Source organism: Synechococcus sp. CC9902, from assembly GCF_000012505.1.
Taxonomy (GTDB): Bacteria; Cyanobacteriota; Cyanobacteriia; order PCC-6307; family Cyanobiaceae; genus Parasynechococcus.
Map to the genome: position 1 here is coordinate 1327066 of NC_007513.1, position 111672 is coordinate 1438737.

The following is a 111672-nucleotide window of genomic DNA, read 5'->3' on the forward strand; positions in this document are numbered from 1 at the left end:
CTCACTGGCGTGGAGCCAGAATTATTCGTCTTTCATTGCCACCCAAAGTATGGTCTGAATATCATGATCCACTAGTAGAAGCCTTCTGTGAGGACCTATTCATAAGTGAATCATTCGATTTAGTTCAATGTCACTGCTGTCAACTTCTGACCGCCGCCCCATTGGTTGTAGCCCGGCGCCACAAAATCCCCTACGAAATCGTGATGCATGATGCTTGGTGGATGAGTCATCAACAGTTTTTGGTATCAGCGGCTGGACGACTGATCGATCCTGCAGATCCTCTCGGACATTTTGATCAGCAACCAAGCCCAGATGAAGCCCAACAAGCACTTCAACGTCGATCCGATCTCTATCAACTTTTAGAGGGTGCTCAACGAAGAATTGCAGTTTCAGAAGCCTTCAAAAAGATTTGTGAGAGTGCAGGCATTAAAGATGTTGATGTTCAAGTTAATACAGCCACAGACATGGGGATACCAGCTGGAAGCAAAAAGTTGCCCTCTAAAGCTTCCATTAATAACTATAATTTATGCCATATTGGTGGCATGAGCTTACACAAAGGTTACCAGTTACTGAGGCAGGCCGTTCATTACTTGCCGCAATCACTTCCCATACAATTCACCATTATAGATCATAGATTATCATCCTCTAAAAATAATTATGAATCAATCTGGAATGGCTATCATGTTAATTTCATTGCCCCAATTCCAATGGATAAAATGCCAGAGTTCTACAGTGAACAGGATGTATTAATCGCACCATCCATCTGGCCAGAAAGCTTTGGACTCGTAACACGAGAAGCCCTTAGCGCTGGACTCTGGGTGATTGCTAGTGATGCAGGCGCATTGGCAGAGCCTATTTTGAACACACAGGAAAAAAATGGAACCGTCATCCAGCCAAATAATTTAGAAGATCTAGTAAAAGCACTAAGAGATCTACCAAACTGTCTTGACACAACCAAACCGAATGTCAAAAACTGATAAAATGAATTGGAGATTTTGGCGAAAAAATATGCATCCTTCACTCGGATTCTTAATTTGTGGCCTTGAACATAGTGGAACTACAATGGTTTCTGATCTATTTCGAGAACATCCTGCAGCAGACTCAGGCTTTGAATGTGGTGTACTCCTATGCAACACCCCAAGCGAATTTTTAACATTTGAACCTTTTTGTCGGCACATGTATGTGGGATGGGGAATAGACCATAACGACCTTTCCTATGCCTGCTCAGCACATTCCTTTCAAGATTTTTACCGTCGATTATTCGAACGTTCTGCAAGCATTAAAGATAAATCCCCCAGGATTATTTTTGATAAAACACCGCGCTATATCACGCGATTAAGACAAGTTCAAATACGTTTCAACCAACCAGCAATCGCTGTAATTAAAGATCCAAGATCACTTGCTCTTTCCGATTTCAAACGCTCGGAACGTTCTTTAGATGAGATTGATTCGTGGTATGACGAATGGAAAAATCCCAAAATAGACTATATGCGTTCAGCTTATGAAGGCTATCTCTATGCTTGGAAAAATAAAAACTGCCATGTTGTTCGTCTCGAAGACATCTGCTTTGACGCTAAAAATACCGTAAACAAAATGTTTGACTTTGTTGGCCTTAAATTTAAAAATGAATACTTTAATCTTAGCAATAAACGGTTTAATAATACGATTGAATGGTCTCGACAGTTTGGATCATCCATTAATGTAGGATCTTGCATGGCATTTATGGATGCACTTCCTACACGAATCCAAGAACGAGTGTGTTCTGACTTCTCAGAGTTCGACAAATGGTTTTATCCTTTTTAATCTAGATGTTTTACATTAATAAAGTCTTTGCTTGAGAGATAGTCCCCAAATATCCATCAAAGGGTGGCTAGAAATCCACCAAGAACAGCGGCAATAATTCCACAGGCCAAGACCTGAGAAACAATCTCGCGGCTATCTTGCTTTTGCCACTGGTCGATCGTTTTGCAAGCCATTTGATAACTTTCACAATTCACCTGAAGTTTATGAACATATTGATCAACAAATTCTTCCGACAGTTCTAATCGACGTAGGCGCGACTTGATTTGATTGGTTTCGAACTGATTCATTGTTGTTCGAATTCACCTAATTCGTCGAAGAAACCGTAGCGACGTTGACGATCCCCCTGTGGGACATGCATGCCCCATAAGCCCTCCCAATAGAAAAAAACAACGCCATGACCACGTTCTCGAGCCAATCGAACTTTCTCTCGCAGAACGGGGATTGCCGTCGTCCGTGGGCCAAAACCAGCCAAAATCCCGATCTGAGTGGGGATCCGCCACTCACGTGCTTTGCGTAACGCAGGCTGATCCAGATCACGGGCAAAGCCCTTCACTGAATGGGCATAGTTCTGCACCACAAGCTCATCGATGAGCTCACCCATCGCCCAAAGTTCCCAGTCCTGCAGCCAAATGTTGTACGCCTGTCGAAATGGACCGGGGGAAAGACTGATCCGTTGGGGCAATTGTTCTTGTTTCAGGCGGGCACGTAAATCCCGTAAAAGCGAGGTGAGCTGCCGCCGTCTCCAACGCATCCAGTAGCGATTGGTGTGATCGATGGGAGGCAACGTTCCCGTTTGCTCCTCATACAAGTTCGACGTGTAGCTGTCGTAGCCAAACGCCACAGGCCAAGCGAAGTGGTCATCCAATTGCAGGCCATCCATGGAGCATCGCTGAAGTAACTCCACCACCAACCCAATAAATCGTTCCCTCACCTCTGGGTGAGCTGGATTCAACCAAGCCATGCGATGCCGTCCGTGCATCGTCATCGTGTGTTCGCCATTCGCTTTCGCCAAAACCCAGTCAGGGTGATCTTTCACGACCTGAGCATCGGCCGGTTCCATCAGGCCATATTCAAACCAAGGCATCACCTTGATGCCGCGCTTTCGCCCTTCAGCGGCGAGCGTACAAATCGGATCAATCTCAAGCCCAACCTTGGCTAAGGGTGGTTCCACCGGCGCAAACCGACTCCGGTGAAATGTGGTTCCACGACTCCAAACATTAGGGATCACTCGCGTAAATCCAGCCCGCTGCAGCTCTTCCATCGCAACCGCCATGCGACGGCGGTCGTAATACAAAGGGCTTGGGCTATTGGTGAGCCAGACCCCCATCGTGGTCTTGGTTCGCAACAACCGATCCAAGCGCGATTGCGACTGGGCGTTGAGCGTAAACACTCCAACAGAGGTGAGCCCCGCAAGGACGCCGCAGAGCAACCGTTGCAACATCAGGGAGAGGCTTTAACGGAACATCGAGCTCACCGAGCTCTCTTCATGAATCCGCAGAATTGCCTCACCCAACATGTTTGCAGCGGAGAGAACTTTGAGCTGCGGGAAACTTCCATCCAACTCAATGGGGAGGCTATTGGTAACAACCACCTGCTCAAAAAGACCTTCTGCCGAAAGACGTTCGCAAGCTGGTGGTGAAAAAACAGCGTGGGTGGCACAGGCGATCACCCGTTGCGCACCTTGTTGACGAAGCAGCTTCGCTCCAGCACAAATCGTGCCGCCCGTATCGATCATGTCGTCGATCAAAACAGCCGTCTTACCCGCCACATCACCAATCACCGTGAGGCTTTCAGCCTGGTTATGACCGGTCCGTCTTTTATCAATAATCGCAAGAGGCGCATCATTCATTTGCTTGGCAAACGCTCGAGCCCGTGCCACTCCACCGACATCGGGCGACACGACAACAATGTCTCCGAGATTTTGCGTTGATAGGTAATCAACCAGCACCGGCGATCCATAAATGTGGTCACACGGAATGTCGAAGTAACCCTGGATCTGAGCGGAATGAAGATCCATCGCCAACACGCGATCCACTCCCGAAGTCACCAACAGGTTTGCGGTGAGCTTGGCGGTGATCGACTCACGACCCGCTGTTTTGCGATCAGCCCTCGCATAGCCGTAGTAAGGAACCACTGCTGTGATTTGTCGAGCGGATGCGCGTCGACACGCATCCACCATGATCAGCAGCTCCATTAAGTGATCATTCACCGGAGCACAGGTGGGCTGGATCAGAAAGACATCACAGCCGCGGATCGACTCTTGGATTTGAACGTAGAGCTCCCCATCGGCAAACCGCTTCACAATCCGAGGGCCGTCAGGAACTCCCAGGTATGCGGCAATCTCCCGAGCCAAGCCAGGGTTAGAGGTACCGCTAAAAAGTCGAAGCCTTGGACTTTCACCAGAAAGCTTCTCTTGCTCGGCCCGCGGTGCTGTCAGGAAGCTGGTCACGGCGGCCGCGGAACGAATTCTGCTGTAATCCGATGGTAGTGGTGAACGCGCCCCCCATGTCCAAAGGTTTTCCGCTGATCCTGGGTGCAGGCCCCATCCCGGAGTTGGCCATGAGGCAAGCCTGTGAAGCCATCGCCGAATCCTGTGGATGTGGCCTGTTGAGTTATGCGTGCGGAGAATCTCCGCACAACGTGTTGGCATCGACAAAATCCACGCGCGATTTGGTTCGACTTTGCGGTGATGCCGCCCGGTTCCATCGCGATGGAGGCAGCTGGTTGGAAGCGCTTGCCGACTGGCGCCAACCCGTGCTGCTTTTGGTCCCAGGAGATGACGACGGCAGAATCCCTGGGGTCGGCCCGGCCTATGCCGCGCTCTGCCGCGAATTAAAAGTGCCCTTGATTGGCTTGGTGCAGCTTCACGGGGCATGGGATACGACGGAACGCCGCAAAGATGGACTGCCATGGCGCGGCTGGATTCCAGCAGCAGAGCATCACGATCACAACGATGCCGTGGAAACGTTCAGTGTCTGGTTGCGTCGATCGCTCCTCAGTCCTGTGGCCACAGGGGCAACGTCTGATCAGGCTTAACTTGTCGCAAAATCTGATTGTCCATACGCTCGGCCAGGGGCACCTGGGTGATGCGAACCGGTAGCGGACTCGCGATCAAAGCCGCCGCCAAACTCAATTGCTCACGACGGCTGAGATTGGTATCCAACTCATCGTCCAACCGGCTCACCAGCAACGGCAGCGTTGAGATCACACTCGAATCCTTCACCTGATCAACCAAGGCCAAGATCAAATCCTGCTGTCGGTTTCGTCGGTTGGCGTTATCCAGAGGAGTTGGTCGGTAACGGGCGAATTGTTCTGCCTTCTCCCCATTCAGTCGTTGCCGTCCGGCCTGAAGATTGATGCTGTAACCCTGAGACTGGTCGTTGTGCTGATAGGTCTGATCGAGAACTAAATCCACATCACCCAGACCATCCACAAGGCTGCGTAATGCTGAGCGAGGCATCACGACATACCGCTGAGGTACCTGTTGCGTTGACCCAAGAATGTCTTGAATAGCATCGTTCAACAACGCCACCCCACCGCGTTGCCAAAGGCTGGACAAACTGGTCGGTGAGTCGCTTCCTGGCAATTGCACGGCGATCTCGCTGGGAAGCTGCAGCACCTGCAGCGGCTCTTCGGCGCTAACGCGCAGCAGGAGCAGTGCATCGGCATTGGCTCGACCCAATGGTGCGGCTTGATTGGACGATTCACCAAGCTGATTGGCATCAATCCCCACCACAAGCACCATCACAGGCGCGGAGGGGAACGGAGCCAAGTTAGTCATGGCTTCCGACTTGGTTGAAGCCTCTTTGGCGGCGCGATCTGGCTCGGGCCAAAGCACGCTGAGCAGCCAACCCGTCGCACCCACACCTAAGGCGATCGCTCCCAGGCGCAAGACTGTTCTCAATGGACGACGTCCAAACCAGCGCGTCAAGCGCGTCTCTTTGGAAGAGGTCATCGTCCGCCGATTCCTGGGTTACACCAGACTTATCTTCACCCCGCTGTCCAGTCTTTAGCGTTGGGGCCTTGCATGTCGTCCTTTATGCCCTTGCGCCACGACTTTCGAGAACGGCCTGCCGCAGACATTCGCGTCGTGGTGTTCGGCGCCACGGGCTACATCGGTCGGTTTGTCGTGAAGGAACTCGTCAAGCGGGGCTATCAGGTGGTGGCTTTTTGTCGAGAACGCAGTGGCGTTGGCGGACGTCAAAGCCAAGATCAAGCGGTGGCGGACTTCCCTGGAGCAGAGGTGCGCTTTGGAGATGTCACAGACGTGGACTCCCTGAACCAAAACGCTTTTCAGCAACCAGTGGATGTTGTTGTGAGTTGCCTCGCCTCTCGAACGGGAGGGGGACAAGACTCTTGGGCGATTGACCATCAGGCCAGCTTGAATACCTACACCGAAGGTCTGAAGGCTGGGGTTGCCCATTACGTTCTGCTCTCAGCCATCTGCGTGCAGAAGCCACTACTGGAATTCCAAAAAGCAAAGCTGGCCTTCGAGACAGCACTGCAGGCCGATACCGAGATGAGTTACTCCATCGTCCGGCCCACAGCTTTTTTTAAAAGCTTGGGCGGTCAGGTGGAAAGTTGCCGCAAGGGGGGACCCTATGTGATGTTCGGCGGCGGAACACTCGCCAGCTGTAAACCGATCAGCGAGTCGGATTTAGCTGCGTTTATGGCCGACTGCATCACGGATCCGGAGAAACGCAACCAGGTTCTTCCCATTGGCGGCCCTGGACCCGCCATGAGTGCCCTTGAACAGGGGGAAATGTTGTTTCGTGCCCTAGGGCGCCAACAACGAATGTTGTCCGTGCCAATCGCCCTGATGGACGGCCCGATTGCACTGCTCGAGGGCCTATCGAAGCTGTTTCCAGGTCTTCAAGACACCGCTGAATTCGGACGAATTGGCCGTTACTACGCCAGTGAATCGATGCTGGTTTGGGATGCCCAAGAACAGCGATACGACGCCGATGCAACCCCCTCCTATGGAGAGGACACCTTGGAGCAATTTTTCGAGCGGGTGGTCCGCGACGGAATGGCAGGTCAAGACCTTGGGGATGCCAGCGTCTTCTGAAGCAGGCATCCTGCAGCGATAGAGGAAGCACAACCGTTGATGACCGAGGCAGCCACCCAGCGGGCCCGCACAAGCGGTGTGTTGCTCCATCCCACAGCACTGCCCGACAGCCCTGTCTGCGGAACTTTTGGTGAACCCAGCCGTCGCTGGCTCCATCAACTGGCCAACAGCGGCATCGGAGTTTGGCAAATGTTGCCGCTCTCACCGCCAGATCCGACTGGATCCCCTTACAGCTCCCCCTCCTGCTTTGCCCTCAACGCCTGGTTGCTCGACGCATCAGATCTGGCGAATGAACAATTCATCAGCCACGAGGCCCTGAATGGCCTGCCCGGAGCATCCGTGACAGCAGCCGAGGCAACGATGCTTGATTTCCAGCTGGCAAACCAACGCAGTAACGCCCTGGCCGATGCACTCCTTGAGGCGTGGCCGCAACAGACGTCAGAACAACACGAGGCCTTCCGGCACTGGTGCAGCCAACAATCCTGGCTCGACGACCACGTGACGTTCAGCGTTTTGCATGCCCAACACAACAACGCATGGTGGACCTGGCCAAAGCCACTGGCCCAGCATCAACGTCGAGCACTCAAAGCCTGGGCAGCGGACAATCAAGCAGCGCTGATGAAAGAGCGCCTGATGCAGTGGCAGCTTGATCGCCAATGGCAAGAGATCCGACGACTGGCCCACGACCTGGGCGTGGTGTTGTTTGGCGATTTGCCCTTTTACGTGAGCACCGACAGCGCTGATGTGTGGAGCCATCGCAACCTATTCACCGTGAAAGAATCCGGGGAACTCACTCTTCAGAGTGGGGTTCCTCCGGATTACTTTTCCGAAACGGGGCAACTCTGGGGGTCCCCCGTCTATCGCTGGGGACGACACCGCATCACCCGCTTCCGGTGGTGGCGAAACCGCATCAGCCGCCAACGGGAATTAGTTGATCTACTGCGATTGGATCATTTTCGCGCCCTCGCTGCCTTTTGGGCCGTTCCAGGGGGGGATACAACCGCTCAAAATGGTCAATGGCAATCATCCCCAGGCCATGCCTTGCTGGCCAGATTGCAGAAAGACGCGGGCGGGAATTTGCCTTTAATTGCAGAAGACCTTGGCGTGATTACGCCAGATGTGGAAGACCTGCGTGATCAATTTGCCTTGCCTGGCATGAAAGTGCTTCAGTTTGCTTTTGATGGCCAAAGCGACAATCCCTATCTTCCAGAAAACATGGATGGCAGCCGCTGGGTGGTCTACACAGGAACCCATGACAACCCAACAACCCTGGGCTGGTGGCAGCGTCTCGATAGCAATAGCCGAGAGCGAATTACGACACGGATTAATGGCGAAGTCTCTGCTCCCGCTTGGCATTTATTCGATATGGCATTTGCAACACCAGCCACTCTTGTGGTTGCGCCCCTCCAAGATTTAATGCATCTCGACGACCGAGCCCGATTCAATACCCCTGGAACATGCACAGGAAATTGGAATTGGCGCCTCAGTCAGTTTGACAACACACTGGAGGGATCTCTGAAGGGATTTGGAGAACGCGCCAAGGTTTGGGGACGAAACCTTGAGAGCGCTACAGCGCTGCTAAACCATCAATAATTGTGGGAAAGCTGATGACGACTGCTCTTGCCAATGTTCGTTCAAAAGCTTAACTTATAGACGTTTCAATGATAATTGAAAGCTTTTTTGCAGCCACCAAGATCTTCCTAAGAAACCAAATCGACCGCTGCAAAACTAATAAATGATTAATTTTCACCAAAAGCCCAATATCTTCAAAACCACTCCCAACAATTAGCCAGAAAGAGGTGAGTAATTACGCCCATGGCACGGGAGAAGACGCACCCATAAGATTATTTTAAGGGAATGCATCAAAAGCGGCCTCACTCAGAGGTCGCTTTTTTATGGGAAATTCATATTAAATAGTGAGGAAAAGTCAGATCCTCAAAGAGAAGACTTCTCCACCCGGTATACCCCTGAAAACTTGGGAACTTGCTTTAACGGAACACCGTTCCACTTCACCTGTTGGATCTCTTCAGGCGGTGGGGTCATGGTTAGGTCAATCGGTGCCCTCATCTGAAAGGTGAGCTGACCTTGCCCGGCAGCAAGCTGCACACGATCGCCACCCTCACTGTTGATCTTCAGTTGACTCGGTTGGTTGAACAACAGTTGCAACACTCCATCGTTTGGATTGACGGACGTGGCAACGCCTTTCAGCCAATCTTGAGGCAAACGCTGGCGAGCCTGCTCGAGGGGTCGCAAACCCTCAAAGGTGGATAAAGCCCCAGCCGTCGACGTGACAGGCGCTGACGAGACGACCTGAATGTTGGCTTTTACAGGCTGCAAGGCGAGACCGTTTTGACGAGCAAAAGTTTGCTGCTGACGATTCATCGCCACAAGGCTAAAAATCATGACGGCGCCATACACCACGCTCCCTTGCCAGGTCGTAAAGACATCAATACTTCCAGGGGTAAAGCGACCAAAACCGCGAACAGATTTCAGCTTCGAACGGGACACCGAAACTGGAAGAACCGGTTCCAAACAGCCAGGGGGGAGCTCCAGGCACCTCTCAACCTGAGGAAGCATGGAAGCCAAATAGGTTCGCTCAGGCAAACGATCGATCCAGCCACGCTCTAGGGCTTCGAGAACTGGCGTTGTAATCCTGATCTGAGTTGCCAGATCTCTCAGCGTTAACCCCATCAACTCTCGACGTTCGCGAATCATCGACCCAAGAATTTGAGCCTGCTGTCCACGACTCACAGACTCAAGATCAGACCGCTTCAAGGCAAGCCCAGAACGCGTCCACCAACGCCTTGGGAATCTCAATCGCAGATTCATGATGGGTCCATGGACCGAGGTGCGTTCCCAACCAAGATGGTGCTCCACTCTCTCGCGTCAAGACGGCGCCAACAGCCCTCGGCCAAATCATCGAGACGAATGCCATCAATGGCAACCCGCTGCAAATCGATCACAGGATGACCAAGCAACTCAGCCACCCGTCGAATTTGGCGGTTGCGGCCTTCTTTGAGCTCAACTTCCAATAACGATGATGCGCCGCGTGACCGAAGACAATGCACGCGAGCTGGTCGAGTCAGGCGTCCATCTAACAGCAAGCCATCTCGCCAACGACGAAGGGCTTGCGAACTGGGAATCCCTCTGACCAAAACGCGATAGGTCTTGGCGTGGTTGTAGCGGGGATGGGTCAACCGCAGCGTCAGTTCACCTTGATCAGTTAGCAGAAGAGCGCCACGACTATCAGCATCCAGTCGCCCAACAGGGTGCAGACCTGAGCGTTCTTGATGGGGCAGACAATCCAAAACCGTGGCCCGGCCTTGAGGATCACGACAACTACAAATCACCCCGACTGGCTTGTTAAGCAAGAACACGCGTGGTTCTTGAACTGAAATCAAGGGAACGCCATCCACCTCAATCAGCTGAGAATTGGGATCGGCCTGATCCCCGAGGCTCGCAACACGCCCATCAACCGTTACGCGACCAGCTTGAAGCCAATCTTCTCCGCGCCGACGTGAACACAGCCCGGCAGCGGCCATCAATTTTTGAAGCCTTTGACGAGTCACGCTATGAAATCGGGCTGATAATGTGCTTCAAATCAACGTTGAATTTACAAGACAGAAGCCAAAACCTCGACAAATGATCGCCTAAAAATAAAGATCAATACTACTGAGGGAACTCAATTCGTATCCTGGCATTTAGGCAACAGATGTCTTCATCAAAAAAGACTATCGATCCAACTATATCAGCCAATAAGCTGAACATGAACGAGAGATTTTACTTGAAACGACAACAACTAATCATATAAAAAATTGAAGATTTAGCTAGTAATTCCAAAATTATTCAAGGAGTTACTTTCAATGCACTGGATCCAGTGGATCGTTAAAGCGGGAAGAGCAAAAAGAAAGGTCTAAAAGAATTCGTCAAAGTTATCAAAATCAACTGCCTTGAAATTACCGCTCTCCACTTGTTGCATCAAACGCTCCAATTGTGCGAACAAAGCTCCTCCAGTGAGCAGAGAGAGCAACAGCGCAACCAAAAGAGCAGTCCCTGATGCGAACCCAAAAATTTGCAAGCAGCACCCAATAAAGAGGGTTACACCAATCAAGGTGCCTGAAAAACTCAAAAAGATCTCAGCGGTGGCCAGAGGCAAAAGGGGTAAACGGTCTTCCTTCCAGCCATCGAGCTTGTTCTGAACAAGACGACCAAACGTCAGTCCACAGAGGACACCTATCAATAGGCCAACTCCAGCCATCAGGTATGGCGGCTGAGGAAGAACCGCCATCATCAAGTACTGCTCAATCTGCTCGGCGGTGATCTCCTCAAGCATTGAAGCAATTCTCGAAACGGGACGTTGACCTTAGTGGATTCATCAAGCTGCAACGAGGGGATTGAGCCGCTGCAAAAAGCCTCCCGCAATACGGCCAGGCCCAAACGTTCTGCCGATCAAGCCCGCAAGCGCACGCACATCGTCTGTATGAAGGCGATCGTCCCGGATCAAAGTGAGCAGGAGACGCTTCCTCAGATCAGCACCATCCCGACTGAACAAAAGTCGAAGACCAGCTCCTGCAACGGGTAACAATTCCACGCCTGGAGAGGGCGCACCTTGACCAACAACGTCTAAGAGACTTTCCAATCGCTCGAGACGCAGACGACCTGATTCGTCGAAGATCACGTCCAACAACTTCTCTCGCATCTCACTGGTGTCGCCAGCCAGCAACCGTTTTGCCACATATGGATAGGCAACGGAAATAATTTTGAAATCAGGGTCGAGGCGCAGGGCGAGACCTTCTTGACTTACCACCGCACGGATAATCAATGCGAAACGAGCAGGAACACGGAACGGGTAATCGAACATCAACTCTGAGAAGCGGTCGGTGATGGCTTTGAAGTTGAACGAACCAACCGACTCACCAAGGCTTCCACCAAGCACTTCTTCAAGGGCAGGAATGATCGGGGCAAGATCTGCGGTTGGACTTAAGAAACCAAGATTTTGGAAGTCTTCAGCAAGCCCAGCGAAATCACGATTAATGAGATGAACTACGGCACCGGTAAGCGTGAGCCGGTCGCTATCACTAATCGAATCCATCATTCCGAAGTCCACATATCCAACATGACCCATGTCACCGCTACGACCCTGCAGAGCAAAAAGGTTGCCCGGATGTGGATCGGCATGGAAGTACCCAAATTCCAGCAGTTGCTGTAAGCCACAAATCACACCAGTGCGGATTAATGCGGCAGGATCTAAGCGTTGATCAATCAACTCTTGACTATTTCTCATTTTCGAGCCTTCAATCCACGTAGTTGTCAAAACGTGCGTTGAACTAAGCATGCGCTCAACACCGGGCACATAGACCGCTGGATTGTCAGCAAAAAGTTTCGCAAAGCGTTCTGCATTATCTGCTTCCTGCTCATAATCAATCTCTTCGAACAAGCTCCGCCCGAACTCGTCAATGATGCTTCCCAAACCGAAGCCAAGGTTGAGGGGAAGAAACGGTGCTGTAAGAACCCCGAGAGCCCGAATCAAAACAAGATCACGGCGAAGGATAAAGGTGAGGTTGGGCCGTTGAACCTTGACCGCCACCCAGGATTGACCTTCAAGTCGCGCTTTATAAACCTGTCCAAGACTGGCGGCGGCAATCGGTGCTGAGGGGAATTCCTCAAAGAGTTGTTCCGCTGGGGCACCAAGCTCCTGTTCGATGCGTGATAAGGCGATCGAATGAGGGAACGCCGGAAGATCGTCCTGCAAACGAGTGAGCTCCTCAAGCCAATCGCGCCGAACAAGATCGGGACGGGTGGAAAGAGCCTGACCAAGTTTGATAAAACAAGGACCAAGGCCAGTGAGGGTGTTGAGAATGCGTCGAGCCAGACCTCGCTGAACGTCAGCATCGGAACTCGAACCACGCAGCAGAAGAACGATGACCAAACCGCTCAGCGTCCAAAGCACCTGAATCAACCGCGGTATCGCAATCCATGGCCGAAGGAGCAACCACCAAAAGTCACGCCCGGAGTCGTACTGCATATTGCGGCTAAATACAGAGTGAGACTCTAAGGACAATCGCTCTGTGCAATGGCCCTTTTGCCCCTGTTAAAAAAACGGCTCGGCAGGAGCTTGTTTTTGCCGGCTCATGGAAGAGGACAGGCGCTACCGAAGGTCTTCAAACGTCTTTTAAGGCAAAGGGCTGGAGCATGGGACTTACCGGAGTTGGCGGAGATTGGCGGGCCACTCGAACTCCATGGTGCAGTTGGAGAAAGTCAACGGGAATCAGCAGCCGCCATAGGGGCTGATCACTGCTGGTACGGCGTGAATGGGGCCACAGGATTACTTCAGGCAGCCCTGTTGGCAATCGCTCAGCCCGGCGATGCCGTTCTCATGCCTCGCAACGTTCATAGAAGCCTGATTCAAGCCTGTGTACTCGGAGACATCAAACCAATTCTTTATAACGTTCCGTACAGCAATAAATATGGGCATGCGACTCAACCAGACTGTGATTGGATGCAGTGCATTCTTAACGAGTTACCCACAGATAAGAAACGAATCAAAGCTGCAGTTCTCATTCACCCCACCTATCAAGGCTACGCCGAGGATCCAAGCAAAACAATTCAACTTTTGCAATCACAAAATCTTGTTGTACTCGTAGACGAAGCCCATGGAAGCTATTTTGCAGCAAAGGTGGATCCAGATCTACCGGCTTCAGCACTACATTGTGGGGCAGATCTAGTCGTCCATTCACTGCATAAATCAGCGGCAGGAATCGCGCAAACGGCGGTCCTGTGGCAGAAGGGACAGCGTGTAGATCCAGAACAAATCAATCGATGCCTAGGCTGGCTGCAAACAACAAGCCCAAGCTCTCTACTTTTAGCGTCGTGTGAGTCAGCAATACAAGAATGGACGAACCCAAAGGGCATAAACGAGTTAAAAAGACGAATCAACGAGGGGCGCTTACTTGCGGAGAAGCTACGTCAATCTGGGATGCCATTGATCACCAATCAAGATCCACTACGACTCATCCTCCATACTGGTTCCATCGGACTGAATGGCTTAGAAGCTGACGAACAATTCATGCAAAGGGGATTGATTGCTGAACTTCCAGAGCCCAGCACATTAACGTTTTGCCTAGGTATGGCGAAACATGAAGGCCTTTATCGACACCTCAAAAATGCGTGGAAAGACATTGAGTCAACAACATTAGATAAAACACCTCAACCAACATTTTCAAATCCACCCTTACCATTAGTCCGGGAACCTGAGGTGAAACTCAGCACTGCATGGACAGCAGAAAATAGAATAGTTTCAATTGAGAATGCTGAAGGGGAAATTGCCAGCGAGCTGGTTTGTCCTTACCCGCCGGGGATACCACTTCTCATACCAGGAGAGAAAATTGATCATGCAAGGATGAGATGGTTAATAGAACAAAGCATTGATTGGAAGAATGCAGTGCCTAACGAAATAAAGGTAATGTTGAATGCTACAGGCAATTCATAAATGACATTAAAATTGATCCGCACGTTCCCAAAAGAAATAAATCAACCAGCAATTAAGAGTGCCAACACCTACTGAATCATGAAGTGAATATGAAAAACCCAGAAGACACCGAAAATACAGATAAGATAGAAAATATAGATAAATAAATGAATTCATCCACAACATTGGCCCCACAACGTCTATCAACCGGGCTTAAAAGAATGTCTGCCGGACTGAACCTGTGCCATGAGAATTCCCAAGAACTATTTGATCAAAGGCCAAATTTAGATTTTATTCAAATACATCCTGAGCACCTTCTGCAAGAGCAAGGCGGAACCTACAGGGAACACCTAGATATACTAAGACATCATTATCAAGTTATTCTTCATGGATTTGGCCTATCGATAGGTTCATCAGGCCCGCTTGATAAAGAATATCTGTTACTGATTAAAAACCTACTAAAAGAACATCCTGAAGCAGTCTTCTCAGATCACTTTTCTTGGAGCTCGCTATCAAAGCATCACTTCCACGACTTGATACCGCTTATTCAATCAGATGAAACAGTGCAATACATGGTCGAAAGGATCGATGAAGCACAAGAAGCCATAGGGGCTCCAATCCTTTTGGAAAACATAAGCAGCTATATGCGCTACAAAGAATCAGAAATGTCTGAAATACAGTTCATCAATGAAATAACAAAAAGGTCAGGATGCTTTGTACTGCTTGATGTAAATAACATTTGGGCCAATGCGATGAATTTCGGAGAAAATCCATGGGAAACGCTTAGTCAGATCAATGCTGACAGTATTAAAGGGTATCATCTAGCAGGATGTACGGAGGAACAAAAAGGAAATGGGAAAGTCTATATCGATTATCATGGCGAGGCCGTGCACGACGAAGTCTGGGATCTATACAAACAATGCTTAGAAAAATATGGGGCATGGCCCACACTTTTAGAATGGGAAAATAATATTCCACCGCTAACACGCACACTTCAAGAGGTTGAAAAGATTAGCGATTGCTTCAAAACACTCCAGGAAGGTGCAAATTCATGAGATCACCACAAATCGTTCGCCTACAACAACAGTTCTTGGCAAGTTTGCATGATAAACCAAGGCAATGGCTACTCGATCAAATTGAACCCGCACCAGGCTTTAAAGACAGTGAAGAGGTCCTTGAGATTTATCTTCACCGTGCAATGGCACGAACAGTTGAACCACTGAAAGGTATCTACCAGTCCTTACAATGGGTACTTGGAGAGGACACATTCAACCAATTTGTACAGCAGTTTTATACCGACTCCCTAGGAGAACCATTAAATGCACAAGCCCTCTCAACTGAGTTTGCTTCCTATGTTGGAAACATCGGAGAAGAACAGAGAGAACACCTAACAAGCATCAATCGGGACTCGTCAAAAGACGATTACTCGACATCAACCATGGTCGAAGCAGCAGCAATGCTCGACTGGCGGATTCACTGGGTGACGCTAGTCGCCAATAAAAGCAAAGCATCAGCTGAAGAGCTCATAAGAAACTTGAACCATCGAAATTCAATATGGTTAAGGCCTCGCCTTAATCGCGCCTCAAGGCTTTGTTATTCCGGAGTCGACCTAAAGGAACTTCATCGACTAGCAGCAGAAAAAACAAAGGGCAGCTCCCCAACAAAATGTTCCGAAGGTGTGAGCACGTTTTTGATCTATGCAAATCAAAATCACAATGCAATTGTTAGGCCCTTAGACACTCAAGAGGCCAGGTTGCTCAATCATTGCGATGGAACACATACTATCGCATCACTAATTCATGAAGGTAAGTTCTTCGATCAATCAAAGAGTCAAACATTGAAGTTGATCAAACAACTGATCGACGAAGGTGTAATTTGCGACCTTGAAGACAAGCTGATATGAACAATGTGCAAATATAATATTGCATTCGGAACATTAGTAAAGACCACAGAATTCAAACAAGGCCCGAAATATAGTCGCAAAATCTTTAAAGCCTTAGACGCCTATCCCATTAATTACTACTTTAGATAGTTCAACAAATGACCAACATAAATAAGTGGTGGCTATTAGTTCTCGTAGCCCTACCAACTCTCTCGACATGCCTAAGTACAAATGTGGTGATGTCTGCACTCGTGTCGATTGGGCAAACCTTTCCAGATGTTGCAGGCATTGGTGAATGGACTCTATTGATCTATTCGATGACTGCAGCAAGCTTATCGATTTTGGCTGGAGTTCTCGGAGATAGATATGGTTTAAGAAAAATGTATACCATTGGTTTAATCATATTTCTACTTGGAGCATTAGGAGCATCATTCGCCACCACAGGAGAATCTTTATTGGTGTTTAGGAGTCTTTCAGGGATTGGCTCGGCAATCCTGGCTCCAGTTGCCTTAGCTTTCTTAAATAGAATTTTTAGTGGCGTAGAGAAGCCAATTGCGTTCGGGTATTGGGCAGCAACAATAACGATCGGAAATGTAATAGGACCATTTCTTGGTGGGTTGATTCAAAGTATATCGAGCTGGCGATTAACATTTCCAATTGCCGCTTTACCGGCATTAATTGCTTTGGCATTCGCAGGAATTCTTCCTGCCTATAAGCCTGGTAATACCAGGAAAAATATCGACATAAAAGGAATTGCATATCTCTCAGCATTGCCAGCAGTCATACTATTTACCCTTGCAATGGCGGGAAGATTAAATCCATCAAGCATCATAATATTCTTGTCGCTAATCGGAATCGGCTTTTTTACTTTCTGGAAACACCTGAATAAGACAGAGAATCCCGTCATTGATCTACAAATATTAGAAAATTACAAATGGTGGAGACCATCAATAATTCAACTGATTATCCGTTGCCTATTCATGGCAATGCTGATTCTTTTGACAGGTTATTTCCATTCCATTCAAGGACTAAGCGAATTAAACTCTTCGTCGGCACTATTCCCATTTTTGATATCAGTGGGAGTGATGGCATTTACAAGCGGCTACATCTGCAAATCGATCGGGATTCGAAAATTAATGACAACAATGTTCTCTCTGGGGTTAGCAGGGGCTGTCATTCTGCTTTCAGTGCAACCGGATGGCTTTAGATTAATTGATTGGATAGCCATATGCTTTATTGGCCTACTTGCTGGAAGCACATCACAATTAAGTCGATTATCTATGGCAAATTTTGGAGTCAATGATTCCATGAAAGGGGCTTCGATTAACACTTTAATTATCAACGTTGGCATATCGATCGGGGCTGCCTACCCAACCTTAATTCGCTCGATCGTCTCAAAACAAGCCCATCTTTCAAACATCATTTCCAAAGAAAATTTATTACACATTATGCACGAAGAAGTGATGGTACTAATATTACTTTTCTGCATTGGCATATGGCAAGCAGGAAAGCTTCAGGATTTAACCGAACCAAAGACCCTAAGTACTTAATACCAAAACAATGAAACTTTTAATCAGGCGAGCAATTGAAGCAAATTAAAGCATCATTAACTTTAGAGTACTGGCGCCTTGGCTAGCTAGAGTGACTGAAAGGGATTAAATCAATGGCAGTCAATTATATTATCGGCAGTTTATTTCCAAAAAAAACTGATGGCAGTCCCAACATCAAATACTCTTCAAGCTTGGTAGCTAAAGGGACAGGATCAAACATCAGGCTTAGCAATAAAAGAAGACGAAATCAATCCTATAAAAACAAATTAGTTGCCAATATTGATATCACAAGTGATCCAATCAATATCAAAGGATCTTCGAATTTCGCCAAAGAATGGTTGATACCGCAAATCACAAATAAAACAAAGAGTGATGGATCAATCAATTCCTCATCAATTTTTGGAGCAGTACAAAAAAAAGTCGTTAGCAAGTGGACAAAGCAGCCAAAAAATCAGTCGATGAAAAGTCTGATCATGCTCGGTTATATTGGACCTGGCTCGAGTGAAAGTGCTACAAATAATTCAACGTGGAATTCAGTCGGCTCTAAAAAAGATAAATATTATCAAGCAATACAGGACTTGGGCAACTATGATCCAAGAAAAATGTGGGCTAATTATAATAACAATTCTGTAGATGCTGATGTTATCAAGTCTGACTACGACGAAAGAAATCTCCTGCAAAATCTCAATGCAGAAAAATTGCAACTTGAGGAAGGTACTAATCCGAATCTCTGGTATCCAGCAATGCTTTATAGCTACGGCTTGCGTGGAGAAGGAACAAGTTATCCCGGACCAGTTTTAATTACGCAACCTGGCGATCAGATCCGACTCAATTTCAACAACGACATACGAATTGGAGAGTTAAATAATTCACAAATTCAGCAAGCAACTCTTGTCCCAAATAGCACCTATGGAAATGGTGCAAGTGATGGACTTGGAGGAACGACATCTCTTAATTATCACCTCCATGGATCTCACACCAATCCCACTGGATTTGGGGACAACGTAGTTTCGAGATTTACGACAGGGCAGAAATGGACAACCATTATTGATTTACCAGAAGATCATGGACAGGGTTCTTATTGGTATCACCCGCACTACCACCCCTCTGTTAATCAACAAGTCTACGGGGGTGCATCAGGTTTCATGCAAGTAGGGGATCCATTAAGCAAGATACCTGCTTTTAAGGATATTCCACGAAATCTAGCTGTTCTAAAAATGCTAGATATTGGAATCGATACTGATACTGGATCATTACAACTAGCGGCCTACGACAATTACGGAGGTCCGCTTACCAATGCCATGACAATGGTGACGGTGAATGGTGAATTTCAGCCAGAAGCCGATGCAGGGAAAGGGGGATGGCAATCAATTACTTTCAGCAATCAAGCTAATCAAGCTTTCTACAATGCTAGCCTTATTCATCAGGAAACTGGAGAAAGACTCCCTTTATATATCTATGGCGAAGATGGACATCAATTCCCAAAAATACGAGCGGCTAAGGGGACACTAACAACCACAGACGATCCAGAAACATCTCTTCCTACGGAGTATAAGCAGCAGGAGAATGTCATCTCGCTGGCACCTGGCAAACGGGTTGATGTTCTGGCTTATCTTCCAGGGGGAACAACTGAGATCGTCTCTAACTATACATTTTCGGATGATTCGGGCAATATATTTAAAACTGAAAATATGGGTGATTATCCAGACCTAAGCACAACAGCCAAGGATCTTAAGAGCGTCACGAATGGTCAAAGTGCGGGCCCAATGGCAACTTTTGTTGTTAACAAAAAGACAAAACTGCCATCACTTGGAAAACTCAATCGTGATATAAGAATTGCCAACAAAGGGATTGAAGTTCAAAAGATCAAACCATCAACAAAGCCTGAGGATTATGATACAAATGCTGTTCCAAGCATCAATTTATTTGATTCGAAAAAATCAAAATGGAAACCTCTACGAAAAAGAGAATTTAATTGGGCCAAAGGAGTGCTTGTTGGTGACAAGGATGAGTGGGATCTAGCTACGCAAGAACGAGTATCTGATTACAATAGCTCAGCAGACGTTAACAATCAGTTTGAACAATACGATGCTCTTTCAAAAATTACAAGCGGCTCTAACAACTGGTTTGGATACAATAATCCATTTCTAATTAATGATCATGTTTTTCCAAATGGTTCAATAACAATCGCCCAACTTGGGACAATGGAAGAATGGAACCTCCGCAATTGGAGTGTCAATGGAGGGACTAAATATATTGGGCATCCTTTTCATATTCATATCAACGACTATCAGACAAAAAATAGCGACACTGAGCTTGACAAAAAAAGGAGCCTAGAAGATGTTACGATGCTTAACTCTTCAGGGTATAAGTATTACGATACCGATTTAGAAAAGAATGTAGAGCTAAAACCACTTCAAGGAAGGTTTCATGAAATCAGTGCTGCATTAGACAAAAATAAGGTCGATTCAATTGGCACCTGGGGCGCCAATGATCAAACTGTTAGAATGCTATTCCAAGACTATCTTGGGACATATGTTTTTCATTGCCACATACTTCCTCATGAAGATGCTGGAATGATGCAGGTTATTACGATTGTCGAAAATACCGATAGTAGCTGGATTACAAACGCAGAATCTGACAACTATACAAATAAGGATGGGAATATTACCTTACGTCAAGCACAGGACTTTAGTGAGCGCACACTAAAACCTGAGAATTCAAAATTTAAAATTGATAGGATGCAATCTGGTGATTTAAACTACGATTTCACGCAAGATATAGTTTTAAGCCGTAGAGGCTCCAACTCTTCATCGGGTCATTTAGAAATTTATGATGGCGCTGCTGCATTAAAGAATAAAACGACACTCTTGAGTAAAATTAAACCCTACAAATCAAAATATGCTCCCTGGGCGTTTATTGAAGACTTCACGGGTGATGGCAACCGCGATCTAGTTACGGCTGGGTTTTCTAAATCAAAGGCCGGCAACATCAATCTTCAGGACCTTCAAATTAAAGCCTGGACTTCCTCAAAGACTGCAAAACAATGGAAAAATGTTTTTGACTTCAATCCGTTTGCCGATATCAGTACAATTATCAACGTTGATGATCAAGAATTAAAGCCAGTAGACGGATTAGATATTAATCAGGTTGGTGTTGCAATGGCTGACATGAATTTGGATAACTTCCAAGATATAGCGGTCAGCTATGCCGTAGACAGTGGATTGAGAGTTGTTGTTTTGGATGGTGCAGCAATGGCATTAAACTATCAAACAGGAACCATGGAGGGTGGATATTTTCCCAATGATAATGTGCTTGCTGATGCTGTTATTCAAGACAAGAGCCTTCAAGATCTAAGCAAAGTTGTTTTAACTTCTGGCTTTAGTAGTTACGCGCAATCAGCATTGGAAGACCTAATTATCACAACCCATTCTGAATCCAACAAAACAAAGCAGGTCTTCACTACTCAATTGCAAGCTGGTCACTTTATTGCCACTTCAGAGATGGAGTCGTCCATGGATGGAAGCACCCATAGTGGTCATGGAGCCATGGTCATGAAGGACGATCGCATTGAGAATCTTCGTCACAACTCAATGCCTCTCTCCATTACTGAAACTGATCTTTATAGCGAATCAGGGCTTGCTACAACACCAGTCATTGCAGGTGTATTTGGGACCACCGGATTAATAACTGATGATCAATTAGTGATTGCACAAGGAGTCAGTAATGGAAAATACAGCTATGGAAATTCAGCTAGCAGCAAGGATTTATTCAATTCATCTCAACAGCTAGCTTTTAATCTTAATCAAATCAATAAGACAAATAGAACTGATTTAATTGGTGCCATAGACTCAGAGTTGTCAACTACATTCAAAGCAAAAAGCACTCAAAAAAGAATCAATATGGCAAATTTAACGTATCAAGTTTATGCCAATCAAACCATGGCACCTGGCGATCTTGCGACTGCCGCCGGAGCCATTCTTGGCCAAGGGCAAACAGCACAGCAGCTTGCTGAAGACCTCATCAATAATCCAAAATCTTCTAAATTAATTACAGCTAGCTATGGCGGTTCACTGAGCACATTGCCGATCGCTGATGTTATTACCGGAGCGACAAAGAACCTTTATGGGAGAACCGCTACGAAGGGAGAAATACGCAAATGGAGTAATGCTGTGAAGAGCGGACTTGATCAAAGTTTGATTCCTCTATCTATTTTACAGAACACAGGCGATGACGACATTTATCGCACAGCATTGATGTCTTCAATAGCGCAATGGAATCAAGTTCAATGGAGCACAAATGCCAACCAGATGGGATCCTTTGGTCAAGGTCTTCAAAGCGATGAAGCTCGCTTTCAAAGCATCACTTCACCCCTTGATGCAATTGGTAGTCTCAGCAATTGGAGGGCTGTAATGGAAGAGATGACGTCTTATACCCAGACGGCCCTCAACACCTTGATAGGCACAGATATCTCAAAGTCGGGCTTCTTCTAATTCAGAGGGCTGTCCAAACAAAGCTTTGAACACGAGGCTGTGAGTACAAGGCTTTGAGAGCGTTGAAGAGCGGTTGATAAGCTGATGGTCATCACGGGTTTGGGTGATCATCGAGGTCTATCCATCAGTTGATCAACCACGATCGACAGAGTCCTCACGCAAACGACTGTTAAGCGGATTAGCCGTTGGTGGTTTTGGCCTCGTTGTTGTCTGCCTTGGTGGGTGGTGGTTCACCGCAGCCGTCGGGATTCTGGTGCATCTCGGCCTGTTGGAATTTTTCCGCATGGCCCAATTCAAGGGGATGCGTCCTGCTACAAAAACCACCCTGGTGGCCTGCCAACTGCTGTTATTCAGCACCCAATGGGCAGCTGTATCTGGAGGATTGCATGCAGAGCTCTCCTCAGCCGTCTTGCCGATATCTGGAGCAGCCATTTGTGCATGGTTGCTTCTGCAGCCAGTAACTGGCTCTATCGCCGATGTTGCAGCGTCAATCTTTGGTTTGTTTTATCTGGGATTTTTACCGAGTCACTGGCTATCGCTTCGGAATCTCACGCTGGTGGAACTCACGCCAGGCACCTCAGAACTCTGCACAAGTGGACTTGCAATCACCTTGTCGGCATGTCTGATGATTGTGTGCAGCGACATCGGCTCCTGGGCCTTTGGACGTCGCTGGGGGAGACGTCCGTTATCACCAATCTCACCTGGGAAAACAGTGGAAGGTGCCCTAGGCGGATGTCTTTGTGCCATGGCCATGGGGGAGGTTTGCGCCCTTGTGATGGGGTGGCCTTATTTCGGTTTACCCGGACTCCTCCTTGGCGCCCTCGTCGCCCTCATCGCCATGGTGGGGGACCTCACCGAATCCATGATGAAACGCGACGCTGGCGTCAAAGATTCCGGTGATGTTTTGCCCGGCCACGGTGGAATCCTCGATCGAATCGACAGTTATTTGTTCACCCCAGCCGTGGTGTATTACGTCGTGGCGCTGATTCAGCCTCTACTGGTTCGATGAACCTAGGAGCCTCCTTGCGCAAAGGACAAAGATCACGATTAACGATCAAGGTGTATCAATCAAGGTGTGACATCAGCACAACCTTGGAGATGGAGTTGTCCCCCCTGAAGAGACGCATGGGTGATTTTGATACCAGGATCCATCGGCAGCAGCATTGATGAGGCATCCTCAGAATCGTGTGATCGAAACCGCAACGTGTTGTCTGAGGCATCGATCTTGAAGCAACGACGCACGGGTTCTCGATGAGCCACCACTGAAGATTGGAGCTCCATTCGATCGTTCTGGATGTTTAAGGCACCCAGGGTTGTGAGGCCCATGAGCTGTTCAGCAAGCCAATCACCAAGCCAACGCCATGGCTCCGCCAGCAAGGCATCGTTCAATGCACCGCCACTGATCGACACATCTCCCTCCACTTGAAAAGTGTGCTGGAGAGCCAGCCTTTGCCCAGGACTAAGCACATTCACATCCACAGTGATCGGACCACTGCGGAGTTGAACATGCTGAAGTGGCAAGCCCTTAAACCCCACATCACGGGCCTTCAATGTGACCCCTTCAAGGCGACCACGCATCAACGTGAATGCTGATCCATGGAGGGTGAGGTCCAAACTGCCGAGCCGATCACAACGACTACGGACCCAAAGCTTTAGAGCTCCAGCCAGAAGCGTCATTAAAGGGTCAGCCATGGTCAAAAAAAGTGAAACAGCGCTCGGCAACGCGTTGGGGGTGATCGAGGTGTGGCAAATGCCCACAGTCTTCAAACGTTTCCACGGGCTCAGCCAGAATCTCAAGGGCAGCCCGCTTTTGCGGTTCCCGCAGAATTCTGTCCTGCGCACCCCAGATCACATGGAGTGGTTGAGACGGTAAGGGCGAACCACTGCCAGCGAAGCCACCGCCGCGGGCAAAGGCTGCCAAAGCTTGGGCCCAACCGGGACATTGAAGATGGAGTGACGCAATTTGTTCTTCCGCGGCTCCCACCGAGGAGTCGGGATCAGCAAAGGCCTGTCGACACAGCCCACGCCGCACCCCAGGCCGACTCAAGAACCAAGCTCCAAAACGATCAAGGAGAGGTGGCACGGGCATGCGCCGACCCGACAAGCCAGCGGGGGCAAGGAGCAACAGTGACCGCACCCGCTCGGGAACACGACGAGCCAGTTCCACGGCCACCGAGCCTCCCATTGATGCACCAATCACCGATACAGGGCCCGATGATGGCAACTTGTTTAGAAGAGCTTCCAAATGCAGCATGACCGGCTCAGTGCCGTAGGTGGCAGTGAGGGGGCGAGGCGAAAAACCAAAACCAAATAGATCCGGAATGATCAGTTGAAAACGACCGGATAACAATGGCGCCAAGCGCCGATACTCCAAAAAGCTGCTGTCGAAGCCGTGCAGGAGAAGAAGGGGATCACCCTCTCCCAAGACCGCCACAGGAAAGGGATCGTCGACACCCAAGGACGGGAGCGACCACCATTCGACGGCATCGGTAAGGGCACCGGCTTGGGGATCCAACAAGCCTGGACGAAGCTCCTCTAGAAGACGTTTCAAGATGGCACTGGGCTGCGTTCAGACAGTCCAATCAAAGCGTCGACCAGCGCAGCAGGGGTCACCGGAAAAGGCAGATGATGAAGATCGGAACCGTCTTGACAGGCAAACTCACACACGGTTTGAAGATCGCTAGGGCTGGCGTTCGCCAGACCCAAATCATCAAGACACACAGGAAGACCGAGGCTCTCTAAAACGGGCTTGAGCTGACGGTGGGCCTGGGCGGCAAGCCGGTTGTTGCCGAGACGCTCCTCTAAACGCAGCTGCACCAAAATTCCAAATCCCACCTTTTCTCCATGCAGCATGTGATGGCAGGCAGAAAGTTGGGTCAGGCCGTTGTGCACGGCATGAGCTGCGACGGTGCGGCAGCGAGCACCACCAAGTCCTCCCATGACCCCTGCCGTTAAGCCACAGGATTCAATGGTGCGCTCCCAAGCAGCACTGGTGGAATCTGCAATAGCAACTGGGCTGTCGATCAACAATTGGTCGCGCAACACCCGTGCCATTTGCACCGCTTGCTGGACCAACCCATCACGGCTATCCGCACTACTTACAGATGCCTCGTACCACTTCGCGAGAGCATCTGCGATTCCACTAGCCAATGTTCGCGGTGGTGCTTGGCGTACAAACGCGTGGTCAAACACCAATAAGTCAGGACAACGATCCAACACGACATCGCGCTCAAAGGCACCGTCTGGTGTGTAGAGATTGGCCAATGCTGTCCAGCCTGCACAGGTGGCAGCACTCAACGGAACCGTGATGCAGGGCAGCTTTAGACGATGGGCAAGAAGTTTTCCTGCATCGAGAACCTTTCCACCACCAGCAGCCAGGATTGCATCGCAGGATTGAGCTTCATCGGCAAGACGATGAAGATCGACTTCACAGCAATCAAATCGAAGGTTTGATGCTGTGACAGAGAGTCCAAGGAACTCAAGGTCGGAACTGAGTTGGTCTCGCAGTGGTTGTGTGGCCATGGAACGACCCAGTAACAAGGGGCGCTGACACAGCTGAGTGATGTAAGGCAGGGCTTCACCCCAGGCACCTTGCCCCCTCAACAGTGTTGTTGGGGCAATGGCCTGGGAAGAAATGGGCGAAACCATCAAACGGCAGCACCGGCCAACTCAGGTTGAGAGTCAACACGGCCCTTGTGGCGGACAACAACCTTTTTGTTCTCGTCCACGTCAACTTCTGCGTGGTCACCGTCTTTAATGCGACCTGTCAGAACTTCCTCGGCTAGGGAGTCTTCGAGCAGACGCATCACGGCGCGGCGAAGCGGACGTGCGCCATAGGCGGGGTTGTAACCCTCTTCCACCAAACGCTCCTTGAAGGCATCCGACACCGTAAGGGTGATGCCTTTCTCTCCCATGCGGCCAAACACTTCTTTGAGCATGATTTCGGCGATCTCTTTGACTTCCTCTCGATTGAGTTGGCGGAAGACAATGATCTCGTCGAGGCGATTAAGGAACTCAGGGCGGAAATATTGCTTGAGTTCTTCATTCACAAGGGAACGAATCCTTGTGTATTGAGAATCTTCAGCACTTTCACCAGAGAATTCAAAACCAAGACCACCACCACCTTTTTCAATCACCTTCGAACCTATGTTCGAGGTCATGATGACCAAAGTATTTTTGAAGTCGACAGTGCGACCTTTTGAATCGGTCAGGCGGCCATCTTCAAGCAGCTGAAGCAAGAGATTGAACACATCGGGATGGGCTTTCTCAATTTCGTCGAACAACACAACTGTGTAAGGACGACGACGAACAGCCTCGGTGAGTTGCCCACCTTCGTTGAAACCGACGTATCCCGGAGGAGAACCGATCAGCTTGCTGACGGTATGACGCTCCATAAATTCCGACATGTCCAGACGGATCATCGCTTCTTCACTGCCGAAGAAGTAAGTCGCGAGCGCCTTGGTGAGCTCTGTTTTTCCAACGCCAGTTGGACCCGAGAAAATGAAGCTCGCAATGGGACGATTTGGATTTTTCAAACCAACGCGCGCCCGTCGGATGGCCTTCGAAACAGCCTTGACGGCTTCATCTTGTCCAATCAAGCGTTGGTGAAGGGTTTCCTCCATATTGAGCAACTTCACAGACTCACTTTCCGTGAGTTTCTGAACAGGAACGCCAGTCCAAGACGCCACAATGTGAGCAATATCTTCTTCACTCACCATTGGAGTGGTGTCGACAACAGCTGGAGTCGACACGGCTGATTCATCGGAGGACCCTTCCTCAGAGGAAGAACGGCTGGTTTGCATCAGCGCACGGATTTTTTCACGCAGCTCAACTTCTTTTTCGCGTAATTCGCCAGCTTTGGCAAAATCCTGATCGCGAACAGCGTCTTCTTTGTCCTTTTGGACGGTGCGCAATTCCTTATCAACTTCCTTTGCTTCAGGAGGAAGTTTGGAATTCATTAAGCGAACCCGGGAACCCGCTTCATCAATAAGGTCAATCGCTTTATCTGGGAGGAAACGATCGGAGATGTAGCGATCACCAAGCGTTGCTGCAGCCACTAACGCTTCATCAGTGATCTTGAGGCGATGGTGTTGCTCGTAGCGCTCACGCAAGCCTCTCAGAATTTCGATGGTGTCGTCGATGGAGGGTTCGCCAACATTGACGGGCTGAAAACGACGCTCTAAGGCAGCATCACGCTCGATATGTTTTCTGTACTCATCGAGGGTCGTGGCACCGATGCATTGCAATTCGCCTCGAGCGAGTGCCGGCTTAAGGATGTTGGCGGCGTCGATGGCACCCTCAGCGGCACCTGCACCAATCAAGGTGTGAACTTCGTCGATCACCAAAATCACATTTCCGGCGGATTTGATCTCCTCCATGATCTTTTTGAGGCGCTCCTCAAATTCACCTCGGTACTTCGTACCTGCCACCAACAAGCCGATGTCCAGAGTCAACACTCGCTTGTCTTCGAGAATGTCTGGGATATCACCCTGCTGAATCCGTTGGGCCAAGCCCTCCGCGATTGCAGTTTTTCCAACACCAGGTTCACCAATTAAGACCGGATTATTTTTGGTGCGGCGACCAAGAATTTGAATCACACGGTCGATTTCGTTGTAACGACCCACCACAGGGTCCAACTTCGACTCGGTGGCCATTTGGGTGAGGTTGGTACCAAACTCGTCCAACGTCGGAGTCTTGGTGGAGCCCTTTGCACCACCGCCACCGCCACCTGCAGTGACTTCGGCGGTTTCACCCAGCATGCGGATCACTTGAGTGCGAACCTTCGCAAGGTCGACACCAAGATTTTCCAGAACACGCGCAGCAACACCTTCACCCTCGCGAATCAGGCCAAGGAGGAGATGCTCTGTACCGATGTAGTTATGACCAAGCTGACGAGCTTCTTCTAAAGAGAGTTCCAAGACACGCTTGGCACGTGGTGTGAAAGGAATTTCAACCGCTACAAAACCCGATCCACGCCCAATGATTTTCTCAACTTCAATTCGAGCGTCTTTGAGGTTGACGCCCATCGACTTCAAAACTTTGGCGGCGACACCTGTGCCTTCGCCGATCAAACCAAGCAAAATTTGCTCAGTTCCGACGAAGTTGTGACCAAGCCTTCGAGCTTCCTCTTGGGCCAGCATGATCACTTTGATGGCCTTCTCGGTAAACCGTTCGAACATCGCTAGGCCGATGTGAAGATGACACCAAGCTATCAGGACTTGGTGTCACCTGTGAGGAATTGATCCAAACACCAACCAGCTTGTCTACGACTGGGTTTTAACAACACAAAAGTAACAACCAACTCGAAAAAATTGACGGTTTCTTTGACTGTCGAAGACGGGAAACCGAACAACAAAAATAAATGATATGTAGCTATTTCGACGGACTGATCCGACACCACTGAATCAGGGCATCGCTTCCATCGCTGTAGTACTTGGTTCGAGTGCCAGCGGATTGAAATCCGCCACTTGCATAAAGGGCTATCGCAGCAGAATTGTGATTGGCCACTTCGAGAGTGGCGTGGATGGCACCTTGTTGCCGTGCCCGTTGCAACAGAGCCGACAACAATCGTTTGCCATGACCCCGACGCCTCACGGACGGATCGACGGCAACCACCGTGATATGCAATTCATCAGCGACAAGCCAGCCACAGGCCACACCTAACAACGACATGTCCTCAGTCCAGCCAAGGCATAGGCGTCTTGGCTCCTCCAATTCGCGGCGCCATTGGTCTTCGGTCCAAAGACCCTGAAGAGCACAGCGATCAAGGGCCAAGCAATCGGCCAACCACGATGGGTCAAGTGTGATAACGGCCATACCGAAACCGACCGTTTCAGGATCAATTCCTACATTGCCTTCCTCTGCCCAACATCCGTGACCCAGACCATCACCAATGCAAGGCCCTATGAGGCGGATCTGGATCCGGAGAGTCCCAACCGAAATCTCACACCCTTAACAACCTCATTGGATGGCGACGATCGGCTCGTCGTGGGCGACTGTCTCTTAAGTGATCTCGCCCAGCGCTACGGCACTCCGTTGTACGTGCTTGATGAGACAACCCTGCGCAGCACTTGCCGTGCCTATCGGGATGCTTTGAAGCGTCACTATCCCGGGCCATCCCTACCGATTTATGCCTCAAAGGCCAACAGCTCACTTGTGATGAGCAGCTTGGTGGCGTCTGAAGGTCTCGGCCTTGATGCTGTGTCTGCCGGAGAATTACTCACTGCACTCCGGGGCGGAATGCCAGGCAATCGGATGGTGTTGCACGGCAACAACAAATCCGATGAAGAACTACTTCTTGCCTACAACAACAACGTGACCGTGGTGGTGGACAACCAGCACGACCTCGACCGCCTCTCAGCCCTCATTCCCCATGACGGCGCCCCCGTGCGGTTGATGCTGAGATTCACCCCTGGCATCGAATGCCACACGCACGAGTACATCCGCACGGGACACCTCGACAGCAAATTTGGCTTTGATCCCGACCAGGTGGAACCCGTCCTGCGCGGATTGGTTGGTCAGTCCTGGGCGAAATTGACGGGACTTCATGCCCACATCGGCTCACAAATTTTTGAACTCGAGCCCCACCGTGACCTTGCTGCGGTGATGGCCGACGCCCTCAAACTCGCCCGCGACCTCGGGCATCCCGTTGAAGATCTCAATGTGGGGGGCGGACTTGGCATCCGTTATGTCAAATCCGACGATCCACCAAGCATCGACCGCTGGGTGCAAGTGGTCGCAGAAGCCGTCATTGCCGCTTGCCAAGCACGGAGCCTCGACTTACCCCGACTGATGTGTGAACCGGGCCGATCCTTAGTTGCCACGGCGGGGGTGACCTTGTATACCGTTGGCTCAAGAAAAACGATTCCAGGCGTTCGCACCTACGTGGCCATTGATGGCGGCATGAGTGACAACCCACGGCCGATTACTTATCAATCGCTCTACACCTGCTGTGTTGCTGATCGTCCGTTGGCCGAAACGGATGAAACCGTGAATCTCGTCGGCAAACATTGTGAGTCGGGCGATGTCTTGCTCAAAGACCTCCCTCTTCCAAGCACCACAAGCGGAGATGTCATCGCCGTATTTGCCACCGGTGCCTACAACGCTTCGATGAGCTCGAACTACAACCGCATTCCACGACCAGCGGCCGTACTCGTCCATGACGGAGCTGCAGAACTGGTGCAGAAACGAGAGCAGCCGGATGATTTGCTGCGCTACGACGTGCTGCCGCAACGGTTCCACAAGGTACGTTAAGTAAAGAGGGGAGTCTGGAGAGGTTGGACGTTTTCGCGGAGGAGAACCTGCGCATCGTCCTCGACGTTCTGTTTGCCTCTGCCATCGGTTTTTTAATGCTGTCCAGGGTTCGTGAGGCACGAACCCTGTGGTTGTTGCGGGGATATCTGTTTCTTGTCGCGACAGCCTGGTTTGTTCAGCGATTTGCCAACCTCCCCCTCACCACCCAATTGGTGGATGCGTTGGTGTTGGCCTGTTCCTTGTCTTTGGCCATCCTTTGGCAGGGCGAGTTGCGCCGCTTGATGGAACTCCTTGGAACTGGGCGGCTCGCTGTTTTGCTGGGTAATCCCCAAAAAGAATTCAAAGCGGCTGAAGGCACCATTGCCCAGCTCACTGAAGCCGCCGGACGGCTCTCTCAGCAGCGACGTGGCGCCCTAATCGTGGTGGATCTCGGCAGCGACCTGCGACCAGAAGATTTTCTCAATCCAGGTGTCGCCATTGGCGCCCAACTCAGCCGAGAATTGTTGTTGAACGTGTTTGCCGCAGACACACCTCTCCATGACGGAGCCGTGTTGGTCCGAGGCAATCGGATTGAATCAGCTGGAGTGATCCTTCCCTTATCGCGTCACAGCGTGAGTCGTTACGGCACAAGGCACCTCGCAGCCCTTGGAATTACGGAACGCTTCGATCGCTGCATTTGCATCGTTGTGTCCGAGGAAACCGGAACTCTCTCTTTGGCCAATCAGGGAAAACTCGAACGACCAATCACCAGCAGCCGCTTAGAGACGCTGCTAAGGGAACTGTTCAGCAATACCGAGGCACGACAGCCAGCGAGGCGTACCGTGGGTACCTCATCATCCGATTCGCTGACTTGAGCCGAACCCCGGCCACGAGCACCGATCTCACCGCTTCGTCGCTCTGCCCGCCGGAGCTTGATTCAGCTCGGCTACCAGCTCATGTTGCTGTGATCATGGATGGCAATGGTCGTTGGGCCAAGGCCAGGGGATTGCCGAGGGTGGTTGGCCATCAAGCCGGGGTTGAGGCTCTTAAATCCACCCTGCGACAGTGCAGCGATTGGGGAATTGGAGCGCTTACTGCCTATGCCTTTTCAACGGAAAATTGGTCCCGTCCAGGGGATGAGGTGAATTTTCTGATGACCCTGTTCGAGGGGGTCTTGCAGAAAGAATTGCGGTCGTTGGAAGAAGAACAGGTGCGGATTCGCTTCCTTGGTGATCTCGATGGTCTTCCAGAGAAATTGCAGCACCTCATCGACAAAGCCACGGAACGAACAGCAAAGAACAGCGGTATTCATTTCAATGTTTGCACCAATTACGGAGGCCGCCGAGAGCTTGTACGCGCCGCCCAACGCCTCGCCAAACAAGCAGCCTCTGGAACGCTCGATCCAGAGGAAATCGATGAAAACAGCTTTGCGAGAGAGCTTTTCACCGCTGGAGATCAGGATCCAGACCTGCTGATCCGCACCAGCGGTGAGTACAGAATCAGCAACTTTTTGTTGTGGCAGTTGGCCTACGCAGAGATCCACGTCACGGATGTGTTTTGGCCCGATTTCAACGCAGATGTCCTGAAACAAGCTCTACTGGATTACCAAGGGCGCAACCGCCGCTTCGGTGGGCTTGATCCAATCACAACATGACCATTACGACCCGTCACGACTGGACCACCGAAGAGATCCAAACGCTGCTGGAATTGCCTCTGATGGATTTGCTGTGGCAAGCACAAACCGTTCATCGGGACGCCAACCCTGGCTACCGCGTTCAACTGGCCTCCCTATTGAGCGTCAAAACCGGCGGATGCGAAGAGGATTGCTCCTACTGCTCGCAGTCGATCCACAACAGCAGCGATGTGTCTGGCTTCGAAGCTCAAATGCGTGTGGAGCCTGTGTTGGAGCGGGCCCGCGCCGCCAAGGAGGCTGGAGCAGACCGGTTCTGCATGGGATGGGCTTGGCGAGAAATTCGCGACGGCGCTCAGTTTGAAGCGATGTTGGAGATGGTGCGCGGTGTGCGGGGCATGGGCATGGAAGCCTGCGTGACCGCAGGAATGCTCACGGACGATCAGGCCGGACGGCTCGCCGAAGCAGGCCTCACCGCCTACAACCACAACCTCGATACAAGCCCAGAGCACTACGAAAAGATCATTTCTACGCGGACCTATGAAGACCGCTTAGAGACGCTTCAACGGGTGCGTAAGGCGGGCGTGACGCTCTGCAGCGGTGGAATCATCGGTATGGGAGAAACCCTCCGGGATCGAGCCTCGATGCTGCAGGTATTGGCGAGCATGAACCCCCATCCAGAAAGTGTTCCGGTGAATGGGCTAGTTGCCGTGGAAGGAACGCCCCTCGAGGAGCAACAACCTTTTGAACCGCTCGAATTGGTTCGCATGGTGGCCACCGCGCGAATCTTGATGCCGCACGCCCGAGTTCGCTTGAGTGCTGGACGCGAGCAGTTGAGTCGGGAAGCGCAAATTCTCTGCTTGCAAGCGGGGGCCGATTCAATTTTTTACGGCGACCTCTTGCTCACCACAGGAAACCCCGATGTGGAGGCCGATCGTCGATTGTTGGCCGATGCCGGAGTCCAAGCCAACTGGCAAGAAAACGCCAGTTCCTTGGCAATCAAGGCTCCCGCATCAACCTGAACAAAGTGCCCAGACAACGTGCTTTAAGTTGCCCAAGACCCTGTTAACAGCAGCATGAGTCGGCTGCAGGTAGCTGCCTTTTATGCCTTCACGCCGCTGAATGAACAGCAGCGTGCGTCGCTTCTCAGCGACCTGCCAGACATGGCAATGACAAACAGTGTGTTGGGTTCAATTCTGGTGGCCCATGAAGGGGTGAACGGCACGATTAGCGGCCCTGAAGCGGGGGTTGAAGCGTTGTTGCAGAGCCTGCGTACGTCGCTTGCCTTGGGTTGCGAGCATTTTGAAAGGCTGGAGGTGAAACGCAGCTGGGCTGATCAAGCCGTGTTCCGTCGTTTTAAGGCCAGAGCGAAAAAAGAGATCGTCACGATGGGGGTGACGAGCGTGAATCCAAGGCAAAACGTTGGCACCTACGTGGATCCCAAAGATTGGAACGACCTCGTTGATGATCCCGACACCCTGGTGATCGACACCCGCAACAGCTACGAAACCGCCATCGGCAGCTTTGAGGGCTCCCTCGACCCCAGCACCGAGAGCTTTCGAGACTTCCCAGCATGGGCCGAGGCAAGCTTGCGCCCCCTCATGAACGACCAATCACCCAAACGAATCGCCATGTTTTGCACCGGGGGGATCCGCTGCGAAAAAGCAAGCAGCTACTTACAAAGCAACGGATTTGGTGAGGTTCTCCACCTCCGCGGCGGCATCCTCAACTATCTCGGGGAGATCCCAGAACAGGAAAGCCGATGGCAGGGCGAGTGTTTCGTCTTCGACCAGCGCGTTGCCCTCAACCATCAGCTGGAACCCGGTGTGCACAGCCTGTGCCATGCCTGTGGCCTTCCGCTTTCACCCAGCGATCGCGCCGACCCGAGCTACATCAAAGGTGTGCAGTGCATCCATTGCATAGATCGCTTCAGCGAATCAGACCGGGCCCGCTTCTTGATGCGGCAACAGCAATTCGATCAGACGCCGACTTAAGCGATCGCCAACGCTTACTTCCATCAGGAGCAATTCATGCTGCCAATCCTTTACAGCTTCCGCCGTTGCCCTTTTGCGATGCGGGCCCGCTGGGCCGTGCTCGAAGCAGGCCTGGTGGTGCATTGGCGAGAAATCGAACTGAAGCGAAAACCAGTGGAGATGCTGGAGTGCTCTGCCAAGGGAACGGTGCCGGTCATGGTGCTGCCCGATGGCACAGTGATCGACGAAAGCGAAGCGGTGATGCGCTGGGCCCTGGCCCAAGCCGATCCCCGCGGGTTGCTCCTCAGGGATGATGCTCCAGCTTTGATCTCCGAGAACGATGAGGTGTTTAAACACCATCTGGATCGGTTCAAGTACACCGACCGCTACCCCGGTGAAAGCCGAGATGAGCATCGTGATGCCGGGCTCCGCATTCTTGTCGGCTGGAGCCAACGACTTGAGCAACACCCTTGGCTACTCGGACCGGCCATCTCCCTAGCGGATGCTGCCCTGTGGCCGTTTGTGCGTCAGTGGCGTCTTGCCGACCCGGACGGATTTGAGGCCAATGGGGAGCTGGGACCGCTGCGCGTATGGCTGAATCGATTTCTGGAGGATCCAAGCTTCGAACGCTTAATGCAACGCGCCGACCCCTGGTGTGCGGGGGGCCTACAGCCCTTATTTCCAGCCGATGCCACCGCCGTACCCCTCGATGAACCCCTGTTTCACCTCGCCCTAAAGGACGACTGGGAGCAAGCTCAAGACACCAGCAAATATCAATGGTCTACAAGAGGCATGCGCTTGGACCAGGTGGGATTCATCCACTGCTCATGGCAAGAGCAGGTGGCGAAAACATTTGAACGCTTTTACGCCGATGCAGGGGATGTGTTGCTGTTGGAGATCGACCCAAAACGCTTGACCGCACCACTTCGGGCCGATGCCGTCCCGACCGGCGAACTCTTCCCACATCTGTATGGTCCCCTGCCAATCGAAGCCGTGCGTTCGATCACTCCCTACGGCAGCGATGGCTAACCAGCGCCTCAACCGAGTGATCTGCTGCGGTGATGATGGTTTGATCACTCCCGAGCCTGATGCTTGAGCACTTAGAAGCACAGGCCCGTGACCGTGGCTTGCTACTGCGAGTACAAGTCGGACGTCCGCTCGGCCAGTGGAGTTTGCGGATGGTGGTGGCGCGTCCGATCGATGCGTCGCGCGTCCAGCTGTTGGGTGAGATGAAGGGCTGGGCTTACAACGCCGAAAAGGGCCTTCAACTCGACACGATGCGGGTGATTCCCTCCCGATCGGTGGGAGTTGGGGATCTGATCTGGGCCGCCACGATGGCCTGGGCCTTGGAGAACACCCCATGCCGCCAAGCCCGACTCTTGGCCATCCGTGATGACGAACGGCAACATCGACGACTCAAGCGTTATTTCGAACAACGCGGCTTCAACACCGTGCGGGAGGTGGAAGCTGCGCTGTGGGATTTGCCGCTCCGGATGATCTGGGGAGGGGCCGGAGCGTTGATGACTGGGACCGTGGAGACCGTGCTGCAGCGCAGCATTCGCGGCTGGGATCAATCCGCAGCGTGATAGCTACTCCGCACCAAGGGACCGCTGCGCACCTGGGCAAAACCCAGCGATTGAGCAACCTCCCCCAACTCATCGAATTCCTCGGGAGTCCAATAGCGCTGCACGGGCAAGTGAGCCAAAGAAGGCCGTAAATATTGGCCCAGGGTGAGGCGCTGACAATCCACCGCACGGAGATCGTGCATCGCAGCAATCACTTCCTCTCGCGTTTCACCCAAACCCAACATCAAGCCTGATTTAGTGGGGGTGGACGGTGCCAACTCACGGGATGCCGCGAGCAAGGCCAACGAGCGTTGGTAGGTAGCTCCGCGACGCACCTCGCCTTGCAACCGCTCCACCGTTTCGAGGTTGTGGTTGAAGCAGACCGGCTCAGCCGCAAGGACCGTGCTGAGCCGTTCCCGTTGGGCTACCACGGCACGATCGGCATCCGCTACACCGCCCCAAAAATCAGGGGTGAGCACTTCGATCAAAATGAACGGATTACGGGCCCGAATCGCTGCCATCGTGCTGGTGAACAGGTTGGCGCCGTGATCGGAAAGATCATCACGGGCAACGGCCGTGAGCACCACATATCGAAGGCCCATCGACTCAACGGCATCGGCCACCCGTTCGGCCTCAGCTGGATCGACAGCCATGGGCGCACGGCCCTTCTCCACCTGACAGAAGGCGCAGCTGCGCGTGCAGATCGAACCGCCCAAGAGAAACGTTGCCGTTCCGGCCGCATAACACTCACCGCGGTTCGGACAGCGCCCTTCCTCACAGATGGTGTGCAGGCGATTCTCCTTAACCAACCCTTGCACGCGCTCCAATTGCGAGGCGTTACCAATCGGCCGACGCAACCACTCCGGCAGCCGTTCCGACGGCGCAATCGAGGAGTATTGGCTCATCTCAAATCACCACCTGCGGCCAGTCTGGTGAGCGAAACGGAAATTTGAAGCCGATCTGCTGGGGTCCGCATGATCAATCCATCGGGCGGCGGCCTTCGAGGGCCCTGCTGAGGGTGACCTCATCGGCGTATTCGAGTTCGCTCCCCATCGGCAAGCCATAGGCGATCCGGCTAACGGGGCAAAAGGGCTTCATCAACCGTGCCAGATACAAACTTGTGGTGTCTCCTTCAACGCTGGGCGTCAGCGCCAAGATCACTTCACTGATCCCATCCTTAGCGATGCGCTCGATCAAGGGCTTGATATGCAACAACTCCGGGCCGATGCCATCCATCGGAGAAATCAAACCACCGAGCACGTGATATTGCCCCTTGAACTCCCGCGTGCGTTCCAAGGCCAATAAATCCCGCGAATCAGCCACAACACAAATCAAACCGTTGTTACGTTCCGGTTTGCTGCAAATCTCACAGAGGGGATCGGCAGAGAGGTGAAAACAGCTCTGGCACTGGCCAACTTGAGAGCGGGCCGCCAACAAAGCGTCTGCAAATTGCTGAACCTGATCTTCGGGCTGGTTGAGCAAATGCAGGGCAAGGCGTTGCGCCGTGCGCGGGCCAATACCAGGCAAACGCTGAAACTGATCAATCAGCCGCGCCAACGGTCGAGTAAAGCCGCTCAGGAATCTGGCGCTACTGGGGGCAACTCTAGGCAGAATGGTTGAACTTGTTCTGGTTCTGATGCGGCTGCTCCGATCGCTCACCCGCTTGATCGCCTGCGTTGCGCTGGCGTTCACGTTGGGGGCTTGCGCTGCAGGACCAACTGCAGGGCTGCAGTCGTACCAAAGCCCCGATGGCCGTTTCGCCTTCCTCTATCCAACGGGTTGGACCCAGGTGCAGGTGAGCAATGGGCCGCGGGTGGTGTTTCACGACCTGATCCACAGCGATGAAACCGTGAGCCTCATGGTGAACACGGTGGATGAAAACAACGACCTCACTGAACTGGGCAGCGCTGTTGCCGTAGGCGAACGGTTACGTCGCGAAGTGATCGCCACCGCTGGAAGCGGCCGAACCGCTGAATTGGTTGAGGCTGGTGAACGCGAGGTGAACGGCCACACCTTCTACGACCTGGAATATGCGGTGCACTTGGAGGATCGCGACCGGCATGAACTCGCCACGGTGGTGGTGGATCGCGGCAGGCTGTACACACTGGCCACCAGCACCAATGAAGAGCGCTGGCCAAAGGTGCAGGATCTTTGCAACCGCGTAACGCACTCCCTCAACCTCCTGATATGAGCCAGATCAAAAGAAACTGAATAAACATCACCTCTACAGCCTCTTTCAATTCCACAAAATTTGCGACTAAATATCTTTTTCAGGCAAACCAAAAAATAAGATCTTTATACCAATAATTCTGTTTTGATTTTTTAAGTTACTGGATCACTAATCACCATTGATGCACAGGGCAGCTGTTTGATGAGCTTGCTCGTGCGATCGCTACCTGGAATCGGAAGACCGGCTACACGACGGCGCTGCGTACGCAAAATCACCAAATCATGCTCTCGACTTAAGCGATGAATCGCTCCATCAATACCCGGTCCACGCACTAACACCGTGTGAAAGCGCTCTGCCGGGATAGCAGCTGGTCGCCAACGAATCAGTTGCTCTTCCATCCAGGTTCGATCTTGATGATCAGAACGAGGATCATGGACGTGCAGCAGAGTGATCCTCGTTCGATGCAAATTCGGGGAAGAATTAATCACACGTAGGGCTAACTCAAACTGTTCGCGAGCACTCGCGGAAAGATCTTTTATAGGCACCAAAATTCGTCCCAAAGGTTGTTGGGGTTCTCGTCCCACATTCACCACAACAACAGGGCAGTGGGCGGTGCGACACACACCATCCACGATGTCCCCCATCAACCAAGCCCGCAGTTGATCAGTACGTCCCGCTCCAATCAACAACAAATCGGCCCCCTGCTCCAACGCCGACCGACTCATCCCTCCCGGGATGTCCTCATCCAGACGCAGCAGGGTTCGTGTTGGCACGGAGAGCTCGGTGCCAATCGCTTCGGCCGTCACTAGTCGGCCCCGTGCCGCGGCCACCGCACGCGTAAGGCCACCTCGCAACTCTTCCAGGCTGGGATTCACCAGAGCCAACGGCAACAACAGGCCTTCCCCCCCCGCAGAACCACGCACCAAGCGGGCCGCCATCCCAAGTAAACCCTGTTCGGTACCTGGGTTTGCCACAGGCACCACAATTCGCAGCGGCCGTTGCACCACCTCACTCACCCCATCCAGAACGGCGGCTTCCTCCCCAAAACTGGTGGGAACCATGCCAAGCGGAGCATCCATGAGCCGCTTCACCGAGCGTTCCGTCAGGATCGGCCCCAAGGTGGCCGTCACCACCATGACGGCCAAAACGCTATTCAGCACGGTCTGATTCAGCAGACCAGCCTGATAACCAATGAAAGCAGTCGCCAACGTTGCTGCCACCTTCGGCATCGTGAGCGACCACATCATCAAGATTTGGGGCCGCCGATAGCCAAACAACTTGCCGCTGATCCAAGACGCGAGGCCCTTTCCCCCAATCGCACCCACGAGCATTAAAGCGGTGAAGCGAAAATCCCTGAAGCTCTCACCAAGGCTGCCGAGGTCCAACAACAAGCCCAGATCGATGAAAAAGATTGGAATAAACAGCACGCCGCCGAGGAAGATCACCTGTTCTTTCACACGCCCTTCTGGCAAGACGGAGTTCACCGCCAAACCCGCCAAAAACGCACCCACAATTTTTTCAACGCCGGCCAACTCAGCGCCAAGGGAGGCGAGGAACAGCGCCACCATCACCGCGAGCACCATCCTGTTTTCGTCGTTGATTCCCCGCAAAATCAAGCGTCGGCCCAACCACCGAATCGCAACAACCACCAGCAGGGCAAAACCACCAATCCGCAACAGCAACAAGCTGAGATCCATCCCGCTGAGGTTGCCCTGGCCTAAACCCAAGCCCACGGCCAGTAACAACAGGGCGACGATGTCGGTAAAGATCGTGCTCCCCACACTCACCACCACCGCCTCATCTTTTTGGGCGCCATAGCTGCGCACAATCGGATAGCCCAGCGGCGTATGGGTAGCCATCAGTGCGCCGAGCAGAAGGCACGACACCGAGGCAAAGCCTGCCAACAGACCAATCGTGACGCCGGTACCAATCCCAATCAGCAGAATCAACAAGCCATAAATGAACGATCGACGCTTCACCCGGTTGAACTCCTCCAGGTCGATCTCCAACCCCATCGTGAACAACAAATAAACCGCACCGAGATCGGACAACAACCGCACGGTTTCACTGCCGCTATCCACCCAGCCCAAGGCATGGGGTCCCACCAAAATCCCTGCGGCCAGCAGTCCGACCAAATCGGGTAGACCCACCCGCCGAATCAACGGTGGAACGGCTGCACTGATGGCAACCAGGAGGGCAAACACCCCGAGTGGATGGTGGAAGACGTGCTCCACCGATGCCTGCATGGCCATCGAGTTGTTGCCGATCAGAACGCCAGCATGCTCCCCATTGACTTAGGACACAACGCCCTGTTCAGGAAGCGAAAAGCCGTTCACCCGCCTGCACCTGCCAAAGGTTTTGATAGACCCCGCCCATGGCGAGCAACTCGTCGTGGCAACCCTGCTCCACGATCCTTCCGTTCTCCATCACCACGATCCGATCGGCATGGCGCACGGTGCTTAAGCGATGGGCAATCACGACGGTGGTGCGGTTCTTGGTGATGCGTTCCAAAGATCGCTGAATCGCGGCTTCGGTGTCGTTATCGACCGCTGCGGTGGCTTCATCGAGCACCAGCACCGGAGCATCTTTGAGAATGGCGCGGGCTAAAGCAATCCTCTGACGCTGACCACCCGACAAGCGTTGCCCCCGCTCTCCCACCAAGGTGTCGTACCCCTGGGGCAATCCATCAATAAATCCAGCAGCTTCCGCCAACCGTGCCGCCCGCTCAATCTCATCGGGCCGCGGATCAACCATCCCATAGGCGATATTTTCCGCCACCGTGCCGTGAAAGAGGTAAGTGTCTTGACTCACCAAGGCGATTGAGCGACGCAGATCCTCCATCCGCAGCGACTCAATCGGAAAACCATCCAAAAGAATGCGACCGGCGGAATGCTCATAGAGGCGTAGCAACAGTTTCACCACCGTGCTTTTGCCAGACCCCGTGGAGCCAACGATGCCGAGGGTTGTGCCGGCTGGAACCGTGAGATTGAAACCATGGAGCAACACCTCACGCCCGGAGTAAGCGAACTGCACATCTTCAAAACGCAGATCCCCCCGCACATTCGTGGTGGGCAACGGAAGAGAGCCACCATGAATGGTGACGGGAGCATCAATGAGATCCAGCACTCGCTGGGTTGAGGCCATCGAACGTTGGTACTCATCCAGGGTGCGACCTAAGGCCGTGAGCGGCCAAAGCAGGCGTTGAGTGATGAACACCAAAACGCTGTAGGTGCCGACAGCTAACTGACCAGCCACAGCCTGAAAGCCACCGATCAGAAGAATGGCGAGGAAGGCAAACAGAATCGCAAAGCGAATCAACGGAATGAATGCCGCAGACAGGCGAATGGCCTTGGCATTGCTATCGCGATAGGCCTCACTTTCCTTGCGTAACCGTGCAAGCTCCAACGGCTCGGCCGTAAAACTTTTAATCGTGAGCATGCCGCCCAAATTGTTCGCCAAGCGGGCTGAAAGATCCCCGGCCCGGGCGCGCACCTCGCGATAACGGGGGGCAAGCTGATGCTGAAACCGCATCGATCCCCACAGGATCACTGGGATGGGCAAAAAGGCGAACAGCGCCACTTCTGGGGCCACCACCACCATGCCGATTCCAACCACCGTCACGGTGGTGATCAGCTGCAGTATCTGATTCGCCCCACGGTCGAGAAAACGCTCGAGTTGGTTGATGTCGTCGTTGAGAACAGAAAGCAAACGACCACTGCTGTCTTGCTCAAAAAATGCCAGTTCAAGCTTTTGCAGATGGTCGTAGGCCTCGAGGCGAAGGCTGTGTTGAGTGCTCTGGGCCAGGTTGCGCCAAAGAACGTCGTACTGATATTCAAAAATTGATTCGGCAGCCCAAATCACGAAGGTGAGAAAAGCAAGCACCCACAGCTGATGCGACACCGAATGAATGCCATAGCCAGCAAGCAGAGACTGCTTGCCACGCACCACCACATCCACCGCCAAACCAATCAAGGCTGGTGGAGCAAGATCAAACAGCTTGTTGAGAACGGAGCAACTCATCGCCGCAAAAACCAAGCGGCGCTGGGGCTCCAGATGACGAATTAAACGTCTCAACGGAGCGGCTTGAACGGAAGCTTCGCTGAGAGTTGTTTTCGCCACGGTTTTCAACACAAAAGTGGGTGTACAACGGGAGAACAACCGAAGGAGTTGCAATGAACCGTTCCAGGTCGTTCAACCGCTTTCACCGTTACCTGGCGCGACAAAAGCGCCATGGACTTAAAGCAGTTTTGCCTCAATCGAGTTTGCTCGGGTCAATCATCAACAAGGATGTTGATCGACGCCGAGGTCACCTTGATCGCCTTAGCCACCAAGACGTCGTGATGGAGCTGCTGGAAAACCAGGCCTAACGCTCAATCGCGATAACCGCCGCCGCCGCCACGGGGACCACCAGAACGTTCCCGCGGGGTGGCTTTACTCACGCGAATCATCCGGCCCATCCATTCCACGTCTTGAAGGTCATCGATGGCCTTTTGCTCGTCTGCGTCGTTCACCATCTCAACGAATGCGAAACCTCTCTTACGGCCCGTTTCGCGGTCGAGTGGAAGACTGCAATTTTTAACTTCGCCGTACTCGGCAAACAGGTCAGAAAGATGCTCTTGTTCTGCCTGGAACGAGAGATTGCCGATGTAAATGGTCATGGACCGTGGAACCGTGAATGAAATCGAGCGCGTGAGCCGGTTTCGAAAACAAAGTCGAAATGGGCCGGTGGTCAGGCGTTAACCCTCAAACGTTACAGGGCAATCGCACGGAACAACACAAAAAACAAAAGCAATTCCGAAGAGCAAAGCGAATTCGATCGATCGGCTCCATTGTCAGCAGATCCTGACGAAAGGAGAACGATGGCAATGCTTCACCTGCAATCCATGCGCTGGACAACAGACGGCGAGCTCAATGATGCCGACCGAGTGATTCTGCTCAACACCCTGATCCCCCAGTGCATTCCCTCCGTACAGACCGAACTAATCAAAGTGGTCGAACGGATCGCACTAAGCCAAACCACCCTCACCCCACAGATTTGCGAATCCTGACAACGCGTCAGTGCTCAGGATTTGTAAGTTTCGGCAGCGCGCTGCTTACACGTCTCACGAGCTGCGTCGATCCCCGCACCGCCACCCACCTCATCGAGGAAGCAACTGCAGGTTTCTTCACCCATTCCTGGAGGTGGGGTTTCTCCCGCCTGTGCCATGGCCGCTTTGAACGCTGCAAGACAAAAACTTTTGAGCAAATTGTTGTCTTGGCTCGTCGCGGGAGTTGCAGCGATCAATCCCGCCATTAGAAGCGAAATCATCAAGAATCTTGGGTGATTTGCAACTCACGATTCATCACACGAAGGGTGCGCAAACTATTGAAAATGTCCTCTGGCATGCCCTTTGGGAGATCCACAAGGCTGTGATTGTCAAAGATTTGAATTCGACCAATTGAGCGGCCTTGTAAACCGGTTTCACCGGCAATTGCACCCACAAGATTGCCGGGTTTCACCCGATCACGGTGACCAACAGCAACGCGGTAGCGCTGCATGTCTTCTTCAGGAGCCCGTGCCGGTCGGTCGATCCGACGTTCACGGCGTTCCCCACGATCGCCGCGATCACCACGGTCACGGTCCATCCGCTGGGTGTTCTGAATCCAGTCGTCATCACCTTTACGCAACAGGCCATTCGGACCAATGGCCAGGTTGAGAGCCGCCAAAGCAATTTGTTCTGGCGTGAGTTGCAGCTCCGTCGCCACCCGCTGCATCAGTTCTTGGATGAGTGCCCCTTCCTCGGAATTACCTGCAACACCATTGGCCGCCTCACTGAGTCGTTTCCGCAATCGATCCAAACGACCCTGGTTGATTGCCGTATTACCAGGCACTTCCATCATCTCGATCGGTTGACCAGTCGCTCTCTCGAGATTTCGAATAAACCGACGTTCCCGCGGCGTCATGAACAACACCGCTTCACCGGTGCGGCCTGCCCGACCTGTCCGACCGATGCGGTGCACATAAGCCTCGCTATCGAAGGGCATGTCGTAATTGATCACAAGACCAATCCGCTCCACATCCAAACCTCGGGCTGCCACGTCCGTGGCGACCAAAACGTCAACAGAACCGCTGCGCAAGCGTTCCACGGTGCGTTCCCGTTGGTTTTGGGGAACATCGCCGTTTAAAACAGCCACCTGATGCCCTGCAGCCTCCAGGGTTTCAGCCACCGTCAGCGTGATCACTTTGGTGCGAGCAAAAATGATCACACCCTCTCCCCCACAAGCATCCAACACCCGTTGCAAGGCCTCAAGCTTGTGGCTCATCGGCACGGTGATCGCCCGTTGCCGAATCAGCTTTCCGTCTTGATCTTTGGTTTTGATGGTGACTTCAGCTGGATCGTTGAGATAACGCTTTGACAAGCGACGAATCTCGGGAGGCATCGTTGCCGAGAACAAAACCACCTGTCGTTCCTTAGGCAGCTGCTCAAGGATCCACTCCACGTCGTCGATGAAGCCCATACGCAACATCTCATCGGCTTCATCGAGCACCAAGCTCGTGAGCCCAGATGTGTCGAGGGTGCCCTGGCGCATGTGATCCATCACACGGCCTGGCGTTCCCACCACCACATCAACGCCCCGTCGCAACGTGCTGATTTGGGAGCGGAAATCCGTGCCGCCGTAGACAGCCAGAACTTTTAAGTGGGGATGACCAGCGGCATAGGCCTTGAAGGAATCAGCCACCTGCATCGCCAATTCCCTTGTGGGAGCCAGCACCAACACTTGGGGGGTCTTCTGGCCACTCTCCAGACGTTCCAGCAGAGGCAATGCAAAGGCCGCTGTCTTACCGGTACCGGTTTGAGCCTGACCGACAAGGTCGCGGCCCAACATCAGTTCCGGAAACGCTGCCTTTTGGATCGGTGAGGGGTCGCTGTAGCCCTTGTCTGCGAGGGTTTTGAGGAGAGCTTCACTGAAGCCAAAACCGTCAAATCCGGATTGAGGCTCTGATTTGGCCTCATCGGCCGTGACCTCTGCCGTGACCTCGGTTGTGGACGCCTCAGTTGTGGATGGCTCGGCGGTGGATGACTCGATTGTGGTGGTTAAAACTTCTTCTTGGTCGACTTCTTTTTTGTCTTCTGGCAATGCAGATGCGGAAAGATCAACTGCGCACGAGGGATCCTCGTGCTGCTGCTGCTGTTCAGTCATGGAAGGTGGCCCTGGCCTGATTGATCTCTGAAATCAGGCTCACAACCTCCCAACAATCCAACAGATTGCAATCCGGTTGTGTTGCCTACGCTTCAAAGGTTGGCGCTCAAGCTATCACCCTGCCGTAATCATCCTGCAATCGTTCGATGTCCTCCTCGCGAAGATCATCGCCATGTTGAACCTCAATAATCACCAAATCACATTGCCCTCCTCGCGCTCGATGCACCGCACCAACTGGGATCGTCAGCATGACTCCAGGATGTGCTTCAACCCATTCGTTGTTGCACAAGAGCAACCCATCACCTGAAGCGACAGTCCAACTTTCACTGCGATGCTGATGCCGCTGCAACGACAATTGCTGGCCTTTGAACACCAAAAGCCGCTTCACCTTGTAACCCTCGCCCGACAGCAAGTGTTCGTACCAACCCCAAGGTCGATCAACGCGCATCACGGCACGATCATTAAATCCAGGCTGACACGGGCCCGTGTGATGGCCGTATAGAGAAGTCGGCAATCGTGGTCAGACCCATCAGGGGAATCCAGCGGTTGTGGCCACAGCACAAACACCGCGTCGGCCTCACTTCCCTGGGCGCGATGAATGGTGAGCGCCACCGCTGGCTCCAGTCGTCGCAACCGTGCCGGATGCAAACGCTTCACCTCCACACCTCCATCATCCGTCGCCACCCGAAACAGCAAACGGCTCTGGTCGCCAGCTCCAACCGTGATTCCCAGATCACCATTGGCAAGGCCCAGTTCAGGCTGGTTCCCACCACAGATCACTGGAAGGCCACTGGGCCAACGACGGGGATCCGCTGCAATTACCTCCCCCAACAACGACCGATGCACATCTTCAAGACTCCAGGGCCCACGGCGACGGGGACACAGCACCAGATTTTGCTCCAGGGCTGCTAACAGAGGCTCTGCCTGTCCGCTCAACTCTGCCTCTGAACAATCGAGAAGTCCCTCCGATAACTGGAGAAGTCGGCGGTGATGACCTTGCCAGTGCCGTCGAATCATCGGTGGCAAACGGCGGGAGGATTCGCGGTGGATCCGAACATTCGCCTCAGCATCCAGCTCAGCCAGACCCCCCTGAAACGCGTCGATCCCACCCTCCCGTAAGGCACTGGCCAGTTGAGCCACAGCTCCACGGTTGCGATACGTCTGCTTGAGGTGAATCGCACCGGTCCCAAATCGTTCTCTGACATCGGATTGCTGCAAGCGATGCCAAACCGCACCACTCCCAACGGGTGGCAATTGCGCCGGATCACCAACCAACACCAAACGACAGCACGGAGGAAGTGCAGACAGCAGCGCTTGCATCAACGCCAAATCGAGCATCGACATCTCATCGATCACCAAGAGATCCAGCTTCAGCGGTCGCTCGGCATGGCGCGCAAATCCATGGGCACCTGCCTCAAGCCAGCGATGCAATGTGCCGCATGGCAACCCCTTGAGTCGAGGGCGGACCGCATCGCCCAACCGTCGAGCCGCCTTACCCGTGGGTGCGGCCAAACCCATACGCAGGTCGGGATGATGCAACTGCACCCGCGCCAACAATTCCACGACGGTGCTGGTTTTGCCTGTGCCCGGTCCGCCGCTGATCAACACCACTGAAGCCTGATCGAGGGCCAATACAGCATCGCGTTGCTCACGGTTCAAGCTCGACGGTGGATCGATAGCACCTGGATCGGTAGAACGCGGATCAGTCGGGGATGGGTCAGTCGGCAGTGGATCACTCGGTGTCGCGCGTTCCACCAGTGCTTCCACCACGTCGTCCATCGCCTGCATCCAACGACGCCAACCCAGCCGTTGGCCCTGCAACACCAACGGTGAAGCCTCTCCCTCCAGCCAACCGCTCTGCCGCACCAGCTCCTCGCGCTCGGGAGACAACGGCACCGTGAGGTTGCCCTGCTCCAGCGCTTCAATCAAGGCAAGGCTGAGCTGCTCAAGCTCAGGCCCATTGCGATTTGGTGGGATCCTGCGCACCAACGCAGCGTGCAAGCCAGAGGCAAAGGAGGCTGGCCAACCAGAACTGTTCATCGATCAACCTCAGACAAGGCACGATCCAGGGCCAACACCCGCTCCAACGGTGCAGGTTCCACCAGACGTCCTGGTCCCACACTTGCGCTGTCCTCAAGCGAAACAAGCTGATCTCCAGGCATCCCTCTTAAGAAGACATAGACATATCCACCCAGGTGCTGTTCGGGGTTGTAATCCGGCAGACGCCAACTCAGGTGTCGGTGTAAGGCAACTAAGTAGAGATGGGCTTGCAAGGGGTAGTGATGGTGAATCATCTGCTCTTGCATGGCGTCCTGGTGATAGTGACGCGGTCCGCAACGGCCAGGGCTGCCCTCCGATCGACGTTCCCCGATCCAATTGCTCTTCCAATCCAAAACCCACCAGCGCGACTGATGGGGGTCGCAAAACACCAGGTCGATCGAGCCGGTGAGGAAGCCACGGCTATTCACCCCCAACGTGGCGAGGTGATCGATATATCGCCCTCCAAACCGTGCGTTGGGAGAACAATGAAAGGCTTGAACGAGATCCTTGGTGCGTACATGGCCTACCGGCAGATCAAAGCTCAATTCATGGATGCGTTGCTTCAGCCCCAACTGGCTGAGTTGCAACTGCTCTAAGGGGCCACCAAGGGGAGTTTTGAGTACATAACCCAGCCCCTCCATCACCATCGATTGCAGGTTGCAATCCAACCCAGCCCGCCTGAGTTCCGAGTCGATCACAGCTGCCCGAAGACTGTCCAAGAGGGAAGGGTCGTCGGCATCCGCGGCCTGATATGGGATCTGCTCAAGAATCCGATGCAGGCAATCCCCAGCCACGGCACCCCTCGGGAAATCGGCAAGGGGCCCTTGCTCTGGCCAAAGCTCCGGTCCAGTGAGACTGCACTCCTCAGCTCCGGGGTCAGGGTCTCGACCTTGTTCATGCACGACAGGATCCACAGGCGCTGAGATCCAGGCGGAGTAACTCGCCCGTCCCCAGCTGCGATCGATTCGTCCAGGCGTTTCTCCAAGGCCGAGCGGCTGCTCGCTCGGCAGTGATCGCCAACGCTGAGATGGGAGCAGGGGATCGGGCAAAACACGGCGCAACAGCGACACACCCCGCTCGCTCAGGGCCAAGTCGAGGCGGTCATCGTTGAACTGATCCACCGAATCATGGATGGCGTCCGCGCCAAACAGCCAACACGGCAGTGGAGCGCCCTCTTGTCCCGTTGAACGCACCCAAACCACCATCAACTGGGAGCGGGCACGGGTCATCGCGACGTAGGCCAACCGTTCCGCTTCCGCCATGGCGTCGTCAGTCGCTTGTTGCGCAGCACGGTGTCCCTTTCCCCAATGGGAATCGATCGCAATGAACCAGCGACCATCACCCGTTTCCCGCCAGAGCGGTCCACTTTCTTGGCGCGGGGCTTGCCAGAGATAGGGACAGATCACCACTGGATACTCCAGCCCTTTGCTGCGATGGACAGTCACCACAGCCACGGCTTGATCGGCTTGGTCGCTGTGGGGCTGACGGGCTTCTGGCACCGGAGTTGTGGGATGCAAGCGCTCGCGACGCAGCCAATTTGCTGCCGTTGCACTGTCCAATCCCTGCCGATGCATTGCCTCCTGCACCAATCGACCCACCTGCTGCAGGTCCCCCAACATTCGGCCCCGTTCGGACAAATCCGCAGTCCGCTGACCCTCCAGGAGTTGGGCCAAACATCCCATTAAACCGAGCTTGGGCAAGGCGCGTTCCCAAAGCCGCAGCTGCTCAGCAAGCTGATCGAGCCCCCCCTCATTCTCCATCGCCTCTAAGGACCAATTCATGAGCGGGGAGCTCACCAACAGCCGCAAACAACGATCATCACCGGGATCTGCCAGGGCATCCAACAGGCGCTGCACCACTAGAGCGGCTTCGCTTTCCAACACATCGCCCTGGGTGACCAACCGACTGGGAATGCCAGCGGCGCCAAGGGCCCGACGTAGGTCCGTCGCCTGTTGATGACGACTGACCAGCACACACAGATCAGAAGGGTCGGGTTGATCGGGGCCTTCCAAAATTTCAAACACCACCGCAGCGAGGTGTTGCGGCAACTGCTGCTCCAATGCCGTTCGTGATGCAGGCGTATCCAGCTCCAGCTCAAGCAGCTGTAGCGCGGCCGTCGTCGGAGACACCTGATCAACGGCTTGAGCTCGCACCGCAGGAATTTCCAAGTGAGAGCGAGGCATGCCTGGCGCCATCAACGTGTTCAACCCGTCCATCAGCGATGCGGTGGCGCGGAAGTTATCGAGCAAGTGATCAATGCGATCAACCTGTTGGCGAGCCTCTAGATAGGTTCCGAGATCGCCACCACGAAAGCGATAAATCGCTTGCTTTGGATCGCCCACCAACAGCAGAAGATGGTGAATGCGATCACCAAAGGCCCGTCGCAGCAAACGCCACTGCACCGGATCGGTGTCTTGGAACTCATCCACCATCACCGCGCGATAGCGCTCCTGAAGCGGTGCCAGCCAATCCACCTGTCCATCACCCGGATCCATCGCCGCGAGTAATCCAGCGAAAGTGATCGCTCCACGACGACCACGACGCTCCCGTAATTCCTCAAGACCACGCTCCAGCAAATATCGCCATACCCGTTCCAATGGCTCATCCCAAAGGGCACCAATTGCGGACTGCAGTGCCGACGCCACCAAACTGGGCTCGTCCTCTCCGCACTTCCGGGCCATCCGGCACCAACTGCCGGGATGGAAATACTCCTTCAAGGGTTTCTCAACCGAGGCAATCGCGGCCAGGGACGGCACACCGTTTTGGATCGCGATCCATTGGTTGATCACAGCGCAGCGATCCGTGCGTGGCTTCGCGCTGTAGGGCGATGTTGAGCCACAACCCTGGGATTTCCACTGCGCAGCTGCCGCTCGAAAACCCGACTCCAGGGCGGCATGATCACTCTCCCAGTGGGATTGAAACGCATGCCAAAGGCTTTCGATCCAGCACGGGAGCTGATCACGCAGCGGCGATTGTCGATCAACACTTGTCGAATCGCCGGCCAGCCGGGGGTTGGGATCTCCATCCAGTCGGGCCAAAGCCGCACCGAACGTTTGCGGCGACAACCCCCGTTGCCGTAGCCCTTGCAACTGCTCATCGGGAAGGGTCAACAGCTCCTGCTGCCAGAGGTATTGCACCACCTCGGCCTGAAGTGCGGCCGCGTCACTCTCGAGTTGAGGTTCGATCGCAGCCCCGTTATCGAGGGCTAAACGGCGCAGGCTGCGGCGGCAAAACCCATGGATCGTGGCGATGTCAGCCCGGTCGAGTTGCTCGAGTGCCACCAACAGCCGTCGAATTCTGATGCGTCGATCCGCAGACGCCGTGCATTGCTCCCACCATGCGGCCATGACCGGGTCGGGAGCCGACGGAAACATTTCGTTCTCCAGTTGCTCCAACCCAACTAGCGCCTGCTGCAAACGCTGACCAATCCGAGATCGCAATTCCTCAGCGGCGGCTTCGGTGTAAGTCACAACGAGCAGTGCTTCCAGCGGGTAAGCCGCCTCGGTGATCAATCGAAGGGTGAGATGGGCAAGCGCGAAGGTTTTGCCCGTCCCTGCACTGGCTTCCAACAGACGGATTCCAGGCTTAAGGGGATAAGTGTTGGCGTCAAAGCGTTCTGCCATGGTTGCGATCAACTCCGCCGCGCTTGAAACAGGGGTTGATACAGCGCCGAACAGGCTTCATCGAAGCCCGGTGTCTGCAACAGCGCATCCGCCTCCAGCTCCGCTCCGAAACAAAGCTGAAGCGCAGGCGAAAGGCGCTCCTCTTGCCAACACGTTCGAAAACGATCCATGCCTGTCCCTGGTTTGCGCTGCTCATGCCAAACCATCTGCCAACCACTTTTAGGGGGAATGGGCCAGCACTGATGCATCCCCTGATGAGCTAGTCCTTGCAGCGTGACCAGCTGCTGCTCCGCCTGGTCCGCTGGCAACGCCATCCAGTGCAGGTGAATTTCCGCACCGATGGCACGGGTACTGCGGGCAATTACCGCCGTGGGGGTTGGCATCAACCGGCAAAGGTGGAGATGTTGAAGCCAACCACGCATCACACCCCTCGCACTGAGCATTCCCGCCTGAACCACGACTTGGGTTTCCCCAGCGAATACAAGCGGTCGGAGAACACCTTCAATCACGATGTCCTCGCGACGGCAAGGGCCGAGGCTGTCGAGCTGACGTCTGAGGCGTTGCCAACGGTCTGCCAACTCCTGTTGCTCTAGGGCGGCGCCAGCTCCAGCCGGCAGCACCCCCTGACCGGCCAGCAGCGACCGCCAATTCGGCAACTCTCCGGCGGCAAGCAACGGTTCCAGGTTTTGATCCAACAGCTGATAACGCTCGAGGGCATTGAGCTCGAGGGGGTCGAGATCCTCCACTGCATCAATCCCCTCACCCGGTCGCAGCCCCTTCGAACGCAACCAAGCCGCCTGGGGTTGATGCATCCAGCGCAGGAGCTCTTCAAACACCAACGGCTTCTCTGGCTTGGAACTGGTCCCTGGGTCCGCCTGAGGGAACGTCCAGGCCAGGGGCCACGCCAGGGCTTGTTTTGGTTCCGGTCGAGAACGATCCAACCAGCGGCGGGCCTCCAACTGACGGCGATCGCAACTCAAAGGGGTCTCGATTTGAAAGTTGCTACGCGCCAAAGGGTTGGCAGCTGGCGTCAGCACCAAACCGTCGGTGCTGCTGGTGGACAACTCCTGCTGGAGTTGGGCCAACCATTGCTCCACAGGAGCCGCAGGGGGTTGGGCCTCACCGGTGCGTTCATTCCGACCACACCAACTGATCAATAGATGGCGTCGTGCTGACATCAACGCCTCTAATAAGACGTACCGGTCTTGATCACTACCGCGGGGATCACCAAGCCGACGGTGTTGTTCAAGAAGATGGAAGCCTGGGCGTTGATTGGGACGTGGGAACACGGCGCCATCGAGCCCCATCAACACAATCACCTTGTGGGGGATGGCCCGCATCGGTTCCAAGGCGCTGATGGTGAGCGAACCAGTGCGGTGCCCGAAACGACCGCTATCCACCGACAGGGCTTCATTAAGCACCTCCAAGACAACGGCGATATCAAGCTCCAGCGCGCAATCGGTGGCCCGCAATCGCCAGTCTTCTAGGGCTGCGGTCCAGGTTTGTAATTCACCACTCCAAGCGCGGCCATCCCCAAACAATTCCTGCAACACCGACTGCAGCAACGCCACCCATGCAGCACAGGTCTGAGGTCGCCTGAACTGCTCGAGCATCCGAGCCAATCGATCCAGCAGGGTCCACCACCGCACCAAGCGCTCCGGATCCAACTCCCACTGGAACGGTGCCGCACCCGCAGGGGCTAATCCATCACGAACAGGCAACACCAGGCCCAAAAGCCAGCGGTCTAAACACCAGCGCAACCCATGGGTTTCGTCTCCACCCCGTTCCTTTGCATCGAGCCCCCAACGGAAACCGGTGTGCTGCAAAACCCGCGTCATCAAGGTGCAGTCTTCGGACGACAACCCCTGTAATTCCTGAAGAGCAGGGTTGGCCAACCATTGCTCTAAGCCGGTAGCCGTTAAACGACCAGCCGCCAACTCCAGCAGGTTGAGCATGGCCATTGACAGTCCAGGACTGCTTTGCTGAGTGCGGTCAGTGAGACGCCAGGGGAGATCAACACCAATGGCATCGGCATCGTTAAAGACTGAATTCAGCAACGGGGCATAACGATCCACCTGCGGCGTCATCACCAGAACATCACGCGGAGCGAGGTCTGGATCCGCAGCGAGCCACTGGAGGATCCGATCCCGCACCAGCTGCACCTCTCGCCAAGGTCCAGGGGCTGCTTGGAATAAGAGCGATTGATCATTGGCTAACCGGAGCAGTCCTCCCGACTGCTCCGGATCAACAAGCTGCTCTTGCAGCTGTTCCAGGAGAGATGGAGAGCCCGTGGATGCTGCAGCCATCTGCACCGGTGATGCAAAAAGATCTCCCTCGCGCCGCTCACCCAACTGAACATCACCCGACCCCTCCAACAATTGCTGGAACTCAGCCCCCATACGGCCAAAACTGGCTTCCAGCCTCGGTGCCGCCTCAAGCCAATGTCCATCTGGGGGCTCCAACCAAGCCTCCTGGAGCAGCTCTCGACGGCTTCCACAGCGTTGCCATAGATCGGGGCAAGGCGTCAGGAGATACACCTCCACATCAAGAACACCCGAGAGGGCCTGAATCAGGTCCACTTGCACGGGGGCTAGGGCACTGATTCCAAACAAACGCAATCGCTCAGGAAGAGAATCAGCGGATACCGCACCCCGCCGCAATCGATCGATGGCGTCACGGACCTGCAGGCCAAAGGGCGGGCGGTTCAGCTGATCCGCCAAACGACGCCAAAGCAGTGGTTGCCAATCGGTCTCCGCTGATGATGGGGACGCACTCCACTGACCCAATTGATCAGCGCGATAGAGGGCGTAATCGTCGAAGGCATCAGCGATCATCCGGGCCAGCTGCCAGCGATCACGACTGAGGGCTTGGGATTGGCCACCTCCCTCCCGACCATCCAACCAACGCTTCAGTGGCAGGGCGGCTGGCTGCTCGAGCAACTCCGGGAGGAGTTCCAGTACAGACCAGACCAATTGATTGGCGCGCCAAGGATCGGCTTCCTTCGGGGGAAGATCTAAAACCTGACGAACCAACTCTCGAAATCGACTACCCGGAAAAGGGAAGCGAACCAACGAGCTAATTCCATTTGCTACCGCAAGCTGTTCGCCCAACCAGCGGCTGGTGGGCCAGGTGTTCACCATCACCTCCAGCGTTTCCAACGGTCCCGGTTGCTGGTCAATCAGTTGCTGAGCCAGCAATTGAGCGAGGAATTCAGCGCGGTTGCTGCGATAGAGGGTCAGCAAAGTTCTGAAGCACCAGTAAGAACAGAAAGCACCCGCTCGAGCTGGGCTGGCGTATCTCTACAAAATAATCAGCACCGAGTGCACCAGACATCAAAGGATGCAGTACCGCATCACAATTCCACAACAAAGATCACGACCAGGAATTTTTGCAATGAACGGTGCTGGCAAAACAACCAAGAGCTTTGATGTGTAATTTTCCGCTTTCACCAACAATTGGTCGAAACCAAAAAGGCAAGACTCTTTCAAAAAGTAGGCAAGCTAGTACAACTCAATCGATCAACTAAAGAACACGACAACAGAAACAAAACAGATCAGCAGCCCCCTTTGATAGCAGTCATTTTATCAATTTAGAAAAGAAATTAATATGAGAAGAAGACCATCAAAAGTCTCATTCGCCTTTTACTAATCGATCCAACCCCTTCATTTACTTTCCAATGGTGATCAAGGGTTGATTATTTTTAAACCAAATCCAATCCCGAATGGGCGGAGTTTCCGTTAGATCACGGCGCGTCAGACGAAGACCAAGCTTCGCTGATGCGCCCAACAAAATATCCACCATGGCATCGCCATCCGCACATGTTGCCAAGGCTTGATTGGTTTTTTCGGCACCATTCAAGGCGCGAACCAACAACGTGATCCGCTTGGACACGGGTAATGAACTTGGATGCATCAAACGCTGCCAGACAAGGGGTCAGGAATGGTCGAAGAGGGAGCCTCGAAACGTCCCACGGCAACGTATTCCAACCTTAATTTCAAAAATGTGATGAATTTTTCATCTGTGGATACAACCGCTGCGGACGGCTGAGGCACTTGGCTGGCCAGCTCCGCCAGCTCTGATGCTTGAAGAAATGCTGGGCGAATCAGCAACCAAAAGTCGATCTCTCGGTTGGTTTCGGCGTAGTTCCGCCGACGCTCCTTGAGCACTTCCTCAAGGGGTTCATCAACGGTGAGGAACGTCTCGCTGGCGGCAACGAAGTGATAAGTGGTCATCCGAGTGCCTGTCCAAACAAGGGGTCACGCCGAGGATTCTGAATCAACGCCTTCATTTCTCGCACCGCCTGTTGCAGTCCAACGACAACTGCACGAGCGACGATCGTATGGCCAATGTTCAGTTCTTCCATTCCGGGGATCGCGGCCACAGGCTCCACGTTCTGATACGTGAGCCCATGACCTGCATTGACACGCAGGCCCATGGCCCGAGCCGTAGCGGTGCCCTCGGTGAGTCGAGCTAATTCGTGGGGTTGATCATTCCAACTGCCCTCCGCATAACGCCCGGTGTGGAGTTCCACCCAACGCGCCCCGGAATCAGTGCAGCCTCGTAGCTGAGAAGCCACGGGATCCACAAACAAGCTCACCGGAATTCCGCTGGTCTGAAGCTGGCTCACCATTCCAGTGAGTTCCGACAACTGCGCCACCACATCCAGGCCACCCTCCGTGGTTACCTCTTGGCGATGTTCTGGCACCAGCGTCACCATGTCGGGCTTCACCCTCAAAGCAATGGCCACCATCTCGGCCGTTGCAGCCATCTCCAAATTCAGTCGAGACCGAACGGTCTGCCGCAACAGTTCAACATCGCGATCTTGGATGTGACGACGATCTTCTCTGAGATGGACTGTGATCCCATCAGCACCCCCCAATTCAGCGAGCATCGCCATCGGCACGGGATCAGGTTCGACCGTGCGTCGCGCTTCGCGAATGTTGGCAATGTGATCGATATTGACGCCCAAGCTGGCCATGGAGGCTGGTATTGATGGCCAAATCCTATGCAGGACGGCCGGCGGGCCTTACATTCTCGAGGTTTTCCTGACGACTGTTCACCGTTGACAGCGGCACTGGCAACCCGAGAAAGCGCTCTGCAGGTTGGGATCGACCGGTTCTGGGCACCCTTGGCCATGCTGGCCACGCAAGACTTGGCTCTGCCATTGCAGTTCCGGGAACGGCTGGTGTTGCATCGCGAACGACTGCCGCACCACGGACCTGTGCTTTTGGCGCCAACCCATCGGGCCCGTTGGGATGCGCTGCTCTTACCCATGGCAGCAGGCCGACGGGTCACGGGCCGCGACTGTCGCTTCATGGTGACGACGACGGAAATGAAAGGTCTGCAGGGATGGTTCCTGCAACGTTTGGGCTGTTTCCCTGTGAATCAAGGTCGCCCATCGATGACCACACTGCGGTTTGCCATTGATTTATTGGCCAGTGGCCAGCAGCTGGTGATGTTTCCAGAGGGGCGGATTCAACGCACCGATGCCCCGATTCAGGTGCGTGGTGGTCTGATGCGTCTTGCCCAGCTCGCCCAAAGCCAAGGGGTCCATGTTCCTGTTATCCCAGTTGGTCTGGGCTACAGCCAAGCTCCACCACGACCGTTGAGTCGTGCAGCGGTCTGTTTTGGCGAGGCGTTGCACGTCCCGAAAGAAACGGGCCGAGATGCGGCAGAAGAGTTCAACATCCAACTCACCGCTGCGATGCATACGGCTGAACAAGCGGCCCGCAAGGCTGTTGGACGACCCCTAAAAGCCTTCTAAAGTCCGCGCAAATTGCTCTGACTGACCCCATGGGTTGTCGCTCTCTGCTGACGGCTGCCGCCCTGGTGGCCACCCTTGGCGTCACAGCTCCGCCGGTCCTCGCTCAACAGGCCTCCAGCGACAGGGTTTTGGCGCAACCCGACAGTGGCTTTAACCCATCGGCCGTTCGCGGCATGATTTCCCGTGGCGATGCCGCCGCAGCCCGGGGAGACCTAGCCAGCGCTCGTACCGAATACGACAAAGCCCGGAAAGTGTCGAAACAGCTGTTGTCGTTCTATCGAGATTTAAGCGGCGCGTTCCGCGGCCTGGATGCACGGATTCCCCGCGAAATGGACGAAAAAGGACGTGAAGCCCTTGGATTATTAGCGGAATCTGATCTGCGCTTAGCGGCCCTCTTCCGTCGTCAAAACCAACCCGAAGTGGCCGTTCCCGTCCTCGTCGAGGTGGTGAAGCTGATGACACCCTCCAAACCTCAGGGCCAAAAGGCCTATCAGAGCCTTGTCGAACTTGGTTTTGTCGAAACGGAGTTCAAGGGTGCATCAAGGCCAGGCAGCTGAGTTCATCTGCCAACATCATTGAATTGGGAGTTTTGTCATGGTGCAGCCGTCCGCGGTCGAATCTGCAATCCAACGGGCCATTCCTGATGCAACGGTGACCGTTGAAGATCTCACTGGCGGTGGAGACCATCTCCAAGTGAGTGTGGTGTCCACTGCGTTCAGTGGCCTGTCGCGCATCCGACAACACCAAATGGTGTATGGAGCACTGCAACAGGAGCTTGCCAGTGAGGCCATTCATGCTTTGGCTCTCAGCACCTCCGTCCCTTCCTAATTCTCGAGACCTCTTTTCCTCGTCATGGACGCTTCCACCAAATCACGTATCGAAGGCTTGATCGCGACGAGCCCAATCTTTGTTTTCATGAAGGGCTCCAAATTGATGCCCCAATGCGGCTTCTCCAACAACGTTGTGCAGATTCTTCACTCCCTCGGGGTGACTTTTGAAACTTTCGATGTGCTCTCCGACATGGAGATTCGTCAGGGAATCAAAGAATTCTCGAGTTGGCCAACCATTCCTCAGATCTACGTCAAAGGGGAATTTATGGGTGGATCCGACATCCTGATCGAGATGTACAACTCTGGCGAACTCAAAGAAAAACTTGAAATTGCCCTCGCGAGTTAAACGGTTTTAGTAGCCGTGGGGATGCTGCATGTAGAGCGTGCTGACGTCCCCATCTGGACCAATGAAACTCGAGGGATCCAAGATCCAGCGGTCGATTAGCTGCTCTAGGCGATGTTGCTCACGGATGTCGAGGGAGCCGGTTTTACGAAGCGCATGAAGATATCCATCGGCGTAGAGCCGAAGCTCAGAAGGTGTGTGATATCGCGTCGTGAGTTCTTGGCACGCATCACAAATCGACTGAAAATGACGGATGGCCTGTGGGTCATCAAGTGACGTCATTGGTGGGAGACGGCAGCTCTCGCTACCAGCGCTTCATGAAATTGGTACTAGCCTAGTCGCGCCTCGATCGATCCAGTGACCTCAACGCCACAAGACTTACTTACTGAGTCGAACACTCCTACTGACCAGGCCATCTCCATGCCTGGCTCCGGAAGCGGTCTTGAACCCTCACGTGTTCTGGTGGTTGAGCCTCATCCCACCCTGCGCACTGTTCTGGTGCAGCGTCTTCGTCAAGACGGTCACCTCACCGCAGCCGTGGGTCGAGCCGTCGAAGCCCTTGAAATTTGTCAGGATCAATCGCCAGATCTCTTGGTGAGCGCAGAGATCCTTGAGCAGAGTTCTGCCCTCCGCCTCGCTGGACAACTGCGTTGCCCAGTGATCGTGTTAACAGCTCGCAGTGGTGCCGAACCTGTTGTCGGCCTATTAGAAGATGGTGCAGACGATGTTTTGCGCAAGCCCTTTGGGCTGGAAGAGTTAGCAGCGCGTTGCCGCACCCTTTTAAAGAGAGGTCATAGCGGTCTGCAAGAGCGCGTCACCGTCGGTCCCCTAGAGGTGCATCTCTTGCTGAGACAGGTCACGCTCCGCGACAAACCTGTGGAACTCAGTCCTCGGGAATTTGCTCTGCTCTGCGCCTTACTCATGCCCCCAGGGCTGGTACGCAGTCGCCAAGAATTGCTTCGGATGGCATGGCCTCCCTTCAGTGGTGGTCCTCGCTCTGTGGATACTCAAGTTCTAACCCTGCGGCGCAAGCTCGAGCAGGCAGGTCTTGGCGAGGGCGGTGGGATCACCACTGTGCGTCAACGGGGCTATCGCTTCAGCCTGGATAACTTGCCGGCAAGCTGATCCAGCCCTGGCTGATCGCCAAACCAGACACCAGCTCTCCAACCACCATGAGAGCTGCAAGGGAAGCAAGCACTTGGTAGGTCCAAGGAGGGGTCAGTCGACCGATTCCCATGGTTGAAATGGAAGCCCGCTCACTGAGCAGTTTCAGAAACAAATCGAACCGTTCAATGCGCTGCGGAAGCAATTGATGACGACAATCAGCGGCTTTTAGGTAATACACGGTGCCTCCTTGGCTCGTTCCTACAGGAACCAAGGCACGGATATCGGCCCAGTCCATCGACCAGCTCCGTCGCAATAACCAACGAATCCAGCCGGGATAACGCACCCGAAGGCCGGCAGCATCGGTTTCAACCTGCTCGCTCAGCAAACCCACAACCAACACAAGCCCGAGAATCAGGCCAGCAACCATTAACGGCCTCAAGGATTCGGGGGCCAAGACGGGCAAGGGCAGCACCAACGCCACGTACAGGCTCAACAGGGTGAAGCGAATCAGAGGAGAAAGGCCAAAACGTTCCATGGGATTTAGCGATCGTCGGGTGATCCAGGCAACGGCTCAATCAATTCGGAAGGCACATAAACCCCTTCAAACACCTCAGCTTCTCGACCCTTCCAAAATTTGCCCAAGCGCATCAAATCGGCATGGGCTTCTTGGAGTTTGGCGATGTACTCCAGCGGATCCATCGTGTTTTTGGCCGCTTTTAGTTTCTGAAGCCGAAGGATTTGGAGGTTCCACGGTTTGTGAATATCCCCGCGTTGCTCCATGAATCGCGCAAGTTGTTCAGACGATGGCTGCGGATTGGTCGGCATCGCATCTTTTCAGTAGGCAAAGGCTAATCAGCCCATCACGCCGGCAGGGCCCAGGGGTTCAGGCCTAAATCGGCACCAACCCGATGCGCGCAGGCAAAACCGCTGAAGGCAACTGCATTCAGCCCTTGCCCGGGGAAACAAGAATCCCCAACGCAATACAGGTGCTTCACTCCCGTGCGATTGAACGGCATCGGCAACAACCCCGGCAATTGCATCGCTGGAATCGGCCCATAACTGCCTTGAAATCGTCCCAGAAAGCGCCGGTGGCTGCGCGGTGTTCCGATCTCCTTGTGGGTGATCGCCCCAGAGAGACCAGGAAGAATGGCCTCTAAGCGTTGAATCATCCGTGCCGCATCAGCCTCTTTTTTGACTTTGTAATCCGACGGACTCAGCCCTTTCCATGCCTCCATCGATGACGGCGTAAACGTATGGACGATGTGATGCCCCGACGGTGCTAAATCGGGATCGAGCAGCGATGGCATCGACACAAAAATCACGCCCTGCTCGTCTTCCATCCGCTCCCAGTCCTCCAGCAACAAGTGATGGCAATGGGTGCCAGCCGGAATCACATCGGCCCGTACGCCCAGATGTAGCGATAAAAACGAGGGCGACGGTACGTAACGTCGGCGCCAAACCTGCTCCTTGGCCGGTGTTTGGTCGGAACCGACGAGGGCCTGACCTTCCCCCTTTGTCCCTGCCACCTCACCCGAGAAGGTGTCCCAACGGGTGGCATTGGAAATCACCCGTTTGGCATAGATGATTTCGCCATCAGCCAGCTTCACGCCAACGGCCTGGCCCTTCTCGATCAACACTTGGGTGACGCGGGCTTTGTAACGAATCGATCCGCCATGGCGCTCCAACCCTTTCACAAGCTTCTGAGAGATCACACCCACTCCACCTTTGGGGTAATTGATTCCACCGGCATGACGGTCTGAAAAGACCATGCCTGCGTTGATCATTGGTGTGCGATCGGCTGGCATCACCGACCAGCAAAAACATTCGATATCAATGAACTTCAACAGTTGTGGATCTTTGATGTGTTGACGCGCAACGGCCCCGACGTTGAAGGGAAGCCAACGCGCTAACCCCAAGCAGGCGAAGGGCGCTTTGAAAAAAACCTTGGTGAGATAAGCAGGGTCCTCAAGCGACAACAACGGCATCGCATCTAGGCAGTTGAACACCTGCCAGCAGGCGTCATAGAAGCGACGAATACCTTCGGCTTCATGGGGGAAACGGGCTGAAAGATCCGCAATAAAGGTGTCGTAATCACGGTCGACGGCAATGCGTAACCCGCCAGGCATGTGATATTCCAGCTGGGCCTGATCGGGAATGGTGTCGCAGTGTTCCCCGATGTCCGCCAGGGCGCGCGTCAGCAGGTTGGTGTAGCCCTTCTCCCCAAATCCAAAAATCATCGAGGCACCCACATCAAAGGTGTAGCCGTTCCGATGAAACGCGCCTCCACTACCGCCAGGGATGAGGTACCTCTCCAGTACCAGCGTTTTTGCACCCTTCGCCGCAAGCTGGCTCGCTGTGACCAAACCACCCACACCAGAGCCGATCACGACGGCATCCCATTGCTGCTGATCGACCAAAGCTTCGAACACCACTAGTGATGACGCTAAGGGGCAGCCTGCGGAGTTGGATCCAAGTGATGAATTGGGGGGTTCACGGTGAGGATGACCTCAGACCGCACGGGCCGTCCCAGTGCTGAACTGCAGCGTTGATCGATTTGATCGCGCAGCCCATCGATCACAAAGCCGTCCTGCGGTTGTACCGGGTTGATGTAAACCACCACAAAGGCAGTCCGGCCATGCTGTTGCACGGTGGAATCCCACCAATTGCTGCATCAACACGGCGCGCGTGATCTCCACACACTGGTCTGCGCTGCAGCCTGCCGCTTGGGCCATCGAGCATCAACGCAGACGACCCATCAGCACGTGAGCCGACAGCCCAGCCAAGGGCATCACCGCGTTAGCCCAAACCCCGAAGCGCAGTTCGAGACGTCGAGCCGAAGCGGTGGAGAGGGGTCATGCCAGCAATGGTTCTGGGATGAGCGCACGAATCGGCTCTAAATCAGCCAAGGATCGATCGCGATACGCGCCGTAACGGGCCCGTTTGTCGCGAATCCGTTCGGGCAGGTCTGGCAGCAGCCCAAAGTTGGGGGGCATGGGCTGAAACTTCTTTGTGGGGGCTTCGCTCACGAAGTGGGTGAGAGCACCAGCCATCGTGGTGTTGGGCAACGCGATGGGATCCAAACCCCGCACAAGCCGCGCCGCATTGGTTCCCGCGAGCCAACCACCAGCGACCGCCGCCGCGTACCCCTCGGTTCCCGTGATCTGACCTGCGGCCAAGAGATGCCGGCGTGTGCGGAACTGCAGCGTTGGGTCCAGCAGCTGAGGGGATTCAAGGAAGGTGTTGCGGTGCATCACCCCAAACCGAACAAATTCCGCCTGGGCCAAACCGGGAATCATCTGTAAGACCCGCCTCTGTTCACCCCATTTGAGGTTGGTCTGAAAACCCACAAGATTCCATAAGCGACCGTCTTTGTCTTCCTGACGCAGTTGAACAACGGCGTAGGCACGCTTCGCCCTCCGCACGTCACGGTCGTTGACGTCTCCCCAGCGGGGATCCCAAAGACCAATGGGCTTCAGAGGGCCATAGCGCATCGTGTCTTCACCACGACGAGCCAACTCCTCAATCGGTAAGCAACCCTCAAAGAATTTGGCACTCTCCTGATCAAAATCCTTGAGTTCCGCCTGTTCTGCCTCCAGTAGAGCCTCGCGGAACGCGAGAAACTCGGCCTTATTCATCGGGCAGTTGATGTAATCCGCGTCGCCTTTGTCGTAGCGACTTGCTCGGAAAGCCAAATTGAGATCAATGCTGTCGCCATGAACGATGGGGCTCGCTGCATCGAAGAAATGGCAGTCGTCTCGGCCGGTAAATCCCCGCAAATCGTTGGCTAGCGACTCACTGGTGAGTGGGCCTGTCGCGAGCACGGTGACGGCATCAACCTCCGGCAGGTCCATCTGCTCGCGACGTTCAATCGTCACCAAGGGGTGTTGATCAAGGATCTCCGTAAGCGCGGCGCTGTAACGACCGCGATCCACGGCGAGAGCACCACCGGCAGGAACGGCGTGATCATCAGCTGTGCGAATCACGAGGGAGCCCAACCGTCGCAACTCCTCTTGCAACAATCCAGCTGCGCGATCGCTACTCAGGGCACCAAAACTATTGCTGCACACCAATTCAGCAAAATCGCTGCTGTGATGGGCTGGCGAGCGACGCACCGGCCGCATCTCCACCAAGGTGACTGGAATGCCAGCACAGGCCACTTGCCACGCAGCTTCAGTGCCAGCAAGACCTGCCCCCAACACAGTGACGGATCGCTTGACGGATCGATCGTTGGGCAACGGAGTGGCCGAGGCAGCCCTCAGCCTACGAATTTTTAAAGGCTTGAATCAGGCGCGGCTGCGTCTTAACAAAAGCTGCAGTTGTCCAACGGCAGCACGGCCGATGTTGAAGGCCGCCCAGCTCAGCGCCGCAAGGATTGGAGCAATCACGAGGAAGACACGGGCGTCAATGCCGAGCACTTGGCCAGTGGTAATCACACTGAAGGCCGAGTAACCGACGATGGCAAGGATCAGAACCAGGCCAAGAGCAACTCGGACCATGCTTGCAACTTGAAAATGCGCTCGGTGATCTTACGGACAACACGTCAGATATCGCGCTTTTTCCTTCCAGCTGATCCATTTCGATGCAATCACTCCAGGCGCTGCGCATGCAGTTGAGCCAAATCTGAGTAACGACGAGCATGGGCTTGCTGCTCCTGCACACACTCCAAAGAGAGTTCTCGACAAACCTTGGCCGGAATCCCCATCACCATCGTTCGTGGAGGGACGTTCTTCGTCACCACAGAACCTGCCGCGACGAGGGCACCCTCGCCAATGGTGACGCCGTTTAAAACGATGGCGCCAATGCCCACCAAACAGCCATCCTTCAGGGTCGCTCCATGGATCACGGCACGGTGACCAACGGTGACCTCTTGGCCAATCCAGACCGGTTGCCCCGGATCGCCATGCAGCACTGCACCGTCTTGGACATTGCTGTAAGCGCCGATGGTGATGGCGGCCATGTCTCCCCGTGCCACCGCCGTCGGCCAAAGGCTGCTTCCATCCGCCATTGAAACAGCTCCGATCACCACGGCGCTTGGAGCCACCCATGCCGAAGGAGCAATCGAAGGATTCGGCCACGGGATCTGCGCTGGCATGGCTGGAATGTCATTGCCCAACAGTCTGTTTGTTGACGGCATACCAAGTGATACTCTCCATTGGTGCCGGATTCGGCATGCCCAAGCGGGCAAGGGTCGCTAGCTCAGCGGTAGAGCATCCGGCTTTTAACCGGCTGGTCCTGAGTTCGAATCTCAGGCGACCCATTCTTACGGAATGATGCCGTCTCAAGACGCATCGTCCTTCTTCTTTTTTAGGCTGTTAGAAAGCCACTACTTCATAGTTGTGGTCAACGATTTCGAATGGCTTATTTCATCTTTTTCGGAGTCACGATCTTATTAGCTCTTTTGGGAGGTCTTTTCTCAAGGGCCGCCGCTGAGCGCTACTGGATGTAATCGCATCGCGTGAATCACTACGACCTTGTTGTTATTGGAGCCGGGCTGGGTGGATGCAGCCTCGTGGCATCACTCGAGAAGCTTGGATATCAGGGTCGTGTTGCCTTAGTGGAAGCCGGACGAGGTCCTGGAGGACGAACAGCCAGTCGTCGCAGTCGCACAGATCCGCGGTGGTGCATCAACCACGGAGCTCCAGCGATCAAGCTGAGTGAATCCCTTCCATCCGCCGTTGATGGATTGCTGGAACCGCTGCGAAACGCGGGAACGCTGCAACCCGTTGTGAACCATGAGGTGGCGATCGATGCAAACGGCCAAGTGGTGGCCATTGATCCAGCATCCCCATCTACTAGCCAATGGTGGACTGGAAGACCCGTTATGGCGAGTGTCTGTGAGGGCTTGTTAGGGCAAAGCTCAAACAAGCTCGAAAGTCATTTCGGAACACGGGTGCGATGGCTCAAACGCCCCGCAGACCATTGGATGCTGTCGGATCAATCCGAAGGCTGGCAACTCAAGGCCAAGCGCCTCGTTCTGAGTGGCAACTTGCTTGCCCATCCACGGTCACTGGCGATGCTCCAGTGGAACGATGTGCCGTTGCGAACTGCCGTCCCTAAAGGAGTCGACCCTGAATTGGATGCCGTCCTTACAACATTGGAGGCCAGTGCATCCACAGTTCGCTGGAACTTGATGCTCGATTTAGGTGATGTAAACCTGCAGACACCTGCGCTTCCCTGGCAGATCGGGCTAAACCCAGATGCACAAAAGCGCTGGGGAGTAGAGCGGATCGTGCTGCATCGCCAGACCGATGCACGGCTTGGCTTGGTGGTTCATGGATTGCATAACGGTGCAACGATCGATCCCAGCACCCAGCCGGTCTTGCTTGAGTCCGAAGAAAAGCGATTAGAAGCTGTTTTGCCTGAACTCCTCCTGCATTGGCCTGCCCTTCGCAAGGCCTTGAAATCAGCACGATCGATGGGCGTGATGCGCTGGGGAGCAGCACAACCTCTGAACCACCCCGTTCCGAGTCATTTGCAGTGGTGCCACCAAAGCGCCGTTGGTTTTTGCGGCGACTGGATTGAAGGCCCTCACTTCGGAACAGGCGAAGGAGCGATCCGCAGCGGTGTTGCTCTTGCCGAACGGCTGACCGCCGACAGTTAATCTGTTGAGGTGCCGGGGAGTGGCGCAGTTTGGTAGCGCGCTTGCTTTGGGAGCAAGATGCCGCAGGTTCGAATCCTGTCTCCCCGACTCGCAAATGAGTCAGCCCCCAACTGACATCTCCGCCGCTCCGCAAGGGGCGGTTTTTTATTGCTTAAGCGCAGGTGTGTGGTGAGCGTGTGGTGAACCACCTTGCCGTGTACTGCCCACCACACGACTTTCTGAGCATCTGGTGATTTCTATTGACAGGATTTGGTGATCAATTCAGGATTGATTCATCCGAAACGCGGTAGTCGCGATCCGAGGCAAGGCTGGTCCTAGACCAAGTAAGTCCTCGACCTGGCTACCCCCCGCAATTGCGGGTCGTACTGCCGAGAAACTTGTTTTCTGTCTGGCGGGCTGATGAGCGACGGGTTCTGTTCATTCCCTTGTGCAATGGCACGAAAGCAGGACCGCTACGCCGAATCAGCCCAGACTCAGGTCATGGTCAACGGACACGCCATCAGGCTGTCTGGACCAAAGGACCGTGCAGAGATCCAACGCAGTGTCGAAATCATCGACCGCAAATTGGCTGCAGAAGACTGGCATCCTTACTCCTCCAAAGAGGAGTGCCTCAAGCGCTGGTCTGAGTTGAAAGGTGTAAAGGCTGCTGTGCTCAGAGCCAAGGGGCTTATCTAGTCGCCCGCAATGTCCACTACGCCCGAATGGGTGCATGAGCCCGATGCTGCAGAACTTCTGCACATAAAGGCCTGCACCCTCAGAAATATGCGCCGTGAGCGCAGGCTCGATGCTGGAACGCATTGGGTTTATTCAACTGGATCCATTGGTGGTCCCGTCGTCTACAACATCCCTGAAATCAGGGAGATGCAGCGTCAACGCACCATTGAATTGGTACAAAAAGAGGATGCTTCACGCAAGGCAGAACGGAATCGTCGCCAACAAGCAATCGAGATTTACGACGAGGCAACAGCTCCGATCCAAAGTGGGAGGGCCTGAGTCGTGGCACATCTCACTCAAGATTTGGACTCCTGCAAAGAGTCAAGAAAGAGACGATTAACCCCAGCAGAACTTTGTTCTTTATGGCGATCAGCGCCGTACAAGCTGGCATTCAATGAGCTGACTCAAGAAGTCGAACTTGATCAGGCTTCCCTCCCCGTTGTGGAGATTGAGGAGGCTTACATCGGACTCTCTGAGAAGGGTTACAACGCTGATCCGAGGACGACATTCGACAGTGTTCTCAAGGTCGCTCGGGAAAAGCGTTTTCATCCCGTTCAGCAGTACTTCGAGCGGATTGAAAAAGATGATTCGATCACACCGATTGAGCTATCGATGTTCTCTCAGGATTACTTCGGGACCAGCGATGGTCTCTATGACTCCATGTGGGCCGCGGCTCTTCGAGGAGTGGTTTGGAGAGTGTTCAAGCCTGGCTGTCAGTTCGACTTTGTACTGACGCTTAAGGGCGCTCAGGGAATCAGAAAAAGCAGCAGCTTTTTGGCTCTTGTGCCAAATCCCGATTGGATTTCCTCATCAACTCATGACCAAGCCAAGGACATGACCGTTGCACTCCACAGAGCAGTGATCACTGAACTCGCAGAGCTGGAACACATCACAGGAAAGCGATCAACAGGAGCCCTTAAAAACCACATCACAACAAGAGTCGATCTTTGCCGTGTGCCTTATGGAAGAACTTATGAACGGCTTAGGAGGCGATCGATCATGGTGGCCTCCGTCAACGGTGATGAGTTCCTTCGGGATCACACCGGTGATAGGCGTTTCTGGGTTGTTGACCTCGGTCAACGGGTCATCGATACCGGCAAGATCAGCAGGGATCGAGACCGCATTTGGAAGGCTGCAATTGCCCAGTTCAAACAAGGCTTAAATCCTTGTCTGTCGCAGGCAGAGCAGTCCGTCAGTGATAAGAGAAATGAGGGCTTCCGAAGCGAGAACATCTACCTCTCTGCTGTTGAAGAGGAATGTCTTGGCAAGTTGAAAGCCAAAGGGCGAGAGGGTGGCTTTGACACGCGGTTTGCGATCAACGAATCAGGCGTATGCGAGGGGCGCCCTCCAGGGCAGACCGAGATGCGCCTGATGAGCCAATGCCTCAGGGAGTTGGGCTTTGTGCAAGATCGCAATGCCACACGTGATCCGAATCTTGGTCGATCCCGTAAATGGCGATTGAGCGACACATCTGGCACTAGCTGACGGCTGAGTGTGTGCCATTGCAAAGCACGACCAAGACTTTGATTTGAGGTATTTGGCACACAGCACAGCATTTATTGGAATGTTGAAGCTGATTAAGCGGTATGGAGGAGTCTTTGATTTCCTCTGTGCCGCTGTGCCAACGACACTTATAAGGTGCAGCCACGCAAGAAACCAACAAGATCAATCAAGAAAGACTTGGCTCGAAAAGCAAAATAATTTGAATCTTATACAATTAATAAATGGGTAAGAAGAGCGACGCAGCAGAAATTGATCGGCGAGTTCATACCATCGTCAAGCTTTTATCGTCAGCAAAAACATCGAGTTACGTTTGTCGCTATGCGTCCGAAGAATGGGGGGTCGATCCACGCACAGCTCACCGCTATCTCGCAAAGGCCCGAGAGATCATCAGGGATGATTACTCAGTTGATCGTTCCGACTTCTTAGGCAGCCGTTTGGCGCTCTTAGACGAGATCATCGAAGCCAGCATCAGAACCAAACAGCACAGCAATGCAGTTGGCGCTCTGAAGCTTCAGGCGCAGCTCACAAGACTTCTAGATGGGTAAGGACGACAATGGATATGGAAGTTAGGCGTTTACAGAACAGGAAAAGATTGAGTATCTGGTAGGCGCGTCACTATTGGCGTTTGTGAGAGGCCTGCGGGCTAAAGCAAAGCTGAAACTGGTCATTTCACTAGGCAGCATTTGCCCTGTCACGCCACCATTCGATTAGTCCAATTTCCCTTTGATGCTGCGTCGTCTTTCTGCAGGGTTGCTTGCCACTGCTGCTTTTGTTGCACCACTGGCTGCTACTGCGCAAGAGGGCAGTGCTGACGACCTTGGTGTGATGAGCATCAGCCTCGCTGATGTCGTCAAACCCACCATTGGCTTTCAAGGTTCACTCCAGGGTGCAGGAACACCGAACCAAGCAGGCATCGGTGGCTTCCTTCCGCTGTCTGTTGGTGACAACAGCGTGTGGTTCCTGGATGCACTGGTCAACGCCAGCTTTGCTGATCGTGAGGGCTACAGCAGCATCATCAACACCGACGTTGCTGGTGGAACTGTCTCCACCTCAACCCGAATTGGTTACCGCTGGCTGAATAGCGATCGCAGCTGGATGTTTGGGCTGAATGGCGGATATGACAGCCGCTCAGTGAAATCTGGTGGTACTGACACTGGTATCAGCGTCACCAACAAAAAGACTGTCGGGTTCCAGCAGATCGCACTGAACGCAGAAGCAGTCTCCAACAGCTGGACCTTGAACGGCTATGGACTGATCCCTGTGGGTGATGTCGAGCAGAAGCTCAATAGCGTCTATGACGCTGGTGCGTTGAACACCTATGGCTTGGATGCTGGTTATTTCATCACTCCTGTTTTAAAAGCATCAGCTGGTTATTACTACCAACACCGCGATCAAGAAGATGTCGATGGTTCTGGTGTGCGTGGACGCTTGGCTTATGAAATGACAAGTGGAGTTACAGCTGGTGTGAATGTCTCTTACGACGAGGCATTTGACACCAGAGTTTCTGCAGACCTTAAAGTTCGCTTTGGTGGTGCAAGTACAACAGCCCAGCGCAAAGAAGTTCAACAACTACCTGTAATCAATGCATTAACATCAACACCAAGCAACAGGGATGTGAGGGTGCACGATTGTGACGGTGGTTACGACAGCTCAGACAATTTTAAGTGCATACCTAATACCTATTGTATACCTGACTGTTCCTCGGACGACAGGCTCGCAACGCAAAAAGGACGAGATGAATTAACAGGAGAAAAGGGGATAAAATGTTGTTGAATAATTAGTTAAGACCCTGGATGCAACTTATCATTCAAAGCCCCTGCGACCACAGGGGCTTTTTATTTCTTCAACCAACACCATAAACCCTTAAATCAGCCTTTGATACCTGGCACTAAATAAACTTCACCCCGTCGCAAGGCGGGGTTTTTGCTGTGAACAATTGATCACTATTGGCATTGAGGAGATGCCTGCGGGTTAGTCCGTTTGGGGGGTAGATCAGGCGTAATGACTACCCGTTTGGGTGATGTGAGAACTTACGGTTTCGCAGAGAATTGAGGAGTCAAAGCAAAGAAGTAAATCGATGACTACTATTTCTAAATACGCACCTACTTTTGACCACTGGAATCTTTGGGACACGTGCAAGTTTAAGATTGAAAATGCTATTCGTCATGCCTATTGGGGAACTCTCATGCATGAAGAGCAACACTTTCGGATGGTCTACCAACAGTCAATCATCCACAAAATCAATGGATATTTTCAAACTGGATGGCAATTATTTGGAAATGGTCCAGTTCCCTGGTGTGAAATCAAATGGAGTGGATCTTGGGTGAATACTCTTTTTACATGGACTGACCGCAACGATCCTTCAAATAGCTCATACCACTACCGGATTGGATGCACTGACCATGAAGGTGAGTTTGGCGTCTATTGCAGCAGCACTGATGAAGTCTTCCAGCTTGGAGAGAGCAATGGATCTGATGAAGACATCTTCCTCATGATTGCTGCGGCTTCAGTTGGGCTGATCGTGGATAGAGACAACTAGACATCTGATCGAATGATGGTGATTAAAGAGAGGATTGCTGCTGCTGAAGGACTTGTCCAATGGAAGGCTATTGCGGAGGAGGTGAAGTGATGTCAAATAAAAGTTCTTTTAATACTTGTACTCTCATGCAATACACAAAACAACAACTCTCACAGTATTTAATTCGGAAAAACTGATGCAGAATCTCTTTCAGAAGTGCTGCTCCGTATGCAGTAAATCATTCCCTGCCACTCGCGAGTTTTTCGGGCACTACTCACGCAATGGCAAGTTCAAACCGAACTGCCGCGAATGTGAACGCGAAAGAGTCAAAGCTTGGCGAAAAAAGAATCCTCAAAAAGCAAATGCTGGATACAAGCGGCGCCAGAACAAACTTGATGGCTGGGCTCCAACTGCCGAACAGAAGATCAAGCTGTACCTAAAAGCTGATGGTATTTGTCGTTATTGCCAAACCCCCCTTGGTGTGAATGCGCAGGTTGATCACGCCATTCCAGTAGCCCGTGGTGGGACCAACGACATTTCAAACTTGGATCTGATTTGCGCTCGTTGCAATCAGGAGAAAGATGCAAAGACCCCAACGGAATACGACTCGTGGAAAAGGAGAGCTGCCTGATTCCCATAACACGGGGGCTGAACTGGGGACTACCGCTCGAATGCGCCGCAAGCTGGATCGACAGACAAGAAAATGCGGGAGTGGGGTGGAGCGCCAGTAAGCCAATAAAGCCAACACGAAAGCTTGAACAACATCAAATCACAAAACTTTCTGCCAACATTGAAATGCTTTGAAGACTCTAACCATTTCAGTTTAGAAAATTTATCCCTAAAGCATTCACTTCTAAGTATAAAGAGTTGAGAAAAAATATACAATCTGCATAAATCATACAATTCGCGTAGCTGGAAAGAAATTATGATCATATTTCAATGAAGCCAGCTTAACAAGCTAATGTCAAAAACAAAGTCTTGGCTAGAATAATAAATTGCATGCAACTAGATGACTACATCAAGCGCAATGCCTTATGCGTTTTTTCTAGATACTATTAGTTCCTACACAAATACACCAAACGGTTCAGCAATTATAGGTGAAACTAGTTTAGCAGGACAAAAAGAGATAAACGATAGCAAGCGTTTTTTTGGGATGAGTGCCGCTTTCAATGGGGGTGGAGATGCCGCAGAGACTTGGGGCTTAATTAATAAGAAATTAAATACGATTAGCAGGCTGAGCGGAGATGCCAAAGCATCCGCAATTGTAAACGCAGCGTTACTATATCCTATCGAACTTGATCCAAGCTTGAATGATGGACGGCCAGAAGATCCAAAAAATTGGTTTTACGCCCAAAACTTTCAAATGAAGAATCCAGCAGATGCTGCAGAAAATTATGCTTTAGTTACCATAATGCTATGGGTGGCAAATCAGTTATATCCAAACACTAAAATCATTCCTGTCTTTGACTCCTACTATGTTAAAGGATTAAACTTTCCGCCCTCAGGTATTGTTGATGAAGTCAATGCAAAAATTACACCATTAGGCATCCCAGCACTAGAAAAAGTCAACGATAAGCCACCAGAGGGAAAACAATGGAATATGCTTTCCACATTCTATAATAACAAACTGATTGATGGATGGATTGGAGATATTTATGGAGACAAAGGCGACACTACCGATCTTGAGGGAAAACTTCCTACGCCTGAAAGTCCTTTCTATAGCAAAAATCCTGTACCCTACGTATTGCAATCAAGATCAGATTATCTAGATCAGAAATCAAAATTACCCATCGGATCCGATTATTATGATCCCAATGGGATAATGCCATTCAATGCCTCAATTGATTTCAATGGTGATCTTACAGTCCCAGTAGGTTATTCACCATCGAGCAAGCTTACGCCAGTACCTAAGCCGTATTCGGCAACATCACTTGCGCCAATTGGTGTTCAAACCACCGATGGATTTACAAAATTCACTGGTTCTGAAGACTCACTAATAGGGCAATCAGATATCAAGTCTCGAATGATGGGAGGAGATGATTATCTTGAGGTAATAGGTGGCAATAATTATGTTCATGGAAATAGGGGTAAAGATACCATTGTTTTGCGTGGTGGCATTGGTAAATACTTAGGAGGAAAAGGCAGCGATGTATTTATTGTTATTGAGACTGAAGCAGGCACCTTAATAAGAGCTGATCGTGGTGCGGACATCATCACCGGCTCCGCCTCTGGTGTGATTTATAGGTCTGGTAAAGGCAATGATGTGATTTCTGTTAGTCAAGGGAAAGTGTGGGGTAATCGTGGAAAGGATGTATTCCGTGGAGTACCCGGAGAAGGATATGCTGAAATACAGGACTACACCATTGGAGAAGATTATGTTGAGATTGCAATGGATGGTGTCTGGAGCAATATTGAATCAGGCTTGATATTTACAGGTGATTCAGGCGACCAAATAATGCTGCTTGTTGGAATTAGTGATATTAAACAAGTGACCACGGTCTGAGCAATATTCAAAAGTTACCTCTCAAACAGCCCCGCCACGAGCGGGGTTTGTTAGTAGTTGATCACGCCCCAACATGTGTCCGGCTGAACTCCTCCAGCACCGCCAGAAACTCTGACTCCTCTGGCGGGTCATCAAACCGGGTGGCGCATTGCACGCAGAACTTGATCCAGGTGGTGGCTTGAACGTCCCCTGCTGCAATCACCAACGAGTAGGCGTTCTCAAATTCAGCACCGGTCAACAGCATCTCCCCGATGGCGTCATAGAGACGATCCATCCCATCGAGCCGAGGGTCAGCAAAGACAGCGCGGATCTCATCTCGGGTTGCCATCGCTGCTCATCAAAGCCATTTCATCTTGGTTGTTTCCTCTAATTAAGAGGTGAACTAACCCATCAACGATGAGAACCTGATCACATGAAACGACTCACCGCCATCGCTGCTGCTGTGTTGTTGGCAGGCCCTCTCGCATCAAGTGCAGATCCCACCTATTTGCGATGTGACTTCAAAGACCACCAAGGCTCAAGTCCTAGTAATGGGGCCATTGATCTGATCCTTAATGAAGCCCAAGGAACTGTTGAAACCACGGTGTTGGGCTTTGACGGTTATGAAGACAATGCCTATTTCGGCGAAAGCACCATTGAATTCGACGCGGTAGAAACCGGTATTCCTATGGTCCTAAATCGAAGAACACTCTGGGTTGTCGCCAAAGGCCAGAACAACGTCAGAGTCTGTCTCTCTACAGGAGTTCCAGCACCCTGAGGGTTTGGATCAACCTTCGACTTGGCATCGGTGCCGTCCTTGCCATGAACCCAATGGAGCAACGCATCGAACTGGCGCAATAACTTGGCTTTTGGGTTGAGAGCACGCGTGAGAAAAGCAAAAGCCCTTTCAGCACCAAGAAAATCTTCCTCCTAGTTATTGAGACAGGAAACAGATGGAGACAAACGTCTCTGATACAAGCAAAACGCTTATTTGAAGCGATTTTTGGTCCTCTACGGTGGGAGTATTAGCGAAACGACGTTCAGTTATGCAAAAGCTACGCCTTGGCCTTTATGGAGCAATAACAGCCGCCGGAATCGGCTGGCCTTGGTATTGCATTTACAAGTTCGTTAAGGAAACAGAGGTGTTGGGCCTCACCGATCCGATTGAAATCGTCAACCTTTTTTCAGCTGGAGTCTGGGCCAATGCATCAGCCGGTTTCATCGCAGCTGACCTCACATTGGTACTAATTGCTTCTTTCATCTTTTACGCAGCGGAAGGCATGCGCATTGGTATGAAACGTTGGTACCTCTACATTCCTTTCACATTCGCAATTTCTTTTGCCTTCTCATTCGGCCTATTCATGTTTAATCGGGAAAAACTAATAGCTCAGAACGAAGCTTGAAAGGGTCTGAAGTATTGCCATCCTTTACGCATAAGAAAGTTTCTGCGCCTTGACAAACTTATTCCATAACTTCATCTAGCTCCCTCTCGGCGTAGTTATTAGTTGTCAACCCTCCATCAACACCTTGCATTCCATTGTAATTTACTTTTTCAAATCGGACTGTTATTGGGTATCGAGATTTATTCGGTTCTTTCTCGCGAGATACGACGACGCCAACCTCATTAAACCAATAGGATTCTTTCCTTTTGATCCGAACTTTCGAACCTTTAGCAATGGCCATAGAAACAGTAAAAAGACGTCAATAACAAAAGCATGAATCCCCGAACGAAGGGATCCATAGCTTTAAGGAAATCCATCAGGAATATCCTCCCGATGAATACTATTCATCGGGAGGAATCGATGAACTCTTCAAACCTTGATCGCACGTTTACTCCGATCTGCATCACAACTGACAGATCGGTGTATCCAATGGCTACAAGCGACAAGCTGTTTCGTCACACCATTGCAAAGATGTACGTGCCCCGTTCAGCATTGACCCAAAGGATTAATCCTGAATCAATATCTGCCACTTGAAAGAGGCTCTGGCTCTGTTATCTCCTAGACCGTTCAACTGGTCTGAACCTTGAGTTAGCTCTTCCGATACCACTAGCCGTAATGAGTGGATGCATTAGACGTGCTAGGCAAGCAAGAATTCACTTAGTTCATCGACCCCAAGACGATGAATAGGACTCACCGGGATGGGAACTTTCAGTGGGTCTGAGAGAGGCTGTAGCCCCTTCCTACCCAGGGGCTGCACCTTTATGCGTTCTTCAGCAGATGCCTAGAACGCCTCTCTTATTCGCTTCTTTGAAATTAATTTTGTTATCTATTTTAACGACTTATTGATTATATTTTTCGGCCACTTACACGAAGATAGCTAGAGATGCAACACAACGCCCTAGCAGAGCTTGTAACCCCATTCACAATCATCACTATGGACAAGGGTGGTGAATTCAGTTTGCACCAAAGAGAAACCCTAATGTATATGGCCCTATGCCACGTCTAAGAACAAGTTGTGATTACAGAACGCAAGAAGCCAGAGGAATGAGATGGATGGCATAGAGCTGGGATGATGAGTATAAAAAAGAATGCAAATACAACTAATTATCTGGGCTGTTCTAAAAGTCAGAAAAACAGTAAAGAATTAATTGCCAGCTTTATCAACCGAAAATAAAAATGCTAAGATCTTGAATAAAGTGTTTTTCACGTGGCAAAAAATAAGCGAAACAAGAGCAAGCGATCAAGAAATGGAAGAGCAAAAAATAAGCGAGGAAAAAACAGGAAAGGGAGAAATACTCAAGTCAACAATGAAATAGCTAATTCCGAAGGAACAAGTGCCGATGCATCTAATAATAAGCAACTCTGGAATGAAAGCAAGCAAAATATTGTCGACGTAAAATGGAGTAACAAGATCCATGAAAATGCATTGCTCAATACAGGTATTCCACTAGAAGAGAATGGATGGGTCAGACCAGGAATTCCAGCAAAATGGATCAGCGATAGCAGTTTTAAGAAACAAAAAAATACAACTCTGCTCACTTACAGCTTTATGACAACCAAGTCAAAACTTGACTATGGCGATGATAGGCGAGAGACAATTGTACCCTATGCCAACTTTAGCGAGAAACAACAGAATGACATAGCAAAGCTATTTGAGTCACTTAGCGATTACGCAAATATTAGATTTATAAAAGTGCCCGATAATAATACTGTTGGAACTATTCGGATTGGATTCAACACAATTACGGATGAGGCAGGAAAATGGCGACCTGGTATTTACGCTACAGCGGATACACCAAACCCTGAACCCCGCGGCGGAGATATTTGGTTTAACAAAAATTTTACCAAGGATAACTTTAGTACTGGATTGGTCGAAAATGTCGGACCTGCAACGCCATCAGCAGTAATGTTGCATGAAATATTGCATGCACTTGGCTTAGAGCATCCTGACAACCCCAAAAGAGTGACTCCCAAATTTGCTCGCAATCGAGAATATACATTGATGGCAGATGAGTTCTCCCATCGCGCAGAATTCACTCAATATTTCAAAGATAATGGAGAAATCGCATCTTCACTGGCGGAGTTTGGTAGAAGTGAAATTAGAAAAGATTACGGCGTAAGCTCTACTCCTATGACATGGGATATTGCTGGACTACAGTATCTCTATGGGGCCAATACTAAATTCCAACAAGGAAATACTATTTATAAATATTCAAATACGATTCCCTTTTACGAAACAATTTGGGACGCATCCGGAATTGATACAATAAATTTAAGCAACTTCAAAAAAGATCTCGTAGTCAACCTTAATGGCGGACAACTCTCAACACTATCCTTCGATGTTGCCGACCAAAATTGGTCGGACAAACAGCATGGCAATCTAGGTATTGCGTTTAATACGGTGATCGAAAATGGAATAGGTGGATCAGGCAATGATTCGATTATAGGAAATTCAGCTAATAACACACTAAAAGGAAATGCCGGAAATGATACTTTGTCTGGCAAAGACGGAATTGACGTCTTAATTGGTGGCTCAGGCCAAGATATTTTTAAACTTCAGCAAGGTAAAGGCCACGCCATTATCCAGGACTTCAATAGCGGAATCGACAAAATCTTACTCCAACAAAGTTCCGGGGTAAAGCTAATAAGTGTCAACGCAGGGATAGAAATAAATCAGAATAATGACCTGATTGCCATTGTTCAGAATTACGAAGGCCGACTCAATCAATCAGGTGTAAATATTATCTAAACACACAGGGACCTTGTTCTAAGAACGGGGCACCTACGTAAACGAATGCATCGTGCTGCATATAAGTCCAGACTGTTTCCTTCGATGGATCGAGGGATCCTTCCACTGTTTGTAATACCGGAAGTTTATTTGCAACGCGCTACTAAAAAAATTTCAATCAACAGAATTGAAGAGAAGTACTGAGATCACATCCGCAAATCGGGAGAAGTTGGTTTACGGAATATCGGTTCTGTCGAGCTGAGAAGGCGGCGTTAATTATCTTGTGGCTCAAAAGAAGCCACCAATTCATCGGCTCTATTGAGCACTCGAACTGGGACCCCTATCTGATTGCAAATTTTACCTGCCATTTTCAGAGCTTCTTCAAAGTCATCCGCAGCACCATGCAGATGCCATTCCTGAAATGGATTCAGCTCTTGAACACGGAAAGTAGGGTCATGCATCAGCGAAGTGGCGCTAAATATTCACAGCTGCGAAGTTGGCGGCGGTCTTGTCTGGCTTGAACCTCGCGTAGCTCTTCAGATGAACCTCGATGGTGTGACCCATAGCTTCTGAGATTTCAGCCACAGCTAGACGCGCTGCATGGGCTTGCTTGGCATAGCGATGACGAAAGGAATACGGCGTTAATTGCTCGCCGTTGTGTTCTGCCTCGTCTCGCAGTGCCATCCACATCTCACGGCGGCGCAGGTATTGATTCAACGCTTGCCCTCCATCACCTTCACGGTTCAACGGCGGCAGCTTTTCGCACACTGCCAAACGCGCCTGAAGGTTCCAATCGATCGCCGTTCCATCGGCATCACGAAGCAATAACGGATGTAATCGCCGTGGTTCGGTCTTGGCTCCCTTGGTACCGCCCATCGACTTGCGGTAAATCGTCCAAAGTTCAGATCCGCTTGCCCCGCTCTTGATTCGCAGGTGCCTCAGTTCTTCAGGGCGTAACCCATAAACAGCACAAAGCTGAATGGCAAACCGCCATTGGTTGTGGGGGTCGCCTTCAGGGAGGTTGTCGAGCAACTGCAGGATCTGTGCATCGCTGAGGGGATAGCCAACACGCTTGGGCTTCAGCACCTCTGGCAACGTCGCAGGCGGGCTGTAAATGGGCTTCAGGTGTCCACGCTGCACCGCCCAATTCAGGAAGCCATAAAGCTTCTGGCGGCTGGTTTGGCGCATCCGTGAACCCTGCTCCCATTGCTGCAGGCATGCGATGCAAAGAGCTTCACCGTCCACTGGTGGTCGGTCACTGAATGCCTTGGTGCAATTACGCAGGACGGGCAGGTAAAACGTCTTCCAAGTGGTCTCGCCCGCATTAGGGACAAACTGCCGATATTTATCAATCAACTGGCTGAAATTCAGTTGTTGATGGCTGCTGGAGGTATTTGCGGACTGAGCAGCCTGAGCCAGAGTGATCTGCCCATTTGCCCAACGCTTGAAGATCTGCTGAATGCGAGGCAGCCCTTGAGTCGAGCCTTCAAGGGTCCATGGGTACGGGAGGGAAATACTGCCTACTCCTTTGACCTGCAAGCGCATCCGTCCACGGTTATTGAGCACCCACCAATCAGACGCCGTGGAGGCTCGAACCTGATCGCGAAAAGGCTTCACCCAGGGCTCTGCATGGCGAATAACTCCCAAAGCAGAAGAGGCATGTTGCTACCCCTAGTGTGTGGTGAGCGTGTGGTCAGTGTCAAATATCTGTTGACAGCAGGTGACAGGAGACAACACAGAAAGACTGCTATAACTGAGTGACAGACTGGATAAATCAAGACCACCACTCAATTGCCCTGTTGCTTTGGGAGCAAGATGCCGCAGGTTCGAATCCTGTCTCCCCGACTCGCTAATCAGTCAGACCCCAACTGACATCACTGCCGCCCCGCAAGGGGCGGTTTTTTTTGGGAATCAGAGAATGCCGAGAGGGCCTTTCTTCTTTTTGCAATACCCAGCGCTGATATTCACCCAGCCGGATTTGCAAGCTTCTCCATTGGTTGGAGCAACCTCGTAGTAAATCGGGGACACACAAGTTGTGCCGAGGGTGTTCACATAACCCAATGGGCACTGATTATGACCAGGGGCCTTGGGAATTTCCTTTTGAGCCAGGGCTGCTCCAGGAGCAATCAGGAGGGGTAAAAGAGCCAGAAGGATTGGTCGCATGAGAGGAACGAAGACATTTATTTTTTAGCTTCTACAACACTTGATAGGGTACGAAAAAACCACAATCTTCTGGATGCTCTTACATGAGAAAACCTTGATAACAGCGACAAACATTGTCAGAAGCTGTCGGCGGAACTGCCACAGATCCGAATAGCAAGAAAGTTTGGTATCAACTGACACACAACAGCAGCACGTCGCAATTGCAGCATTGTGTAGACCTCGTCCCGAGCATGTGACGAGGTGTTGTTGTGTCCTTGGGGGTGATGTCTCAAGGACTTTTTTAATCCCCCAGCGCATACCCGCCTGCAGCGGCGATAACAGCCCTGACGGGCCTGGCGGGCATGACTCCCATGATTCCAAGGCTGAGTGCGACCAGCAGGGCAGTTTTTGTACTTGCTCGCTCGCGTTCAATGAGGTACGTGGTGATCGCCCAGAACTCTCAAACCATCAAAGGTGTTCATCTACCCCTGAAACATTTTCGGATCGATTTCTGCTTTTGGATTGAGCTTCAGGACCATCCACAAGAGCATTGCTGAACATGCCTTGTCATCAGCGCCGTAGTCGTATTTCCAGTCCTTAACCATGCCGACAAGCTCTTGCTGAGCATCGGTGATGAATTCATCAGTCCATTCGCGCATGCGCAGCTGCCTTCAAAGCAGTTCCATTTTGCTTAAATCGCTCCTATGACACAAAAAAACAGGACACCTAAACCAAATAGATGGAGAATTACGGTTCCTTTAACTCCAGAAACGGTGCAATGATTGGAAGAGAACTCTTCTAATCACAAAGCTAGGGCACTGCTTGATGAGATTTAAATTTAATCATCGCACCACTAGCAGCAGAATCTATTCAACAGAACCCTCTTAGATATTGATAAAAGAATTGAAGAAAATGAAAGATCAAAAGGACAATTATGAACTAAGTATGATTAACGAGTATTTCTGGAGAGCTTTCTGCGCCGATGGATTTAGCATAGCAGCCAAGGCGATCGACAGCGCTGCGACATCAATACCGAAAGAAAGACTGATCGAGACAGTAAACGATAACCAGTGCAAATCAGGAATAAAAACACCCACCACTAGCAGAAATTGCTCCTACAAAAAGAAAGAATCCTAGCAATCAGCTTGAACAAAACTTGATGAATCTAGAAGACAGGTTATTGCGAGATAATATAAATGCTTAAGTAATGAAAATGGCTTTGAATATATGGCAAAACTATTGCAGAATTGAATGCACTGGGAACAAAACCTTGTTAAAAGAAGCTCAACCATTTGCTTTTTACCACGCCTCTGAGCGACGCAGACAGGCAGCAGCTTTCCTAGAGGACGTAGAAAGTGATTACAGGTTGCGCGATAAAATTAGTATCGCAAATAGCGATGACGAGTTAGTGAAGATCGCCGAGAAAGCGGGATATCGTGTGTCTTCAGAAGATATTTGGTTATATCAAGACCGCACGTTCAAAAGAAAGGCTGGCATTCGTGGATGGTATTCCAATTGAAATGAACCAGAAGTCCTACGCTGCAGCCCTGCAGCTCATTCGCTTGATGGAATTCGATGACAGCTTGGCAGCTGCCGCAGAACCATTCAATTGGTATCATAATTTGATACATCAAATGTTTGACTATGAGGAGAATAATTTCAATCGATCGCAGCTTATTAAACAGTTAGTGAATCAACCTGAGCAATGCAGCTGTCTTGTAGATGCACATTTTAAAATCTGCATTTGTGATGGGTCTAGTCTTGATACCGTTGGAACATTCAGGGATTTAAATCTGGCCATAGATTGCTACGTCAAACATATTTTCAGCTTAAATGAAGCAGGTATTCACGTAGAGTTTCTTCAGTCTGACCAAGAGAAAGATGATTTCATTTGCATTACGTCTCATGTGTTTTCTTAAGGGCTGAGCGGACGGAGCTATAACAAACATTAATCTCAACAGGTGCACTAATTTCAGTTCTGCCTCCTTTCAAAGGCGCACGAAGCTCGATCTATCTGCCTTTTGAAAACATGGCTAGATCATACAATTATTATGCGACTACTTCTTCCAAAAATAGACAATATAAATAACCAAACCTACAATAAAGAATGGGAGCAGCTGATTTGACATGGCTATTAATTAATCTTCCACACAAACCACATCAGACTCCCGGCAGCAAGAGCAGTTCCAAGCGTTGCGACGGTTGGAGACTTGTCTTTAGCAAAGGTTGACTCAAAGACAAACCCGTACACCAATAATGCGACTGAAAAGAAGAGCCATGCCTTCATCGGAGTAAAAAGGCTTAAACAAGCAAATTCACAGTAGCCAGCCCTTAAGTCCTTTTCAAGTTGTGTTTAGACAGTACAACGCTAACGAATACCTCAAGGCCTGCACTTGCCGTAAAGACACTTCAGGGGTGATGAATTGTGGCATCATCGATCTCCCGACAGATCTCCTCCAACATCACAAGGAACTGAGATTCCTCCGGCGAATATCAAACCGATGAGCGATAGAAGAACTACTCGAGTCGAATACAGGTTTGCAGCAAGGAGCAGCCCCGCCGAAGCCGTTTAGGAAACTACAACCCTGTTGCGAGCCCTCGCAGCGGAGAACGATGAACTCAATGAACGCTGATGAAGCTTGCGCGCAGCTTCTGATCACAGCCAACACTTCATCGCATCAGAAGAAACCCGAGCCACGATCACTCATTCATCAACCAACTGATCGCAGCCTTCAAAAGCCAATTCGACGGGTGAAGCACAAGCATCTTCACGTTCAGTTGAATCGCCACCACACCCACTTGTGACAATTTACGGTAGACGAAGTAATGAGTGTCACAGACTGCTTTAGGATCGTTTGAGTAGAGGGATGAAGCCATGAAGGCTGGAACGATTTGCCCACTACCACTTGCAAATTTCGACAGTCTTGATGACTGGACTGACACAGCCTTGATGTCATCCGTTAGGCCTATAACAGCCAAGAAGAATGACTTTCTCGACAAGCAGTCGAATAAAAATTTGTCATCGTAACCAAGTAAACCAGCGCAACCTCATGGGAACGGACCTCACCGCAATCCTGATCTCATCGGTTTTTCTGGGAGTTGGTTATGTGATTGCGAAATTCTTCCCTGAAGCATCTTTGATGGCTGCAGTGTTCTTGGTAGGGCTCGCGATCCTCAACATCACCTTGTACTTCGTGGCCTAACGACTCACTTCCTCAGCGAAGGGGGGCAGGCAAGCTGACTCTGTGCAGCTCATCACCAACTGGCTTCCACTGCACAAGATGGATGCGATCGATTTTGTTTGAGTCAAGACAGTCCCATATGTTTTCGCCACTTAATATTGCCTTCGACCAATTATCTCCTTCACTTCTCATTTTCTTTCTGTTGAGATCTTTCCAGTCAGTCCAATTAATACTTTGGTAAAGAGAGACATACTCGCTAAGGATCACAACAGAGAAATCCACGTCTTGTTCGCTATTCAAAATCACTATAGGAAATATGACGTCGAGGAGACGCTCCCATCGATCGGGCTGATGGTCGGAGCAAGCAGTTGAGGTCAGGATTACGGATCACATCTCGGGTTGCCATCGCTGCTGGTGAAAGCCCTGTAATTTTTGTTGATCCCCCGATGGGGGCAGAAGCAAGGAGATCAAAACCACACATTTGGGGGATTTTATTTCCATTAATTCCGGAGATCGTGTGTTTTAAGGGCGAGAGCCTCACACATAACATCAAATCAATGAGCTTTCATCCCTTCTTCCAACACAAGAAACGACTGGCTGAATTATGGGAAAAACAATGGTGTTCGATGAAAGGGCATCAGACATGCACGGCTGAGATCCATCGCAAAGTGATCAGGATGGTGACTCCCATGAGTGATCTCGAAGCCAAGCTGATGCTTCGTCAGATGGGTGTACGAGTTTAATCAAACAATCCAATGTCTTCATGATCGGGAAGCCTGATGCCCTATCGCTCAGGGCTGAAAGCCATACAAGACCCTTCAGGGAAAAGCAAGGGGCGTTGATTGTGTCGCCATCGATCTCCCGATCAAACCTCACATCTATCCCCCCCGTCATAAGGCGGGATTTTGATTGAACAGACTGCTGGAAACGCAAATTTGCCATCAGAGCCAAGTCCTGTAGCAATGTCATAGGGACACCACCTCTCTGGCAACATGACGATCAATGCCGCCTACATCGCATTCCGTGACATTTAAGGAACTCGTCTGCAGCTATAAGACAGGGGAGACGAGCTTTGACGACCTCATCCTGGAAGTGAGGTGCGAATCATGTTTTACGTCAGTGTTTGAGGAAGCACAACAGCAACTGGGAGCCGATAGCCCAACGCTGGACAAGCTTGCAGATGAATTCCCGATCTATCACCAGAGCTTGATTAAACAGCAATAATCAGAGTTCTAAGCCATGAAAACTTAAGCAATCACAAATCTCAGTTGAAAACTAGAAGTGCGATTGCTTTAATCGCTCTAATGATTATCAAAATGATGGCTCCGTCAAGGCGAGAAAAGCTAGGGCAGCTCCTAGAACAGAAATTCAACAAAGTATCCGAAATCTCAGACTCCGATAGGGCAAAACACTTCAGGAAGTCGAATGGCTACGAGCAAGCCTTGGTGGACAGCCCAATTGAAGACGAGTTGCTGTGGATGGACTTTTCAGAATGCCTGTCTGAGCTCGAGCAGATCGAGATTGCAGAGCTATGCCAAGAGAGAACGAAATAGTCAAAGCTTGTAATATGTTTGCGTTTAAGATCAAATCAAACAACGGAATCCGTCACAACCAATAAAGAAAAGGGGGATATTCTTGCCTGCGAACTCCTTTAATAAGTAAATACTTTTAATTGAATTCAAGAAAAAGAATTAGAAACTATATCAATATTACAATTCCCGTCTGGAATCAATATATCCAAACACAGAGCAAATAAATCATCAAAGAGGCTCCAAAAACCACAATCCCGACAGACGTCTTGATACGCATCCATTTCTTATCCCATTTGTATGGAGCCATCACCAAAATGGAGAAGAAAGAAGAGGCGGCATAAAGCACAAGAGTATGTTTTGGATGTTCTCTAGACACAAGGATCTCAATTCCATGCCAAAGAAAAATTAGCATCGAGGAATAGGAGGAGATAGCCCCAAGGTTGTATAGGAGTTCTTTACGTTTTGTTAGCTGATTGCCAAATGAATAACGAGACATCGTCTGGCTTACGGACAAGATCACATCATGCTAGCCACAAAGAATTGAGGCATTAAATATTGATTCACAACAAGCTTGCATGGATAGACCAAAGCGTCGTGATGCTTTAGATGATTAACCTAAATCGTGAGGAACTAAGGACTAAGGAACATGTCTGTAGCGCCATGAACGTCAGATCAGTTGACGACTACGCTATAAAGATCTTGTAGCGAGAGCTACGCACAACGTTCACCTCACATTTGTGAGGCGCAGACAACCCAGGCCAAGGAACGGGGACCTGGACATCTGAGCAACTTCAAATGACACTCACCTATCGCGGTCAAAAGTACGTGCGGATTCAAGGTGCTGACGCATCAAAAAAAGCAGGCTTGACCTACCGCGGCGTCTCGTACGCCAATTGATCCCCTGCTGACCAAGTTGAAAAGCTCCGAATCATTCGGGGCTTTTTTTTTGCCACAAATTTCGTTGAGAAAGGGGGAGGCCGCCCCTCCCGTATGGAAGAGACGGCCTATCTCGCTCGTTTGTTCATCGTTCACCTGGACAACAGTTTGGCTGAGAAATCAGCCCACCGACGACAGAGATGGGGGGATTTCTCGTATTCCTCGCTTCCGACACCACTGCTTCCTCTTCCAAAAAGCAGAGATCAGGTCGTTGGTCAACACATAAAAGTAGAAGAGCGAAGCGACTGGCTTGGTGGCAAACCCTGGGGCCATTGCTACCAGGTGTGAAACCTCGTTTCCTTCAAGGGCACCTCAACGATGCGGAGGAAACTCGACTGGGTTGACGCTCTGCTTTGTCGCGCCAGACGAACGGTTCACGGATGGGTTGAAAGTTGGAGCAGGGGCCAGAAAAGTCAGCGTGCTTCTAGTGCTTGCTCAGGTGGAGTTTCGGCCGTCATGGGCTCCTCCGATTTCGATGCCCATACTTTTGCCCAGTACGGCTCCTTTGCCATCGGTGTTAAGGCGCATTGCCCTCTCAAGCAAAACCTCCGACAGTGGAAACGGCGTGCTTTGAAACCTCAGCAGAGGAAAACCACGGCCAGGGAAAACTTGCCAAGAAATGTCGGACTCTTGAAATGACTTTTCAAGGCCTGGCATCAAAACCACGGTTGACGGCCATCAATCTTGATGGGTCCGTACATCGATAGAGATCTTGAAAAGCTAGAGGAACTTCGAGCGTCCCAAAGAACCCGACAAGCAGGTCGGAGAAATGTCGGTAGAAGACAGCGGGCAGGTGGGTCCCTGAACCCGTTGCGATGTTTGAGGAGATGTAATGGCTGACCTCAAAACACCACCCTGCAACCTCGGAGCGGCCAAGTTCAGCTCCATCAGTGCAGATACCGCGCTGAACCGACCAGTGCCTGAGCTGACGAGAAACCGACTCGGCCTTTGTCTTCGAGAGGATCTCACAGGAAGCGCAAACAGGGTTTTGAGAGGCGACCTCTTCGTCGAGATCAACCATGAAACCCAGGCTGACTCGATAGAGCAGATTTTGAATCAATTTGAACTATTTCCTGATGTAAAGAGCAAGATTTGTATCCCTGCATCGACCATCCCAATCGAGAAAACGCAACAAACATCGAATTCCCTGGCGGATCAAGCATGCAAGTGTCCTGAAATCCTTACGGATGGATTTGGGTTGCTCGAGACGGGTCGAATGCTGCCTAAATTGGATTTGAACGATTTTGAAGGTCCCCTTCTATTAACCAACAGCTGATGTTTGTTAATAGGAACGCCAACCGATGACTGACCGCACCCTCGACCTCGCCAAGGCACTACGCGAAGCACAGCTTCAGCGCCTAGAAGCCTCTTTATCGGCGAGATGTGCGACACCAATCATTAAGACGCCCCAACCAATCAACGAGAAAGACGTCGCTTCACGCGACTGATTTGGAATCTGGTAAAAGGTTTGGTTGGAAATTATTGTGTTTGATTCACTCGATAGAACCAGATTCTCGAGCGTGTCTTATGACGAGTCCACCCGTGCAACCAAAATCGACTAGTAAGGCATTGCGTAACCAACAAGAGTTTTCTTGATCTTCGCAGATGAGATTCATGGATCAATCAACCCAATACAGTTGAAACAAATATGAATTCGATAATCTTATGTTTTCGATCTTAGAAATAAAAGCCTATTTTAAATATTACCTAGTTGTATTCTTGTTGAGCTGAGAGTTGAGATGTTGTTGCTCTACCAGCAAGAGGTCTTTCGACAGAAGAGTGAGGCCAACACCCATCAGGGCGATAGCAAATCCCATATCTTTGTCTGCAGCCTTGGCTACATTCCTGGAAAGTATGTGATGTTTTTCCCAGGAGAAATGCATGAAGCTCTTTAATACGGATCTTGTCTAAGCCATCCAACGAGTGAAATCGCTGTGGTGCATGGGGTTAGGACATGTTCTGTAACGACATGAATGTATTGGCTTGAGCACTAAATCTTCAAAACAGTTGCTGAGACTACAAAAGTGATTTGCTCTTTCAAAGCTTTTCCATTACTTTCGACGCATCAAGTCACCAGCCAATGGACCCAATCTCTTTGACTCTTGGCCAAAAATTTGAGATCGAAAAATTCTCGAGAGAGATAGATAATTCGGACGATCTTCTTCAATTGCGTTCGATCGCCAAAGACTTGCTAGTGGCTTGGAAGCAGCAGCAGGCTGCTTCTGCTTGGGCTTTTCGACAATCCCAGGGGCTCTAATCAAAAATACCTTTGTCCTACGAGTTGTTGAGCGATGGAGCAGGATCAAACAGTTGTTTCAATTGAATTAGGACTTGATGCACTCCGTGTGATGCATCGGGCGATCAACCAAGCCTATGAAAGCTGGCCTGGTGGCTGTGCCGAAGAGCAAGAGTGCCTGTTCACGATGAGAAATCAGCTTTATGCGGCACTTATGGATCAATTGTTAGACATGGAAGCAATTTAACATTTGAATGTGAACTTGGTCGATCGATTGTTCCATCGTCGACTTATTGATCCTGGTTGATTGCTTTGCTTCAACCGAACGTGACTATTATGGATTGACATGCCAAGTGGTCGTCGCGACTGATGTCTTCCCATGAAAAGCAGTTATCAAGTTCAGGTATCACGTCGTTTCAAGAGTTCATCCGACATGCCGACTATTCATTCAGAACAAATTTAAGCGCTGATCCCGCCTCTACGGATGATGGCAATGATCATCGGGCTCGAGAAGTCTGTTCGGGACATTTTGTACCCGTCAATCCAACTCCTCTCACGGATCCGGTCTACATCACGCATAGTTATAACTTTTTTGAGGAGCTTGGTCTTCAAGATGAGCTGATTAAAGATCATGATTTTATAAAAATGTTTTCTGGAGATCTCGCCTCGATCAACTCTCCTCAATGCATCGGTTGGGCGACTGGGTATGCCCTATCAATTTATGGGACTGAATATAATCAACAATGTCCATTTGGAACTGGAAATGGCTACGGAGATGGGCGAGCAATCTCAGTTTTTGAAGGCCTTTTAAATCAAAAGCGCTGGGAAATGCAACTAAAAGGCAGTGGCCCAACGCCCTACTGTCGAGGCGCCGATGGACGTGCCGTACTTCGATCAAGTGTGCGCGAATTTTTGGCTCAAGAATTAATGCATGCCCAAGGAATTCCCACGACACGATCATTGACGCTATTTGCCTCGCAATCACAAACAGTGATGCGTCCCTGGTACTCAGAGCAATCCCAATCTCAGGACCCTGATGTTTTAGTGGATAACCCCATAGCAATTAGCACAAGGGTTTCATCTTCATTTCTACGTGTTGGGCAGTTGGAGTTGTTTGCACGTCGAGCCCGACTCGATGCCCATCCTCAAGCTTTCGATGAATTAAAAATGATTGTTATGCATTTAATCGAACGAGAGTACAAAAATGAAATTGATCAGTCGCTTCATTTTGCTGACCAGATCGTTTTATTGGCTCGTACATTTCGTGAACGTCTTTGTTCCTTAGTCTCTAACTGGCTACGAGTTGGTTACTGCCAAGGTAATTTCAACAGTGATAATTGTGCAGCAGGCGGATTCACCCTTGATTATGGACCGTTTGGCTTCTGCGAACTTTTTGACCCGCAATTCCAACCATGGACTGGTGGTGGCGGACATTTTGCCTTCTTGAATCAACCAGTGGCTGCGGAAGCAAATTTCCATATGTTTTGGAAATCTCTAAGGCTTTTGATTCTTGATAATGATAAAAATCTTGAGGAATTAGATCAAATCCGCAAAGATTTTGAATTACATATGCAAGCAAAGCTGCAGGATATGTGGTCTAAAAAGCTGGGATTGCCTCAATATGACCGGCAGCTCTGCGATGGGTTATTGCAATTACTTGAACTTTCGAAGGTAGACTTCACAATCTTTTTCCGTGAGCTGTCGCATTTACCGACTGATTTCTCAGCTCTAAACAAAAGTTTTTACACGCCTCTTCCTAAGCAGCTAGAGGTGCAATGGCAATCTTGGTTTGATCAATGGCATCTGTTGATTGCCAGCACCAACAATCAACAGGCTATATCTCAAAACATGCTAAAAATCAATCCCAAATACACTTGGCGAGAGTGGCTCATTGTTCCAGCCTATGAACAAGCAAGTCGCGGAGACTATTCGTTAATCCATCAGATCCAGGCCATCTTAAATCAACCCTATGAGGAACAAACTCAAACCATTGAAGATCAATATTACCGCTTACGCCCAAACTCATTCTTCTATGCAGGTGGGGTCTCCCATTACAGCTGTTCTTCATAAACTTTTGCTCGAAATCTAAGAGTTTTCGAATCAATGGAATTCATACTTTCAAATACTTTGATGATTGCGGGATTTACGCTTTCATTATTGTCAGTCATACGAAACGACTCACTACAAACCTTGGGTCCCTATCTACAAGCCAACCAAGGCCTTATACCGAAGTGGTGCCAAATGATTTTTTTATGCACAGTATCCGTTGTGGTGTTAATGCTCGGCTGGAGCTTGAACGGAGGCGATCCTGCATGGGGTCGCCTCAATGTTCCAGGTCATGTTTTTACTCAGCCTGCAATATTCACCTGGGTATACCTCATTCCTCCCCTTGCGATGCTGCTGCTCACCCAATGGGGTGCACCATTAAGCACCTCTTTTCTGGTGTTATCGACATTTGAATTTACAAACAGCTCTTCCCTCATTAAGTTGTCATTATTGGGTTATCTCATTGCATTTTTAATTGCAATTGTTGTCTACGGGCTTGGCCTTTGGATTGTCGAGCGATGGATTTTTATTTCAAATCAATCTGCTCAATCGGTGAGCCCTGTTTGGATAGTTATGCAGTGGGTAACAACCGCATTCCTCTGGGGAATTTGGTTAATACAAGATCTTGCCAATGTATTCATTTTTCTACCCCGACAACTTGAGCTTCTACCAATGTTGATGTGCACAGTCTTGCTTTGTCTTGGGCTGTGCTGGTTAGTTAGCGCTGGAGGGGGACCTATTCAAGGGATTCTGCAAACAAAAACCAACGCATCTGATCTGCGATCCGCCACAGTGATTGACCTGTTATTTAGCAGCTGCTTAGTGGGAAGTGCGTTGCTCACCTCCTTTCCGCTCAGCACCACATGGGTATTTCTTGGTCTGTTAGGCGGGCGTGAAGGTGCGCTGCGTTTTCATTCTCATCGGAGCGGTCAACCATTTGCGCTCCAGGATGGTGGCCACTGGAGTCGGGTGGTAGGCACTGATCTTTCGAAAGCTTCTGTTGCGTTGATTGTGAGCATGGTGATCGCCTCTGGCCTTCAGCCTCTTCTATGAAGGCCCTGCCTTGAGCCAGCGATCTAGGCATAAATCCACATCATGGTGGCCGTCTTTTCTTGATGCAGCTAGGAAGGAGATGGATGAGACTCGGCATGGGACGCTTTGTTCTGCTTCTGATCTTGGTTTCCCCGCTGTGCGCTGGAGTCGCCGCTGCGACACCGGAGCCTTCGCCAGCCCTTGAGGCTCGGCAAACGATTCTGGAAGCGAACCGATATTTAGTGAAAAAGGGATGGCAACCCGCCCCGAAGCAATCCCCCTCTCCAGAAGAAAGGCGATGGTCAGCAGTCCCGCTGAGCAGCCTGTCCACCTGCTCCGGCACGGGAGTTGGTTTCTGTCGGTTTGATTATCAGAAGAACCATCAGCGTTTGTCGGTGGTCACAGTCCCTAGTCATCCAGGACAACCATCGGTGGGCCGCGTCTCACGCTGGTGGTGATTTAAGGGTTGAGTTCTTCAGTTCGCCAGTTTTGATTTCTCTGCCAGCGTGTTCGATGGTGTGGGTGCGGTCCAAGATGCAGACGTTCGACATGATCGATCTCAATTCTCAACACCGAAAAGTGATCTGGCATTGGCTCGTCATCGGATAAGACCTCGGGAAATGCTGCATGGCGGTTCAACACCTCCCCAGGGCTTGGCCATCCCCATACCGATCGTCCCGATGGGCTCAAACCCAGCCATTTCTGTAGGCATACCTCACGGTTGTTGTCGCTGTTGATGACATTGGCAACACCCCCAAATCGATATTGCTCTCGAGCCTTCGTGAATAGCCAGCAAATTTCAACGGCTGGTTGATAGTCGAGATCCTTGATTTTTTGACTGCGCGTGTCAGTGAACAATTCCAATTGATTGGCGTCAGTCCAGGCCCGAAAAACCAAGGTCCGGACGCGCGGATGTCCGTTCTGTCCAACAGTGGCCAATTGCAGCCAACGGGCGGAAGGTGAACGCCCCTCACGTCGTTGCGCAGCTTTGATCAATGGTCGCCATGGAGGAAGAACTGGAGTTGTCATGCCAGGTTGAAAAGTCGGGCCTGTTCTGCCGCTGCACGAAACACGATGGCGTGTCGACGCACCAACGGCTCCAAAGTGTCGTATCCACCGCCGATCACCGTTGCTACCGGGATTTTTCGTCGCAAACACGCATCCAAAACCAATCGATCTCTCATCAAGAGCCCGTCGTCACTCAAGTGAAGACGACCGAGTCGGTCGTCTCGATGGGGATCAACCCCCGCATTGAACAAAACAAGTTGTGGCTTGAGTTCATCCAACACATTGGGGAGTTGATCACCGATGGCGGCGAGATAGTCCCCATCTTCGGTTCCATCGGGCAGAGGAATATCAATATCACTGTTCACTTTCCGAAGGGGAAAGTTGCTCGCGGCATGTACCGAAAAAGTCGTGACACGTTCATCCGTCTGAAAACAGGCGGCGGATCCATCGCCTTGGTGCACATCTAAATCCACAATTAAAATTCTTTCGACTTCACGTCGTCGAAGAAGAACCTTCGCGGCCACAGCACAGTCATTAAAAATGCAAAAGCCGCTCCCAAAGTCAGGATGGGCGTGGTGTGTGCCCCCTGCCAGATGGTTGGCAAGTCCATACCGAAGCGCCAACCGAGCCGTCAGCAACGTCCCCCCCACTGCAAGCCATGTGCGTTGCACCAATGCCGAAGTTGCAGGCAACCCAATTCGTCGTTGTTCAGGCCGAGTGAGTTGATCGCGGCTGAACGTTTCGTGATATCGACGCGGATGGATCTCTTCCAGATCACGCCGAGCGATGCTGAGGGGAACGTGAATCTGCTTGCGCTCAATCAGTCCTTGATCAAGCAGGAGCTGATGCAACAACTTGAACTTCGCCATCGGAAAGCGATGGGTGCTCGGCAATTCAGCGGAGTAGCGCGGGTGGTAAACAACAGGACGAGCCAAGGTCGAAGACGGAGCCTCAAACTCACAGGTTTCAATGCTCGCTCAGCCAGGGACAAATTGGGGTGAACGAGAGAGCTCACTCAAAAAAAAAGACCTCCAACGCTTGCAGGAAGTCTCGGGTCCGTGTGAGGGGTGTCTCAAGCCCCAAACCAATTGTGAGCGATCGCGACTCGCAATCAGATGACTCAACTACGTCTAGATCTTTCAAGCTTTGATTCGTCCACGCAACCAAGCCAGCATTGGCGAGGCATTACTAACTACATCTAACTGTCGTGTTGGGGCTGGGAAGGAATGAGCTGGTCGATGGAGACGCAGCGTGCCCAAGCTGTTTTAGGCAAGGCTGAATCGGATCGATCAGCGATCTTGTACATCAGCTTGAATTCGCAAAACCCTTGGTGGTCTTTGATTGAGGGGATGTGAACGCGAACCTCTGGCAGTTTGAGACGCGTGGCGTCGGAAGCGTTTGGCGCTGAATAAAAGCTGGTGTTGGGTTTAACCGAGAAAATCGATGCCTCGGCCGGAGGTGCGATGGCGATCAGCAAACAAGTTGTCGCAACAAACGCCTTCATACCAATGAGATCAGACCAGGAAGGCTAAGGAGGGGGCAACAAGACGTCAAGATGGAAGGAGTCGTCCAAAGTTGTCTTCACCTGGTCGTGGTGAAGGGAGTCATGATGTTGATCTCATCACTCCTGATCACCACTCATCAAAAGGACATACAAGCTGAACGACAATTTCAATCAAAGACAACGATTATTTCGAGCTTGTTCGGAAAATGAAACCAAGTTCTCAAATCAATATTCGGAGCTGGCGCTATTTGGGGCAAACGGCTTTAGAGGACATGATAATTGGGATGGACGAATGCGCCGTCAGGGACACAAGTAATGTCGTCTCGTCTGATGAATTTTACGAATGCATAGCGATTGTTGTGTGCCAGATGGGAGACAACATATTTGCCCATGCCGCCCAAATTTCTGGACATTACAAAGGTGAAGCTACCGGTGTTTGGAATTGCAGTCGTGGGGAAGGACCACCCCCTGGCCATACCTACGAAATCAAGGCAATCAGCAGAATTCATCGGGTACCGGATGAACTCGCGGGGCCAATCAATGATCACGGCATTGGAGATCATTATCGAGTGGCTGTCTTGCATTATTTACTCGATATGGGGTAACGATCAAGATCTGAAGGGCACGAACAAGTAAAGAACTCAACGGATTGTTGATTTAAATCTAAAACTTTGTTGCTGATCAGCATTTTGTCGATCATCGTTCAACCATGAAACACCAATCCTCCTTAGAAAAATTTCTAGCAAATCTGCTCGGATTGGTCGACGAGTACTGGGCGATGAGACGTCCCTGGCAGTACGGAAGCGAAGATCCGCAATGTGGATTGAAGTGCGAGGGCGATCACTGTCATTCCAGTGATCTATCCCCACGTCACTAGTTGTTTGACCCCATAAAAGCAGCGAACGGGAACCGCTAACCAGAGAGTGATTGTCATGGACCCAGACGTCCGTCAATTGATCATCAGTCAATTAATTGTGATCATTCTTCCCGTCGGGACACTTTTTGCTGTTTGGATTTGGATTCTCAGCTTGAGGGCTGGAAGGCATTGATCGCAAGACGTCTAGCGAAATCCGAACCCACCATCCTGTGAGGCCGATGATTGATATGAATCTGAAAGCTGGCTCAGCATTGTTTGAATAAATGGATCATCAGCACCGGTTTCCTTTTGAAACGTCTGAATAAGATCCCGCAATTTCTTGATTGTATTGGGAATTTGGTTGTCGAGATGCTCTTTGCTCGGTTGATAGCGCACAGAATCAATGCCTCCGTTCAACTGTAACCAGATCAATGGGCCTGATTTTTCCAGTAAAAAATCCCCACAGCATCGCTGCGGGGATTTTGGATCAAATGTTTTCCCTTTCGAGAAAGAGATCGATCACTCTTCGTCGTCTTCGGCTCCAACAGGAACCAAACGAATCGCTTTCTTACCAAGCTTGATCGTGAACTCAGCACCTGGCTCTAGTTCAAGCATGGCGGTGTAAGCCTTGCCGACCAGAAGATTGCCATTTCCCTGAACTTTGGCGGTGTAGCTCAACTTGCGGCCACCTTTGCCAATTCCAGCACCACCACCAGTTGCCAGGCTGACGCCCTTGGCTTCCAATAGAGCTTCATAGAAAGCTGTGAAATTTAAACGATCACCGCCATCCTTTTTCGTGGATACGTAACCGCAGGCTTTGACAAGGTCGGATTTGGACACATCGCCAAGCTCCTTTACTTTGGCGAGGAGGTCGGAACCGGTGAGCATTGATTGTGTAAATCAGATAACTAATTAATAACTCATCAATCCATACGTTGTCAATTCTCCCCGAGCCATTTTTCTGTCTTCCGAAGAAGCCTTGTCGATCGACTTCTCGATAATTTTCGTCAGTCTGCAGATCTTTCTCCATCCCATGTAAGGGTTTGATGGCGTCAAGCCATGCGAGAGGTGTTGTTTGCTTTCCTCGGAATATTGGAGCTGTGTGTTGATTCCAGTTCGAGCCATCATTCAGCCTTTCTTGTCCCCATGGGCTCATACCGGTGATTCATGGCAAGACATCGGATGAACACCTGTTGGTATGCATGAGGTCTTCAATCATCGCAATGGCTTTTTGCTTAGCTGCTGCGCCTTTTCTCGCGCCTGCTTTGCATGCAAACCAGAAAAATCACTTCCATCATCACCGTAATCACGTCGTCTGCGCCAAGGGATATCACTACGAAGGGGGTGGTGTATGCCGTAGAAACGGTGCTTGGAGGAAACAGGAACGACCTGTTGCATGGGGGCCCTCATAAAGGCCTTCCCCCCCGGAGTGATGTTGTGATTGATCGTCCAAACGGTTCAGGGATCAATATCAGTTGGTGAAACCGGAGAAATGAGCCGGTTTGGATGACCGCGTGATTGGAAGTGACGGTAGTGAAGATCCAACCATCGCTTCTGATGCCTTTCTCACGTTGCTAGCAGGTGCTTCGCTTGCAATGCGGAATAGATAGGTGAAAGAGCCTGTTGTTTTCCTAGCGAAGTCGGGCCACAACAGAGGAAGATAATTTTCACGAATGGCAAGGCGACGTTTTCAAGACACCCGTCCTCTGACGAATGAGCAGGGTTTATTGGCTTTGATCTTGATGGGTATGGGATTGACCATTGGAGGCGTCGTTGCCACTTGCTTCCTTGCTTTAAGTGAGGGGGCCAACCAAGGGGCAGAGTTGTGGCTTTCCGGCCAGTTGTCTTTTTAGGATCAAGTCAATTTCGGCGCTGTTCCGTTGTCGTCGCCTCTTCAAGCCTGTTGGTTCTCCATTAAGGACAGCCAACAGGCTTTTTAAGGATCCTTCAACAGTTTTTTCCTAACGACCAGGCTTCATCTCAACAATTACGCCCAGCTCTGAACGACGACTTGATTGATCCTGAGATCGGTGAGCGTGTGATGCCTTGAAACAGATCACGCACACAGCTGACAGAGGATGCTGGGAAAATCGCCAATCATCAAGCTGGTCCACGCTGGAATGCCATCGCATTCCTTGAGAGGCATAATTAGCTCGTGAGGAAAAAATCCTTCAAAGGGTGGAAACAAGGACACACTCCTGAGATTGATTTCGAAACCCCTGCCTTTGGCGGGGGTTTCTTTTTGGCGACCTGATTGCCCTTTTGTTGATCTCTCGGACGAGAAACACGGTGACGGTGAGCGCTCAACAATCCTGCTCAATGGTGCTGATCTGTTGATGCAGGCATCCATCAGCTCCTCCCTACAAATTGCACTAGCGGCCGTTCTTGCTTTGGCGACGGCCCAGGCTCTTCAGCTACCGGATGCGTACTGGGCGCCAATATCCGCCATAGTTTGTTCCCTGGAGGCCTTTGATCGTGCCTTTGAAACCGCTCGACGTCGCTTAATTGGGACCCTTCTCGGCGTTGGGCTAGCGGCTGTTCAAGTGAGTTTTGTTCAACAATCACTTTTGACCTACGGACTATGTATTGGACTGTTGGGATGCCTTTGTTATGCAGCACGGTTGCATCCGAGCTCTTTACGGTTCGGAGCGATCGCCTTCACCGTGGTGGTCACCGAGGCTGATCAAGCAGCGATTTGGCTTACGGCAGCGACCCGCTTTATTGACGTGGCCTTAGGCATCCTTGTGGCCCTGTTGGTCATCCAATACTGGCCAGGACGATCAAAATCATAATTTTGCTTCATTCAAAGGGCTAAGGAATCTCGTTGAAGCGAGCCACTGCAGTACCTCCTGAGTCATCCAATGGTGACCTTTCAAATAATCCTGTGTTCGTCGGGCTGGCTTTCGTTAACTCTGATCATTATTAAAGTCTTGATTAATAGCTCGTATAGCATTCACAGAAACAACGAATCCAAGCACGGCAAAAACAATCATCATTATGGCAAGAACAAACTTTAAAAATCACATAGATGGATCTATTCACTTGACGAGATGTTTACCAAATGACTGATTTGATTGTTGTTTAGATTTTTATCGGACATGGGCTCTGATGATGACGCCTGTGATCTGACGATCGCAGCGAAGGTTGCTTGCGACATCCCCCATCTGGGGGATCTTGGAAAATTTTTGATCCAGCATCGCTCTCAGCTCTACGCGATGGAATTCCTGCCATCACCAGCATGGGACCAGTGACAGACACGACAATCACCACAGAACAGAGATGCCCGCTTGGGCTTCCCTGGTAAACGATCGCTCAATCGCAGGCAGCACCTGATGAGCGACCAATCGATTTTTCTTTAGTCAAAGCATTTAGTTGTATTGAGTAGCTCACCCAAAGCCACAGGTTGTTGCGAATATTTCATGAACTTACGTAAATCGGCGCTTCAATCGCGGTCAAACCGCAATCAACGGACATGTTGCGGCTTCAGATTTCCTTTAGATTTTTTTGGAGTGTTACTCACGGGCTCTGCCCTCATTCCAATGGTACAAACGCCAAAAGAATTAGCTTTGCTTGGTGGCTCCTTCCTCATTGGATTAGGTGCTTTGGAAGTTTGTCTTCGCTTTGGAGGCTTTTGACACAACGACCATGAATGTGATTCAGCGACAGCTGCCATAAGGGGGGGGGGCTCATTTATTACGTTCAATTGATAACGGACAAAAACGGTTGGTGCTGTCATTCTTTGCAAGATCAATTCAACTCGCATGACCTTTTTAATGCACTGGTCTTTTAAGACTGGTTACCACGAAATTGCCGCCAAGAAGTTCTTAGCAACTGGGGCTCCGTTTCCTGAATGCAAGTCATGGAAGAGATTCCATGCGCCGGGTTCCGTCGAAGGTTGGATTTTGGTTGAAGCCGATACTGCGGACGCTTGCTATGAACATGCTGCCGAATGGGCTGAATACCTCGATTGGGAGGTGACACCAGTGCTGACCGACAACCAAGCTGGACCGCTAATGGCCAAGGCCTATAGCTGATCTAACCTCCATCAAAATGAAGCAAGCCTCAACAGATATGACCATTGTGGTTGGCTTTGTTGAGCAAGTGCCTCCTAATTCATATCCCATCAATTGCATCATGATGAATAACTATTCGAGACTCCATCTTTCAATTCATCCCCTCTATTAACAAACCACATCAAAATAAATAACCAACATTCCAAAATTTTTTAATGGTGGCTTTTAATAATCTATAAATTCAATACGTTAGGATCTAAATAACCCACCGATGTTCGCCGTCCAGCATCACCCATCAGACTGGATCCAAAATCTACGTTTAGGTCATAGGTAGTAGCAACTTCGGACTTGATCCCCAACCTTTTTCAATGCAGGATGATTCGGTAGCCGACGTGGTGTTGTGAAACGCTTGATCTCTGCACTGTTTGCTTTACCACTTTCGTGCTCAATTGGAGCGCCAATCTTCGCTGAAACGACCTATCAACCGGGATATTCCACAAGTACACAATGCTTCCGCGATGAGTACCGAGAGGAATACGTCCCTGGCACAAGAGACAAGCCAGGGCATGTTCGCAACTGGACCGAGAAGGTCGAGATCCCGTGCCATTCAACTTCATCTGCTCGCAAGCACCAGCACCCAGCTCCTAAACATTCGTCAAAGGCTCAAAACGTTGATGACAACAGCTGCATCGAAGGGAGCATTCTTGGTGGACTTCTCGGTAGTGCTGCAGGTGCTGCTTTGTCGCGAGGGGATGGACGCTGGATTGGCGTACCCGTTGGTGGAGCAGCGGGAGCAATGCTTGGTTGTCAAGTGGATGGCGGGTGAAACCAGGCTGATTGAAAGTTTGAGTCCATCCCGTTGGTTCACATCTAGCCCCTCTGATTGCCGATGATCCGCATCTTTCTCACAACGATTGCTATCGCTCTCGCCGCTATTGCCACACCAGCTAAGGCCGATACAGCCGATGTTTGGTGCTTCACGCAGCAAACCGGCCAGCAACCCACACAAACCAAAAAATGCAGATTCAGCCAGTCGGGCGGCAACGTGAGCGTGTACCGCGGAAGTATCGAATATCGATTTACCTCTGAACAGCAGGGCAAGTTTTATACGCGCACAAACGGCTACGGCGGCATCGTTTTTCGTTCACCCAATGGCTTACTACATGTGTTTTGGGAACAGCCATGCAACGAATGGACCGGTTGCGCTGGCGACGGCTGAACTTGATAAAACCTGATTTCTTGCCGTGCTCAGTCGAGATATAAATGGATTTCGAGGAGGAACAAAGAAATAGTAGCCATCATCTACAGCACACTTAACACAAAAAATGCGAAAGCAAGCATATAAGTACAATTACTCTCAAGAAGTTTTTTGTAGTTTATGATGCAAACTACCCAAGCTTGGGCTATAAAGTGACACTCATTCAGGGAAACTGTATGAATTTCACGCTTCCTGCCGTCGCATTAGGCGCCTTTATTTCTATCTGCCTCCATTTCTTACTGGCTCCTATCATCGGCTAAAGATCAAATCGTCTCGGCTTTGTCTAGATCTATTTGCAATCGAAGAGCTTTTTCAACGCATCATGTGAATCACGCATTCCTTGGCGCGATCTGATCAAGAAAGCTTGTGATGGGTTTAGTTGCCATGCCCAAGACTCCTGGATCAGCAGACCCTGCTGTAGCCCAGCTTGGTTTCAAAAATTTTGAGAGGCAGCCCAAAGGATTCCATCAGCCTTCGGCATTCATCGGCGACAGTGCCGTAAACCTCAATGCTGAAGCCATCGCCGAGTTCAGCATGCTTTTGGAGGTATTCCTGAACAGGGGGGTTGGAGACATGTGCGCTGAAAGCCTCGTCGTTGGCATAGACCTCTGACCAAACAAATGCTTGAGGATCATCCGGATCCTGGTCAAAGGTGTGGTGGATCATTCCCGACTCAGATGCCTGAACTGCTTCGTCGGTGGCTCGCGCAAGCTCTAAGTAAGCATCGACGCATCCAGGCTTCACATGGATACGGGCCAACAGCATGAAGGGTGTCGTCTGATCAAAAACAGCCATTGAATTCGGAAGCTATGGAAGCAATCTTTCATGAATCACACCCCGAGTCTGTTCATCGGGCCCTTGGTGGGAGACCACATTTTCCAGCGGAGCCTCATCATTCTCGGCCCAGCCGATTTACCCAGACACGACTAGATATCCAGCGATTCCCACACGTCCGCCAACAAAACGCTGATTCCAAAAGTATTGGTCTGGCTTATCCCAAAATGGTGATGCCACTATCTCGATCCTCACCGCTGGAGCTGGACTCGATTGGCTCGGATGAAGGCTGACGATTCCAAGAATCCAGCCAATTGCGGAACGCTTTGATGAAAGCCACGGCTCATAGAAACACTGAGCTAATCAAAACTTGGATTTGTACGTTGTCGAGCCCACCCACTTACTACAACCGGCGCTGACGTTCAGTCGGGCAAACAACCGAGCAACCACCAAAGTGGCTTTCACAGCAGTCCTGCCGAGATGGAAGCTTCCTCGGCCTGCGATAACGAATCAGGATCTAAATCCATATCAGCGATGACGCTTTGAATCAGATCGCGTGTGAGGCGAAACCTCTCTTTCTTTGATGCAGAACGAGGCCAATCATCGATGCCTTCAAGGATCGGGGTATTGCTGCAAATGCCGTCAAGGATCTTTGCCATTACGTCTAAAGATGCGTTAAGGAAAGATCAGACAAACGTACGTCCATTCCAGCCCCAGTCCGAGGCGTTCACATCATCAAAGCCAATATAAATACGATCCTTAGAGATACCTAAAGACGCCTTTATCAACTCACAAAATTGATCTGACATTTCCGGAGGAGCCAATGCTCCAATGGACTTGATCTCGACATAAGCACAGGGCTCATTACTCCCCGCGAAGGTCATTGGAACGCCGGAGTCCAAAAGCGTCATTACATATGACTCAGGCTTCCCCGTAGCACTAGCAAGAGCCGCAGACAGCTTTTTCAAAAGAGCATCTGGTGTCTGGACATCTGAAATATTTGTCCTGACGTTAATGAGAGGCATCTTTAGCAAGACAACAGATACATATTATGGCCATAAAGCCTAGATATGTCAGGCGCACTGATCAATCTTGAACTAGGTTTTCAGAGCAGTAGCGCAACCGGAAATCAAATTTATTTAGGAAACCCTCAAGAAACTCAGTAAATCAAATAATCACATAGTTTCACTCAATTAGTAAGGATTTACGCTACTTTTTACAGCTTTAGGCGACAGTAATTATGCCGCTTTGGAATGACTACGTTTCGCTCTGCGTGGCTTGCCTTGCTTTGGGTGCTCAGATGCCTTGAGGTAAACCTTCTTGCCCTTGGCATCGATTCGATACAAGCCGCCTTTTGGGCCTCTATGAATCTCGGACACTTGGTCGACTCGCACCGTCTGCTGAGTCCGCTCTTTAAGCGTTGACTCCTTCGGCTGATCAAGCTTTTTGAGGAACAGCCATTCCATCAACGAACCAAGAGCATTGAACACAACCAGAAAGCTCAAGTAACAGCTCTAATAAAGCGTTGCTGTCAAGAGTTCAGTGCACTGACCAAGACGCAGAGAGCTGCTGTCCCGATGGTTAGCAGCCACGTAATTGCCTGTGGTTGTGCCCGACGAATGTGCGAGGTTCGCTTGAATAGTGAAGACATCACATCCCCTTTGAACCGAGTGTTTCGACTTTTTCTACCAGCAGAGCCGCTTACCGCCATTTGGCGCACATTTTGGCGCAGAAAAATGATACTTAACCGTTTCGGCATCAAAAAGGCGACCCTTACAAGCCGCCGAAAAAGCTGTCCGTGACTGGTTTATTCTAAAAATGGAGCCAAGCGGATTCGAACCGCTGACCCCCTGCATGCCATACAGGTGCTCTTTAGCTAAAACCTATTGGTACGACTAGGCCAGAGCAGAAGTATTAAATTTTTAGAGTAATTTTTAGAGTAGAGCTGTCCTAGCGGCTTAAACGCGCAAGAACCGTTGACAGCACTACTAGGTCGCCCTTTCTCAAGGTTGTATTACTACCTTGAAAGCATCAAATAAGGACCACCGAAGCAGCCCTTATTCGCTGTGCTACGCCGACTAGCCACCGTAAGACTGGCCAGTTACATATTAACGAAGGAAGCTACAATAAAACTATCTTAAAACAGTCTTTTTGAATGCCTAAACGTCAGCTACCTATCGAGGCTGAGCTGATCATCAACCGTCTTCGCTTGGAGGCAAATGTTGAGCATCAGTATGCATTAATTGATACGGATGACGATGCACCATCTGTGCCGTCATTTGATCCAATGAGCAATCCACAGAGCCGTCGCACAGCAACCCATGTCAGCTGAATACCAATCAATCGACGACCAGATCAAGGCGTCTTATCAGTCCGCTTCACAAGTGGAAACTCAGGCCCGTCAGCTTGAGGCTCGTATCGCCAAAATAGATGGTGCAAAGCGCCACTTACCGGCACGACGTTATGGGCAACCTGTAGACCTCAACAAAATCCGCAGTAACCTCACACTTACAAGCCTTATTGCACAAGATTCCGCAGAGCTATCTCACTTTTGCGGCATTGATCCAAGCCTTCGGCACCGTATCGACGAGGAGCGCGAGGCCCAAGCCATGCGCGTCGAGGCGTTGCGCATGCAAACCGAGGCTCTACGGCAGCAAAACGCTCAGGCGCAGGCCGATCGTGATCGTGCTTTTCACGCCGGGGTTAATCCAGCCACTCATCGTCGCCACGGGTACTGATGCTTTCACGACCACACCCTTGCTTGGGATGGCTGCACGTCACACCCAATGACACCCGCAAGCTCTTGGATCGCTTGCTGAAGGATCGTGATGCTGCTCTAGAGGCAGACCCAATCCATAGCGGTATGCCGCAAGCGTTCATCGACTGGACGTGGCAAACCTGGTTGCCCGGCAACATGCACCGCTATCAGGCTCAGGTTGAGGAACACGTCCGTTACCTCGACCTCAAGATCGATGGTTTGAACAAAGATCTCGAACACATCGCTGGTGGTGTTCTTGATGACCGTGACGCTGCTACGGACCTACGTGATCGCCTCAAACGTGAACTTGCTTCAACAGCACTGCAGTCATGAGCAACATCCTTGATCACATCGCTCCAACACCAGTTCTTGATGTTGTGGACGATTGGCCTCGATCAACGACACGCACGGAATGGTTTCGCCTTACACGCGATCTGATTCAAAGCGTCATCGCTGATATGGATTTAGATCCTGATTCGTTATCGCAAGTCGAGGAAGCTTTTATCTCTGCAGGACTGCTGTGAGAGTTGCGCTTGGTTACGTAACCAACTAAACGTCAAAGGATCAGATGCGGGGATGGGATGGAGAGAGGCTGAGAGGGGGAGATTGGTGAGAGATAATGAAAAGAGATCTAGAACAAGACAGACCGCACAAAGATGAAGCAGGAAACTCAGGACTTTCTGGACTTTATAGATCGAGAGCTTAATCCAGGCACTATCACCATTGAGAAATGGAAGAAGTATCTCAAAAAGCTTCCCCAGATCTACAACGGCGACATAGCATTCCGATTGCTATTCGATTGGCACTGGGACCGAACAAATAGCATAGGACGCGCATTCTTCAAACACGACTCACTTAATACGGAAGATTACATTTACACCAAGCAAGTGGAAATAATCGGAAGCGCAGGCATGCATTTCCATAACCTTGGATATCAATACCAGGAGCTTATCAAATGCCACGCACGATGCGACTTTCTAGGCAAGTCTATTCTTGAAATTGGAGGATCACTTCCCAACGACCTACTCTTCGAACATCTTGGGATTGAGTCATACATCAACATCGAATCTCCTGACTATATTGAAGCCAAGTCAGGCTCGACATATAGCTCCAAGCACGGCGACCACGAGAGGAGACAAACAATCTTCTGCAATGCGGAAGAGATCGACAAGAAAGTCAACAACGAATCAATCGACAGCATCTTTTCGGTCGCATGCTTTGAACATATTTACGACCTACCAGCAGCACTAGAAGCATGCCATGCTTGCAGCAAGAAGGGAGGCACCCTCTATTCATTCTTCGCACCAATTTATTCACAAATCGACGAAGGAGACCATGGCGTCATCCCTCAGCATGAGAGATTCCCAGAGAAGCCCATCGGACTTCACTTACTCTCACGAGAAGATCAGAGAAAGAAACTGATCAGCGCAGGCATTACCGACCCCAAAGAGATCCAAGACTTTTTGGGTCGAGTCAACTTCAACCGAGTCCCCAATCGTCTTCTCTACAAAGACTATGAAAGGATCTGCACCGAATCTCCATATGCCGTTTTAGAGCTTGATCGGCAAGATGAATACAACATATCCAAAAGATTCCCGCGTCAGTTTGCAGAGGTTAGATCATCCAACATACATATCAACAATATGATGACATTGGGTTTCAGGATTCATCTACTAAAAGCATAAACTGCACCCCCTTTGCCTCAACACAAAAACTTAGCAATACAAACGCATCTGATATTACTTGATTCTGCAACTACTTGTTTCCAGGTCTACGGTGCAATCCAAGGCTGTATCTAGCATGAATCGTTCCCCCGTATTGATACAGATAATTTCATCATTGCACCAGCTATTAGGCGATCAAGTGATCAACGGCTAGCATCTCAGTAATATATATTGTTTTCAGTAAAATAAATTGAGCTGATAGCATGATAACCCATGGCTAAAACCACTTACAAGGAGCGTCAGTTACGTCGTCGTAGAGCTGCTGAATTACTCGCTGGAGGTTTATCGCCTGCTGATGCCGTGTCACGCCTGACAGCGGAGTGGGGGTGCAGTCGTCGAACAAGCCTGCGTGACGTAAATCTTGGGCAGGATGCGTTGTTAGAGAGCATCGACTCACAAACGCACGCGCAATTAGCTGCATGGTGTGTGGCGTCATATGCACGACTGATGAACAAGGCTGAGAAGGCACATCAATACGGTGCAGCGATTGGTGCATTGAACGGCTTGGTGCGATTGGTGGTGGAGCCTCAGATGCAGATCGCGAATAAGCGCACGTTTAACGGCAGCAGGCTGCAGCAGATAGCACAATTCAGGTATACCCATGGCATGCCAATTACCTCGCTTTTTAGTTATCGGCAGCGACTAATCCTTCGTTATATCTCTCAACTGCCGCTTCCAGACTGGCTTCATCAACCCAGCTTCCGTAATGCTTCAAGTGAACTGCAACTGTGTGACCCATAAGCGCAGCTGCTTGTCGAACATGCAAACCATTGTTTGACCAAACGTGACAGCGCCAGGCCCATGAATGTCTCAGCGAATAAGGAGTGACGCCTTCATTGGTGCGAACCAGATTTTTCCAAGGCTCATAACGCTTCAGCAACTGCCCAAACGCGTGACCGACTTGCTGGAAGGTGCCCTTGTCTTAAACCTTGCTGATCTCGTTCAAAACAGCCGCTGGCAGCTTCACCAAGCCGGATGAATACAGCTGCAACAACCGCTTGCCCTCACCTTCACGGCCAGCAATATCCAGCGGTAAGCAGCGCCGTGGTGGCTTTGCCTTCTGCGCCAACGTTGCGATGTTCCGCTTAACGGCACCGGCGTAGAGCTTGTCGCCTTTAACGGTCAACAGAGCCAGCTCAGCAGGACGCAAACCAAACAGCGCAATCAGACCAGTTGCAAGGCGAAGGTCATGACGACCGTCAGCTTCCATTTGATCCAGCAACGCGGCTAGGTCTTCTGGCTTGACTGGAGGCGTTAGCCGCTCCTCGGTAGAGGTTGCGGCTAACGCCGATCAGTTCATTGATGAACGCCTTCTCTGGTGGCAACCAACGCTGTGGCGCTCCTGCTTTGTTGACGGCAAAGGTCAAGAACGCACAGGCATCACCAAGGTTGCGCTTTCTGCCTTGGCCACCTGGTGCCATGCCCTTGAAATGCAGTTCCGCAAACCGCTTCAGCAACGCCCGTGAATCACGTGGTTTAGGTCTGCTTTTCATGCACTGCAAAACACGATCAAGACGCGTCCTGAGGTCAGCCAGCGTTGAGGTACGACGGCCTTCTTTGGTGCCCAGATACTCCTCAACAACAGCTGGCCAACCTTGATCCGCAGTGCCGTTGTGCTCTTCAGGAACAGCTAGTGCCTCAGTGTCCAAAGGACGGCCTCAGCAACGCTGACGTTCCTGGTTTCAACCAACTCACGAACGCGTGTGACGGCGTTCAAGATCACCACCGATTTGGTGGCTTTCCACTCAATAGGCAGCACCTTGGCCGACTTGGTGCCGTCTTCGTAGCGGCGCGTCAGCTTGCATTTGCCGCTTTGAGCAATGACATTCCAACCGTTTCCGTGGTTGTCCCTGATCTGGCGTCTCAGCGTTTGTTCCCACTTCTGTGGAGGCATGACTGCTTCCTGGATCTAGAGCAGGATTTAGAGCAGAACAGCCCCAGCAGGCTGTAGCAGGGTGTTGTCAGACAACAAAAAAGCGGTCTTATGACCGCCAAAAACCTTGTCTATGACTGTGGTTTTCCTGATGGAGCCAAGCGGATTCGAACCGCTGACCCCCTGCATGCCATGCAGGTGCTCTACCAGCTGAGCTATGGCCCCAAAAACGATGGAATTGCCCTCGAGCAACCCTTCGTCGTGAGGACTTTACACCGTGAAGACCCCTAAACCTGGCGCCAGACAGCGACGAGCTTCCCTTGGACTTGCACCTGTTCCGCTGGCAACTCAATCGGGGAATAGGCCGGATTAGCTGCCTCCAGCACAACGGTGGGGCCCTGGCGATGGAAATGTTTGAGCGTGGTGCCGCTGCCAGCCACCAATGCACTCACCACCGTGCCATCCCTGAGGCGTTGCGGGTCGACCACGGGCTCCATCAACACCACATCACCATCGGCAATATGCGCGTCCACCATGGAGTCACCGTTCACGGTGAGGGCAAACAAGCCGCGTGTTTCCAAGACGGGAGCAAGGTCTAGATGATCTTGCACATCGTCAAAGGTGTCGACCAAACCACCCGCCGCCACAGCGCCTAAAACGGGAATACCAACTGATGCCGCCACATCACCGAGCAATTGCAGCGTTCGAGCTTGCCCTTCTTGCCAAGTGATCCAACCTTTCTGCTGCAAATGACGAAGCCGGCTCTGTACTGGAGCGGGAGAACGCAAGCCCATGGCTTGCATCATCTGACGTATCGAAGGGCTATGGCGATGGGTGCCGATGTAATCGGACAGCCAGTCGTACAACTCCTGCTGTGCGGAGGTCAGAGCCTCCTGGGGGTTGGCGGCCACCAGCAATCAATCATTGAACAATACATTTGTACCCCCAACCAAGCCTGCTTGCAAGGGGAATGTGCCAGCTCAGGCCATCACAGGCCACCCATCAGTGCCGCAAGCAGTGCTTGCTGTGCATGAAGTCGGTTTTCGGCCTGATCAAAAATCCGACTGGAGGCACCTTCCATCACCTCAGCGGTGATCTCTTCACCGCGGTGAGCAGGCAAGCAATGCAGAACAATCGCATCCTTGGCGGCTTGATCCATTAAGGCCTGGTCCACGCAGAACGCTGCAAAAGCAGCTTCCCGTTCAGCTTGTTCATCTTCCTGGCCCATCGACGCCCAGACATCGGTGTACACCGCTTGGGCCCCCGCCACCGCCTTGACGGGATCGGTGCAAATCTCGATGGAAGCCCCATGTTGTGCCAGGGATCTGGCCTGGTCCAACACCCCAGACAGCGGCTCAAATCCCTCCGGACAACCAATCCGCACGTTCACCCCGAGCAAGGCCCCACAAAGCATGAGGGAGTGAGCAACATTGTTGCCATCACCGATGTAAGCCAACGTTTGTCCAGGAAGATCTCCATGCACTTCCAACATCGTGAGGAAGTCCGCCAGGGCTTGGCAGGGATGTTCAAGGTCGGTGAGGGCATTAATCACCGGAACCGACGCCCAGTGGGCGTAATCAACGAGTTCCTGTTGCGCAAAGGTACGGATCGCTAAGGAATCGCAGTAGCGACTCAACACACGCGCTGTGTCTTGCAACGGTTCGCCGCGGCCCAGCTGCGTCACGGTTGGATTCAGATCCACCGTTTGACCACCGAGTCGGGCCATCGCCACTTGGAAACTAACCCGCGTTCTGGTGGAGGCCTTGGTGAAGATCAATCCCAGAACACGGTTACCGAGATCGATGCGTCGGTCCCCTGATTTCAGCTGTGCCGCCAGGGTGAGAAGCGCTGCCGTTTCACCGGCGGAACCATCTGCGGAGGAGAGGTAATCACGACCATGCAGCCCCACGAGAGGGGCTGCAACCCCTTCAGCAGCGAAAGCCATTGCGACGCTCTAAAGGACAGTTATCGGGGATGGAAGGGCCACACGTCAAGCGCTAACGCCTTCCGGAAGAACACTCGCCTCCAACATCTGTTTCAGATCGTCGCCCTCAATCACTTCTTTCTCGAGAATCTTCTGAGCAATGGTTTCAAGAAGTCCCATGTTTTGACGCAGGATCGACAGGGCATCGTCGTGGGCTTTATCCACTAGACCCCGCACTTCATGGTCGATCGCTTGGGCTGTGGCATCACTCACAGATCGGCGGGGATTGTTATTGCCGCCAAGGAAACGTCCTCCCCCCTGTTTGTCGTAGGCCAACGGTCCAAGGGTGTCGCTCATCCCATAGGTCCCAACCATTTGCTCCGCGAGATCTGTGGCCCGCTGAAGATCATTCGCCGCACCAGTGGTGATTTTTCCGAAAACAATCTCCTCTGCCGAGCGGCCACCCAACAGCGTGGCGATTTGGCCCTGAAGATCTTCCTTGGAATTGAGGAACCGTTCTTCTGTGGGGAGTTGAAGGGTGTAACCCAAGGCACTCATGCCCCGAGGAACGATTGAAATCTTGGCAACCTTGCTGCCACCCGGCATCAGGTGACCAACGATGGCGTGGCCAACTTCGTGATAAGCCACGACTTTTTTCTCATCATCCTGAAGCACACGACTCTTCTTCTCCAAGCCAGCGACAACACGCTCGATGGCTTCACCTAAATCCTGCTGCTCAACTCGAGTGCGTTTTACTCGAGCTGCTAGCAGGGCGGCCTCATTCACAAGGTTGGCTAGATCAGCACCAGCAAATCCACTGGTGGCTTGCGCCACGCTGTCGAGGTCAACTCCTTCAGCCAATTTCACTTTCTTGGCGTAGATCTCCAAAATTGTTTTACGACCGGAAAGATCTGGACGGTCGACTAGGACTTGACGATCGAAGCGACCGGGACGCAACAGAGCCGCATCGAGAACCTCGGGTTGGTTGGTCGCCGCAAGAACGATGACGGGTTTGTCCTGGGCCGCGAAACCATCCATCTCCGTGAGCAATTGGTTGAGCGTTTGTTCGCGCTCGTCGTTTCCACCGACAACTCCCATCGAGCCAGAACGACTCTTACCGATGGCATCAAGTTCGTCGATAAAGATGATGCAAGGGGCTTTTTTCTTGGCCTCTTCGAACAAATCACGAACGCGAGCGGCACCCGCACCAACGAAGAGTTCTACAAATTCTGAGCCGGAAATAATAAAGAAGGGAACTTCTGCTTCACCAGCAACAGCCTTGGAGAGCAATGTTTTGCCAGTACCAGGAGGGCCAACTAACAAAACACCCTTGGGAATACGGGCTCCAATTTCTGCATAGCGCTCAGGAGTTTTGAGGAAATCAACGATTTCAGTAAGTTCGTCTTTTGCTTCATCCACCCCAGCCACATCAGCAAAGGTGACGCGTGACTCTTCATCCGGGACGTAAACCTTTGCTTTGCTCTTGGTGAAACTGAGGGCTCCCTGAGCACCACCGCCCATCGAGCGACGCGCAAAGAATTGCAGAACCAAGATAAAAATCAGTGGTGGGACCACCCAACTCAAAATCGTGGTGAAAATATTTGGTTTTTTCGGGGGCGCTGCAGCGAACTCAACTCCCTTTGCCTCAAGGCGTTGGGGGAGATCCATATCGAAAATCGGCGTTGTGGCCAACACAGGAGGTGTTCCCTCCTCCGGGGCCGACAACTCGTAGCGAATTTGATCTTGCGTGATGAACGCCCGTTTTACGGCGCCATCATTCACTTGGTCGATGAACAACGAATAAGGAACCCTCGGCACCTGCTGCATACCGTTGCTTGGGATGAAACTGCTCACTAGCAGCAACACTCCAAAGCCGATTAACACCAGGTTGATGATTCCGAAACGACGGTTCGGTTGGTTGTCGTCCTGACGGATCGGCATAGCCCACGCCTGCACTCTCCTCACGCTACGAGGGATGGCGCGAAGCGTGACGCCAGCATGGGTGTGAGAACCGAACGGCCCCTAACGTTTTAAAGATGTGTGGTCGCTATTGCCTCGAATCAACAACCGGTGAATTGGCGCGTCAGCTGAAGCCATGGCTGAAGGCAGACGATGCTGCATGGCTGAAGCATTACGCCCCACGGGCGCTGATTCGGCCCGGAGAGCCCGTACTGGCACTCCGACGTGAACATGGCCAAAGTCGAGCAGCACACATGCTGTGGGGACTGCTGCCGGGCTGGGCCAAAGATCCAGTCGCCAGTCATCGGCCGATCAATGCCAGGGCTGAAAGCATTGCGGAGAAACCATCCTTCCGCGGGCCCTGGCGCCATCACCGCTGCCTCTTACCGAGCAGCAGCTTTTTTGAAAAAGGCCATCAAATCGGTCGGAACGACCAGGCCATGTTTTGGCTGGCGGGGCTCTGGGATCGCTGGGTGGGGCCTGATGGCAGCGAAGTCGAAACCTGCTGCGTCATCACCACCCAGGCCAATGCCTTGGTGAAACCGCTGCACAACCGGATGCCCGTGATTATTCCCAACGGTCTTGAGGAGCTGTGGCTGGAACCTGGCGACCAACACCATCGCCATGCCCTTGAACCGATGCTTACTCCCATCGCTGAACAGGGTTGGAGTTGCAGGCATCCATCTGCCAATGCCTCTGCAGCGGAACAGCTCAACCTGCTCTAAACACCTCTGTGCTCGGGCTATTTACGAAACAGACGGTTGACAGCCGCGACGGGGGGATGACCCTGAACCCAGTGCTGGCTGAATGCTTTGAGGTGGGCTTCGCGATTGCAACGCAAAGGAGGCTTGCAACTCAAGTTGCTGCTCCTATTCACCTTGATCGTGATGGTGGGCTTCGCCTTTCCGCGGCTGATCTGGACCACCCACGTGGGCTACACCTTGATCGCGCTCACGCTGACGCAAGTCATGGTGCGCGATGGCTTAGCCCCAATTTGGGCTGATCGGCTGTACCGCTGCCTTGGTTTGCTGGCTGTGTTGTCGATGTGGATCTGGCTGCTCACCCCCCATGAATTGATTTACAGCGGAGTTCCCCTCGCCCTGAGCTGGAGTTTGCTGGTGGGCTGGAGTGTGATCCGCCTTGTCAAACGTTTCGCCCAAGAACCCAACGTGAGCGAATCGTTATTGATGGGTGCGACAGCGGGCTACCTCCACATCGGGCTGACCGCCGGCCTCGTGATGAGCGCCCTGGAAACCATCCAGCCGGGCAGCTTCGAACCACTCGAATTTCCAGTCGGTGCAGGGACGAGTGTGTTTGCCACCTCCCATGTGTTTTCGACAATTAACTACTTCGCCTTTGTTTGCCTCACCACCGTGGGCTTTGGAGATATCAATCCGATGCTGCCGCTCTCAAGAATGGTGAGTGTGGCTACCAGCATTGCCGGACCGCTTTACCTGGCTGCCGTGATGGGTGTCCTAATCGGTCGCTTTGCCAACAACCTGGAGCGAACCATCATTGAGTCGGAGCAGGGACCTAGGGAGTGAGCTTGAACTGAAACAGCCAATCGTCTCCCAAGGGAACAGGGCTGAGAAAAGATCCGGCGACCACCTGATCCATGGCCGTGAAACCCAAATCTCCGAGGGGTGTTCGCGCCGGCACCCCGCCCATGAGCTTGGGAGCCACCACAGCGGCAACGTCTTGGATACAACCCTGACGAATAGCAGCGGCTGCCAACTCAGGACCGCACTCCCAGAGCACACGATTGCAACCACGGTTCGCCAGCTCCTGCATCAAGGGTTCTGGTTCAGAGGCTGAAAGGAGCAGGCGTTGCGGGCCGGAGGGGAACGGCCGATCCTGGGATTCAGGTCCATGGGCCACGAGCGTTGGAGCGAGCGTTGTATCCCAAAGCTGCGCTAGTTCGGGGAGCTCCATGCTTCGACTCAACACCACCCGTAGGGGCTCGGGCATCCGCCGTCCGCGGCTGGTGAGCAATGGATCATCCGTACGCACGGTGCCACCACCAACGATCACCGCGTCTGATTTGGAGCGGAGTTGATGCACCCACTGCCGTGCCATTGGTCCACTGATCCATTGACTCTCTCCATTGGTCAAGGCATTGCGCCCATCCAGACCCATCGCCCATTTGAGCGTCCCCCAGGGGCGACCAGTGCGGACCCGATGCAGGAAAGCCCGATTCTGGAACA

125 protein-coding genes, 3 tRNA genes and 1 pseudogene (2 of these 129 cut by a window edge) are annotated in these 111672 nt (G+C 51.6%); 69 read left to right on the plus strand and 60 right to left on the minus strand.

Going from position 1 to position 111672, the window contains the following annotated elements; all coding sequences use genetic code 11:
* Positions 1-977, plus strand: the end of a protein-coding gene (locus tag SYNCC9902_RS06860) for a glycosyltransferase family 4 protein (RefSeq protein ID WP_011360154.1). The gene continues 3850 nt to the left of window position 1, outside the view; only the last 977 of its 4827 coding nucleotides appear in the window; its start codon lies beyond the left edge, outside the window; its stop codon occupies positions 975-977.
* A gap of 31 nt (positions 978-1008) precedes the next feature.
* Entirely contained in the window at positions 1009-1803 is a 795-nt protein-coding gene (locus tag SYNCC9902_RS06865) for a sulfotransferase (protein WP_198001726.1), read from the plus strand.
* Positions 1804-1859: 56 nt separating this feature from the next.
* Here the strand turns inward: SYNCC9902_RS06865 and SYNCC9902_RS06870 are convergent, their stop codons facing one another.
* From SYNCC9902_RS06870 to SYNCC9902_RS06880, 3 genes are read right to left on the minus strand one after another with little or no spacing between them, the layout of a single operon-like run.
* Positions 1860-2090 (minus strand): hypothetical protein, encoded by a 231-nt coding sequence (locus tag SYNCC9902_RS06870; RefSeq protein WP_011360156.1) that lies wholly within the window; start codon positions 2088-2090, stop codon positions 1860-1862.
* Complete coding sequence (locus SYNCC9902_RS06875) at positions 2087-3244, minus strand: glycoside hydrolase family 10 protein (RefSeq protein ID WP_041425047.1); 1158 nt, start codon at positions 3242-3244, stop codon at positions 2087-2089. The genes SYNCC9902_RS06870 and SYNCC9902_RS06875 overlap by 4 nt, the downstream gene beginning before the upstream one ends.
* 12 nt (positions 3245-3256) lie before the next feature.
* Positions 3257-4252, minus strand: a complete 996-nt coding sequence (locus SYNCC9902_RS06880; RefSeq protein WP_011360158.1) for a ribose-phosphate pyrophosphokinase — start codon at positions 4250-4252, stop codon at positions 3257-3259.
* A 56-nt stretch (positions 4253-4308) separates the two neighbouring features.
* Here SYNCC9902_RS06880 and SYNCC9902_RS06885 point away from each other — a divergent pair, with 56 nt between their 5' ends.
* A complete protein-coding gene (locus tag SYNCC9902_RS06885) occupies positions 4309-4839 on the plus strand; it encodes a hypothetical protein (protein WP_041425049.1) in 531 nt (176 codons plus the stop codon).
* Here the strand turns inward: SYNCC9902_RS06885 and SYNCC9902_RS06890 are convergent.
* Positions 4799-5758 (minus strand): LCP family protein, encoded by a 960-nt coding sequence (locus tag SYNCC9902_RS06890; RefSeq protein WP_011360160.1) that lies wholly within the window; start codon positions 5756-5758, stop codon positions 4799-4801. The genes SYNCC9902_RS06885 and SYNCC9902_RS06890 overlap by 41 nt on opposite strands.
* Positions 5759-5842: 84 nt before the next feature.
* Here SYNCC9902_RS06890 and SYNCC9902_RS06895 point away from each other — a divergent pair, with 84 nt between their 5' ends.
* Both SYNCC9902_RS06895 and malQ read left to right on the plus strand, forming a co-directional pair.
* Complete coding sequence (locus SYNCC9902_RS06895; protein ID WP_041425051.1) at positions 5843-6871, plus strand: NAD(P)-dependent oxidoreductase; 1029 nt, start codon at positions 5843-5845, stop codon at positions 6869-6871.
* Between the two features lie 39 nt (positions 6872-6910).
* Entirely contained in the window at positions 6911-8464 is a 1554-nt protein-coding gene (malQ, locus tag SYNCC9902_RS06900; RefSeq protein WP_041425054.1) for a 4-alpha-glucanotransferase, read from the plus strand.
* A gap of 342 nt (positions 8465-8806) precedes the next feature.
* Here the strand turns inward: malQ and SYNCC9902_RS06905 are convergent, their stop codons facing one another.
* The 4 genes from SYNCC9902_RS06905 to SYNCC9902_RS06920 form a co-directional block, all read right to left on the minus strand.
* Positions 8807-9700 carry a helix-turn-helix domain-containing protein gene (locus tag SYNCC9902_RS06905; RefSeq protein WP_011360163.1) on the minus strand — a complete coding sequence of 298 codons (894 nt, stop codon included), beginning with the start codon at positions 9698-9700 and terminating at the stop codon, positions 8807-8809.
* Positions 9697-10440, minus strand: a complete 744-nt coding sequence (locus SYNCC9902_RS06910; protein WP_011360164.1) for a pseudouridine synthase — start codon at positions 10438-10440, stop codon at positions 9697-9699. The genes SYNCC9902_RS06905 and SYNCC9902_RS06910 overlap by 4 nt, the downstream gene beginning before the upstream one ends.
* 344 nt (positions 10441-10784) lie before the next feature.
* Positions 10785-11204, minus strand: a complete 420-nt coding sequence (locus SYNCC9902_RS06915) for a hypothetical protein (protein WP_011360165.1) — start codon at positions 11202-11204, stop codon at positions 10785-10787.
* Positions 11205-11246: 42 nt separating this feature from the next.
* The gene (locus SYNCC9902_RS06920; protein ID WP_011360166.1) at positions 11247-12896 is read right to left on the minus strand and encodes an ABC1 kinase family protein; all 1650 of its coding nucleotides are present in this window, start codon (positions 12894-12896) and stop codon (positions 11247-11249) included.
* 48 nt (positions 12897-12944) lie between these two features.
* Here SYNCC9902_RS06920 and SYNCC9902_RS06925 point away from each other — a divergent pair, with 48 nt between their 5' ends.
* The 6 genes from SYNCC9902_RS06925 to SYNCC9902_RS06950 all read left to right on the plus strand — a co-directional run bounded on the left by SYNCC9902_RS06925 (position 12945) and on the right by SYNCC9902_RS06950 (position 23273).
* Entirely contained in the window at positions 12945-14360 is a 1416-nt protein-coding gene (locus tag SYNCC9902_RS06925; RefSeq protein WP_011360167.1) for an aminotransferase class I/II-fold pyridoxal phosphate-dependent enzyme, read from the plus strand.
* A 164-nt stretch (positions 14361-14524) separates the two neighbouring features.
* Positions 14525-15394, plus strand: coding sequence for a DUF692 domain-containing protein (locus tag SYNCC9902_RS06930; RefSeq protein WP_232179191.1), 870 nt, complete (start codon positions 14525-14527; stop codon positions 15392-15394).
* On the plus strand, positions 15391-16242 hold the full coding sequence (locus SYNCC9902_RS06935) for an HvfC/BufC N-terminal domain-containing protein (RefSeq protein ID WP_011360169.1): 852 nt from the start codon (positions 15391-15393) through the stop codon (positions 16240-16242). The genes SYNCC9902_RS06930 and SYNCC9902_RS06935 overlap by 4 nt, the downstream gene beginning before the upstream one ends.
* 137 nt (positions 16243-16379) lie before the next feature.
* On the plus strand, positions 16380-17771 hold the full coding sequence (locus tag SYNCC9902_RS06940; RefSeq protein WP_011360170.1) for an MFS transporter: 1392 nt from the start codon (positions 16380-16382) through the stop codon (positions 17769-17771).
* A gap of 113 nt (positions 17772-17884) precedes the next feature.
* Positions 17885-22264, plus strand: a complete 4380-nt coding sequence (locus tag SYNCC9902_RS06945) for a multicopper oxidase family protein (protein ID WP_011360171.1) — start codon at positions 17885-17887, stop codon at positions 22262-22264.
* Between the two features lie 103 nt (positions 22265-22367).
* On the plus strand, positions 22368-23273 hold the full coding sequence (locus SYNCC9902_RS06950; protein WP_011360172.1) for a phosphatidate cytidylyltransferase: 906 nt from the start codon (positions 22368-22370) through the stop codon (positions 23271-23273).
* Between the two features lie 59 nt (positions 23274-23332).
* Here SYNCC9902_RS06950 and SYNCC9902_RS06955 read toward each other — a convergent pair whose 3' ends face one another.
* From SYNCC9902_RS06955 to rimI, 5 genes are all read right to left on the minus strand, one after another.
* The gene (locus SYNCC9902_RS06955; RefSeq protein WP_011360173.1) at positions 23333-23956 is read right to left on the minus strand and encodes an LmeA family phospholipid-binding protein; all 624 of its coding nucleotides are present in this window, start codon (positions 23954-23956) and stop codon (positions 23333-23335) included.
* A complete protein-coding gene (locus SYNCC9902_RS06960; RefSeq protein WP_011360174.1) occupies positions 23949-24815 on the minus strand; it encodes an alpha/beta fold hydrolase in 867 nt (288 codons plus the stop codon). Before SYNCC9902_RS06960 ends, SYNCC9902_RS06955 begins: the two co-directional genes overlap by 8 nt.
* Positions 24812-25912: an iron-containing alcohol dehydrogenase family protein gene (locus tag SYNCC9902_RS06965; protein ID WP_011360175.1), complete on the minus strand. Its 1101-nt coding sequence runs from the start codon at positions 25910-25912 to the stop codon at positions 24812-24814. The genes SYNCC9902_RS06960 and SYNCC9902_RS06965 overlap by 4 nt, the downstream gene beginning before the upstream one ends.
* The gene (locus tag SYNCC9902_RS06970) at positions 25912-28443 is read right to left on the minus strand and encodes an ATP-dependent Clp protease ATP-binding subunit (protein ID WP_011360176.1); all 2532 of its coding nucleotides are present in this window, start codon (positions 28441-28443) and stop codon (positions 25912-25914) included. The genes SYNCC9902_RS06965 and SYNCC9902_RS06970 overlap by 1 nt, the downstream gene beginning before the upstream one ends.
* A 193-nt stretch (positions 28444-28636) precedes the next feature.
* Entirely contained in the window at positions 28637-29080 is a 444-nt protein-coding gene (gene rimI / locus SYNCC9902_RS06975) for a ribosomal protein S18-alanine N-acetyltransferase (protein WP_011360177.1), read from the minus strand.
* A gap of 57 nt (positions 29081-29137) precedes the next feature.
* Between rimI and lysA the strand changes: the two genes are divergently transcribed.
* From lysA to SYNCC9902_RS07010, 7 genes are read left to right on the plus strand one after another with little or no spacing between them, the layout of a single operon-like run.
* Positions 29138-30517, plus strand: coding sequence for a diaminopimelate decarboxylase (gene lysA / locus SYNCC9902_RS06980; RefSeq protein ID WP_011360178.1), 1380 nt, complete (start codon positions 29138-29140; stop codon positions 30515-30517).
* Between the two features lie 23 nt (positions 30518-30540).
* On the plus strand, positions 30541-31371 hold the full coding sequence (gene cdaA / locus SYNCC9902_RS06985) for a diadenylate cyclase CdaA (RefSeq protein ID WP_011360179.1): 831 nt from the start codon (positions 30541-30543) through the stop codon (positions 31369-31371).
* A complete protein-coding gene (locus SYNCC9902_RS06990; protein ID WP_011360180.1) occupies positions 31368-32150 on the plus strand; it encodes an isoprenyl transferase in 783 nt (260 codons plus the stop codon). The genes cdaA and SYNCC9902_RS06990 overlap by 4 nt, the downstream gene beginning before the upstream one ends.
* Positions 32147-33148 carry a biotin synthase BioB gene (bioB, locus tag SYNCC9902_RS06995; RefSeq protein WP_011360181.1) on the plus strand — a complete coding sequence of 334 codons (1002 nt, stop codon included), beginning with the start codon at positions 32147-32149 and terminating at the stop codon, positions 33146-33148. Before SYNCC9902_RS06990 ends, bioB begins: the two co-directional genes overlap by 4 nt.
* Positions 33149-33202: 54 nt before the next feature.
* Positions 33203-34120: a rhodanese-related sulfurtransferase gene (locus SYNCC9902_RS07000; protein WP_011360182.1), complete on the plus strand. Its 918-nt coding sequence runs from the start codon at positions 33203-33205 to the stop codon at positions 34118-34120.
* 36 nt (positions 34121-34156) lie between these two features.
* A complete protein-coding gene (locus SYNCC9902_RS07005) occupies positions 34157-35128 on the plus strand; it encodes a DUF952 domain-containing protein (RefSeq protein ID WP_011360183.1) in 972 nt (323 codons plus the stop codon).
* Positions 35129-35187: 59 nt separating this feature from the next.
* Positions 35188-35685: a hypothetical protein gene (locus tag SYNCC9902_RS07010; protein ID WP_011360184.1), complete on the plus strand. Its 498-nt coding sequence runs from the start codon at positions 35188-35190 to the stop codon at positions 35683-35685.
* Here the strand turns inward: SYNCC9902_RS07010 and lipA are convergent.
* Together lipA and recR are read right to left on the minus strand one after the other, a co-directional pair.
* The gene (gene lipA / locus SYNCC9902_RS07015) at positions 35670-36569 is read right to left on the minus strand and encodes a lipoyl synthase (RefSeq protein WP_011360185.1); all 900 of its coding nucleotides are present in this window, start codon (positions 36567-36569) and stop codon (positions 35670-35672) included. The two genes, SYNCC9902_RS07010 and lipA, sit on opposite strands and share 16 nt — an antisense overlap.
* A 73-nt stretch (positions 36570-36642) precedes the next feature.
* Entirely contained in the window at positions 36643-37221 is a 579-nt protein-coding gene (recR, locus tag SYNCC9902_RS07020) for a recombination mediator RecR (protein ID WP_011360186.1), read from the minus strand.
* A 55-nt stretch (positions 37222-37276) separates the two neighbouring features.
* Between recR and psbP the strand changes: the two genes are divergently transcribed.
* Positions 37277-37855, plus strand: coding sequence for a photosystem II reaction center PsbP (gene psbP, locus SYNCC9902_RS07025; protein WP_011360187.1), 579 nt, complete (start codon positions 37277-37279; stop codon positions 37853-37855).
* A 131-nt stretch (positions 37856-37986) separates the two neighbouring features.
* Here psbP and SYNCC9902_RS07030 read toward each other — a convergent pair whose 3' ends face one another.
* Together SYNCC9902_RS07030 and SYNCC9902_RS07035 are read right to left on the minus strand one after the other, a co-directional pair.
* The gene (locus SYNCC9902_RS07030) at positions 37987-40086 is read right to left on the minus strand and encodes a cation:proton antiporter (RefSeq protein WP_011360188.1); all 2100 of its coding nucleotides are present in this window, start codon (positions 40084-40086) and stop codon (positions 37987-37989) included.
* Between the two features lie 61 nt (positions 40087-40147).
* Positions 40148-41962 carry an ABC transporter ATP-binding protein gene (locus SYNCC9902_RS07035; protein WP_049749487.1) on the minus strand — a complete coding sequence of 605 codons (1815 nt, stop codon included), beginning with the start codon at positions 41960-41962 and terminating at the stop codon, positions 40148-40150.
* Between the two features lie 44 nt (positions 41963-42006).
* Between SYNCC9902_RS07035 and SYNCC9902_RS07040 the strand changes: the two genes are divergently transcribed.
* On the plus strand, positions 42007-42201 hold the full coding sequence (locus SYNCC9902_RS07040; protein ID WP_011360190.1) for a hypothetical protein: 195 nt from the start codon (positions 42007-42009) through the stop codon (positions 42199-42201).
* A gap of 3 nt (positions 42202-42204) precedes the next feature.
* On the opposite strand, the gene SYNCC9902_RS07045 is transcribed toward SYNCC9902_RS07040, so the two are convergent.
* The gene (locus tag SYNCC9902_RS07045) at positions 42205-42492 is read right to left on the minus strand and encodes an RNA recognition motif domain-containing protein (protein WP_009789525.1); all 288 of its coding nucleotides are present in this window, start codon (positions 42490-42492) and stop codon (positions 42205-42207) included.
* 201 nt (positions 42493-42693) lie between these two features.
* On the opposite strand from SYNCC9902_RS07045, the gene SYNCC9902_RS07050 reads away from it, so the two are divergent.
* Positions 42694-42882: a hypothetical protein gene (locus tag SYNCC9902_RS07050; RefSeq protein WP_041425060.1), complete on the plus strand. Its 189-nt coding sequence runs from the start codon at positions 42694-42696 to the stop codon at positions 42880-42882.
* A 14-nt stretch (positions 42883-42896) separates the two neighbouring features.
* Here the strand turns inward: SYNCC9902_RS07050 and SYNCC9902_RS07055 are convergent, their stop codons facing one another.
* From SYNCC9902_RS07055 to SYNCC9902_RS07095, 9 genes are all read right to left on the minus strand, one after another.
* The gene (locus SYNCC9902_RS07055) at positions 42897-43142 is read right to left on the minus strand and encodes a hypothetical protein (RefSeq protein WP_041425062.1); all 246 of its coding nucleotides are present in this window, start codon (positions 43140-43142) and stop codon (positions 42897-42899) included.
* On the minus strand, positions 43142-45016 hold the full coding sequence (locus SYNCC9902_RS07060) for a DEAD/DEAH box helicase (RefSeq protein ID WP_011360193.1): 1875 nt from the start codon (positions 45014-45016) through the stop codon (positions 43142-43144). Before SYNCC9902_RS07060 ends, SYNCC9902_RS07055 begins: the two co-directional genes overlap by 1 nt.
* Before the next feature lie 106 nt (positions 45017-45122).
* Positions 45123-45464, minus strand: coding sequence for a phosphomannose isomerase type II C-terminal cupin domain (locus SYNCC9902_RS07065; protein WP_011360194.1), 342 nt, complete (start codon positions 45462-45464; stop codon positions 45123-45125).
* Positions 45464-47056 carry an ATP-dependent DNA helicase gene (locus tag SYNCC9902_RS07070; RefSeq protein ID WP_011360195.1) on the minus strand — a complete coding sequence of 531 codons (1593 nt, stop codon included), beginning with the start codon at positions 47054-47056 and terminating at the stop codon, positions 45464-45466. The genes SYNCC9902_RS07065 and SYNCC9902_RS07070 overlap by 1 nt, the downstream gene beginning before the upstream one ends.
* Positions 47053-50679, minus strand: coding sequence for a UvrD-helicase domain-containing protein (locus SYNCC9902_RS07075; RefSeq protein WP_011360196.1), 3627 nt, complete (start codon positions 50677-50679; stop codon positions 47053-47055). Before SYNCC9902_RS07075 ends, SYNCC9902_RS07070 begins: the two co-directional genes overlap by 4 nt.
* A gap of 8 nt (positions 50680-50687) precedes the next feature.
* Entirely contained in the window at positions 50688-53921 is a 3234-nt protein-coding gene (locus SYNCC9902_RS07080; protein ID WP_011360197.1) for an exodeoxyribonuclease V subunit gamma, read from the minus strand.
* 424 nt (positions 53922-54345) lie between these two features.
* A complete protein-coding gene (locus SYNCC9902_RS07085) occupies positions 54346-54591 on the minus strand; it encodes a hypothetical protein (protein ID WP_011360198.1) in 246 nt (81 codons plus the stop codon).
* Positions 54591-54911 (minus strand): MgPME-cyclase complex family protein, encoded by a 321-nt coding sequence (locus SYNCC9902_RS07090; protein WP_011360199.1) that lies wholly within the window; start codon positions 54909-54911, stop codon positions 54591-54593. Before SYNCC9902_RS07090 ends, SYNCC9902_RS07085 begins: the two co-directional genes overlap by 1 nt.
* Positions 54908-55657, minus strand: coding sequence for a pyridoxine 5'-phosphate synthase (locus SYNCC9902_RS07095; RefSeq protein WP_011360200.1), 750 nt, complete (start codon positions 55655-55657; stop codon positions 54908-54910). The genes SYNCC9902_RS07090 and SYNCC9902_RS07095 overlap by 4 nt, the downstream gene beginning before the upstream one ends.
* Positions 55658-55741: 84 nt before the next feature.
* Between SYNCC9902_RS07095 and SYNCC9902_RS07100 the strand changes: the two genes are divergently transcribed.
* From SYNCC9902_RS07100 to grxD, 4 genes are read left to right on the plus strand one after another with little or no spacing between them, the layout of a single operon-like run.
* Entirely contained in the window at positions 55742-56443 is a 702-nt protein-coding gene (locus tag SYNCC9902_RS07100; protein ID WP_232179192.1) for a lysophospholipid acyltransferase family protein, read from the plus strand.
* Between the two features lie 29 nt (positions 56444-56472).
* Entirely contained in the window at positions 56473-57000 is a 528-nt protein-coding gene (locus SYNCC9902_RS07105) for a hypothetical protein (RefSeq protein ID WP_011360202.1), read from the plus strand.
* Positions 57001-57037: 37 nt separating this feature from the next.
* Positions 57038-57271 carry a BolA/IbaG family iron-sulfur metabolism protein gene (locus SYNCC9902_RS07110; RefSeq protein WP_011360203.1) on the plus strand — a complete coding sequence of 78 codons (234 nt, stop codon included), beginning with the start codon at positions 57038-57040 and terminating at the stop codon, positions 57269-57271.
* A gap of 24 nt (positions 57272-57295) precedes the next feature.
* The gene (gene grxD, locus SYNCC9902_RS07115) at positions 57296-57619 is read left to right on the plus strand and encodes a Grx4 family monothiol glutaredoxin (protein WP_011360204.1); all 324 of its coding nucleotides are present in this window, start codon (positions 57296-57298) and stop codon (positions 57617-57619) included.
* 6 nt (positions 57620-57625) lie between these two features.
* Here the strand turns inward: grxD and SYNCC9902_RS07120 are convergent, their stop codons facing one another.
* Entirely contained in the window at positions 57626-57898 is a 273-nt protein-coding gene (locus SYNCC9902_RS07120) for a DUF6761 family protein (protein ID WP_011360205.1), read from the minus strand.
* Between the two features lie 75 nt (positions 57899-57973).
* Between SYNCC9902_RS07120 and SYNCC9902_RS07125 the strand changes: the two genes are divergently transcribed.
* Positions 57974-58741: a response regulator transcription factor gene (locus SYNCC9902_RS07125; protein ID WP_041425064.1), complete on the plus strand. Its 768-nt coding sequence runs from the start codon at positions 57974-57976 to the stop codon at positions 58739-58741.
* Here SYNCC9902_RS07125 and SYNCC9902_RS07130 read toward each other — a convergent pair.
* Genes SYNCC9902_RS07130 through SYNCC9902_RS07145 form a run of 4 tightly spaced genes read right to left on the minus strand, consistent with a single transcriptional unit; the run spans position 58713 to position 61370 of the window.
* Positions 58713-59258, minus strand: a complete 546-nt coding sequence (locus SYNCC9902_RS07130; RefSeq protein ID WP_011360207.1) for a hypothetical protein — start codon at positions 59256-59258, stop codon at positions 58713-58715. The two genes, SYNCC9902_RS07125 and SYNCC9902_RS07130, sit on opposite strands and share 29 nt — an antisense overlap.
* Before the next feature lie 5 nt (positions 59259-59263).
* The gene (locus SYNCC9902_RS07135; protein ID WP_011360208.1) at positions 59264-59548 is read right to left on the minus strand and encodes a hypothetical protein; all 285 of its coding nucleotides are present in this window, start codon (positions 59546-59548) and stop codon (positions 59264-59266) included.
* A 35-nt stretch (positions 59549-59583) separates the two neighbouring features.
* Positions 59584-61140, minus strand: coding sequence for a carotenoid isomerase (crtH, locus tag SYNCC9902_RS07140; RefSeq protein WP_011360209.1), 1557 nt, complete (start codon positions 61138-61140; stop codon positions 59584-59586).
* A 26-nt stretch (positions 61141-61166) separates the two neighbouring features.
* The gene (locus SYNCC9902_RS07145; RefSeq protein ID WP_011360210.1) at positions 61167-61370 is read right to left on the minus strand and encodes a hypothetical protein; all 204 of its coding nucleotides are present in this window, start codon (positions 61368-61370) and stop codon (positions 61167-61169) included.
* A 1-nt stretch (position 61371) separates the two neighbouring features.
* Between SYNCC9902_RS07145 and SYNCC9902_RS12500 the strand changes: the two genes are divergently transcribed.
* Positions 61372-61620 carry a hypothetical protein gene (locus SYNCC9902_RS12500; RefSeq protein ID WP_156771096.1) on the plus strand — a complete coding sequence of 83 codons (249 nt, stop codon included), beginning with the start codon at positions 61372-61374 and terminating at the stop codon, positions 61618-61620.
* Here SYNCC9902_RS12500 and trmFO read toward each other — a convergent pair.
* From trmFO to SYNCC9902_RS07160, 3 genes are all read right to left on the minus strand, one after another.
* Positions 61576-62958, minus strand: coding sequence for an FADH(2)-oxidizing methylenetetrahydrofolate--tRNA-(uracil(54)-C(5))-methyltransferase TrmFO (gene trmFO, locus SYNCC9902_RS07150; protein WP_011360211.1), 1383 nt, complete (start codon positions 62956-62958; stop codon positions 61576-61578). The genes SYNCC9902_RS12500 and trmFO overlap by 45 nt on opposite strands.
* Positions 62959-63006: 48 nt before the next feature.
* Positions 63007-63129, minus strand: coding sequence for a photosystem II protein Y (locus SYNCC9902_RS12715; RefSeq protein ID WP_037988830.1), 123 nt, complete (start codon positions 63127-63129; stop codon positions 63007-63009).
* A gap of 179 nt (positions 63130-63308) precedes the next feature.
* The gene (locus tag SYNCC9902_RS07160) at positions 63309-63815 is read right to left on the minus strand and encodes a gamma carbonic anhydrase family protein (RefSeq protein ID WP_041425449.1); all 507 of its coding nucleotides are present in this window, start codon (positions 63813-63815) and stop codon (positions 63309-63311) included.
* Between the two features lie 93 nt (positions 63816-63908).
* Between SYNCC9902_RS07160 and SYNCC9902_RS07165 the strand changes: the two genes are divergently transcribed.
* From SYNCC9902_RS07165 to SYNCC9902_RS07220, 11 genes are all read left to right on the plus strand, one after another.
* A tRNA-Lys gene (locus tag SYNCC9902_RS07165) sits at positions 63909-63980 on the plus strand.
* A gap of 198 nt (positions 63981-64178) precedes the next feature.
* Positions 64179-65324, plus strand: a complete 1146-nt coding sequence (locus SYNCC9902_RS07170; protein ID WP_011360213.1) for an NAD(P)-binding protein — start codon at positions 64179-64181, stop codon at positions 65322-65324.
* A gap of 13 nt (positions 65325-65337) precedes the next feature.
* Positions 65338-65411: transfer RNA gene (locus tag SYNCC9902_RS07175), tRNA-Pro, on the plus strand.
* A gap of 345 nt (positions 65412-65756) precedes the next feature.
* Entirely contained in the window at positions 65757-65999 is a 243-nt protein-coding gene (locus tag SYNCC9902_RS07180) for a hypothetical protein (protein ID WP_049749440.1), read from the plus strand.
* 9 nt (positions 66000-66008) lie between these two features.
* Positions 66009-66317 carry a hypothetical protein gene (locus SYNCC9902_RS07185; RefSeq protein WP_011360215.1) on the plus strand — a complete coding sequence of 103 codons (309 nt, stop codon included), beginning with the start codon at positions 66009-66011 and terminating at the stop codon, positions 66315-66317.
* A gap of 162 nt (positions 66318-66479) precedes the next feature.
* The gene (locus tag SYNCC9902_RS07190) at positions 66480-67523 is read left to right on the plus strand and encodes a VapE domain-containing protein (protein ID WP_156771097.1); all 1044 of its coding nucleotides are present in this window, start codon (positions 66480-66482) and stop codon (positions 67521-67523) included.
* A gap of 239 nt (positions 67524-67762) precedes the next feature.
* The gene (locus tag SYNCC9902_RS07200; RefSeq protein ID WP_011360218.1) at positions 67763-68086 is read left to right on the plus strand and encodes a hypothetical protein; all 324 of its coding nucleotides are present in this window, start codon (positions 67763-67765) and stop codon (positions 68084-68086) included.
* 181 nt (positions 68087-68267) lie between these two features.
* The gene (locus tag SYNCC9902_RS07205; protein ID WP_011360219.1) at positions 68268-69314 is read left to right on the plus strand and encodes a carbamoyl-phosphate synthase; all 1047 of its coding nucleotides are present in this window, start codon (positions 68268-68270) and stop codon (positions 69312-69314) included.
* Between the two features lie 304 nt (positions 69315-69618).
* The gene (locus tag SYNCC9902_RS07210; protein WP_011360220.1) at positions 69619-70080 is read left to right on the plus strand and encodes a hypothetical protein; all 462 of its coding nucleotides are present in this window, start codon (positions 69619-69621) and stop codon (positions 70078-70080) included.
* Between the two features lie 175 nt (positions 70081-70255).
* Positions 70256-70690, plus strand: coding sequence for an HNH endonuclease (locus SYNCC9902_RS07215; RefSeq protein ID WP_041425069.1), 435 nt, complete (start codon positions 70256-70258; stop codon positions 70688-70690).
* Between the two features lie 378 nt (positions 70691-71068).
* On the plus strand, positions 71069-72562 hold the full coding sequence (locus tag SYNCC9902_RS07220) for a hypothetical protein (protein WP_011360222.1): 1494 nt from the start codon (positions 71069-71071) through the stop codon (positions 72560-72562).
* A 61-nt stretch (positions 72563-72623) separates the two neighbouring features.
* On the opposite strand, the gene SYNCC9902_RS07225 is transcribed toward SYNCC9902_RS07220, so the two are convergent.
* Positions 72624-72890, minus strand: a complete 267-nt coding sequence (locus SYNCC9902_RS07225; RefSeq protein ID WP_011360223.1) for a hypothetical protein — start codon at positions 72888-72890, stop codon at positions 72624-72626.
* Between the two features lie 84 nt (positions 72891-72974).
* Between SYNCC9902_RS07225 and SYNCC9902_RS07230 the strand changes: the two genes are divergently transcribed.
* Both SYNCC9902_RS07230 and SYNCC9902_RS07235 read left to right on the plus strand, forming a co-directional pair.
* On the plus strand, positions 72975-73319 hold the full coding sequence (locus tag SYNCC9902_RS07230) for a hypothetical protein (protein ID WP_011360224.1): 345 nt from the start codon (positions 72975-72977) through the stop codon (positions 73317-73319).
* Positions 73320-73587: 268 nt separating this feature from the next.
* Entirely contained in the window at positions 73588-73944 is a 357-nt protein-coding gene (locus SYNCC9902_RS07235; protein WP_011360225.1) for a DUF2834 domain-containing protein, read from the plus strand.
* Between the two features lie 58 nt (positions 73945-74002).
* Here the strand turns inward: SYNCC9902_RS07235 and SYNCC9902_RS07240 are convergent, their stop codons facing one another.
* The gene (locus SYNCC9902_RS07240; RefSeq protein ID WP_011360226.1) at positions 74003-74224 is read right to left on the minus strand and encodes a photosystem I reaction center subunit IV; all 222 of its coding nucleotides are present in this window, start codon (positions 74222-74224) and stop codon (positions 74003-74005) included.
* Between the two features lie 214 nt (positions 74225-74438).
* A pseudogene (locus tag SYNCC9902_RS13005) lies at positions 74439-74519 on the minus strand (hypothetical protein); the annotation flags it as partial.
* 671 nt (positions 74520-75190) lie between these two features.
* Between SYNCC9902_RS13005 and SYNCC9902_RS11795 the strand changes: the two are divergent.
* Positions 75191-76732, plus strand: a complete 1542-nt coding sequence (locus tag SYNCC9902_RS11795) for a M10 family metallopeptidase (RefSeq protein ID WP_011360227.1) — start codon at positions 75191-75193, stop codon at positions 76730-76732.
* Between the two features lie 251 nt (positions 76733-76983).
* Here SYNCC9902_RS11795 and SYNCC9902_RS07250 read toward each other — a convergent pair whose 3' ends face one another.
* From SYNCC9902_RS07250 to SYNCC9902_RS12720, 4 genes are all read right to left on the minus strand, one after another.
* The gene (locus SYNCC9902_RS07250; protein ID WP_041425072.1) at positions 76984-77172 is read right to left on the minus strand and encodes a hypothetical protein; all 189 of its coding nucleotides are present in this window, start codon (positions 77170-77172) and stop codon (positions 76984-76986) included.
* A gap of 13 nt (positions 77173-77185) precedes the next feature.
* Complete coding sequence (locus SYNCC9902_RS07255; RefSeq protein WP_011360228.1) at positions 77186-78328, minus strand: site-specific integrase; 1143 nt, start codon at positions 78326-78328, stop codon at positions 77186-77188.
* Between the two features lie 294 nt (positions 78329-78622).
* On the minus strand, positions 78623-78874 hold the full coding sequence (locus SYNCC9902_RS07260; RefSeq protein WP_011360229.1) for a hypothetical protein: 252 nt from the start codon (positions 78872-78874) through the stop codon (positions 78623-78625).
* Positions 78875-79335: 461 nt separating this feature from the next.
* A complete protein-coding gene (locus tag SYNCC9902_RS12720; RefSeq protein ID WP_011360230.1) occupies positions 79336-79512 on the minus strand; it encodes a hypothetical protein in 177 nt (58 codons plus the stop codon).
* A gap of 548 nt (positions 79513-80060) precedes the next feature.
* Between SYNCC9902_RS12720 and SYNCC9902_RS07270 the strand changes: the two genes are divergently transcribed.
* Together SYNCC9902_RS07270 and SYNCC9902_RS07275 are read left to right on the plus strand one after the other, a co-directional pair.
* The gene (locus SYNCC9902_RS07270) at positions 80061-80372 is read left to right on the plus strand and encodes a Nif11-like leader peptide family RiPP precursor (RefSeq protein ID WP_011360232.1); all 312 of its coding nucleotides are present in this window, start codon (positions 80061-80063) and stop codon (positions 80370-80372) included.
* The gene (locus SYNCC9902_RS07275) at positions 80353-80772 is read left to right on the plus strand and encodes a hypothetical protein (protein WP_011360233.1); all 420 of its coding nucleotides are present in this window, start codon (positions 80353-80355) and stop codon (positions 80770-80772) included. Before SYNCC9902_RS07270 ends, SYNCC9902_RS07275 begins: the two co-directional genes overlap by 20 nt.
* Positions 80773-81553: 781 nt before the next feature.
* On the opposite strand, the gene SYNCC9902_RS12510 is transcribed toward SYNCC9902_RS07275, so the two are convergent.
* Positions 81554-81730, minus strand: coding sequence for a hypothetical protein (locus tag SYNCC9902_RS12510; RefSeq protein WP_156771098.1), 177 nt, complete (start codon positions 81728-81730; stop codon positions 81554-81556).
* A 173-nt stretch (positions 81731-81903) separates the two neighbouring features.
* On the opposite strand from SYNCC9902_RS12510, the gene SYNCC9902_RS12725 reads away from it, so the two are divergent.
* The 4 genes from SYNCC9902_RS12725 to SYNCC9902_RS12525 all read left to right on the plus strand — a co-directional run bounded on the left by SYNCC9902_RS12725 (position 81904) and on the right by SYNCC9902_RS12525 (position 85077).
* Complete coding sequence (locus SYNCC9902_RS12725) at positions 81904-82056, plus strand: hypothetical protein (RefSeq protein ID WP_198001728.1); 153 nt, start codon at positions 81904-81906, stop codon at positions 82054-82056.
* A gap of 536 nt (positions 82057-82592) precedes the next feature.
* Positions 82593-82778, plus strand: a complete 186-nt coding sequence (locus tag SYNCC9902_RS12515) for a hypothetical protein (protein WP_156771099.1) — start codon at positions 82593-82595, stop codon at positions 82776-82778.
* 1779 nt (positions 82779-84557) lie between these two features.
* Positions 84558-84791 (plus strand): hypothetical protein, encoded by a 234-nt coding sequence (locus SYNCC9902_RS07310; RefSeq protein WP_041425082.1) that lies wholly within the window; start codon positions 84558-84560, stop codon positions 84789-84791.
* A gap of 52 nt (positions 84792-84843) precedes the next feature.
* Positions 84844-85077, plus strand: coding sequence for a hypothetical protein (locus SYNCC9902_RS12525; RefSeq protein WP_041424958.1), 234 nt, complete (start codon positions 84844-84846; stop codon positions 85075-85077).
* 69 nt (positions 85078-85146) lie between these two features.
* Here the strand turns inward: SYNCC9902_RS12525 and SYNCC9902_RS12530 are convergent, their stop codons facing one another.
* The gene (locus SYNCC9902_RS12530; protein ID WP_156771100.1) at positions 85147-85524 is read right to left on the minus strand and encodes a hypothetical protein; all 378 of its coding nucleotides are present in this window, start codon (positions 85522-85524) and stop codon (positions 85147-85149) included.
* A gap of 280 nt (positions 85525-85804) precedes the next feature.
* On the opposite strand from SYNCC9902_RS12530, the gene SYNCC9902_RS12730 reads away from it, so the two are divergent.
* The 5 genes from SYNCC9902_RS12730 (at position 85805) to SYNCC9902_RS07345 (ending at position 90275) form a co-directional block, all read left to right on the plus strand.
* Positions 85805-85951 (plus strand): hypothetical protein, encoded by a 147-nt coding sequence (locus tag SYNCC9902_RS12730; protein ID WP_198001729.1) that lies wholly within the window; start codon positions 85805-85807, stop codon positions 85949-85951.
* 843 nt (positions 85952-86794) lie between these two features.
* Positions 86795-86986: a hypothetical protein gene (locus SYNCC9902_RS07330; RefSeq protein ID WP_041425089.1), complete on the plus strand. Its 192-nt coding sequence runs from the start codon at positions 86795-86797 to the stop codon at positions 86984-86986.
* Positions 86987-87108: 122 nt separating this feature from the next.
* Positions 87109-88809 (plus strand): protein adenylyltransferase SelO family protein, encoded by a 1701-nt coding sequence (locus tag SYNCC9902_RS07335; protein WP_011360240.1) that lies wholly within the window; start codon positions 87109-87111, stop codon positions 88807-88809.
* A gap of 33 nt (positions 88810-88842) precedes the next feature.
* The gene (locus tag SYNCC9902_RS07340) at positions 88843-89838 is read left to right on the plus strand and encodes a hypothetical protein (protein WP_011360241.1); all 996 of its coding nucleotides are present in this window, start codon (positions 88843-88845) and stop codon (positions 89836-89838) included.
* Between the two features lie 95 nt (positions 89839-89933).
* On the plus strand, positions 89934-90275 hold the full coding sequence (locus SYNCC9902_RS07345; RefSeq protein WP_041425091.1) for a hypothetical protein: 342 nt from the start codon (positions 89934-89936) through the stop codon (positions 90273-90275).
* Between the two features lies 1 nt (position 90276).
* Here the strand turns inward: SYNCC9902_RS07345 and SYNCC9902_RS07350 are convergent, their stop codons facing one another.
* From SYNCC9902_RS07350 to SYNCC9902_RS07360, 3 genes are all read right to left on the minus strand, one after another.
* Positions 90277-90846: a pyridoxamine 5'-phosphate oxidase family protein gene (locus SYNCC9902_RS07350; protein ID WP_011360243.1), complete on the minus strand. Its 570-nt coding sequence runs from the start codon at positions 90844-90846 to the stop codon at positions 90277-90279.
* Positions 90843-91760: a histone deacetylase family protein gene (locus SYNCC9902_RS07355; RefSeq protein ID WP_011360244.1), complete on the minus strand. Its 918-nt coding sequence runs from the start codon at positions 91758-91760 to the stop codon at positions 90843-90845. The genes SYNCC9902_RS07350 and SYNCC9902_RS07355 overlap by 4 nt, the downstream gene beginning before the upstream one ends.
* A 263-nt stretch (positions 91761-92023) precedes the next feature.
* Positions 92024-92329 (minus strand): hypothetical protein, encoded by a 306-nt coding sequence (locus SYNCC9902_RS07360; RefSeq protein ID WP_011360245.1) that lies wholly within the window; start codon positions 92327-92329, stop codon positions 92024-92026.
* A gap of 206 nt (positions 92330-92535) precedes the next feature.
* Between SYNCC9902_RS07360 and SYNCC9902_RS12125 the strand changes: the two genes are divergently transcribed.
* The gene (locus SYNCC9902_RS12125; protein ID WP_071818413.1) at positions 92536-92934 is read left to right on the plus strand and encodes a hypothetical protein; all 399 of its coding nucleotides are present in this window, start codon (positions 92536-92538) and stop codon (positions 92932-92934) included.
* A 455-nt stretch (positions 92935-93389) separates the two neighbouring features.
* On the opposite strand, the gene SYNCC9902_RS07370 is transcribed toward SYNCC9902_RS12125, so the two are convergent.
* The 3 genes from SYNCC9902_RS07370 to SYNCC9902_RS12535 form a co-directional block, all read right to left on the minus strand.
* Positions 93390-93602 (minus strand): hypothetical protein, encoded by a 213-nt coding sequence (locus SYNCC9902_RS07370; RefSeq protein WP_041425095.1) that lies wholly within the window; start codon positions 93600-93602, stop codon positions 93390-93392.
* Positions 93603-93704: 102 nt separating this feature from the next.
* Entirely contained in the window at positions 93705-94073 is a 369-nt protein-coding gene (locus SYNCC9902_RS07375) for an AbrB family transcriptional regulator (RefSeq protein ID WP_009789471.1), read from the minus strand.
* A 327-nt stretch (positions 94074-94400) separates the two neighbouring features.
* Entirely contained in the window at positions 94401-94583 is a 183-nt protein-coding gene (locus tag SYNCC9902_RS12535; RefSeq protein ID WP_156771101.1) for a hypothetical protein, read from the minus strand.
* Between the two features lie 275 nt (positions 94584-94858).
* Here SYNCC9902_RS12535 and SYNCC9902_RS07380 point away from each other — a divergent pair, with 275 nt between their 5' ends.
* The 6 genes from SYNCC9902_RS07380 (at position 94859) to SYNCC9902_RS07400 (ending at position 98417) form a co-directional block, all read left to right on the plus strand.
* Positions 94859-95038: a hypothetical protein gene (locus tag SYNCC9902_RS07380; RefSeq protein ID WP_009789469.1), complete on the plus strand. Its 180-nt coding sequence runs from the start codon at positions 94859-94861 to the stop codon at positions 95036-95038.
* Positions 95039-95389: 351 nt separating this feature from the next.
* Complete coding sequence (locus SYNCC9902_RS07385) at positions 95390-95977, plus strand: FUSC family protein (protein WP_232179193.1); 588 nt, start codon at positions 95390-95392, stop codon at positions 95975-95977.
* 306 nt (positions 95978-96283) lie between these two features.
* On the plus strand, positions 96284-96436 hold the full coding sequence (locus SYNCC9902_RS12540) for a hypothetical protein (RefSeq protein ID WP_156771102.1): 153 nt from the start codon (positions 96284-96286) through the stop codon (positions 96434-96436).
* A 510-nt stretch (positions 96437-96946) separates the two neighbouring features.
* Complete coding sequence (locus SYNCC9902_RS07390; RefSeq protein WP_011360247.1) at positions 96947-97219, plus strand: DUF3303 domain-containing protein; 273 nt, start codon at positions 96947-96949, stop codon at positions 97217-97219.
* 379 nt (positions 97220-97598) lie between these two features.
* Positions 97599-98024: a glycine zipper 2TM domain-containing protein gene (locus tag SYNCC9902_RS12130; protein WP_011360248.1), complete on the plus strand. Its 426-nt coding sequence runs from the start codon at positions 97599-97601 to the stop codon at positions 98022-98024.
* Between the two features lie 63 nt (positions 98025-98087).
* A complete protein-coding gene (locus SYNCC9902_RS07400; protein ID WP_041425098.1) occupies positions 98088-98417 on the plus strand; it encodes a hypothetical protein in 330 nt (109 codons plus the stop codon).
* 441 nt (positions 98418-98858) lie between these two features.
* Here SYNCC9902_RS07400 and SYNCC9902_RS07405 read toward each other — a convergent pair whose 3' ends face one another.
* The 4 genes from SYNCC9902_RS07405 to SYNCC9902_RS07420 all read right to left on the minus strand — a co-directional run bounded on the left by SYNCC9902_RS07405 (position 98859) and on the right by SYNCC9902_RS07420 (position 100696).
* The gene (locus SYNCC9902_RS07405) at positions 98859-99251 is read right to left on the minus strand and encodes a putative quinol monooxygenase (protein WP_011360250.1); all 393 of its coding nucleotides are present in this window, start codon (positions 99249-99251) and stop codon (positions 98859-98861) included.
* Positions 99252-99691: 440 nt separating this feature from the next.
* On the minus strand, positions 99692-99889 hold the full coding sequence (locus SYNCC9902_RS07410) for a hypothetical protein (protein WP_011360251.1): 198 nt from the start codon (positions 99887-99889) through the stop codon (positions 99692-99694).
* Positions 99890-99916: 27 nt separating this feature from the next.
* Complete coding sequence (locus tag SYNCC9902_RS07415) at positions 99917-100255, minus strand: phenylpyruvate tautomerase MIF-related protein (protein WP_011360252.1); 339 nt, start codon at positions 100253-100255, stop codon at positions 99917-99919.
* 213 nt (positions 100256-100468) lie between these two features.
* Positions 100469-100696, minus strand: a complete 228-nt coding sequence (locus tag SYNCC9902_RS07420) for a hypothetical protein (protein ID WP_049749442.1) — start codon at positions 100694-100696, stop codon at positions 100469-100471.
* 689 nt (positions 100697-101385) lie between these two features.
* Here SYNCC9902_RS07420 and SYNCC9902_RS12545 point away from each other — a divergent pair.
* The 6 genes from SYNCC9902_RS12545 to SYNCC9902_RS12550 all read left to right on the plus strand — a co-directional run bounded on the left by SYNCC9902_RS12545 (position 101386) and on the right by SYNCC9902_RS12550 (position 104453).
* Positions 101386-101562: a hypothetical protein gene (locus SYNCC9902_RS12545; protein ID WP_156771103.1), complete on the plus strand. Its 177-nt coding sequence runs from the start codon at positions 101386-101388 to the stop codon at positions 101560-101562.
* On the plus strand, positions 101552-101968 hold the full coding sequence (locus SYNCC9902_RS07425; RefSeq protein ID WP_011360254.1) for a hypothetical protein: 417 nt from the start codon (positions 101552-101554) through the stop codon (positions 101966-101968). Before SYNCC9902_RS12545 ends, SYNCC9902_RS07425 begins: the two co-directional genes overlap by 11 nt.
* On the plus strand, positions 101968-102321 hold the full coding sequence (locus SYNCC9902_RS07430) for a hypothetical protein (RefSeq protein ID WP_011360255.1): 354 nt from the start codon (positions 101968-101970) through the stop codon (positions 102319-102321). Before SYNCC9902_RS07425 ends, SYNCC9902_RS07430 begins: the two co-directional genes overlap by 1 nt.
* Positions 102318-102512, plus strand: coding sequence for a hypothetical protein (locus SYNCC9902_RS07435; protein WP_011360256.1), 195 nt, complete (start codon positions 102318-102320; stop codon positions 102510-102512). Before SYNCC9902_RS07430 ends, SYNCC9902_RS07435 begins: the two co-directional genes overlap by 4 nt.
* 132 nt (positions 102513-102644) lie before the next feature.
* A complete protein-coding gene (locus SYNCC9902_RS07440) occupies positions 102645-103673 on the plus strand; it encodes a methyltransferase domain-containing protein (RefSeq protein WP_011360257.1) in 1029 nt (342 codons plus the stop codon).
* A 252-nt stretch (positions 103674-103925) separates the two neighbouring features.
* Positions 103926-104453, plus strand: a complete 528-nt coding sequence (locus SYNCC9902_RS12550; protein ID WP_011360258.1) for a hypothetical protein — start codon at positions 103926-103928, stop codon at positions 104451-104453.
* Positions 104454-104634: 181 nt separating this feature from the next.
* Here SYNCC9902_RS12550 and SYNCC9902_RS12900 read toward each other — a convergent pair whose 3' ends face one another.
* Entirely contained in the window at positions 104635-104922 is a 288-nt protein-coding gene (locus tag SYNCC9902_RS12900) for a hypothetical protein (RefSeq protein ID WP_232179194.1), read from the minus strand.
* A 31-nt stretch (positions 104923-104953) separates the two neighbouring features.
* Here SYNCC9902_RS12900 and SYNCC9902_RS12905 point away from each other — a divergent pair, with 31 nt between their 5' ends.
* Entirely contained in the window at positions 104954-105178 is a 225-nt protein-coding gene (locus tag SYNCC9902_RS12905; RefSeq protein ID WP_232179195.1) for a hypothetical protein, read from the plus strand.
* 71 nt (positions 105179-105249) lie between these two features.
* Positions 105250-105663 (plus strand): hypothetical protein, encoded by a 414-nt coding sequence (locus SYNCC9902_RS12910; protein ID WP_232179196.1) that lies wholly within the window; start codon positions 105250-105252, stop codon positions 105661-105663.
* 74 nt (positions 105664-105737) lie between these two features.
* Here SYNCC9902_RS12910 and SYNCC9902_RS07450 read toward each other — a convergent pair.
* The 4 genes from SYNCC9902_RS07450 to ftsH all read right to left on the minus strand — a co-directional run bounded on the left by SYNCC9902_RS07450 (position 105738) and on the right by ftsH (position 109450).
* Positions 105738-105810, minus strand: a tRNA-Ala gene (locus tag SYNCC9902_RS07450).
* Between the two features lie 62 nt (positions 105811-105872).
* Positions 105873-106496, minus strand: coding sequence for a transcriptional repressor LexA (gene lexA / locus SYNCC9902_RS07455; RefSeq protein ID WP_011360259.1), 624 nt, complete (start codon positions 106494-106496; stop codon positions 105873-105875).
* 77 nt (positions 106497-106573) lie between these two features.
* Positions 106574-107530, minus strand: coding sequence for an ornithine carbamoyltransferase (gene argF, locus SYNCC9902_RS07460; RefSeq protein ID WP_011360260.1), 957 nt, complete (start codon positions 107528-107530; stop codon positions 106574-106576).
* 45 nt (positions 107531-107575) lie between these two features.
* The gene (gene ftsH / locus SYNCC9902_RS07465) at positions 107576-109450 is read right to left on the minus strand and encodes an ATP-dependent zinc metalloprotease FtsH (RefSeq protein WP_041425102.1); all 1875 of its coding nucleotides are present in this window, start codon (positions 109448-109450) and stop codon (positions 107576-107578) included.
* Positions 109451-109545: 95 nt separating this feature from the next.
* Between ftsH and SYNCC9902_RS07470 the strand changes: the two genes are divergently transcribed.
* Both SYNCC9902_RS07470 and SYNCC9902_RS07475 read left to right on the plus strand, forming a co-directional pair.
* Positions 109546-110193, plus strand: a complete 648-nt coding sequence (locus SYNCC9902_RS07470) for an SOS response-associated peptidase (protein WP_011360262.1) — start codon at positions 109546-109548, stop codon at positions 110191-110193.
* Positions 110194-110298: 105 nt separating this feature from the next.
* Positions 110299-111012, plus strand: a complete 714-nt coding sequence (locus SYNCC9902_RS07475) for a potassium channel family protein (protein WP_011360263.1) — start codon at positions 110299-110301, stop codon at positions 111010-111012.
* Here the strand turns inward: SYNCC9902_RS07475 and ribD are convergent.
* A protein-coding gene (gene ribD / locus SYNCC9902_RS07480; protein ID WP_041425104.1) for a bifunctional diaminohydroxyphosphoribosylaminopyrimidine deaminase/5-amino-6-(5-phosphoribosylamino)uracil reductase RibD crosses the window boundary here: on the minus strand, positions 111002-111672 show its 3' portion. It continues 394 nt past the right edge of the window; only the last 671 of its 1065 coding nucleotides appear in the window; its start codon lies beyond the right edge, outside the window; it ends in the stop codon at positions 111002-111004. The two genes, SYNCC9902_RS07475 and ribD, sit on opposite strands and share 11 nt — an antisense overlap.

What these genes read in the sequence shown, in the direction of transcription:
- SYNCC9902_RS06885 (WP_041425049.1), top strand. Translation starts at nt 4,309, where the DNA reads ATGTCCAAAGGTTTTCCGCTGATCCTGGGTGCAGGCCCCATCCCGGAG.
- SYNCC9902_RS12515 (WP_156771099.1), top strand. Translation starts at nt 82,593, where the DNA reads ATGAGCTTTCATCCCTTCTTCCAACACAAGAAACGACTGGCTGAATTA.
- SYNCC9902_RS07380 (WP_009789469.1), top strand. Translation starts at nt 94,859, where the DNA reads ATGGCAAGGCGACGTTTTCAAGACACCCGTCCTCTGACGAATGAGCAG.
- SYNCC9902_RS07085 (WP_011360198.1), bottom strand. Translation starts at nt 54,591, where the DNA reads ATGCATCCAAGTTCATTACCCGTGTCCAAGCGGATCACGTTGTTGGTT.
- SYNCC9902_RS06870 (WP_011360156.1), bottom strand. Translation starts at nt 2,090, where the DNA reads ATGAATCAGTTCGAAACCAATCAAATCAAGTCGCGCCTACGTCGATTA.
- SYNCC9902_RS12720 (WP_011360230.1), bottom strand. Translation starts at nt 79,512, where the DNA reads ATGCGCGAATGGACTGATGAATTCATCACCGATGCTCAGCAAGAGCTT.
- argF (WP_011360260.1), bottom strand. Translation starts at nt 107,530, where the DNA reads ATGGCTTTCGCTGCTGAAGGGGTTGCAGCCCCTCTCGTGGGGCTGCAT.
- SYNCC9902_RS07420 (WP_049749442.1), bottom strand. Translation starts at nt 100,696, where the DNA reads ATGGAATGGCTGTTCCTCAAAAAGCTTGATCAGCCGAAGGAGTCAACG.
- SYNCC9902_RS07210 (WP_011360220.1), top strand. Translation starts at nt 69,619, where the DNA reads ATGACTACTATTTCTAAATACGCACCTACTTTTGACCACTGGAATCTT.
- SYNCC9902_RS12510 (WP_156771098.1), bottom strand. Translation starts at nt 81,730, where the DNA reads ATGGCTTCATCCCTCTACTCAAACGATCCTAAAGCAGTCTGTGACACT.
- SYNCC9902_RS07010 (WP_011360184.1), top strand. Translation starts at nt 35,188, where the DNA reads ATGCTTGAGCACTTAGAAGCACAGGCCCGTGACCGTGGCTTGCTACTG.
- SYNCC9902_RS07405 (WP_011360250.1), bottom strand. Translation starts at nt 99,251, where the DNA reads ATGGCTGTTTTTGATCAGACGACACCCTTCATGCTGTTGGCCCGTATC.
- SYNCC9902_RS07335 (WP_011360240.1), top strand. Translation starts at nt 87,109, where the DNA reads ATGTCTTCCCATGAAAAGCAGTTATCAAGTTCAGGTATCACGTCGTTT.
- SYNCC9902_RS07340 (WP_011360241.1), top strand. Translation starts at nt 88,843, where the DNA reads ATGGAATTCATACTTTCAAATACTTTGATGATTGCGGGATTTACGCTT.
- SYNCC9902_RS07225 (WP_011360223.1), bottom strand. Translation starts at nt 72,890, where the DNA reads ATGGCAACCCGAGATGAGATCCGCGCTGTCTTTGCTGACCCTCGGCTC.
- SYNCC9902_RS07065 (WP_011360194.1), bottom strand. Translation starts at nt 45,464, where the DNA reads ATGCGCGTTGATCGACCTTGGGGTTGGTACGAACACTTGCTGTCGGGC.
- SYNCC9902_RS07000 (WP_011360182.1), top strand. Translation starts at nt 33,203, where the DNA reads ATGAGTCGGCTGCAGGTAGCTGCCTTTTATGCCTTCACGCCGCTGAAT.
- SYNCC9902_RS07220 (WP_011360222.1), top strand. Translation starts at nt 71,069, where the DNA reads ATGACTACATCAAGCGCAATGCCTTATGCGTTTTTTCTAGATACTATT.
- SYNCC9902_RS07060 (WP_011360193.1), bottom strand. Translation starts at nt 45,016, where the DNA reads ATGACTGAACAGCAGCAGCAGCACGAGGATCCCTCGTGCGCAGTTGAT.
- SYNCC9902_RS12540 (WP_156771102.1), top strand. Translation starts at nt 96,284, where the DNA reads ATGGGCTCTGATGATGACGCCTGTGATCTGACGATCGCAGCGAAGGTT.
- SYNCC9902_RS06865 (WP_198001726.1), top strand. Translation starts at nt 1,009, where the DNA reads ATGCATCCTTCACTCGGATTCTTAATTTGTGGCCTTGAACATAGTGGA.
- SYNCC9902_RS07075 (WP_011360196.1), bottom strand. Translation starts at nt 50,679, where the DNA reads ATGGCAGAACGCTTTGACGCCAACACTTATCCCCTTAAGCCTGGAATC.
- SYNCC9902_RS07350 (WP_011360243.1), bottom strand. Translation starts at nt 90,846, where the DNA reads ATGACAACTCCAGTTCTTCCTCCATGGCGACCATTGATCAAAGCTGCG.
- SYNCC9902_RS07135 (WP_011360208.1), bottom strand. Translation starts at nt 59,548, where the DNA reads ATGCCGACCAATCCGCAGCCATCGTCTGAACAACTTGCGCGATTCATG.
- ftsH (WP_041425102.1), bottom strand. Translation starts at nt 109,450, where the DNA reads ATGCCGATCCGTCAGGACGACAACCAACCGAACCGTCGTTTCGGAATC.
- SYNCC9902_RS07375 (WP_009789471.1), bottom strand. Translation starts at nt 94,073, where the DNA reads ATGCTCACCGGTTCCGACCTCCTCGCCAAAGTAAAGGAGCTTGGCGAT.
- SYNCC9902_RS07030 (WP_011360188.1), bottom strand. Translation starts at nt 40,086, where the DNA reads ATGGCCATGCAGGCATCGGTGGAGCACGTCTTCCACCATCCACTCGGG.
- SYNCC9902_RS07345 (WP_041425091.1), top strand. Translation starts at nt 89,934, where the DNA reads ATGGGACGCTTTGTTCTGCTTCTGATCTTGGTTTCCCCGCTGTGCGCT.
- SYNCC9902_RS07040 (WP_011360190.1), top strand. Translation starts at nt 42,007, where the DNA reads ATGAACCGTTCCAGGTCGTTCAACCGCTTTCACCGTTACCTGGCGCGA.
- SYNCC9902_RS07390 (WP_011360247.1), top strand. Translation starts at nt 96,947, where the DNA reads ATGACCTTTTTAATGCACTGGTCTTTTAAGACTGGTTACCACGAAATT.
- SYNCC9902_RS12730 (WP_198001729.1), top strand. Translation starts at nt 85,805, where the DNA reads ATGACTGACCGCACCCTCGACCTCGCCAAGGCACTACGCGAAGCACAG.
- SYNCC9902_RS07250 (WP_041425072.1), bottom strand. Translation starts at nt 77,172, where the DNA reads ATGCATGACCCTACTTTCCGTGTTCAAGAGCTGAATCCATTTCAGGAA.
- SYNCC9902_RS06940 (WP_011360170.1), top strand. Translation starts at nt 16,380, where the DNA reads ATGACCAACATAAATAAGTGGTGGCTATTAGTTCTCGTAGCCCTACCA.
- SYNCC9902_RS07120 (WP_011360205.1), bottom strand. Translation starts at nt 57,898, where the DNA reads ATGACGTCACTTGATGACCCACAGGCCATCCGTCATTTTCAGTCGATT.
- SYNCC9902_RS07235 (WP_011360225.1), top strand. Translation starts at nt 73,588, where the DNA reads ATGCAAAAGCTACGCCTTGGCCTTTATGGAGCAATAACAGCCGCCGGA.
- SYNCC9902_RS07330 (WP_041425089.1), top strand. Translation starts at nt 86,795, where the DNA reads ATGGAGCAGGATCAAACAGTTGTTTCAATTGAATTAGGACTTGATGCA.
- SYNCC9902_RS07260 (WP_011360229.1), bottom strand. Translation starts at nt 78,874, where the DNA reads ATGCGACCAATCCTTCTGGCTCTTTTACCCCTCCTGATTGCTCCTGGA.
- SYNCC9902_RS12725 (WP_198001728.1), top strand. Translation starts at nt 81,904, where the DNA reads ATGGGAACGGACCTCACCGCAATCCTGATCTCATCGGTTTTTCTGGGA.
- SYNCC9902_RS06925 (WP_011360167.1), top strand. Translation starts at nt 12,945, where the DNA reads ATGGCCCTTTTGCCCCTGTTAAAAAAACGGCTCGGCAGGAGCTTGTTT.
- SYNCC9902_RS06955 (WP_011360173.1), bottom strand. Translation starts at nt 23,956, where the DNA reads ATGGCTGACCCTTTAATGACGCTTCTGGCTGGAGCTCTAAAGCTTTGG.
- SYNCC9902_RS07470 (WP_011360262.1), top strand. Translation starts at nt 109,546, where the DNA reads ATGTGTGGTCGCTATTGCCTCGAATCAACAACCGGTGAATTGGCGCGT.
- SYNCC9902_RS07415 (WP_011360252.1), bottom strand. Translation starts at nt 100,255, where the DNA reads ATGCCTCTCATTAACGTCAGGACAAATATTTCAGATGTCCAGACACCA.
- SYNCC9902_RS07005 (WP_011360183.1), top strand. Translation starts at nt 34,157, where the DNA reads ATGCTGCCAATCCTTTACAGCTTCCGCCGTTGCCCTTTTGCGATGCGG.
- SYNCC9902_RS07205 (WP_011360219.1), top strand. Translation starts at nt 68,268, where the DNA reads ATGCTGCGTCGTCTTTCTGCAGGGTTGCTTGCCACTGCTGCTTTTGTT.
- SYNCC9902_RS06875 (WP_041425047.1), bottom strand. Translation starts at nt 3,244, where the DNA reads ATGTTGCAACGGTTGCTCTGCGGCGTCCTTGCGGGGCTCACCTCTGTT.
- malQ (WP_041425054.1), top strand. Translation starts at nt 6,911, where the DNA reads ATGACCGAGGCAGCCACCCAGCGGGCCCGCACAAGCGGTGTGTTGCTC.
- SYNCC9902_RS07240 (WP_011360226.1), bottom strand. Translation starts at nt 74,224, where the DNA reads ATGGCCATTGCTAAAGGTTCGAAAGTTCGGATCAAAAGGAAAGAATCC.
- SYNCC9902_RS06970 (WP_011360176.1), bottom strand. Translation starts at nt 28,443, where the DNA reads ATGTTCGAACGGTTTACCGAGAAGGCCATCAAAGTGATCATGCTGGCC.
- SYNCC9902_RS07270 (WP_011360232.1), top strand. Translation starts at nt 80,061, where the DNA reads ATGAAAATGGCTTTGAATATATGGCAAAACTATTGCAGAATTGAATGC.
- SYNCC9902_RS07070 (WP_011360195.1), bottom strand. Translation starts at nt 47,056, where the DNA reads ATGAACAGTTCTGGTTGGCCAGCCTCCTTTGCCTCTGGCTTGCACGCT.
- SYNCC9902_RS07095 (WP_011360200.1), bottom strand. Translation starts at nt 55,657, where the DNA reads ATGGCCAGCTTGGGCGTCAATATCGATCACATTGCCAACATTCGCGAA.
- lipA (WP_011360185.1), bottom strand. Translation starts at nt 36,569, where the DNA reads ATGAGCCAATACTCCTCGATTGCGCCGTCGGAACGGCTGCCGGAGTGG.
- SYNCC9902_RS07160 (WP_041425449.1), bottom strand. Translation starts at nt 63,815, where the DNA reads ATGCCAGCGCAGATCCCGTGGCCGAATCCTTCGATTGCTCCTTCGGCA.
- SYNCC9902_RS12545 (WP_156771103.1), top strand. Translation starts at nt 101,386, where the DNA reads ATGCCTAAACGTCAGCTACCTATCGAGGCTGAGCTGATCATCAACCGT.
- SYNCC9902_RS06965 (WP_011360175.1), bottom strand. Translation starts at nt 25,912, where the DNA reads ATGGTTTCGCCCATTTCTTCCCAGGCCATTGCCCCAACAACACTGTTG.
- SYNCC9902_RS06935 (WP_011360169.1), top strand. Translation starts at nt 15,391, where the DNA reads ATGAGATCACCACAAATCGTTCGCCTACAACAACAGTTCTTGGCAAGT.
- SYNCC9902_RS07090 (WP_011360199.1), bottom strand. Translation starts at nt 54,911, where the DNA reads ATGACCACTTATCACTTCGTTGCCGCCAGCGAGACGTTCCTCACCGTT.
- bioB (WP_011360181.1), top strand. Translation starts at nt 32,147, where the DNA reads ATGACCATTACGACCCGTCACGACTGGACCACCGAAGAGATCCAAACG.
- SYNCC9902_RS07410 (WP_011360251.1), bottom strand. Translation starts at nt 99,889, where the DNA reads ATGGCAAAGATCCTTGACGGCATTTGCAGCAATACCCCGATCCTTGAA.
- SYNCC9902_RS07110 (WP_011360203.1), top strand. Translation starts at nt 57,038, where the DNA reads ATGGTGCAGCCGTCCGCGGTCGAATCTGCAATCCAACGGGCCATTCCT.
- SYNCC9902_RS07440 (WP_011360257.1), top strand. Translation starts at nt 102,645, where the DNA reads ATGAAGCAGGAAACTCAGGACTTTCTGGACTTTATAGATCGAGAGCTT.
- SYNCC9902_RS07045 (WP_009789525.1), bottom strand. Translation starts at nt 42,492, where the DNA reads ATGACCATTTACATCGGCAATCTCTCGTTCCAGGCAGAACAAGAGCAT.
- SYNCC9902_RS07055 (WP_041425062.1), bottom strand. Translation starts at nt 43,142, where the DNA reads ATGATTTCGCTTCTAATGGCGGGATTGATCGCTGCAACTCCCGCGACG.
- SYNCC9902_RS06945 (WP_011360171.1), top strand. Translation starts at nt 17,885, where the DNA reads ATGGCAGTCAATTATATTATCGGCAGTTTATTTCCAAAAAAAACTGAT.
- SYNCC9902_RS07230 (WP_011360224.1), top strand. Translation starts at nt 72,975, where the DNA reads ATGAAACGACTCACCGCCATCGCTGCTGCTGTGTTGTTGGCAGGCCCT.
- SYNCC9902_RS12535 (WP_156771101.1), bottom strand. Translation starts at nt 94,583, where the DNA reads ATGCAACAGGTCGTTCCTGTTTCCTCCAAGCACCGTTTCTACGGCATA.
- SYNCC9902_RS06905 (WP_011360163.1), bottom strand. Translation starts at nt 9,700, where the DNA reads ATGAATCTGCGATTGAGATTCCCAAGGCGTTGGTGGACGCGTTCTGGG.
- SYNCC9902_RS07130 (WP_011360207.1), bottom strand. Translation starts at nt 59,258, where the DNA reads ATGGAACGTTTTGGCCTTTCTCCTCTGATTCGCTTCACCCTGTTGAGC.
- SYNCC9902_RS06890 (WP_011360160.1), bottom strand. Translation starts at nt 5,758, where the DNA reads ATGACCTCTTCCAAAGAGACGCGCTTGACGCGCTGGTTTGGACGTCGT.
- SYNCC9902_RS07200 (WP_011360218.1), top strand. Translation starts at nt 67,763, where the DNA reads ATGGGTAAGAAGAGCGACGCAGCAGAAATTGATCGGCGAGTTCATACC.
- SYNCC9902_RS07430 (WP_011360255.1), top strand. Translation starts at nt 101,968, where the DNA reads ATGCTTTCACGACCACACCCTTGCTTGGGATGGCTGCACGTCACACCC.
- SYNCC9902_RS07360 (WP_011360245.1), bottom strand. Translation starts at nt 92,329, where the DNA reads ATGAAGGCGTTTGTTGCGACAACTTGTTTGCTGATCGCCATCGCACCT.
- SYNCC9902_RS07050 (WP_041425060.1), top strand. Translation starts at nt 42,694, where the DNA reads ATGGCAATGCTTCACCTGCAATCCATGCGCTGGACAACAGACGGCGAG.
- SYNCC9902_RS12125 (WP_071818413.1), top strand. Translation starts at nt 92,536, where the DNA reads ATGAAACCAAGTTCTCAAATCAATATTCGGAGCTGGCGCTATTTGGGG.
- SYNCC9902_RS07310 (WP_041425082.1), top strand. Translation starts at nt 84,558, where the DNA reads ATGGAAGAGACGGCCTATCTCGCTCGTTTGTTCATCGTTCACCTGGAC.
- SYNCC9902_RS07185 (WP_011360215.1), top strand. Translation starts at nt 66,009, where the DNA reads ATGTCCACTACGCCCGAATGGGTGCATGAGCCCGATGCTGCAGAACTT.
- SYNCC9902_RS07435 (WP_011360256.1), top strand. Translation starts at nt 102,318, where the DNA reads ATGAGCAACATCCTTGATCACATCGCTCCAACACCAGTTCTTGATGTT.
- SYNCC9902_RS06915 (WP_011360165.1), bottom strand. Translation starts at nt 11,204, where the DNA reads ATGCTTGAGGAGATCACCGCCGAGCAGATTGAGCAGTACTTGATGATG.
- SYNCC9902_RS07215 (WP_041425069.1), top strand. Translation starts at nt 70,256, where the DNA reads ATGCAGAATCTCTTTCAGAAGTGCTGCTCCGTATGCAGTAAATCATTC.
- SYNCC9902_RS06920 (WP_011360166.1), bottom strand. Translation starts at nt 12,896, where the DNA reads ATGCAGTACGACTCCGGGCGTGACTTTTGGTGGTTGCTCCTTCGGCCA.
- SYNCC9902_RS12530 (WP_156771100.1), bottom strand. Translation starts at nt 85,524, where the DNA reads ATGGTTGATCTCGACGAAGAGGTCGCCTCTCAAAACCCTGTTTGCGCT.
- SYNCC9902_RS12550 (WP_011360258.1), top strand. Translation starts at nt 103,926, where the DNA reads ATGGCTAAAACCACTTACAAGGAGCGTCAGTTACGTCGTCGTAGAGCT.
- SYNCC9902_RS07400 (WP_041425098.1), top strand. Translation starts at nt 98,088, where the DNA reads ATGATCCGCATCTTTCTCACAACGATTGCTATCGCTCTCGCCGCTATT.
- SYNCC9902_RS12900 (WP_232179194.1), bottom strand. Translation starts at nt 104,922, where the DNA reads ATGGAAGCTGACGGTCGTCATGACCTTCGCCTTGCAACTGGTCTGATT.
- grxD (WP_011360204.1), top strand. Translation starts at nt 57,296, where the DNA reads ATGGACGCTTCCACCAAATCACGTATCGAAGGCTTGATCGCGACGAGC.
- SYNCC9902_RS07180 (WP_049749440.1), top strand. Translation starts at nt 65,757, where the DNA reads ATGGCACGAAAGCAGGACCGCTACGCCGAATCAGCCCAGACTCAGGTC.
- psbP (WP_011360187.1), top strand. Translation starts at nt 37,277, where the DNA reads ATGGTTGAACTTGTTCTGGTTCTGATGCGGCTGCTCCGATCGCTCACC.
- SYNCC9902_RS06895 (WP_041425051.1), top strand. Translation starts at nt 5,843, where the DNA reads ATGCCCTTGCGCCACGACTTTCGAGAACGGCCTGCCGCAGACATTCGC.
- SYNCC9902_RS07105 (WP_011360202.1), top strand. Translation starts at nt 56,473, where the DNA reads ATGGGTTGTCGCTCTCTGCTGACGGCTGCCGCCCTGGTGGCCACCCTT.
- rimI (WP_011360177.1), bottom strand. Translation starts at nt 29,080, where the DNA reads ATGGCCGTTATCACACTTGACCCATCGTGGTTGGCCGATTGCTTGGCC.
- SYNCC9902_RS07425 (WP_011360254.1), top strand. Translation starts at nt 101,552, where the DNA reads ATGTCAGCTGAATACCAATCAATCGACGACCAGATCAAGGCGTCTTAT.